The 109132-nt window shown below is 72.0% G+C and carries 116 protein-coding genes and 5 tRNA genes (1 of these 121 cut by a window edge); 39 read left to right on the top strand and 82 right to left on the bottom strand.

Translation table 11 applies throughout. From position 1 onward, the window contains the following. Positions 1-37: the final stretch of an SGNH/GDSL hydrolase family protein gene (locus tag ACYU8V_RS17510; protein WP_460849167.1), read on the top strand. It extends 968 nt beyond the left edge of the window; 37 of the gene's 1005 nt are visible here — the last part of the coding sequence; its start codon lies off the left edge, out of view; it ends in the stop codon at positions 35-37. A gap of 62 nt (positions 38-99) precedes the next feature. Here the strand turns inward: ACYU8V_RS17510 and ACYU8V_RS17505 are convergent, their stop codons facing one another. The 9 genes from ACYU8V_RS17505 to eno form a co-directional block, all read right to left on the bottom strand. Continuing rightward, on the bottom strand, positions 100-963 hold the full coding sequence (locus ACYU8V_RS17505) for a Bax inhibitor-1/YccA family protein (protein ID WP_460849165.1): 864 nt from the start codon (positions 961-963) through the stop codon (positions 100-102). Positions 964-1051: 88 nt separating this feature from the next. Then, positions 1052-1738 carry a class I SAM-dependent methyltransferase gene (locus tag ACYU8V_RS17500; RefSeq protein WP_460849164.1) on the bottom strand — a complete coding sequence of 229 codons (687 nt, stop codon included), beginning with the start codon at positions 1736-1738 and terminating at the stop codon, positions 1052-1054. 1 nt (position 1739) lies between these two features. Beyond that, positions 1740-1813 (bottom strand) — tRNA-Leu (locus ACYU8V_RS17495). Positions 1814-1834: 21 nt separating this feature from the next. After that, positions 1835-2386, bottom strand: coding sequence for a peptide deformylase (locus ACYU8V_RS17490; RefSeq protein ID WP_460849163.1), 552 nt, complete (start codon positions 2384-2386; stop codon positions 1835-1837). Further along, the gene (locus tag ACYU8V_RS17485; protein WP_460849162.1) at positions 2383-2907 is read right to left on the bottom strand and encodes a glycine cleavage system transcriptional repressor; all 525 of its coding nucleotides are present in this window, start codon (positions 2905-2907) and stop codon (positions 2383-2385) included. Before ACYU8V_RS17485 ends, ACYU8V_RS17490 begins: the two co-directional genes overlap by 4 nt. Continuing rightward, positions 2904-3842: a Ppx/GppA phosphatase family protein gene (locus ACYU8V_RS17480; protein WP_460849161.1), complete on the bottom strand. Its 939-nt coding sequence runs from the start codon at positions 3840-3842 to the stop codon at positions 2904-2906. Before ACYU8V_RS17480 ends, ACYU8V_RS17485 begins: the two co-directional genes overlap by 4 nt. A gap of 1 nt (position 3843) precedes the next feature. Next, on the bottom strand, positions 3844-4386 hold the full coding sequence (locus ACYU8V_RS17475; RefSeq protein ID WP_460849160.1) for a DUF501 domain-containing protein: 543 nt from the start codon (positions 4384-4386) through the stop codon (positions 3844-3846). Continuing rightward, positions 4383-4991, bottom strand: a complete 609-nt coding sequence (locus ACYU8V_RS17470; RefSeq protein ID WP_460849159.1) for an FtsB family cell division protein — start codon at positions 4989-4991, stop codon at positions 4383-4385. The genes ACYU8V_RS17475 and ACYU8V_RS17470 overlap by 4 nt, the downstream gene beginning before the upstream one ends. 17 nt (positions 4992-5008) lie before the next feature. Then, positions 5009-6286 (bottom strand): phosphopyruvate hydratase, encoded by a 1278-nt coding sequence (gene eno, locus ACYU8V_RS17465; protein WP_460849158.1) that lies wholly within the window; start codon positions 6284-6286, stop codon positions 5009-5011. Between the two features lie 127 nt (positions 6287-6413). Here eno and ACYU8V_RS17460 point away from each other — a divergent pair, with 127 nt between their 5' ends. Beyond that, positions 6414-6773, top strand: a complete 360-nt coding sequence (locus ACYU8V_RS17460; protein WP_460849157.1) for a YidH family protein — start codon at positions 6414-6416, stop codon at positions 6771-6773. On the opposite strand, the gene ACYU8V_RS17455 is transcribed toward ACYU8V_RS17460, so the two are convergent. Then, positions 6763-7410 (bottom strand): TetR/AcrR family transcriptional regulator, encoded by a 648-nt coding sequence (locus ACYU8V_RS17455; RefSeq protein ID WP_460849156.1) that lies wholly within the window; start codon positions 7408-7410, stop codon positions 6763-6765. The two genes, ACYU8V_RS17460 and ACYU8V_RS17455, sit on opposite strands and share 11 nt — an antisense overlap. Positions 7411-7490: 80 nt before the next feature. Here ACYU8V_RS17455 and ACYU8V_RS17450 point away from each other — a divergent pair, with 80 nt between their 5' ends. Next, the gene (locus ACYU8V_RS17450; RefSeq protein WP_460849155.1) at positions 7491-8393 is read left to right on the top strand and encodes a sterol desaturase family protein; all 903 of its coding nucleotides are present in this window, start codon (positions 7491-7493) and stop codon (positions 8391-8393) included. Here the strand turns inward: ACYU8V_RS17450 and ACYU8V_RS17445 are convergent. Further along, positions 8344-9060 carry a ferritin-like fold-containing protein gene (locus ACYU8V_RS17445; protein ID WP_460849154.1) on the bottom strand — a complete coding sequence of 239 codons (717 nt, stop codon included), beginning with the start codon at positions 9058-9060 and terminating at the stop codon, positions 8344-8346. The genes ACYU8V_RS17450 and ACYU8V_RS17445 overlap by 50 nt on opposite strands. A gap of 229 nt (positions 9061-9289) precedes the next feature. Here ACYU8V_RS17445 and ACYU8V_RS17440 point away from each other — a divergent pair, with 229 nt between their 5' ends. Next, positions 9290-10738 carry a DEAD/DEAH box helicase gene (locus tag ACYU8V_RS17440; RefSeq protein WP_460849153.1) on the top strand — a complete coding sequence of 483 codons (1449 nt, stop codon included), beginning with the start codon at positions 9290-9292 and terminating at the stop codon, positions 10736-10738. Between the two features lie 65 nt (positions 10739-10803). Here the strand turns inward: ACYU8V_RS17440 and ACYU8V_RS17435 are convergent, their stop codons facing one another. Further along, on the bottom strand, positions 10804-11556 hold the full coding sequence (locus ACYU8V_RS17435) for a L,D-transpeptidase (protein ID WP_460849152.1): 753 nt from the start codon (positions 11554-11556) through the stop codon (positions 10804-10806). Then, on the bottom strand, positions 11543-12337 hold the full coding sequence (locus ACYU8V_RS17430; protein WP_460849151.1) for a ParA family protein: 795 nt from the start codon (positions 12335-12337) through the stop codon (positions 11543-11545). Before ACYU8V_RS17430 ends, ACYU8V_RS17435 begins: the two co-directional genes overlap by 14 nt. 60 nt (positions 12338-12397) lie before the next feature. Here ACYU8V_RS17430 and ACYU8V_RS17425 point away from each other — a divergent pair, with 60 nt between their 5' ends. Further along, entirely contained in the window at positions 12398-13159 is a 762-nt protein-coding gene (locus tag ACYU8V_RS17425) for an SDR family NAD(P)-dependent oxidoreductase (RefSeq protein WP_460849149.1), read from the top strand. 3 nt (positions 13160-13162) lie between these two features. Here the strand turns inward: ACYU8V_RS17425 and ACYU8V_RS17420 are convergent, their stop codons facing one another. The 3 genes from ACYU8V_RS17420 to ACYU8V_RS17410 are packed head-to-tail and all read right to left on the bottom strand — an operon-like array spanning position 13163 to position 14998. Beyond that, on the bottom strand, positions 13163-13750 hold the full coding sequence (locus ACYU8V_RS17420) for a MarC family protein (RefSeq protein ID WP_460849148.1): 588 nt from the start codon (positions 13748-13750) through the stop codon (positions 13163-13165). An 11-nt stretch (positions 13751-13761) separates the two neighbouring features. Further along, the gene (locus tag ACYU8V_RS17415) at positions 13762-14403 is read right to left on the bottom strand and encodes a DUF6758 family protein (RefSeq protein ID WP_460849146.1); all 642 of its coding nucleotides are present in this window, start codon (positions 14401-14403) and stop codon (positions 13762-13764) included. Positions 14404-14434: 31 nt separating this feature from the next. Next, complete coding sequence (locus ACYU8V_RS17410; protein ID WP_460849145.1) at positions 14435-14998, bottom strand: histidine phosphatase family protein; 564 nt, start codon at positions 14996-14998, stop codon at positions 14435-14437. Positions 14999-15024: 26 nt separating this feature from the next. On the opposite strand from ACYU8V_RS17410, the gene ACYU8V_RS17405 reads away from it, so the two are divergent. Together ACYU8V_RS17405 and ACYU8V_RS17400 are read left to right on the top strand one after the other, a co-directional pair. After that, entirely contained in the window at positions 15025-16224 is a 1200-nt protein-coding gene (locus tag ACYU8V_RS17405) for an MFS transporter (RefSeq protein WP_460849143.1), read from the top strand. Then, positions 16221-16691 (top strand): DUF6174 domain-containing protein, encoded by a 471-nt coding sequence (locus ACYU8V_RS17400; protein ID WP_460849141.1) that lies wholly within the window; start codon positions 16221-16223, stop codon positions 16689-16691. The genes ACYU8V_RS17405 and ACYU8V_RS17400 overlap by 4 nt, the downstream gene beginning before the upstream one ends. Here ACYU8V_RS17400 and ACYU8V_RS17395 read toward each other — a convergent pair. Together ACYU8V_RS17395 and ACYU8V_RS17390 are read right to left on the bottom strand one after the other, a co-directional pair. Further along, positions 16678-17721: a MaoC family dehydratase gene (locus tag ACYU8V_RS17395; RefSeq protein ID WP_460849140.1), complete on the bottom strand. Its 1044-nt coding sequence runs from the start codon at positions 17719-17721 to the stop codon at positions 16678-16680. The genes ACYU8V_RS17400 and ACYU8V_RS17395 overlap by 14 nt on opposite strands. After that, entirely contained in the window at positions 17718-18143 is a 426-nt protein-coding gene (locus ACYU8V_RS17390) for a hypothetical protein (RefSeq protein ID WP_460849139.1), read from the bottom strand. The genes ACYU8V_RS17395 and ACYU8V_RS17390 overlap by 4 nt, the downstream gene beginning before the upstream one ends. A gap of 129 nt (positions 18144-18272) precedes the next feature. Here ACYU8V_RS17390 and ACYU8V_RS17385 point away from each other — a divergent pair, with 129 nt between their 5' ends. After that, positions 18273-19472 carry an acyl-CoA dehydrogenase family protein gene (locus ACYU8V_RS17385; protein ID WP_460849138.1) on the top strand — a complete coding sequence of 400 codons (1200 nt, stop codon included), beginning with the start codon at positions 18273-18275 and terminating at the stop codon, positions 19470-19472. 10 nt (positions 19473-19482) lie between these two features. Next, positions 19483-20505 carry a hypothetical protein gene (locus ACYU8V_RS17380; protein ID WP_460849137.1) on the top strand — a complete coding sequence of 341 codons (1023 nt, stop codon included), beginning with the start codon at positions 19483-19485 and terminating at the stop codon, positions 20503-20505. Between the two features lie 9 nt (positions 20506-20514). Here the strand turns inward: ACYU8V_RS17380 and ACYU8V_RS17375 are convergent, their stop codons facing one another. The 9 genes from ACYU8V_RS17375 to ACYU8V_RS17335 form a co-directional block, all read right to left on the bottom strand. Beyond that, on the bottom strand, positions 20515-21873 hold the full coding sequence (locus tag ACYU8V_RS17375; protein ID WP_460849135.1) for a hypothetical protein: 1359 nt from the start codon (positions 21871-21873) through the stop codon (positions 20515-20517). A 156-nt stretch (positions 21874-22029) separates the two neighbouring features. Further along, positions 22030-22911, bottom strand: a complete 882-nt coding sequence (locus ACYU8V_RS17370; RefSeq protein WP_460849134.1) for a glycosyltransferase family 2 protein — start codon at positions 22909-22911, stop codon at positions 22030-22032. Beyond that, positions 22908-23141, bottom strand: a complete 234-nt coding sequence (locus ACYU8V_RS17365) for a hypothetical protein (protein WP_460849132.1) — start codon at positions 23139-23141, stop codon at positions 22908-22910. The genes ACYU8V_RS17370 and ACYU8V_RS17365 overlap by 4 nt, the downstream gene beginning before the upstream one ends. Positions 23142-23154: 13 nt before the next feature. Beyond that, positions 23155-24441 carry a DUF6752 domain-containing protein gene (locus tag ACYU8V_RS17360; RefSeq protein ID WP_460849131.1) on the bottom strand — a complete coding sequence of 429 codons (1287 nt, stop codon included), beginning with the start codon at positions 24439-24441 and terminating at the stop codon, positions 23155-23157. Next, positions 24438-25967 (bottom strand): class I SAM-dependent methyltransferase, encoded by a 1530-nt coding sequence (locus ACYU8V_RS17355; protein ID WP_460849130.1) that lies wholly within the window; start codon positions 25965-25967, stop codon positions 24438-24440. The genes ACYU8V_RS17360 and ACYU8V_RS17355 overlap by 4 nt, the downstream gene beginning before the upstream one ends. An 11-nt stretch (positions 25968-25978) precedes the next feature. Next, positions 25979-28981 (bottom strand): cutinase family protein, encoded by a 3003-nt coding sequence (locus tag ACYU8V_RS17350; RefSeq protein ID WP_460849128.1) that lies wholly within the window; start codon positions 28979-28981, stop codon positions 25979-25981. A gap of 70 nt (positions 28982-29051) precedes the next feature. After that, on the bottom strand, positions 29052-30404 hold the full coding sequence (locus tag ACYU8V_RS17345; protein WP_460849127.1) for a phospholipase D-like domain-containing protein: 1353 nt from the start codon (positions 30402-30404) through the stop codon (positions 29052-29054). Positions 30405-30591: 187 nt separating this feature from the next. After that, positions 30592-30984, bottom strand: coding sequence for a hypothetical protein (locus ACYU8V_RS17340; protein ID WP_460849126.1), 393 nt, complete (start codon positions 30982-30984; stop codon positions 30592-30594). 36 nt (positions 30985-31020) lie between these two features. Next, positions 31021-32139, bottom strand: a complete 1119-nt coding sequence (locus ACYU8V_RS17335; RefSeq protein WP_460849125.1) for an endonuclease/exonuclease/phosphatase family protein — start codon at positions 32137-32139, stop codon at positions 31021-31023. Between the two features lie 115 nt (positions 32140-32254). Between ACYU8V_RS17335 and ACYU8V_RS17330 the strand changes: the two genes are divergently transcribed. Genes ACYU8V_RS17330 through ACYU8V_RS17315 form a run of 4 tightly spaced genes read left to right on the top strand, consistent with a single transcriptional unit; the run spans position 32255 to position 35571 of the window. Further along, on the top strand, positions 32255-33514 hold the full coding sequence (locus ACYU8V_RS17330) for a magnesium transporter MgtE N-terminal domain-containing protein (RefSeq protein WP_460849123.1): 1260 nt from the start codon (positions 32255-32257) through the stop codon (positions 33512-33514). Further along, a complete protein-coding gene (locus ACYU8V_RS17325; protein WP_460849122.1) occupies positions 33507-34037 on the top strand; it encodes a DUF1003 domain-containing protein in 531 nt (176 codons plus the stop codon). The genes ACYU8V_RS17330 and ACYU8V_RS17325 overlap by 8 nt, the downstream gene beginning before the upstream one ends. A 40-nt stretch (positions 34038-34077) precedes the next feature. After that, the gene (locus ACYU8V_RS17320) at positions 34078-35223 is read left to right on the top strand and encodes an Mrp/NBP35 family ATP-binding protein (RefSeq protein ID WP_460849275.1); all 1146 of its coding nucleotides are present in this window, start codon (positions 34078-34080) and stop codon (positions 35221-35223) included. A 24-nt stretch (positions 35224-35247) separates the two neighbouring features. After that, on the top strand, positions 35248-35571 hold the full coding sequence (locus tag ACYU8V_RS17315; protein ID WP_460849120.1) for a sec-independent translocase: 324 nt from the start codon (positions 35248-35250) through the stop codon (positions 35569-35571). 83 nt (positions 35572-35654) lie between these two features. On the opposite strand, the gene ACYU8V_RS17310 is transcribed toward ACYU8V_RS17315, so the two are convergent. Then, the gene (locus ACYU8V_RS17310) at positions 35655-36191 is read right to left on the bottom strand and encodes a hypothetical protein (RefSeq protein WP_460849118.1); all 537 of its coding nucleotides are present in this window, start codon (positions 36189-36191) and stop codon (positions 35655-35657) included. Between the two features lie 121 nt (positions 36192-36312). Here ACYU8V_RS17310 and ACYU8V_RS17305 point away from each other — a divergent pair, with 121 nt between their 5' ends. The 3 genes from ACYU8V_RS17305 (at position 36313) to ACYU8V_RS17295 (ending at position 38782) form a co-directional block, all read left to right on the top strand. Further along, a complete protein-coding gene (locus ACYU8V_RS17305) occupies positions 36313-36930 on the top strand; it encodes a LysM peptidoglycan-binding domain-containing protein (protein ID WP_460849116.1) in 618 nt (205 codons plus the stop codon). A 9-nt stretch (positions 36931-36939) separates the two neighbouring features. Further along, positions 36940-37470, top strand: coding sequence for an Rv3235 family protein (locus ACYU8V_RS17300; RefSeq protein ID WP_460849115.1), 531 nt, complete (start codon positions 36940-36942; stop codon positions 37468-37470). 106 nt (positions 37471-37576) lie between these two features. Beyond that, positions 37577-38782 carry an SGNH/GDSL hydrolase family protein gene (locus tag ACYU8V_RS17295; protein ID WP_460849114.1) on the top strand — a complete coding sequence of 402 codons (1206 nt, stop codon included), beginning with the start codon at positions 37577-37579 and terminating at the stop codon, positions 38780-38782. Here ACYU8V_RS17295 and ACYU8V_RS17290 read toward each other — a convergent pair whose 3' ends face one another. The 3 genes from ACYU8V_RS17290 to secA are packed head-to-tail and all read right to left on the bottom strand — an operon-like array spanning position 38783 to position 44030. Continuing rightward, entirely contained in the window at positions 38783-39355 is a 573-nt protein-coding gene (locus ACYU8V_RS17290; RefSeq protein WP_460849113.1) for a hypothetical protein, read from the bottom strand. After that, a complete protein-coding gene (locus tag ACYU8V_RS17285; RefSeq protein ID WP_460849112.1) occupies positions 39355-41127 on the bottom strand; it encodes an exonuclease/endonuclease/phosphatase family protein in 1773 nt (590 codons plus the stop codon). The genes ACYU8V_RS17290 and ACYU8V_RS17285 overlap by 1 nt, the downstream gene beginning before the upstream one ends. Before the next feature lie 20 nt (positions 41128-41147). Beyond that, on the bottom strand, positions 41148-44030 hold the full coding sequence (gene secA / locus ACYU8V_RS17280; protein ID WP_460849111.1) for a preprotein translocase subunit SecA: 2883 nt from the start codon (positions 44028-44030) through the stop codon (positions 41148-41150). Between the two features lie 115 nt (positions 44031-44145). Here secA and ACYU8V_RS17275 point away from each other — a divergent pair, with 115 nt between their 5' ends. After that, the gene (locus ACYU8V_RS17275; protein ID WP_460849110.1) at positions 44146-44736 is read left to right on the top strand and encodes a TetR/AcrR family transcriptional regulator; all 591 of its coding nucleotides are present in this window, start codon (positions 44146-44148) and stop codon (positions 44734-44736) included. An 11-nt stretch (positions 44737-44747) separates the two neighbouring features. Further along, positions 44748-45854 carry a glycosyltransferase gene (locus tag ACYU8V_RS17270; RefSeq protein WP_460849109.1) on the top strand — a complete coding sequence of 369 codons (1107 nt, stop codon included), beginning with the start codon at positions 44748-44750 and terminating at the stop codon, positions 45852-45854. Here the strand turns inward: ACYU8V_RS17270 and ACYU8V_RS17265 are convergent. From ACYU8V_RS17265 to ACYU8V_RS17230, 8 genes are all read right to left on the bottom strand, one after another. Beyond that, on the bottom strand, positions 45827-46207 hold the full coding sequence (locus ACYU8V_RS17265; protein ID WP_460849107.1) for a DUF4233 domain-containing protein: 381 nt from the start codon (positions 46205-46207) through the stop codon (positions 45827-45829). The two genes, ACYU8V_RS17270 and ACYU8V_RS17265, sit on opposite strands and share 28 nt — an antisense overlap. Next, positions 46204-47556, bottom strand: a complete 1353-nt coding sequence (gene folC, locus ACYU8V_RS17260) for a bifunctional tetrahydrofolate synthase/dihydrofolate synthase (protein ID WP_460849106.1) — start codon at positions 47554-47556, stop codon at positions 46204-46206. Before folC ends, ACYU8V_RS17265 begins: the two co-directional genes overlap by 4 nt. A gap of 12 nt (positions 47557-47568) precedes the next feature. Continuing rightward, entirely contained in the window at positions 47569-48225 is a 657-nt protein-coding gene (locus tag ACYU8V_RS17255; protein ID WP_460849104.1) for an ion channel, read from the bottom strand. Next, complete coding sequence (locus tag ACYU8V_RS17250; RefSeq protein WP_460849103.1) at positions 48222-49058, bottom strand: hypothetical protein; 837 nt, start codon at positions 49056-49058, stop codon at positions 48222-48224. Before ACYU8V_RS17250 ends, ACYU8V_RS17255 begins: the two co-directional genes overlap by 4 nt. After that, positions 49058-50851, bottom strand: coding sequence for a methionine--tRNA ligase (gene metG, locus ACYU8V_RS17245; RefSeq protein WP_460849102.1), 1794 nt, complete (start codon positions 50849-50851; stop codon positions 49058-49060). Before metG ends, ACYU8V_RS17250 begins: the two co-directional genes overlap by 1 nt. A 54-nt stretch (positions 50852-50905) precedes the next feature. After that, a complete protein-coding gene (locus tag ACYU8V_RS17240; protein ID WP_460849100.1) occupies positions 50906-52111 on the bottom strand; it encodes an N-acetylmuramoyl-L-alanine amidase in 1206 nt (401 codons plus the stop codon). 87 nt (positions 52112-52198) lie between these two features. Then, positions 52199-52837 carry a mycothiol-dependent nitroreductase Rv2466c family protein gene (locus ACYU8V_RS17235; protein WP_460849099.1) on the bottom strand — a complete coding sequence of 213 codons (639 nt, stop codon included), beginning with the start codon at positions 52835-52837 and terminating at the stop codon, positions 52199-52201. A 36-nt stretch (positions 52838-52873) separates the two neighbouring features. Beyond that, on the bottom strand, positions 52874-54511 hold the full coding sequence (locus ACYU8V_RS17230) for a CHAP domain-containing protein (RefSeq protein ID WP_460849096.1): 1638 nt from the start codon (positions 54509-54511) through the stop codon (positions 52874-52876). A gap of 176 nt (positions 54512-54687) precedes the next feature. Between ACYU8V_RS17230 and pepN the strand changes: the two genes are divergently transcribed. Next, complete coding sequence (gene pepN / locus ACYU8V_RS17225) at positions 54688-57258, top strand: aminopeptidase N (protein ID WP_460849095.1); 2571 nt, start codon at positions 54688-54690, stop codon at positions 57256-57258. 123 nt (positions 57259-57381) lie between these two features. Beyond that, positions 57382-57819: a hypothetical protein gene (locus ACYU8V_RS17220; protein WP_460849094.1), complete on the top strand. Its 438-nt coding sequence runs from the start codon at positions 57382-57384 to the stop codon at positions 57817-57819. A gap of 4 nt (positions 57820-57823) precedes the next feature. Here ACYU8V_RS17220 and ACYU8V_RS17215 read toward each other — a convergent pair whose 3' ends face one another. Further along, positions 57824-59542, bottom strand: coding sequence for a histidine kinase (locus ACYU8V_RS17215; RefSeq protein WP_460849092.1), 1719 nt, complete (start codon positions 59540-59542; stop codon positions 57824-57826). Then, positions 59542-60210 (bottom strand): response regulator, encoded by a 669-nt coding sequence (locus ACYU8V_RS17210; RefSeq protein WP_460849090.1) that lies wholly within the window; start codon positions 60208-60210, stop codon positions 59542-59544. Before ACYU8V_RS17210 ends, ACYU8V_RS17215 begins: the two co-directional genes overlap by 1 nt. 146 nt (positions 60211-60356) lie before the next feature. Between ACYU8V_RS17210 and ACYU8V_RS17205 the strand changes: the two genes are divergently transcribed. Continuing rightward, positions 60357-60728 (top strand): hypothetical protein, encoded by a 372-nt coding sequence (locus tag ACYU8V_RS17205; RefSeq protein ID WP_460849089.1) that lies wholly within the window; start codon positions 60357-60359, stop codon positions 60726-60728. Positions 60729-60732: 4 nt separating this feature from the next. Here ACYU8V_RS17205 and ACYU8V_RS17200 read toward each other — a convergent pair whose 3' ends face one another. Continuing rightward, entirely contained in the window at positions 60733-61092 is a 360-nt protein-coding gene (locus tag ACYU8V_RS17200) for a TPM domain-containing protein (protein WP_460849087.1), read from the bottom strand. 5 nt (positions 61093-61097) lie between these two features. Then, positions 61098-61454, bottom strand: coding sequence for a hypothetical protein (locus ACYU8V_RS17195; RefSeq protein ID WP_460849085.1), 357 nt, complete (start codon positions 61452-61454; stop codon positions 61098-61100). 64 nt (positions 61455-61518) lie between these two features. Here ACYU8V_RS17195 and ACYU8V_RS17190 point away from each other — a divergent pair, with 64 nt between their 5' ends. The 4 genes from ACYU8V_RS17190 to ACYU8V_RS17175 all read left to right on the top strand — a co-directional run bounded on the left by ACYU8V_RS17190 (position 61519) and on the right by ACYU8V_RS17175 (position 64247). Further along, entirely contained in the window at positions 61519-62490 is a 972-nt protein-coding gene (locus ACYU8V_RS17190) for a mechanosensitive ion channel family protein (protein WP_460849084.1), read from the top strand. A gap of 18 nt (positions 62491-62508) precedes the next feature. Continuing rightward, positions 62509-62889, top strand: a complete 381-nt coding sequence (locus ACYU8V_RS17185) for a globin (protein ID WP_460849083.1) — start codon at positions 62509-62511, stop codon at positions 62887-62889. A gap of 141 nt (positions 62890-63030) precedes the next feature. Next, entirely contained in the window at positions 63031-63594 is a 564-nt protein-coding gene (locus tag ACYU8V_RS17180; protein WP_460849080.1) for a hypothetical protein, read from the top strand. A 77-nt stretch (positions 63595-63671) separates the two neighbouring features. Further along, positions 63672-64247: an RNA polymerase sigma factor gene (locus ACYU8V_RS17175; protein WP_460849079.1), complete on the top strand. Its 576-nt coding sequence runs from the start codon at positions 63672-63674 to the stop codon at positions 64245-64247. On the opposite strand, the gene ACYU8V_RS17170 is transcribed toward ACYU8V_RS17175, so the two are convergent. Further along, complete coding sequence (locus ACYU8V_RS17170; RefSeq protein WP_460849078.1) at positions 64208-65044, bottom strand: acyl-CoA thioesterase; 837 nt, start codon at positions 65042-65044, stop codon at positions 64208-64210. The two genes, ACYU8V_RS17175 and ACYU8V_RS17170, sit on opposite strands and share 40 nt — an antisense overlap. Positions 65045-65162: 118 nt before the next feature. On the opposite strand from ACYU8V_RS17170, the gene ACYU8V_RS17165 reads away from it, so the two are divergent. Continuing rightward, positions 65163-66377 carry an acetyl-CoA C-acetyltransferase gene (locus ACYU8V_RS17165; RefSeq protein ID WP_460849076.1) on the top strand — a complete coding sequence of 405 codons (1215 nt, stop codon included), beginning with the start codon at positions 65163-65165 and terminating at the stop codon, positions 66375-66377. A 21-nt stretch (positions 66378-66398) separates the two neighbouring features. Further along, positions 66399-66935, top strand: coding sequence for a MarR family winged helix-turn-helix transcriptional regulator (locus tag ACYU8V_RS17160; protein ID WP_460849074.1), 537 nt, complete (start codon positions 66399-66401; stop codon positions 66933-66935). Between the two features lie 3 nt (positions 66936-66938). Here ACYU8V_RS17160 and ettA read toward each other — a convergent pair whose 3' ends face one another. The 5 genes from ettA to ACYU8V_RS17135 all read right to left on the bottom strand — a co-directional run bounded on the left by ettA (position 66939) and on the right by ACYU8V_RS17135 (position 73776). Next, positions 66939-68621, bottom strand: coding sequence for an energy-dependent translational throttle protein EttA (gene ettA / locus ACYU8V_RS17155; RefSeq protein WP_460849072.1), 1683 nt, complete (start codon positions 68619-68621; stop codon positions 66939-66941). A 62-nt stretch (positions 68622-68683) separates the two neighbouring features. Next, positions 68684-69130 carry a single-stranded DNA-binding protein gene (locus tag ACYU8V_RS17150; RefSeq protein WP_460849070.1) on the bottom strand — a complete coding sequence of 149 codons (447 nt, stop codon included), beginning with the start codon at positions 69128-69130 and terminating at the stop codon, positions 68684-68686. A gap of 172 nt (positions 69131-69302) precedes the next feature. Then, positions 69303-70913, bottom strand: coding sequence for a GTPase (locus ACYU8V_RS17145; RefSeq protein ID WP_460849068.1), 1611 nt, complete (start codon positions 70911-70913; stop codon positions 69303-69305). Continuing rightward, positions 70910-72658, bottom strand: coding sequence for a dynamin family protein (locus ACYU8V_RS17140; RefSeq protein WP_460849067.1), 1749 nt, complete (start codon positions 72656-72658; stop codon positions 70910-70912). Before ACYU8V_RS17140 ends, ACYU8V_RS17145 begins: the two co-directional genes overlap by 4 nt. Next, positions 72655-73776, bottom strand: a complete 1122-nt coding sequence (locus ACYU8V_RS17135; protein ID WP_460849065.1) for a PrsW family intramembrane metalloprotease — start codon at positions 73774-73776, stop codon at positions 72655-72657. The genes ACYU8V_RS17140 and ACYU8V_RS17135 overlap by 4 nt, the downstream gene beginning before the upstream one ends. 59 nt (positions 73777-73835) lie before the next feature. On the opposite strand from ACYU8V_RS17135, the gene ACYU8V_RS17130 reads away from it, so the two are divergent. Beyond that, a complete protein-coding gene (locus ACYU8V_RS17130) occupies positions 73836-75203 on the top strand; it encodes an aminopeptidase P family protein (RefSeq protein WP_460849064.1) in 1368 nt (455 codons plus the stop codon). A gap of 2 nt (positions 75204-75205) precedes the next feature. Here ACYU8V_RS17130 and ACYU8V_RS17125 read toward each other — a convergent pair whose 3' ends face one another. Next, the gene (locus ACYU8V_RS17125; RefSeq protein WP_460849274.1) at positions 75206-75541 is read right to left on the bottom strand and encodes a group I intron-associated PD-(D/E)XK endonuclease; all 336 of its coding nucleotides are present in this window, start codon (positions 75539-75541) and stop codon (positions 75206-75208) included. Positions 75542-75626: 85 nt separating this feature from the next. Here ACYU8V_RS17125 and ACYU8V_RS17120 point away from each other — a divergent pair. Beyond that, positions 75627-75700 (top strand) — tRNA-Arg (locus ACYU8V_RS17120). Between the two features lies 1 nt (position 75701). Here the strand turns inward: ACYU8V_RS17120 and ACYU8V_RS17115 are convergent. The 3 genes from ACYU8V_RS17115 to ACYU8V_RS17105 are packed head-to-tail and all read right to left on the bottom strand — an operon-like array spanning position 75702 to position 77960. Continuing rightward, a complete protein-coding gene (locus ACYU8V_RS17115) occupies positions 75702-76733 on the bottom strand; it encodes an adenosine deaminase (RefSeq protein WP_460849063.1) in 1032 nt (343 codons plus the stop codon). Then, positions 76730-77467 (bottom strand): DsbA family protein, encoded by a 738-nt coding sequence (locus ACYU8V_RS17110; protein WP_460849062.1) that lies wholly within the window; start codon positions 77465-77467, stop codon positions 76730-76732. The genes ACYU8V_RS17115 and ACYU8V_RS17110 overlap by 4 nt, the downstream gene beginning before the upstream one ends. Before the next feature lies 1 nt (position 77468). Then, positions 77469-77960 (bottom strand): MauE/DoxX family redox-associated membrane protein, encoded by a 492-nt coding sequence (locus ACYU8V_RS17105; RefSeq protein ID WP_460849060.1) that lies wholly within the window; start codon positions 77958-77960, stop codon positions 77469-77471. 67 nt (positions 77961-78027) lie between these two features. On the opposite strand from ACYU8V_RS17105, the gene orn reads away from it, so the two are divergent. The 3 genes from orn (at position 78028) to ACYU8V_RS17090 (ending at position 79678) form a co-directional block, all read left to right on the top strand. Continuing rightward, the gene (orn, locus tag ACYU8V_RS17100; protein ID WP_460849059.1) at positions 78028-78645 is read left to right on the top strand and encodes an oligoribonuclease; all 618 of its coding nucleotides are present in this window, start codon (positions 78028-78030) and stop codon (positions 78643-78645) included. 91 nt (positions 78646-78736) lie between these two features. After that, positions 78737-78812, top strand: a tRNA-His gene (locus ACYU8V_RS17095). Positions 78813-78913: 101 nt separating this feature from the next. Continuing rightward, complete coding sequence (locus ACYU8V_RS17090) at positions 78914-79678, top strand: ZIP family metal transporter (RefSeq protein WP_460849056.1); 765 nt, start codon at positions 78914-78916, stop codon at positions 79676-79678. A 1-nt stretch (position 79679) separates the two neighbouring features. Here ACYU8V_RS17090 and ACYU8V_RS17085 read toward each other — a convergent pair whose 3' ends face one another. After that, a complete protein-coding gene (locus ACYU8V_RS17085) occupies positions 79680-80639 on the bottom strand; it encodes a pirin family protein (protein WP_460849055.1) in 960 nt (319 codons plus the stop codon). A 66-nt stretch (positions 80640-80705) separates the two neighbouring features. On the opposite strand from ACYU8V_RS17085, the gene ACYU8V_RS17080 reads away from it, so the two are divergent. Both ACYU8V_RS17080 and ACYU8V_RS17075 read left to right on the top strand, forming a co-directional pair. Then, on the top strand, positions 80706-82256 hold the full coding sequence (locus tag ACYU8V_RS17080) for a phytoene desaturase family protein (protein WP_460849053.1): 1551 nt from the start codon (positions 80706-80708) through the stop codon (positions 82254-82256). Positions 82257-82306: 50 nt separating this feature from the next. Next, positions 82307-82379: transfer RNA gene (locus ACYU8V_RS17075), tRNA-Lys, on the top strand. 172 nt (positions 82380-82551) lie between these two features. Here ACYU8V_RS17075 and ACYU8V_RS17070 read toward each other — a convergent pair. Further along, positions 82552-83490, bottom strand: coding sequence for an ADP-ribosylglycohydrolase family protein (locus ACYU8V_RS17070; RefSeq protein ID WP_460849052.1), 939 nt, complete (start codon positions 83488-83490; stop codon positions 82552-82554). Between the two features lie 71 nt (positions 83491-83561). Between ACYU8V_RS17070 and ACYU8V_RS17065 the strand changes: the two genes are divergently transcribed. Beyond that, on the top strand, positions 83562-84857 hold the full coding sequence (locus ACYU8V_RS17065; protein ID WP_460849051.1) for a TIGR04338 family metallohydrolase: 1296 nt from the start codon (positions 83562-83564) through the stop codon (positions 84855-84857). A gap of 8 nt (positions 84858-84865) precedes the next feature. On the opposite strand, the gene kynU is transcribed toward ACYU8V_RS17065, so the two are convergent. The 6 genes from kynU to ACYU8V_RS17035 all read right to left on the bottom strand — a co-directional run bounded on the left by kynU (position 84866) and on the right by ACYU8V_RS17035 (position 89436). Then, positions 84866-86119 carry a kynureninase gene (gene kynU / locus ACYU8V_RS17060; RefSeq protein WP_460849049.1) on the bottom strand — a complete coding sequence of 418 codons (1254 nt, stop codon included), beginning with the start codon at positions 86117-86119 and terminating at the stop codon, positions 84866-84868. Further along, entirely contained in the window at positions 86116-87102 is a 987-nt protein-coding gene (locus tag ACYU8V_RS17055; protein WP_460849048.1) for a helix-turn-helix transcriptional regulator, read from the bottom strand. The genes kynU and ACYU8V_RS17055 overlap by 4 nt, the downstream gene beginning before the upstream one ends. After that, positions 87099-88010 carry a helix-turn-helix transcriptional regulator gene (locus tag ACYU8V_RS17050; protein WP_460849046.1) on the bottom strand — a complete coding sequence of 304 codons (912 nt, stop codon included), beginning with the start codon at positions 88008-88010 and terminating at the stop codon, positions 87099-87101. The genes ACYU8V_RS17055 and ACYU8V_RS17050 overlap by 4 nt, the downstream gene beginning before the upstream one ends. Before the next feature lie 66 nt (positions 88011-88076). Then, positions 88077-88841 carry a crotonase/enoyl-CoA hydratase family protein gene (locus ACYU8V_RS17045; RefSeq protein ID WP_460849045.1) on the bottom strand — a complete coding sequence of 255 codons (765 nt, stop codon included), beginning with the start codon at positions 88839-88841 and terminating at the stop codon, positions 88077-88079. 8 nt (positions 88842-88849) lie between these two features. Then, entirely contained in the window at positions 88850-89161 is a 312-nt protein-coding gene (locus ACYU8V_RS17040; protein WP_460849273.1) for a GroES family chaperonin, read from the bottom strand. A gap of 32 nt (positions 89162-89193) precedes the next feature. Beyond that, a complete protein-coding gene (locus tag ACYU8V_RS17035; RefSeq protein WP_460849043.1) occupies positions 89194-89436 on the bottom strand; it encodes a DUF3618 domain-containing protein in 243 nt (80 codons plus the stop codon). 31 nt (positions 89437-89467) lie between these two features. On the opposite strand from ACYU8V_RS17035, the gene bcp reads away from it, so the two are divergent. The 4 genes from bcp to ACYU8V_RS17015 all read left to right on the top strand — a co-directional run bounded on the left by bcp (position 89468) and on the right by ACYU8V_RS17015 (position 91739). After that, complete coding sequence (gene bcp / locus ACYU8V_RS17030) at positions 89468-89938, top strand: thioredoxin-dependent thiol peroxidase (protein WP_460849042.1); 471 nt, start codon at positions 89468-89470, stop codon at positions 89936-89938. A gap of 4 nt (positions 89939-89942) precedes the next feature. Continuing rightward, positions 89943-91076 (top strand): DcrB/PsbP domain-containing protein, encoded by a 1134-nt coding sequence (locus ACYU8V_RS17025; protein WP_460849041.1) that lies wholly within the window; start codon positions 89943-89945, stop codon positions 91074-91076. A gap of 57 nt (positions 91077-91133) precedes the next feature. Continuing rightward, positions 91134-91649, top strand: coding sequence for an HNH endonuclease signature motif containing protein (locus ACYU8V_RS17020; protein WP_460849040.1), 516 nt, complete (start codon positions 91134-91136; stop codon positions 91647-91649). Between the two features lie 12 nt (positions 91650-91661). Next, positions 91662-91739, top strand: a tRNA-Leu gene (locus ACYU8V_RS17015). Between the two features lie 7 nt (positions 91740-91746). Here the strand turns inward: ACYU8V_RS17015 and ACYU8V_RS17010 are convergent. The 21 genes from ACYU8V_RS17010 to ACYU8V_RS16910 form a co-directional block, all read right to left on the bottom strand. Then, positions 91747-92304: a 1-acyl-sn-glycerol-3-phosphate acyltransferase gene (locus ACYU8V_RS17010; protein ID WP_460849038.1), complete on the bottom strand. Its 558-nt coding sequence runs from the start codon at positions 92302-92304 to the stop codon at positions 91747-91749. Beyond that, on the bottom strand, positions 92301-92918 hold the full coding sequence (gene rdgB / locus ACYU8V_RS17005; RefSeq protein WP_460849036.1) for an RdgB/HAM1 family non-canonical purine NTP pyrophosphatase: 618 nt from the start codon (positions 92916-92918) through the stop codon (positions 92301-92303). Before rdgB ends, ACYU8V_RS17010 begins: the two co-directional genes overlap by 4 nt. Next, positions 92915-93622 carry a ribonuclease PH gene (rph, locus tag ACYU8V_RS17000; RefSeq protein ID WP_460849035.1) on the bottom strand — a complete coding sequence of 236 codons (708 nt, stop codon included), beginning with the start codon at positions 93620-93622 and terminating at the stop codon, positions 92915-92917. The genes rdgB and rph overlap by 4 nt, the downstream gene beginning before the upstream one ends. 21 nt (positions 93623-93643) lie before the next feature. Next, complete coding sequence (locus tag ACYU8V_RS16995) at positions 93644-94267, bottom strand: sulfotransferase family protein (protein ID WP_460849034.1); 624 nt, start codon at positions 94265-94267, stop codon at positions 93644-93646. Between the two features lie 99 nt (positions 94268-94366). After that, complete coding sequence (locus ACYU8V_RS16990; protein WP_460849032.1) at positions 94367-95128, bottom strand: SGNH/GDSL hydrolase family protein; 762 nt, start codon at positions 95126-95128, stop codon at positions 94367-94369. 82 nt (positions 95129-95210) lie between these two features. Further along, positions 95211-96077, bottom strand: a complete 867-nt coding sequence (locus tag ACYU8V_RS16985) for a hypothetical protein (protein ID WP_460849031.1) — start codon at positions 96075-96077, stop codon at positions 95211-95213. Then, positions 96074-96985 carry an ABC transporter ATP-binding protein gene (locus ACYU8V_RS16980; protein ID WP_460849029.1) on the bottom strand — a complete coding sequence of 304 codons (912 nt, stop codon included), beginning with the start codon at positions 96983-96985 and terminating at the stop codon, positions 96074-96076. Before ACYU8V_RS16980 ends, ACYU8V_RS16985 begins: the two co-directional genes overlap by 4 nt. A gap of 83 nt (positions 96986-97068) precedes the next feature. Continuing rightward, complete coding sequence (locus tag ACYU8V_RS16975; RefSeq protein WP_460849028.1) at positions 97069-99891, bottom strand: LysM peptidoglycan-binding domain-containing protein; 2823 nt, start codon at positions 99889-99891, stop codon at positions 97069-97071. A gap of 22 nt (positions 99892-99913) precedes the next feature. Then, complete coding sequence (locus tag ACYU8V_RS16970) at positions 99914-100981, bottom strand: hypothetical protein (protein ID WP_460849026.1); 1068 nt, start codon at positions 100979-100981, stop codon at positions 99914-99916. Then, the gene (locus tag ACYU8V_RS16965) at positions 100978-101547 is read right to left on the bottom strand and encodes a hypothetical protein (RefSeq protein WP_460849023.1); all 570 of its coding nucleotides are present in this window, start codon (positions 101545-101547) and stop codon (positions 100978-100980) included. Before ACYU8V_RS16965 ends, ACYU8V_RS16970 begins: the two co-directional genes overlap by 4 nt. Before the next feature lie 51 nt (positions 101548-101598). After that, positions 101599-102261: a Tad domain-containing protein gene (locus ACYU8V_RS16960; RefSeq protein ID WP_460849021.1), complete on the bottom strand. Its 663-nt coding sequence runs from the start codon at positions 102259-102261 to the stop codon at positions 101599-101601. Beyond that, positions 102258-102725: a TadE family protein gene (locus ACYU8V_RS16955; protein WP_460849020.1), complete on the bottom strand. Its 468-nt coding sequence runs from the start codon at positions 102723-102725 to the stop codon at positions 102258-102260. The genes ACYU8V_RS16960 and ACYU8V_RS16955 overlap by 4 nt, the downstream gene beginning before the upstream one ends. Continuing rightward, entirely contained in the window at positions 102722-103120 is a 399-nt protein-coding gene (locus tag ACYU8V_RS16950) for a TadE family protein (RefSeq protein ID WP_460849018.1), read from the bottom strand. The genes ACYU8V_RS16955 and ACYU8V_RS16950 overlap by 4 nt, the downstream gene beginning before the upstream one ends. 26 nt (positions 103121-103146) lie before the next feature. Then, positions 103147-103365, bottom strand: a complete 219-nt coding sequence (locus ACYU8V_RS16945; protein ID WP_460849017.1) for a hypothetical protein — start codon at positions 103363-103365, stop codon at positions 103147-103149. 39 nt (positions 103366-103404) lie between these two features. After that, on the bottom strand, positions 103405-104298 hold the full coding sequence (locus ACYU8V_RS16940; RefSeq protein ID WP_460849015.1) for a type II secretion system F family protein: 894 nt from the start codon (positions 104296-104298) through the stop codon (positions 103405-103407). Then, complete coding sequence (locus tag ACYU8V_RS16935) at positions 104295-105182, bottom strand: type II secretion system F family protein (RefSeq protein WP_460849013.1); 888 nt, start codon at positions 105180-105182, stop codon at positions 104295-104297. The genes ACYU8V_RS16940 and ACYU8V_RS16935 overlap by 4 nt, the downstream gene beginning before the upstream one ends. Further along, positions 105179-106486 carry a CpaF family protein gene (locus ACYU8V_RS16930; protein WP_460849012.1) on the bottom strand — a complete coding sequence of 436 codons (1308 nt, stop codon included), beginning with the start codon at positions 106484-106486 and terminating at the stop codon, positions 105179-105181. The genes ACYU8V_RS16935 and ACYU8V_RS16930 overlap by 4 nt, the downstream gene beginning before the upstream one ends. Beyond that, entirely contained in the window at positions 106483-107283 is an 801-nt protein-coding gene (locus ACYU8V_RS16925) for a hypothetical protein (RefSeq protein ID WP_460849011.1), read from the bottom strand. The genes ACYU8V_RS16930 and ACYU8V_RS16925 overlap by 4 nt, the downstream gene beginning before the upstream one ends. Before the next feature lie 4 nt (positions 107284-107287). After that, complete coding sequence (locus ACYU8V_RS16920) at positions 107288-107941, bottom strand: SAF domain-containing protein (RefSeq protein WP_460849010.1); 654 nt, start codon at positions 107939-107941, stop codon at positions 107288-107290. An 11-nt stretch (positions 107942-107952) separates the two neighbouring features. Beyond that, positions 107953-108297 carry a hypothetical protein gene (locus ACYU8V_RS16915; protein WP_460849009.1) on the bottom strand — a complete coding sequence of 115 codons (345 nt, stop codon included), beginning with the start codon at positions 108295-108297 and terminating at the stop codon, positions 107953-107955. Then, positions 108290-109132, bottom strand: an 843-nt coding sequence (locus ACYU8V_RS16910) for a hypothetical protein (RefSeq protein WP_460849008.1), incomplete at its 5' end; no start/stop codon positions are given. The genes ACYU8V_RS16915 and ACYU8V_RS16910, both read right to left, overlap by 8 nt.

Here is a 109132-nt window from a genome sequence, read left to right as displayed (position 1 = left end):
CCAGGTCGTCGGCGAGGCCCCGGAGGCCACCGAGTAGGTCCGGTCATGCAGAACGCCCGGCCCCGACAGTGTCGGGACCGGGCGTTCGTGCGAGCGGGGTCAGTTCCTCTGCAGCGAGGCGAGGATGCGCAGCAGGTTGGTGTAGATCCAGACCAGGCTGACCAGCAGCGCGAACGACGCACGCCACGACTCACGCCGCGGCAGACCGTTGCGGACGCCCTGCTCGACGAAGTCGAAGTCCAGGATCAGCATGAACACACCGAGCACCAGGCCCGCGACGGCGAACAGGATGCCGATCGCGCCACTGTCGAACAGGCCGAGGCCGGCGCCGAACATGTTCAGCACGACCTCCATGATACTCAGGCCGACCATGCCCCACATCGCGGCCATGACGCCGTGACGGAACTTGTCACCGACCTTGATGTTCATGAACTTGTAGACCGCGAGGGTGCCGCCGAACGCGGCGAACGTGCCGAGGACCGCCTGGATGACGACGCCGGGCGCGTAGGTGTTGAAGTACTCGCTCACCGCGCCGAGCGCGACGCCCTCGGCGGCCGCGAAGGCCAGCACCAGGGCGGGGCTGACGACCCGCTTGAAGGAGTTGACCATCGACAGCACGAACGCCAGGCCGGAGCCGATGACGGACGCGGCGATGAGGGCCCGCGGGACCTCGCCGGTGTAGGAGTCGACCGCCGGGGTGACCACCCAGGTGATCGCCGCCGCGACGATGGTGACCAGCAGCGTCAGGGCGGTGCTCTGGACGACCGAGTCGATGGTCATCCGGCCCTGGTCGGCCTGCGTCCCGCCGTACGGCGTGTGCGTGGGGGTGCCGTACTGGTTGTAGGTCGGCTGCTCGCCGAAGCCCTGGTAGGGCGCGCCGTTGCCGGCGTAGGTGGGGTTGCCGTACGCGTTGCCGGCTTTGAACTCGTCCGAGCGCCGGAACACCGGGTTGTTGCTCTGCATGGTCTCCTCCAGGGGACGGCCAGGGTTGTGCGAGCCAGTCTAGGGCTCACCATGGTCAACGTACGGGGATCGCTCCGCGTTCCCGCGATCACGACCGCCGCAGGCGTACGACGGTGTCCCGCACCTGCACCGGCCCGTCGGGACCGTCCTGCACCCGCTCCGGGGTGTCGGCGACCTCGACCTCCCAGCCATCGCCCGGCGCCCCGAGCGTCGTCAGCACCCGGTCGGGCTCGAACAGCAGCCCGTCGCCGTGCGGGCGCCGCACGCCGGACTCGACATCGTGCGGGTGGTGTGCGGTGACGAGCAGCCGGCCTCCCGGCGCGACCGCGGCGCCGATCCGCCGGTAGATCCCGGCGAAGTCCTCCGCCGGGACGTGCAGGAAGCTGACCGTCACCAGGTCGAAGGCGCCCGGTGCGCCCGGGACGGCTTCGCCCAGGGCGTCCCAGATCGCCGTCGTGACGCGGACTCCGCGCGCAGCCGCGTGCTCGCGCACCTTCCCGAGCGCGACAGGAGAGACGTCGACCGCGGTCACGTCCCAGCCGCGCTCGGCCAGCCAGATCGCGTCGCCGCCCTCGCCGCAGGCCACGTCGAGGGCGCTTCCCGGCGCCAGGTCGGACGCCTGCTCGACGAGCCGCGCGTTGGGATTGCCGGACCAGACCCGGTCGCTGCCGGCGTACCTCTCGTCCCAGACGTGCGCGGTGAGGTTCGCGCGCTTCTCCTCCAGGGAGAGGTCGTCGTGGTGCTCGGCGTGGTGGTGGCGGTGCGGTTCGGCCATGTGCCCCCGCTGGGACTCGAACCCAGACTGCGCTGTTTTTAAGACAGCTTCCTCTGCCGGTTGGGATACGGGGGCGTGCGGCTCACTCTGCCACCCTCATAAGTACGTCTGGCGCGCGAAGATCGCGTGCGCGCCCGCCACCCGGTCCAGGAACAGGAATCCGTCGGTGTGGTCGATCTCGTGCTGCAGCGCCCGGGCCTCGAAGGCGTCGGTCTCGACCTCGACCCACTCCCCCGTGCCGGGCAGCTGGCCCTTGACGGTCAGCCGCGACCCTCGCTTCACGTCGCCGGTGAGATCGGGGACGCTCATGCAGCCCTCGCGGGCCTTCTCGTTGCGCGAGGCGCTGACGACCTCGGCGTTGCAGAGCACGAACATGCCGTGCCGGGTGCGGGCCTTGGGGTGGTCGGAGACGTCGACACTGAACACCCGCGCGGAGACGCCGATCTGGTTCGCGGCGAGGCCGACGCAGCCGGGGCTGACCCGCTGGGTCGCCACCAGGTCGGCCGCCAGCTGGACGATGTCGGGGTCGGTGGGGTCGACGTCGGCGCCCCGGATCGAGAGGACCTCGGCAGGAGCGCGTACGACGTCGCGCACCCGGCCTTCCACGCCGAGCTCGGCCTCCGTCCAGGCCGCGAGCCTGTCACTCACAGGTCGTCGGCCTCGACGGGGCGCAGCGTCGCGGTGACGCCGACCCGTCCCGCAGCCGCCCGGACGGCGTCCTCCAGGGCCTGCGCGTCGACCGAGGCCGGCAGGTCGATCTCGGCGACCAGCAGGTAGAGCTCCCCGGCCAGACGGGTGGTGAGGTCGGTGATGTTGCCGCCGACCGCGGCGACCTCGCCGACGACCTCGGACACGATCCCGGGCCGGTCGCCGCCGTGGACGGTGAGGACCCACGGCGATCCGGGCGTGGCGAGGGCAGGGTCGTCGGTCACCGGGCGTACCGCCACGTCGAGCGCACCATCGGCCGCGAGCGCCGCCAGAGCCGCCTCGATGTCGGCGGCGGCCACCTCGCCGCGACACAGCAGCATCATCGAGAAGTGCCCGCGCAGCAGGGTCATCGTCGAGTCCTCGACGTTGAGCCCCAGGCCGGCCAGGCCGGCGGTCGTGGCGGCGATGATGCCGGGCCGGTCGTGGCCGAGCACGGTGACGGCGTACAGGTCGGAGGTCACGCGCCCATCATGGACCAGGCGATGCCGTCGAGGATGTCGGTCTCGGCGACGGTCAGGGTCGGCAGCGGCGAGCGCCGCAGGATCCGCGACAGCACCAGCGCGCCCGCGTCGATCACGTCCGCGCGGCCCGGGTGCATCCACCCGAGCGCGAGCCGCTCCGCCACCGTCATCGCGACCAGCTCGTCGACCTGACGCTGGACGTCGGCGACGGCGAGCACCTGGCGGTCGATCGCATCGCGGTCGTACGTCGCCAGGCCGAGCGTGCCCGCCGCGATGGTCGTGATCGTGCCGGCCACGCCGACGATCGACGCCGCGTCGGCCGGGTCCACCGGGCAGGTGTCGAGGGCCGCGTCGATGTCGGCGACGCAGGCGGCGATCTGCTCGGCTGAGGGCGGGTCGCCGCCGAGACGGCGCTCGTGCAGCCGCACCGACCCGATGTTCATCGAGTGCGCGCGGTCCGGGCCGCCCGCCGGCGTACCGAGGATCAGCTCGGTGGATCCACCGCCGATGTCGATGACCATGACCGGGGTGGCGAGGTCCGGCAGGCCGCGGACGGCGCCCGCGAACGCGAGCCGCGCCTCCTCCTCGCCGGAGAGGACCTCGGGGGTGATGCCGAGCCGCTCCTGCACCCCGGCGGTGAACACCGAGGCGTTCGAGGCGTCGCGGGTGGCGGAGGTCGCGCAGAAGCGGATCCGCTCCACGCCGGCGTCGCGGATCAGGACGGCGTACTCGTCGATCGCCGCGAACACCCGGACCAGAGCCTCCTCGGCCAGCCGTCCGGTGGCGTCGACACCCTGGCCGAGCCGCACCATCCGGCTCTCCCGGACCGACACCTCGGGCAGCGAGCCGATCAGGAGCTTGATGGTGTTGGTGCCGCAGTCGATCGCGGCGACGGGCGCGGGCCTCGATACGACGCTCGCTCGTTCCTCGCTCACGTCACTCGACCAACGCCGCGGCTTCGCCGGGCGAGACGCAGGGACCCTTGCTCCACCACTCGCCGAGCAGCTCGAGGGCCTCGTCGCCCAGCGGGTTGACGCCCGGCCCGGCGGCCAGCGCGTGCGCCACGAGGACGTGGATGCACTTGACCCGGTCCGGCATCCCGCCGGCCGAGATGCCCTCGATCTCGGGCACCTCCAGATCGTGCGCCGCGCCGACCTCGGCACGGTCGCGGAGGTAGGACTCGTGGGCCGCCCGGTACGCCGCCGCGAGCTCCTCGTCGGTGCCGAGCCGGTCCTGCATCTCGCGCATCAGCCCGGACTGCTCCAGGGTGCCGATCAGGGAGTTCACCCGCGGGCAGGTGAGGTAGTAGGTGGTCGGGAACGGCGTACCGCTGGGGAGGCGGGGCTCGGTGACGACGACGTCGGGGTTGCCGCACGGGCAGCGGTGCCCGACCGCGTGCACGCCCCGGGACTCACGGCCGAGCTGGGCCGCGACGGCCGCCTCGTCGTCGGCCGTGAAGGGGCCGGCGAAGTCGTTCACTGCGCAGCCGATCCCTTCGGCGCCGTGATGGTGCCGTCCTCGGGTGCGGGGATGGTGGTCGGCGGGTCACCGGCGACCTTCATCGACGCCCAGGCGGTGGAGTACCAGGTCGGCGTCGTGGGCTTGCCGACCGTCGACGGGTCCGAGAGCTGGGTGGTCCCGTCCAGCGGCTTGCCGTTGCCGTCGACCACGACGTACGGCGTCTCGCCGCGCTGCACGTAGCCGAAGCGCGACTTCGCCTGCTGCGCGATGTACGCCGGGTCGTGCAGCCGCTGGCGCTCCTGCTCGCCCGCGGCGATCGCGGCGTTGGTCGCGGCGATGTGGCTCAGCGTCTGGTCGGTCTGGCTGCGCTGCTGCAGGTAGGCCCGCAGCGAGGACGCGTAGGAGACCGCCAGGACCGCCAGGACGAGCACGAGGATCGCGGCCCGGCTGGTGAGCCGGGTGCGCTGCTTGTCCTCCGCGACCGCCTTCGCGCGGGCCGCCAGCTTCTCCCGCTGGGCGTCACGGCGCGCGACCGCCTCGGCCGACCGGGCCGCAGCGGCCGGGCTGGTGCGTCCGTTGGCAGGACGTCCCGGCTTGCGGCTGGTGCGACGCGGATCGGCCATGGTGGGTCTCCTCCGGATCAGCCCTGGTAGCGCGGGAAGGCCGACGCGCCGGCGTACACGGCGGCGTCTCCGAGCTCGTCCTCGATGCGGAGCAGCTGGTTGTACTTCGCCACCCGCTCGGACCGGGCCGGGGCGCCGGTCTTGATCTGGCCGCAGTTCGTCGCCACCGCGAGGTCGGCGATGGTGGTGTCCTCGGTCTCGCCCGAGCGGTGGCTCATCATGTTGCGCATGCCGCTGCGGTGGGCGAGCTCGACGGCGTCGAGGGTCTCGGTGAGCGAGCCGATCTGGTTGACCTTGACCAGCATCGCGTTGGCCTGACCGCCGGCGATGCCGCGGCGCAGCCGCTCGACGTTGGTGACGAACAGGTCGTCGCCGACGAGCTGGGTCTTGTCGCCGAGCTGGTCGGTGATGGCCTTCCAGCCGTCCCAGTCCTCCTCGTCGAGGGGGTCCTCGATGGACACGATCGGGTAGTTCGCGACGAGGTCGGCGTAGTAGGCGATCATCTCGTCGGCCGACTTCTGCGCGCCCTCGAAGGTGTAGGAGCCGTTCTCGCAGAACTCCGTGGCGGCCACGTCGAGCGCGAGCACGACGTCCTCGCCCAGCCGGTAGCCGGCCTTGCCCACGGCCTCCGCGATCAGGTCGAGCGCGGCGCGGTTGGACTCCAGGTCCGGGGCGAAGCCGCCCTCGTCGCCGACGCCGGTGGACAGGCCGCGGTCCTTCAGCACCGCCTTGAGCGCGTGGTAGACCTCCGCACCCATCCGCAGGGCCTCCCGGAAGCTCGGGGCGCCGATCGGGGCGACCATGAACTCCTGGATGTCCACATTGGTGTCGGCGTGCGCGCCACCGTTGAGGATGTTCATCATCGGCACCGGCAGGACGTGGGCGTTCGGGCCGCCGACGTACCGGTAGAGCGGGAGGTCGGCGGAGTCGGCCGCTGCGCGGGCGACCGCGAGCGAGACGCCGAGGATCGCGTTGGCGCCGATCTCGGCCTTGTTCGGGGTGCCGTCCAGGTCGAGCATGGTCTGGTCGATCAGCCGCTGGTCGGTGGCGTCGAGGCCCTCGAGCGCCGGGCCGAGCCGGTGGATCACCGCGTCGACGGCCTTCTGGACGCCCTTGCCGGCGTACCGGTCGCCGGCGTCGCGCAGCTCGACGGCCTCGAACGCGCCGGTGGAGGCACCACTGGGCACCATGGCCCGGGCGAAGGACCCGTCGTCGAGGAGGACCTCGACCTCGACGGTGGGGTTGCCGCGCGAATCGAGGATCTCGCGGGCTCCGACGGCTTCGATCGCTGCCACGTGAACTGCTCCTGGTGAAAGGGTGGGGGCTGTCGTCTCGCAACCCTAGACGCCGGGACGGGCCGGATCCGGCAGCACCCACCGAGCGAGCCCCTCTCGGATGCGCGGGGGGTGGCATGCTGTCGCCGTGCCACCGCGCCTCCCCCGCGACGTCTACGACCGCGGCACGGACCCCGACCCCCGGTTCTCGCTCGCCAACGAGCGGACCTTCCTGGCCTGGATCCGTACGGCGCTGGCGCTCACCGGCGGCGCCATCGCGGTGCATGCGCCGGCCCTCGGCTTCCCCACCTGGGTGAGCGTGACGCTGTCCGCCATCGCCCTGGTGCTGGCCGCCGTCGCGGTCAGCCAGGCCTACCTGCGGTGGCGGCGTACCGAGGTGGCGGTGCGGACCGGCGCGGCGATGCCGGGCTTCACCGGCGGGATGGTCTTCGCCGCCGGGGTCGGGCTGCTGGTCCTGACGGCCCTGGCCGCCACCGTCATTCGCTGACCGGCTCGGCGGAGGCGAGGATCGCGCCGAAGACCGCCCCGAACAGGCGCGCGCAGCGCGCACTCATCTCCTCGGCGGTCGTGCCGGGATGCTCGGCCCACCACGTGACGAGCGCGTCGAAGACGCTGCTCCACACCGCGACCAGGGCGGACACGTCGTCCTCGTCGTCGTCGCCCGCGAGCCGCATCAGCTCGGAGACGCCGTCCACCGCGAGCGCCTCGACCTTGCGGCGGTACGGCGCCAGCACGTCGGCCACCTCGCTGACCGACCCCAGCGTGGGGTCGTTGACGAGGGTCCAGATCCAGGGCCGGTCCGCGAGCGAGACGAAGATGCCGTCGAGCGTCACGAGCGCCCGCTCCAGGCCGACCTCGCCCAGCCCTGCGGAGCGCTCGATCTCGGCGACGATCACCTCGGCGGCGTGTGCCAGACACGCCGACAACAGGCCCTCGCGGGATCCGAAGTAGTTGTAGATGAGCGGCTTGGAGATGCCCGCGCGCTCGGCGATCTCGGCGACCGAAGCGAGCGCGGCGCCGCGCTCCGCGAAGACCTCGCCGGCGACGGTGAGGATCTGCGCCTCCCGGTCGGCCCGGGCCACGCCCTTGGTCCCGGTGCGTCCACCCGTCTTCGCCCTGGTCACGGGAGCAGCCTAGCGCGCGATGTGACTTCGTGGTAACTTACCGTCAAGTCACATCCCATCGACCGCCCCGAGGACGACCGATGCACGAACTGCTGGACCCCTGGAAGAACCCGCTGACCTATGCGATCCCCTTCTTCCTGCTCAGCATCGCCCTCGAGCTGGCGGCACTGAAGTGGCTGGACCACGACGAGTCGACCGGCTACAACGCCAAGGACGCCGGGACGAGCATCGGGATGGGCGCGATCTCGCTCGTGTTCACGACCGGCTTCAAGATCGCCTCGTTCTTCATGTTCGTCTGGGCCTACGACCACCTCGCGCCGTGGCACCTGCCGACCGACAGGTGGTGGTACTGGGTCCTCGTGATCGCCGGCCTCGACCTGTGCTTCTACACCGTGCACCGCTTCGTGCACCGGGTGAACCTCGGCTGGGCCGCCCACCAGGCGCACCACTCCTCGGAGTACATGAACTTCGGCACGGCCCTGCGGCAGAAGTGGAACCCGTGGTTCGACGCCGTCTTCTTCCTGCCGCTGCCGCTGCTCGGCTTCGCGCCGTGGACCCTCTACCTGGCGTTCTCGATCAACCTGATCTGGCAGTTCTTCACCCACACCGAGCAGATCGACAAGCTTCCCCGCCCGATCGAGCTGATCTTCAACACCCCGTCGCACCACCGCGTCCACCACGGCTCGGACCCGATCTACCTGGACAAGAACTACGCGGGCATCCTCATCATCTGGGACCGCATGTTCGGCACCTTCCAGGCCGAGATCCAGCGGCCGACGTATGGGCTCACCAAGCCGGTCGACACCTACAACATGCTCAAGCTGCAGTACGGCGACTACGCGCGGATCATCCGCAGCGTCCGGTCGACCTCGAGCTGGCGGGAGCGCGCCGACTACGTCTTCGGGCCTCCGGGCTGGACGCCCTCGACGCCCGCTACGGCTGCAGACCCAGTCGCCGCATCCGCTCCGCGTGGCGGTCGCTGAGCCGGCCGAACATCCGGCCGATCTCCACCAGGTCCCAGGCCGGTACGCCGGCGGCCCCGCCCACCAGGAACGCCGTGAGCGACTCGCGCTCCGCGGCGACCCGCTGGGCCTGGGTCAGCGCCTCGGCCATCAGCCGGCGCGACCACAGCGCGAGCCGCCCGCCGAGCCGCGGATCGGCCTCGATCCCGGCCCGGGCGCGCGCCACTACGAAGGCTGCGTGCGGCCCCTCCTGCATCGAGGTCAGGATCAGCTCGCGGGTCTGGGGATCAAGGGTCGCCGCGATCTCGCGGTAGAAGTCGTCGACCAGCCCGTCGCCGACGTACGCCTTGACCAGGCCCTCGAACCAGTCCCGGGGCGCGGTGTGGGCGTGGAAGTCGTCGATCGGCGAGCGGAACGGCGCCATCGCGGCGAACGGGTCTCCCCCGAGGTCGCGGATCCGCTGGTGCAGCCGCGCCACCTTGCCGAACTCGGTGCTCGCCATGGTCGCGAGGGCGACCTTGTCCTCCAGGGTCGGTGCCAGCCGCGAGTCGTCCGCCATCCGCTCGAACGCGGAGATCTCGCCGTAGGCGACCGCGCCCAGCAGGTCCAGCAACGCCGCCCGGTACGCCGGGTCCTCGGGCATGCCCGGACCGCCGGCACCATCCTCCGGACCGCTGGATTCAGGCATGCGCGCAGGGTACCGATACCATCGAAACCGGCGAGAAGCTGCCTGGGCCGCTCGAGAGAGCGATCGGGCCGCCCGCCCGGGTCACCCCGACCCACGTATGTGCGCGGCTGAGTGTGAGTCAGCCGCTTCGAACCTTGGCGCCTGCCGACCGGCTGACGACACTCCTGAGAGCGATACGACCCTGACTACTGAAGAGAAGACCACCCCGACCTTCCGCGAGCTCGGCGTCATGCCGCAGATCTGCGACACGCTGGAGCGCAAGGGGATCATCTACCCCTTCGCGATCCAGGAGATGACCCTCTCGGTCGCCCTGCTGGGCACCGACCTGATCGGCCAGGCGCGCACCGGCACCGGCAAGACGCTGGCGTTCGGCATCCCCGTGATCCAGCGCAGCGTCGCGCCGACCGACCCCGACTACGCCGAGATCCCGCAGGGCAAGCCGCAGGCGCTCATCGTCGCGCCGACGCGTGAGCTCGCGCTGCAGGTCTTCAGCGACATCACCCTCGCCTCCGCCGACCGTGGCCTGCGCACCCTCGCGGTGTACGGCGGCGTCGGCTACGAGCCGCAGATCGAGGCCCTCGAGGCGGGCGTCGACATCGTCGTCGGCACCCCCGGCCGCCTCATCGACCTGGCCAACCGCAAGGTCCTCGACCTCTCGCACGTGCACGCGCTCGTCCTCGACGAGGCCGACGAGATGCTCGACCTCGGCTTCCTGCCCGACGTCGAGAAGCTGCTCCGGCTCACCCCGGAGACGCGCCAGACCATGCTGTTCTCGGCCACCATGCCGGCCGCGATCGTGTCGCTGGCCCGGATGCACATGCGGCACCCGATGAACATCCGCGCGGAGTCGTCGTACGAGAACGCGACGGTGCCCGCCACCGCCCAGTTCATCTACCTCGCCCACGACCTCGACAAGCCCGAGATCATCGGCCGGATCCTCCAGGCCGAGGACGTCGGCAAGATCGTGGTCTTCACCCGCACCAAGCGCCAGGCGCAGCGGGTGGCCGACGACCTCGTCGAGCGCGGCTTCCGCGCCAGCGCGCTGCACGGCGACATGGCCCAGGTGGCCCGCGAGAAGGCCCTGGCGAAGTTCCGTGAGGACAAGATCCAGGTCCTGGTCGCCACCGACGTCGCCGCCCGTGGCATCGACGTCGCCGGTGTCTCCCACGTCATCAACTACACCTGCCCCGAGGACGACAAGACCTACGTCCACCGGATCGGCCGCACCGGCCGCGCCGGCGCCTCCGGCATCGCGATCACGCTGGTCGACGCGACCGACGTGCACCGCTGGAAGATGATCAACAAGGCCCTCGACCTGCCGTTCGACGAGCCGACCGAGACCTACTCCACCTCCCCGCACCTGTTCCACGACCAGGGCATCCCGGAGGGCACCAAGGGCCGCATCGTCCCGCCGGCGCCGGTCGAGCGCAAGCCGCGCGAGTCGCGCGACGGTGGCCGCGATGGCGGTCGTGACGGCGGTCGCGAGCGTACGTCGGCGCCGCGCAACCGCGACCGCAACCGGACCCGCACCCGCAGCGGTGCCCCGGTCCAGGACGGTGGGGAGGGCTCGCCCGCCGCGTCCGCCCCCCGCACCGAGGGCGAGAAGCCGGCCGGCTCGGGCACCCGTCGCCGCCGTCGCCGCCCCAGCGGCGCCAAGCCGGCTGCCGACGCCAGCTGATCAGACGCCGACCGGCCTCGAGGTTCGCCTCGGGGCCGGTTCGCCTTTCTCCGGACCGGGCCGACTCAGGCGGTGACGACGACCGTCGTGCCGTCGGGAGCGAAGTCCCACAGCGCGATGGCGTCGGGCGTCGCCTGCCGGATGCAGCCGTGCGACTGCGGGGTGCCGAGCTGCGCGACGGTCTGCAGCGGCTCGCCGGACTTCTGCGGGATGGAGTGGAAGCCGATGGCCGCGCCGGTCGGGCCGTGCGTGAAGCGCACGAAGTACTGCATGGTGCCCGAGTCGTCGACGCCCACGGCCCAGCGCGAGCGGGAGTAGACCTGGTAGGTGCCGGGGTGCAGGTTGTCGGTGACGCTGCCCGAGACCAGGTAGGTCCGGCGTACGCCGTCGTTGTGGTTCACCAGCCAGACGCGCTGCTCGCTCTGGCTGAACACGATCCGCCGGCCGTGGCCGGAGTCCGCGGGGAGCGCGGTCGTCGGGACCGTCTTGCGGGCGGTCGTGCTCGGGGTGGAGGACGGGGTGGTGCTGGGGGTGGTGCTGGGCGTGGTGCTCGGCGTCGTGCCGGTCGTCGGCGTGCCGGCCGGTGCGGCCGGGGGCTGCACCTGGGCGGCCGCCTGCCGCGCGACCGCGGCGGCCGAGGGCGGGCCGCTGTGCGGCAGCCAGCCGAACCCGCCCACGACCGCGACCAGGGTCACGATGGCGGAGACGGAGGCCGCGACGATGCGGCCGTAGCGCGGCTTGACCGCGCGGTGCCGGCCGTTGGCGGGCACGGCCCGCCGCTTCGGCTCCGGCCGTGCGGCCCGCTTACCGGCGGCCACGACGCCCTGCCCGCTCGATCAGGTTGGCCGCCACCTCGCGATAGGCGACCGCGCCCTTGCTGCTGCGGCTGGTGGCGAGGATCGAGCGCCCCGCGGCGGGTGCCTCGGCGAACTTGATCGTCTTCGGGATCGGGGGCTCGATGACCTCGAGGCTGTAGGTGTCGCTGATCGTCTCGAGCACGGCCCGCGCGTGGTTGGTGCGGCCGTCGTACAGCGTCGGCAGGACACCCCAGACCTCGAGGTCGCGGTTGGTGAAGCGGCGTACGTCGTGCACGGTGTCGAGCAGCTGACCGACCCCACGGTGCGACAGGGTCTCGCACTGTAGCGGGACGAGTACGCCGGTCGCGGCCGTGAGCGCGGCGACGGTGAGCACACCGAGCGACGGCGGGCAGTCCAGCAGGACCCAGTCGTAGTGCTCGTCGGCCGCGGCCAGGTCCTCGACCACCCCGCGCAGGACGTGCTCGCGGCCGGTGCGGGTCAGCAGGTCGGCCTCGGCCCGGGCGAGCTCGATCGTGGCCGGCAGCAGGTCGACGCCGTCCTCGGTGGTGATGATCACGTCGGTGACGGGGATGCCCTTGGTCAGCACCTGGTGGACCGAGAGCTCGAGGTCCTCGGGGTCGATGCCCAGCGAGAACGTGAGGCAGGCCTGCGGGTCGAGGTCGACCAGGAGGACGCGCTGCCCGGCCTCGGCCATGGCCGCGCCGATGGAGGCGACACTCGTGGTCTTCGCGACGCCGCCCTTCTGGTTGGCGACGGCGAGCACGGTGGGGTTCTTGGACATCGCCCCCCATCATGCCGGACACACCCCGCCAGCGCCCGCATCCCTGCTTGACTTGGCCGCATGTCGACCGACCTGATCACCGGAGCCACCGCCGGCATCGGCCACGAGTTCGCCGTCCAGCTCGCCGCCCGCGGCGACGACCTGGTCCTCGTGGCCCGCGACGTGGCGCGGCTGGAGGAGGTGGCCGAGCAGCTGCGGGCGTCGTACGGCGTCGCCGTGGAGACCCTCTCGGCCGACCTCACCGACCCGGCCCAGCTGCAGACCGTGGCGGACCGCCTCGCCGACGCCGACCGCCCGATCGACCTGCTGGTCAACAACGCGGGCTTCGGGCTCAAGGAGCGCTTCCTGGACAACCCGGTCGAGCTCGAGATCGCCCAGCACGACGTGCTGGTGACGGCCGTGCTCCGGCTCTCCCACGCGGCGCTGGGCGGGATGACCCGGCGCGGCCACGGCGGCGTCATCAACGTCTCCAGCGTTGCCGCGTTCCTGCCCCGCGGGACCTACAGCGCCGCGAAGGCGTGGGTGAACAGCTTCGGCGCCTGGGCGCACAACGAGTACGCCGCTGCCGGGGTCAACGTCATGACGCTGTGCCCGGGCTTCGTGAAGACCGAGTTCCACCAGCGGCTCGGCATCGACCGCGACGCGAGCGCGCCGCGGGTGCTGTGGCTGGAGCCCGACCGGCTGGTCCGCGAGGCGCTGGCCGACTTCGACAGCGGCAAGGCCCTGTCGATCCCGTCCAAGCGCTACAAGGCCATCGTCGCCGGCACCCGCGTGGTGCCGCGCTCGGTGCTGCAGCGGATGCAGAGCATGGGCCGCAAGTAGCCGTCAGCCCTGGTGGACGAAGGCCCGCACCGAGTCCGCCACCATCTGCACCGCGATCGCGGAGAGCAGCAGGCCCGCGATCCGGGTCACCAGCAGCACCCCTCCGTCGCGCAGGATCCGCGCGATCGGCAGCGAGAACCGCATCGCCAGCCAGATGGCCAGGTGCACGCCGAGCACCCCGAGCGCGACCGCCAGAGCGTCGGGGACACCGTCGATGCGGCGTACGAACAGCATGGTGGCCACGATCGCGCCGGGGCCGGCGAGCAGCGGCGTGCCGAGCGGCACCAGCGCCACGTTGACCTCGCCGTTCTGCTGCGGCTCCTGGTCGTTGCCGGTGAGCAACTCGAGGGCGACGAGCAGCAGGAGCAGGCCGCCGGCGCCCTGGAGCGCGGGCAGCGTGATGTGCAGGTAGCTGAGGATCTGCTGCCCGACCAGTGCGAACGCGGTGATCACCAGCAGCGACACGCTGACCGCCTGCCAGGCGGCGCGCCGCGTGGTCGCGGGCGACCGGCCGGCGGTGAGCGAGAGGAAGATCGGGACCGTGCCGACGGGATCCATGATCACGAACAGGGTCACGAAGACCTCGGTCATCAGGACGAGGCTCACCACTGCGGCGCCGGTCCTCCGAAGGGCAGGGTGACCAGCTGCGGGCCGGTGACCGACACGTCGCGCAGGATCCAGTCGTCGCGCAGCAGCAGGATCGCCGACGCCGGGCGCAGCACCAGCCACAGCCAGCGGCCCTCGGCCTCCCCGGCAAGCACCGAGCGGTCCAACTCGCCGTGGGTGCCGCTCACCGACACCGGCCACAGCCCGACCGGGTGGGTGCCGAGCCGGACCTTGACCAGCGAGGTGCCGTGCCCGACCTCGCCGCCGGGGTCGTCGTTGTCCAGGCCGGCGACGCGGGCGCCCAGGCCGGTGCCGGGCTCCTCGCTGATCACGATCACGTCGACCGGACCGTCCAGCGCGCTGCTGCCGGTCACGCAAGTGAGCGTGGCGTGCGCCTTGGCCGGGTTGGCGACGACCGCGAAGTCCGTCACGGTCCATCCCGGGCCCAGCGGCCAGGGCAGGTACGTCGGGAACGAGCCGGCGCGCTCCAGGTGGGCCGTGAGGGCGTCGTACGACGCCGCATCGGACCGCCAGAGCGGGACGATCTCACCGTGCTCGGGGCAGGACCAGGTGTTCTCGTCCAGCCGCACCACCGGCGTGGCACAACGCACGCACCCGGCGACCAACGGCGACCTCATGGCCCCACCGTGGTGGGCGGTGCGCCCGACGTCAAGCATTCCAGCGCAGGACGACCGGTGTCTCGCGCTCGTAGCCCAGGCAGGACAGGGTCGAGGTGTCGAGCTTGAGCAGCCGTCCCTCACTCGCGGGCAGCCCCAGCCAGCGCGCGGCGAGGGCCCGCAGGCAGTGACCGTGGGCGAAGACCAGGGTGCGTCCCTCGACGGCGCGGACCCGGGCGATCACGCGGTCGACCCGCTCGCCGACCTGCTCGGCGGACTCCCCGCCCGGGTTGGGCCCGGTCCAGATCGTCCAGCCGGGCATCATCTCGCGGATCTGGGGCGTGGTGAGTCCCTCGAGGTCGCCGTAGCGCCACTCGAGGAGGTCGTCGTCGACCTCGGCGTCGGGGAAACCGGCGAGCGCTGCGGTCGTGCGGGCCCGCGCGAGCGGGCTGGTCAGCACCTGGGCGAACCCGATCCCCTTCAGCCGCGGCGCGAGGTCGGCGGCGCCGACCTCGCCCTCGGGGAGGAGCGGGAGGTCGGTGACCGAGGTGTGACGTCCGTTGGTGCTCCACTCGGTCGCGCCGTGCCGGACGATCCACAGTTCGCTGCTGTCCACGGGTCAACCGTGCCAGGATCCGCCGTGTGGGTCTTCACCGGTATCGGCTGGCGGTCGCGGCGGCGTTCGCGACGCAGGGCTTCGTGTTCATCAGCCTCACGACCCGGTTGCCCGACATCAAGGACCGGTGGAGCTTCTCCGCGCTGCAGGTCTCGCTGACGCTGCTCGCGGTGGTGCTGCTGGCGGGGCTCGGGTCCGTCCTGGCCGAGAGGTACGCCGCCCGCGCCGACAGCGCGCTCATCCTGCGCCTCGGCCTGGTCGGCATCGGCATCGGGATGCCGCTGATGGTGGCCGCTCCCGCGGTCGGGGCGTACGCCGCCGGGGTGGCCGTCTACGGGGTGGCGCTCGGTGCCGTCGACGCGGCGACCAACATGCAGGCGGTCGCGCTGGAGCACCGCTACGGGCGGCCGATCCTGCCGTCCTTCCACGGCGCGTGGACCCTGGGCGGCGTGCTCGGCACGGTGTTGACCCTGTCCACATCGGCGCTGCCGCTGTCCGCCGCGGCCGGGGTCGGCGTGCTCCCCCTCGGCGTCGCCGCCCTCCGCTTCCTCCCCCGCGACCACGGCGCCACGGTCGGCGCCGAGGCGGTCACCGCCGCGGCGGTCGTCATCCCCTGGCGGCCGATCCTGCTGGTCGGCCTGGGCATGGTCGTCTTCTACATGGTCGACACGGCGAGCCAGACCTGGGGCGCGCTCTACCTGGACGATGTCTTCTCCGCGCCGTCGCGATGGCTCGCCCTCGCCACCCTCCCCTACCTGCTGGCCAGCCTGCTGGTCCGGTTCGCCGGGGACGGCCTGGTCGCGCGGTTCGGCGCGGTCCCGGTGCTGCGCGTCGGCGCCGTGGTCGCCTGCGCCGGCCTGGCCCTCGTCGTCACCGCGCCGACCTGGCCGCTCGCGGTGGTCGGCTTCGCCGTGGTCGGCACGGGCATCTCGGTGGTCGCGCCACTGAGCTTCTCCGCCGCGGCCAAGATCGCCGGCGCGAGCGGCGATGCCGGCCGGGACCGGATCGACGCGGTGATCGCGCGGTTCAACCAGTTCAACTACGTCGGCGCGTTGATCGGGGCGGTCCTCACCGGGGTGATCGGCAGCGATCAGCTCCGGTTCGGCTTCGTGATCCCGATGATCCTGGTGTTGGCCCTGCTGCCGCTCGCCCGGCACTTCGCCGCCGTGACCGCCGGCCCCGCGTCGGGAACCGACCGCCCCCTGCAAACGTCGGAGGAAGCATGAGCACCAGGCACCGTCCCGTCCTCGCCGTCACCGCGGCAGCGAGCCTCCTCGTCGCCCTCTCCGCCTGCGGGAGCGACAACCAGGTCGCCGCCGACCCGGCGACCAGCTCGGCGCCCCCCGCCACGCAGCCGGTCGCCTATCCGACCTACGCCCCCACCGACTACACCTACCGGCTCCAGGTCCTGTGCTACTGCCCGCTCGTCGGCCCGGTCGACATCACCGTCAAGAACGGGCAGGTCACCGGCGCCGCGGTCGCGGGCGGGGCGCACAAGGGCGGCCCCGTCCCGGCGTACGTGAAGAAGACGATCAACGACATCATCGCGATCGCCAACGACCCGAAGTCCGGCGACGTGAAGGTCGACTGGCCCGCGGGCGCGGACGCCCCGCGCAGCGTCGCGGTCAACCCGATCCAGCGCGCCGCCGACGCCGGGGTGACCTACGTGATCCGCAACGTCAACGCGGGATGAGCGCCCAGTAGTCGAGGTCGAGCAGCACGCCGGCGGCGTACTTGCCATCCTCGCCGCGCAGCGTGGTGCTCTCGTCGCGCCCCTTGGTCGCGACCAGGCGCAGTCGCAGCGCGCCGACCGAGTCGGACAGCTCGGCCTTGTCGAGCACCTCCGACCAGGCGTAGACGGTGTCGCCCGCGAACGCCGGCGCCACGTGCGACCCGGCGTTGATGGCCACCACGAGCTGGGCGTTGGCCAGGCCGTTGAAGGACAGCGCGCGCGCCATCGAGATGATGTGACCGCCGTAGATCAGGCAGTTGCCGTCGGGCCGGGCCTCGACGTTGAAGTGCACCTTGGCGGTGTTCTGCCAGAGCCGGGTCGCCATCTTGTGCTCGGAGTCGCTGAGGGTGACGCCGTCGACGTGGTCGATGCGCTCGCCGATCGCGTAGTCGTCGTAGCGGTGCGGCTCCCCCGCCGCGGTGAAGTCGTACGCCGAGAAGTCCAGCCCGTCCGGGACGACCAGGTCCTCCGCGGCCAGCGCCGGCTTGAGCTCGGGCAGCACGGTCTCCGGCGCGTCGGCCGAGGCGTCCCGCTTGTGCACCATCACCCAGCGGCACCACTCCAGGGCGACCTCGCCGCGCTGGTTGGTGGCCGTGGAGCGGACGTAGACGACACCCGACTTCCCGTTGGAGTTCTGCTTGAGGCCGATCACCTCGGAGCGGGTCGACAGCGTGTCCCCGGGCACGATCGGCTGGTGGAACCGGCACTCGGCGTAGCCGAGGTTCGCGACGGCGTTGAGCGAGATGTCCGGCACCGTCTTGCCGAAGGCGATGTGGAAGCCGATCAGCTCCTCGACCGGGTGCGGGTCGAGGCCCACCGAGGCGGCGAAGGCCGCGGAGGAGGGGACCGCGAACCGGGTCGGGTAGAGCGCGCCGTACAGCGCCCGGTCACCCTCGGTGACGGTGCGCGGCGTGGCGTGCTCGATGACCTGACCGATGGTGAAGTCCTCGAAGAAGTTGCCCGGGTTGGTCTTGCTGGCCGTCTCGCTCACGAGCGGTCATTCTGCCCGGCACGCGCGGTGAGGCCGCGACCGGCCGCCACGCTGCGACGTACGGCGGCACCCGCCACCTGCCCCGCGACGGCCCCCGCCGCCTGGCTCGCGGCCTTGATCTGGTCGCCGAGCTGCTGCCCGGCGAGCAGCGGGGCGAGCAGGCCGTCGGCGTGCGACAGGATCCCGTCGGCCTTGGTCACGACCGCGTCGAACCCGTCCACGCTGCCGTTGAAGCCGGCCACCGAGGCGTTGAACTCGCGCAGGGCCGCGGTGAAGTCGACGAGCAGCCCGGCGAAGGTGTCGAGCGTGTCGTTGAGCCGGTCGGCGGTCTCGTCCAGCTTCACGATGGTCTGGTCCACGTCGAGAACGGTCCGCATCCGCGAGCGCTTGCGGTCGTTCGGTTCGCCGCTGTCGATGGTCATGGCGGCATGCTACGGACGCCGGGAGTGTGGGGAATGCCGCAGTCCGAGGGCGGCCGCAGGGACACCCCGGCGGCGTACCCACGGGTAGAGTGCGCGGGTTGATTGGTCGATGACCCGAAAGGTGACCAGATGCCGACGCTGTGCCAGACCGAGGGCCTCACCGAGGACCAGACCGAGATCCTGAAGGCCGTTCGCCAGTTCGTGAACGAGCAGATCATCCCGGTCGCCCAGGACCTCGAGCACTCCGACACCTACCCGCAGGAGATCGTGGACGGGCTCAAGGAGCTCGGCGTCTTCGGCCTCACCATCCCCGAGGAGTTCGGCGGCCTGGGCGAGTCCCTGCTGACCTACGCCCTGGTGGTCGAGGAGATCGCCCGCGGCTGGATGAGCGTCTCGGGTGTCATCAACACGCACTTCATCGTGGCCTACCTGCTCATGCAGCACGGCACCGAGGAGCAGAAGGCCAAGTACCTCCCGAAGATGGCGACCGGCGAGGTCCGCGGCGCGTTCTCGATGTCCGAGCCCGGCCTGGGCTCCGACGTCTCGGCGGTCTCGACCAAGGCCACCAAGCAGGACGACGGCAGCTACTCGATCACCGGCCAGAAGATGTGGCTGACCAACGGTGGCACCTCCACCCTGGTCGCGCTGCTGACCAAGACCGACGAGGGCGCGGAGTCGGTCTACAAGAACATGACCACCTTCCTGGTCGAGAAGGAGCCGGGCTTCGGCGAGACCGCCCAGGGCGTCACCGTCCCCGGCAAGATCGACAAGATGGGCTACAAGGGCGTCGAGACGACCGAGCTCATCCTCGAGGACCACAAGATCTCCGCCGACCAGATCCTCGGTGGCGAGCCCGGCAAGGGCTTCTTCCAGATGATGGACGGCGTCGAGGTCGGTCGGGTCAACGTGGCCGCCCGCGCCTGCGGCCTGGCCTGGCGCGGGTTCGAGCTCGGCATCGCCTACGCCCAGCAGCGCAAGACGTTCGGCAAGGTCATCGCCGACCACCAGGCCGTGCTCTTCCGCCTCGCCGAGATGGCCACCAAGGTCGAGGTCGCGCACTCGATGATGGTCCGCGCCGCCCGCCTCAAGGACACCGGCAAGCGGATGGACGTCGAGGCCGGCATGGCCAAGATGGTCGCCTCGGAGTACGCCAACGAGGTCGTCGAGGACTCCTTCCGGATCCACGGCGGCTACGGCTACTCCAAGGAGTACGAGATCGAGCGCCTGATGCGCGAGGTCAAGTTCATGCTCATCGGCGAGGGCACCTCCGACATCCAGAAGATGATCATCGGTCGCTCGCTGCTGAAGGACTACGCGCTCAAGGGCTGACGGTCCGACCATGGCCCGCCGGGTGGTGCTGCACGTCGGCACGATGAAGTCGGGCACCAGCTATCTGCAGGCTGCCCTCTTCGCCCACCGGGCGGGCCTCGGCCGGGCCGGCGTCCTGGTCCCGGGACGGCGTTGGAGCGACCAGTCCGACGCCGTCCACGACCTGGTCAGCGGGGGTCCCGGCGAGCGCTGGCACGCCCTCTCCTCGGCCATCGGTGCCCACACGGGCGACGCCGTGGTGTCGATGGAGTACCTCGGCCCGATCCGCGACCCCATGGCGCGCCGGCTCCTCGCCTCGTTCCCCGACGCCGCGATCGACGTCGTGGTCACCGCTCGCGACCTCAACCGCACCCTGGTCTCGATGTGGCAGGAGACCGTCCAGAACGGCCGGAGCTGGACCTGGGCGGACTACCGCGCCGCCGCCGAGGCGGCCGCACCCGGCACCGGCGCCGTGCCCGCGGACGCCTCCGTCGCAGGCCGGTCGTTCTGGCGCCAGCAGCACCTCGCCCGGATGCTGGAGGCGTGGGTACGCCGGGTCGGCGCCGACCACGTCACGTTGGTCACGCTCCCCCCGCCCGGCGCACCCGCCGGCGTACTGCTCGAGCGGTTCGCGACCGCGACCGGGTTGCCGCTGGACCCCGGCGTACCCGTGCCGCGGCGCAACGAGTCGCTGGGGCTCGCCTCGACGCTGGTCCTCCGTGAGCTGAACGCCGCCCTCGAGGCCGACGGCATCGGCCCTGCGCAGGGGCGGCGGCTGCGCAAGCACCTGATCGCCAAGCGCACGCTCGCCGCCCTCGCCGGCGACGAGCCACGCCTGGGCTACCCGGTCGAGGACTGGGTCCGCGCGCAGACCGCGGCCACCGTCGAGCGGGTCCGAGGCTCGGGCGTGCGGGTCGTGGGTGAGCTCGCCGACCTCGACCCCGTCGACGTGCCCGGGTGCGACCCGGCCGACGTCGACCCCGGGCTGCGGGCCCGTGCGGCGGCCGCGGCGCTGGCCACGGCCGTCGCCGAGCAGACCCGCACCGTCGACTGACGGTCCGCCCTACCGCCGGGCGGCGGCGAAGAACGAGCGGAACGAGTTGTCGTACTGCTGCTTGGTCGTCGAGAGATAGGCCCGGTGCCACCCGCGGTTGGTCGCGCGGCCCACCGAGGCCTGGGCGGTCAGGCGGAAGGCCGGCGTCGCGCCGGACCGGCTCACCAGCAGGACCGTCGGCGCCATCATCGCGAACCCGTCCGGCCGGTACACCGCCCAGCTCTTCGACCCCACGTCGCCGCCCAGCAGGCGGGCGAGGCGGGCGAACCCGCGCGAGCTCCGCGACCCGCTGATCACCTGCACGTGCACGCCGCGCCGGTACGCCGCCCGCAGGGACCGTACGACGGCGGGCGAGCCGAGCGCCCGGACGGCCAGGTGCACGGCCGCTCCCGGCTTCGCGCTGCGGATCGCCTTGAGCGCCATCCGCACGATCACGTGCCGGTCGCGCACCGGGCCGGACGGGTCGCTCAGCACGGTGCCGTCGCCGAAGCGCACCATGCTCGGCCCGATCCTGGCCGGCAGCGGGCCGAGGTCGACCCCGACGGCGTTGTGGTCGGAGTTCAGGCCCAGGCTGAACTGGTCGCCCAGCGAGAACCGCGCGAAGCCGCGCACCAGCACGTAGTCGATGGTGACGTGGCGCCCCGAGGTGACCAGGCGGCGCTCGAGGGCGTCGTACGTCGCGATCAGGCCGTGCCGCCGCAGGATCATCCGCGGGTACGACGGCGAGTTGTAACCCACGTTGAGGTCGCCGCCGACGACGACCGAGCCGCGGTGGGCCAGCCGGTCGGCCAGTCTGCCGAGGCGTCGGGCCGCCGGGGCGGTCAGCCCGCGGGTGATCCGGGTGTCGGGCGGGAAGTGGGCGGCGATGACCGACAGGGTCAGCCCGCCGTTGCTGCGCAGGGTCACCCAGTTCGCGTAGCGACGGCCCCACGCGTAGCGGGCGCCGGGGACCCGGCCGGTGCGGTCGGTCAGCATCGTCACGCCGTGGTCGCGCAGGTGCCAGCGGTCGGAGTTCCACGCGACCGCGGCCTCACCGCGGTAGATGCCGCCCTGGCGCCACAGCCGGTACGGGCCCGGGGCGAGCACCCCGTCGTGGCGTCGCGCGACCTCGTCGTAGGTCACGAAGTCGGGGTGGGTCGACAGCACGTGACGGACGTCGGCCTGGAACTTGCGCACCGGCGTACCGATGCGCAGGTTGGCCTGGACCATCCGGATCCTGGGTGGCCGGTACGACGAGGCGCCCCCGCCGCCCTCGAGCTGCAGCGTTCCGCGCCCGGGGTCGCTGCCGCAGCCCGTGAGGGTCAGCGGCAGGGCCACCGCCAACGCCACCACGACCAGTCCGCGTCGTACGCCGGACACCATCCGCATCGTCTTCTCCCACCCCAGTCTCCGGCGCGCACACCCCGATGGATGCACACCTTTAACATCCATCACAGCAGCCACTTCGGCATCAGAGAAGGGGAGGCGCGGAACTACATGGTTGGAATTCGGCGCGGAGCGGCCGACTCCGGCTCGGGTGCGGACTCAGATCACGCCGGAGAAGCGCTCCGGGATGCGCCGGAACGGCCGGAGCTCCATCGCGACCACCTGACGCCGGCCGGTGGCGCGGGTGACCCCGTTGTCGAAGGTCTGCACGATCCGCGCGAGCTCCTCGGGGTCCGGCTCCAGCTCCGGCACCGCACCGGGGTCGCCCAGGCCGGCCGTGATCCGGTCGAGCAGCGCGACCATCTCGTCCCCGGAGAACTGCCAGCTCGTCTCCCCCGCGCGACCGTCCAGCGCGACCATGGCCCGCCGGTGGTCGGCGACGCGGAGCAGGTGGTCGCGGTCGGCGAACTTGAGGTGGAACATGAAGAGCCCGGGGTCGATCGCGAAGGTGTTGCCGCGCAGTCCGTGCGATCCCGCGGCCCACGGACCGGTCGTCAGCTTGATCGACGGCTTGCACAGCAGCGGGATCAGCTTCAGCAGCGAGCGCTGCTCGAACAGCGGCCGGGCCAGGTCGAGCGCGGGCTCGCTGGCGGCGTCGTGCACCACGTTCAGGCCCAGGACGCCGAGGGCGGCCCGGCCGGCCGCGCCCGCGACCGCGTCGGGGATCCCGGCGTACCGCGCCGGGTCGGCGACGATGAACTCGTCGGCGTCGGCGAACACGACGGCGTCGTGCTTGCGCAGCAGCTTCGCGGCGGCGTCGCTGACGATCCGCATCCGCTCACGCTCGAAGTGCCCGGTGATCGGCTTGACCCGCTGGACCTTGCAGTCGAGCCGGTCGGTGGATCCGTCGTCGGAGCTGTCGTCGAGCACGAGCAGGTGGTCGTGGCCCAGCGCGCCGCCGTAGTGGTCGACCCAGCGCCGCAGCATGGCGCCCTCGTTGCGCACCATGGTGATCGCCGCGACCCGGGGCGCGCGCCTCATCGCTCGCCCCACCGCTCGGCGCGCAGCTCGGCATCGCGCTCAAGGAGCGGGACCATCGCCTGCTCCAGCTCCGCGACCAGCGCCTCCAGCCGTACGCCGAGCCCGGCGTTCTCGCGCACGGCCTCCTCCAGCCGGGCGACCAGCTGCCGGTCGGCGCGCACCTCGAGCAGCCCCGCCACGTCGGCGCTGCGGCGGACCGCGCGCCGGAGATCACGGCGGCCGGGCGCCATCAGCGGCCCGCCGTCACTGGGAGCCTCGCCGGTAGCGGCGCAGCGCCTTCGCCGTGACCTCGCCGTCGCGCAGGTCAACGGGCAGCAGCAGCTCGGTCACGACGTCGCTGAGCGCTGCGACCCGCTGGTGCAGCTCGCGATCCTTCACGACCTCGGTCTCGAGGGCCTGCAGCCGGTCGTGCAGCTGCTCGTCGCGACGCCGGACGTACGGCGCCGTGGCGCCCTGCACGAGGTTGCGCACGACGCCCTTGGCCGAGCGGTCGGTACGCCGACGCCGGCGGGCGCCGTCGAGCACGTGGCCCTGCTCGCGGACCAGCAGGAGCAGGTCGACGATCGTGCCGAGAGCGGCGTCGAGCACCTCGGCCTCGCTCACCTCGCTGGGCAGCCGGCCCTCGGGGCGCGTGGCGCGGAGGTCCTCGGGGTCGCCGTGGACGGCGTACCCGGCACCCGCGATGGCGTCGATGGCCCGGTCGGCCCGCCCCGCGGCGTCGGCGTACTGCGCGTCGGTCATGCCGAGCGGCTCGTTGCCCTGGGCGGCGAGGATGCCGTTCGCGAGCGTGTCGCGCAGCCAACGCGACTTCTCCCGGTCGTTCGTCAGCGGCGCACGCAGGTGCCCGTTGACCCGGCGCAGCAGCTCCGCCTCGACCGCACCGAGCGACTCGTTGACCCGCGGCACCGCGAGGTCGACCGGTACGCCGGTCAGCCCGCACGCCGCTGCGAAACGATCCCACAGCTCGGTGTCACCGGAGCGCACCCGCGGGACGGTGACGACGTGGACGTGGTCGGCCGGCAGCGTCGCGCCCCAGCGCTTCGCGACCGCCGACGGGTCGGTGGTCAGCCAGCCCCACTCCTTGCGGTTCGCGGTCGGGGTCCACTCCTCGAGCTCGGCGGTCTGGCCGAACTTCAGCCGCTCCTGCCACGCCGAGGGGACCGAGCGGGCCAGGTCGCGGGCGGTGATGACGACGTGCACGTCGATCTCGCCGAGGTCGGCGAGCGCGCGCTTGGCCTGCTCGGCCGAGGCGGCGGAGAACAGCTCGTAGCTGAGCACGGCGCTGTCGCCCTGCCAGCCCTTGATCGCGGCGACGAGGGTGCCCCACATGTCCTGGCGCGCGGCGGGCAGCTTCTTCCAGCGCGGGTCCTCGCGCACCTGCAGTGCCGCCTGGACGCGGTCGACGTGCTGGTCGCCGACGACCAGGACGCCGGCCTGCGCGAGGCGGTCGCGGTTCGAGTCGAGGATCCGCTGCAGGTACGTCGTCCCGGACTTCGGCGAACCCACGTGCAGGTACAGGGTGCGGGTCACTTGTTCTCACTCCGTTCAGGGGCACGCGCGGGGAAGTCGATCACCATTCTCCAGGTGGCCGGGGCCTTCCCCGTCAGCGCCCGTACGCCGTCGGCGACTCCGTGCTGGCTGAGGACCCGCCCGCCCACGCGGCGGGCGGCGTCGGCGACGGTGCGCGGCGACAGCGGCCGGATCCGGCCGCCTCCGCGGGTCAGGTGGACCTGGCCCGCCCGGCCCTTGGGCCAGGTCTCGCTCTCGACGTACAGCCGTCCGCCACGGCGCAGGACCAGGCCGGTGAGCGTCCAGAAGTTCTCGGTCGCCGCGGAGTCCAGCGCCTCGAGGACCTGGCGGGCGTAGACGACCTGGGGGCCGTCGTACCGGGCCGCGATGGCGCCGCGGGCGAGCACGTCGCGGGCGTCGAGCAGGTTGACCCACTCGATCCGGGCGTGCTCGGGCAGCCGGCGCAGGCGCAGCGGCGGGTGCGCGTAGTCCATGCCGACGCCGGGGTGGCCGCGCTCGGCGAGCAGGCGCAGGTCGGCGAGGCTGCCCGAGCCGATGTCGACCACGCGCACGCCGGGCTCGAGCTGGTCACCCACCCAGTGCGCGAAGTCGGACGGCGCGACGTCGGCCTTGGCCTGGTCCAGGTTGAACCCCCGCCAGTCGCGGCGCTGCCGGAACAGCGAGCCGAACCACTCGTCGAAGCGGTCGTGGATCTCGGCGCTCGGCTGGTGCTGGAAGGAGGGGTCCGGGATCCGCCAGTTGGGGCCGTAGGAGACCTCCATCAGTCGGGCGGGATCCGCCGGCGCGGGCATCATCCGACCCTCGAACTCGATCTCGGTCAGCGGCAGCACGGCCTCGCGCGGCAGCGGGGTGCGCACCGTGGCGGTCTCGTAGAAGTTCCCGTCGAGGAAGAACGTCGTGTAGACGTCGATGCCGGTCGAGCCGCCGTCCGGCGTCGCGACCATCACCGTGATGAAGCTGCCGCTCTTCTCGACCACCTTCATGCCCGCCTCGCGCAGCGCCCGGGCGATGCCCCACAGCTCGACCGTCATGGCGGCCGGGGTCTCCTGCTCGGAGACGTAGCAGAGGTCGATGTCGGAGTCGTGCCCGATCGCCTTGCCGTGCCGGGCCGCGCCCAGCAGCGTGCCGAACGAGATCCAGCCCTCGATCCCGCAGTCGCGGCGCATCACCTCCAGCATCCGCTCGGCGCCCTCGGTGATCGCGTCCACCACGCCCTCGCCGCGGGTCTCGAAGGGCTGCTGGATCAGGCCCCACTTGTCGACGATGATCGCGATGCCACGCGCGTTGACCAGGGCGACCTCACGGTCGCTGTCGGTGAAGGCCACCCGCTCGGCGTACAGCTGCTTCTCGCCGGCCTGGATCCGCACATCCGACCAGCCGTCGAGGAAGGGGACCAGCTTGCGCGGCCAGCCGATGTGCCGCTGGCCGGTGGCGACGAACGACCATCCGCGCCGCTCACCGAAGTAGACGTCGCCGGAGCCCTCGAACGGGGAGTCGAAGTGGATGCCTTCCAGATCGACCCGCATGACCCCGCAACCTATCCCACGGTGAAAGTCGCGTATTGGATGGCGTGGTCGGACGTGCGGTTCACCTCGGTCCCGTCGCTGAGGTGGTACGCCGACCACGACCCGCCCGACCCGAACAGCCAGTCCACACGCATCCGCGCGGGCGGCCTGCAGGTGCCGTTGTTGGACCCTCCGCTGGCCGCGCGCAGGGCCGTGCGGCCGGTGATCTGGCAGTAGACCCAGGCCTTCTGGTTGAAGTCGCCGGTGAGCACGATCGGCAGCTTGTCCTTGGCCAGCGTCTTGATCTCGGCCACCAGGACGTTCATCGCCTTGACCCGGGCGGTCTGCATGCCGCCGGGCGCGAAGTGGACGTTGATGAAGTAGACCTCGGCACCGGTCGCGCTGTTGTGCAGCCGCACGATCGGCTGCGGCCGCCAGCCGCCGACGAACGGGATCGAGATGCTGGTGCGCCACACCTGGGTCCAGCTGGAGGTGCGGAACATCAGCGACTGGGGTGTCGCCGTGTAGCCCTGGGTCGCCCCCGGGTAGATCGTGTACGTCGACCCCAGCGTGGTGGTGAAGTCGCCGATCTGGTCCGGCTGCGCCTCCTGGGTGCCGAGCAGGCTGGGCTGGAACTGCGAGATCAGGCCGGTCTCCCACTCGGCGCGCAGCCGCGCGGGCGCGTACTCCTGCGCGTCGGCGCCCGGAGCGGTGTGGTTGCTGCCGAGGACGTTCTCCGTCATGACCCGGAAGGACGTCGTCGTGGCGGTCGTGCGCGCCACCGTGCGGGCGCCGACCGTCGGCCGCGCGGCCAGGTCGTGCGCGGCGACCTCGCGCGGTGACATGGCGTCGAGCCGCTGCTGCTCCGCCGCCGGGATCGTCAGCCGGGGCGCCGTCGTCCGCGGAGCGGTCCGGGGAGCGATCCGCGCGGACGTGCCGCCGAGCGTGCCCGCCTCGCCGTTGCCCCAGCAGTCGGTGGCCGAGCCCAGCCCGCAGTAGCTCAGCCAGCCGGCGGCGATCTGGGTCAGCCCGGCGTACTGGGCGCGTGCGGTCGGCGTCGACACGGAGGTGGCGCCGGCGGTGCTGGTCTGGCCGTACCGGTTCTGGCCCCAGCACACCGGGGTGCCCGACGAGTCGACCGCACAGGTGCTGCCCTCCCCCGCGGCGACCGAGAGCCACAGCTGCCCGCCGCGGATCTGGTACGGCGTGAGGTGGGCCGCCGTCGTACCGTCGCCGACCTCGCCGTTGCGGTTGCGGCCCCAGCACGCGAGGTCCTGCGCGGTGGTGATGCCGCAGACCGTCCCCCAGCCGACCGAGAGCGACGTCCAGGACCGGCCGCCCGCGACCCGCACCGGGTGGTCGCGCCGCACGGTCGTCCCGTCGCCCAGGGCGCCGAAGGCGTTGTCGCCCCAGCACCAGGCACTGCCGTCGGCACGGATGCCGCAGCTGTGCCATCCACCGACCGCGATCGAGCGCCACACGCCCCCGCCGACGACCTGGGTCGGGGCGGCCCGGATGCCCCCGGTGGACCCGATCCCGAGCTGGCTGCGCAGGTTCTGGCCCCAGCAGGCGAGCTGCCCGTTGCGGCGTACGGCGCACGCGTGGGACCAGGCGACCCCGACCTCGGTCCAGTTGTTCGCGGTGCCCACCCGCTTCGGGAGCGTCACCGGCCCGGACCTCGCCCGGCCGGTCTGTCCGTAGTTGTTCAGGCCCCAGCAGTACAGCGAGTGGTCGAGCTTGACGCCGCAGGTGGTCGAGCCCGAGGTGCTCACTTGCGCCCAGCCGGTGCCGGCGACGGCGGTCGGGCTGGTGCCGCCGGTGCGGGTGCCGTTGCCGAACTGGCCGTAGTCGTTGCGGCCCCAGCAGCGCGCGGTGCCGTCGGAGCGCGTCTCGCAGCTGGTCTGGCCGCCGCTGCTCAGCACGACGACGTTGCCGGTGATGGTGAAGACCAGGGTGCCCGTGGCGGCCGGCGTGCTCGGATCGGATCCGGCGACGCCCACGGTGACGGTGGACAGACCGGCCTGGGTCGGCGTACCGGACAGCAGGCCGCTCGGCGACAGGCTCAGCCCGGGCGGGAGCGGCGTGGTCGCCGACCACACGTCGCCGGTGCCGCCCGAGGCGACGAGCTGGACGCTCAGCGGCTGGGCGGTGGTCGCCCGGACCAGCTGGCGGCGGGTGGCCGGCACCGGCCAGGCGTGCGAGGCGGTGACGAGATCGGTGCGGATCCGGCGTACCACCGCACCGGCGTGGCCGGGCCGGACGTACGACGACGCGATCGCCGCGGACGGCCCGACCCGCAGACCGTTGGTGTCGCAGACCAGGTCGCCACTCGTGCAGACCTCCCACGGGCGGTAGGCGCCGGCCGGGGGCGGCACGTCGGCGACCGGGCTGAGCCGCAGGCTCGCGACCCCACCGCGCCGGCGCGGAGCCGCGGGGTCGCCGTCGATGGTCGCGGTGGTGCCGATGCGGCGGTACGGGTCGCTGACCAGCGCCGCGCCGGTGACCCGGTCGCCCAGGCCCGCTCCGGCAAGCCGGACCAGCAGGCGGTGCGCGATGGCAGCGCCCTGGGCGTAGCCCGCGAGCACCAGCTGCTGGGAGGGGCAGGTGCGCAGCATCCCGGCGATGGTCGGGGCGGCGCGGTCGACCGCGGCGGCGACCGGCGCCATCCACCGGCGTACCGACGGGGTGCGCAGGGCGACCCTTGCCCCCCGGTGGCGCAGGGCGCCCTGGGTGAGGGTCGCCAGGGTCGGGGTCCAGACGCCGACCCGGAAGGTACGCACGGTCCGGGTCGGGACGATCCGGGAGGCGTAGACGCGGGCGACAGCGTCCACGGTGCGTCCGAAGCGGTGCCCGGGGGCGGGTCGCTGGCCGTTGCCGTCGATGCCGACGAGCAGCACGTCGGCGCACGAGACGCCCGAGCCGGCCTGCACGGCGGCGCCGGGCGGACGCGGCGTACGACCGCCGACGAGGACCAGCGCGAGCAGGCAAACAACGAGGGCGACGGCGCAAGACAGCGCCGTCGCCCTACGTGACATGCTCAGATGTTAACCATGTGACTGGTGTGACGTCTATCGACGATCGACCAGACCCTCTGACCCGTTCGGGTCAGAGGCCTTCCTTCTTCATCAGGGCGTAGGGGTCGACGGTGCGCACCTGCCGCATCACGACCCGCCCGTCGCGGGTGACCACCGGACGGTCGATCGTGCCGGTCGAGCTGACCGGAGCGAGGTTGACCGGCCCCCAGCTGGCGGGACGGTGGTGCCACAGGTAGTCGATCCAGTTGATGTAGCTGGAGGTGATCGACGCGCTGGTGATCTCGGCGACCACCTCGTCGCTCTGCAGCGCGACCGGGGTCCAGTTCGCGGTGCCGTTGACGACCAGGCGGGTGTCGGTCTTGCCACGGAAGACACCGCTGATCGCCATGTCCTTCATGTGCAGGTAGATGTCGTACATCCCGTCGCGGTTGCGGTCGTAGGAGTACTGCAGCGTCGGCACGTGACCGTTCTTCAGGATGGTCCGGATGTTGCCGCCCAGCAGGGAGTAGACGAACCGGATGTCACAGCCCTGCCTCTTCAGCGCGACCAGACGGTGCGCGATCGCCATGCCGCGGTCACCGAGCAGCGCGTCCTGGGCGATGCGCAGCTTGGTGTGGCCGTTCGTGCCGGTGCCACCGGTGGCCCCGGTGCACCTGACCTGCTTGAGCCGGTTGAGGTCCGGGTCACCCGCCGCGGTCGCGACGGGGCCCTGGTACGGGTAGAAGTTGATCGTCCGGTTCGGCGTCACGTCCTGGACGTAGGCCTTGCCGTACAGGTTGTGGTCCTGCCCCATCTGCACGAACGTCTTGCCGAAGTCGTTGTAGATCTCGCGGTTGCCGACGATCGTGTACAGGTCGTTCCACTGGCTGTTGGCCGCGATGTCGGTGGCGTTGTTCGAGCCGTACATCGTGACCCAGTCGCGCTTGCCGACGTGGTCGAAGAGGAAGAACTTGCTGTGCGCGATGCCGCGTCGCCCGCGGCACGCGGACACGCAGCGCCTGATCCAGCTGCGGTTCTGCGGCAGCCGCGCCTTGGTCGGGGCGAAGGCCTCGGCCAGGTGGCGGTAGTCCGGGTTCGGCGCGCTGGGGTTGGCGTTGCCGCGGTCCATGACGATGCGGATGCCGACACCGCGCTTGTTCGCGCCGATCAGCGCGTCGACGTACGCGCGGCTGCGGATGTTCCACGAGGCGATCATGATGTGGTCGCCCTTGGTGGTGCTGTCGATCGTGCGCACGATCGCGCGCCGGATCGTCAGGAAGCTGTGGTTGTCGCGGCTGTAGGGGTCGTTGAACTTGACCCCGGCCCGCACGTAGTAGTGGTCCGGCGGGGTCGGAACCCGCTTCTTGACGTGCGCGACCGTGGAATAGCCGGTCGGCTTGTCGGTGGTGGACGCATGGGCGGGCGCGCCATTTGCAGCAACCATCAGACCCAGAGAACTCAGAAGGACTGCACCGTGGCGGAGCATCCGCATCAGAAAAGACTCCTCATTGCTCGCTTCGGAAGGGCTCGTTGCCGAACTGCCTCTCGACCCCCAGCCAGGCACGCACGGAAGGTGCTACGCCCCCAGCCTGGTCAGAACAGTACCTCGCGCCACTCCTGCACGTCGTATCTCAGCCGACACAGTGGTCGTAGAGGTACTTCCAGTCGGCGTCCGCCTTGAGCGACGGGGACGCCTGGACGATCTTGCGGCCCAGGATGGCATACAGGTCGGTGCCGTACGAGGCGATCCGGCTGCCGATCTCGCAGTGGTAGATGTAGGAGCCCTTCTCGCCGTCGACCTGGCAGCCCTTGTAGTGGGACGGGAGCGTGGCACCGACCTTCCAGATCGAGGCGCACTCGGGAAGCGTCAGGGCCGGCGCGGACGTCCTGGCCGCGGTCGGCGAGGAGCTGGTGGGCGTCGTACCGACGCTCGCAGGGTCCGTCGCCGTGTCGTCACCGGAGCCGCACCCGGCGAGCAGGGTCGTCGCTGCGGCGATCGAGGCGAGGGCGAGGAGTGCGCGCATGGAACCAGGGTATTCCGAAATGCGGAGGGCGGCGGGCTATTGCTGCGACGGGGTCGCGGTGACCGCCGCCGTCGCGTAGACCAGGTAGTGGTCGCTGAGCCGCAGCGCCTTGGTCGCGCCGTCCTGCGCGTAGTCGGAGAAGCCGACGGTGCTCTCGCCGGCGTCGCTGCCGACGATCCAGTCGATCCGGATCGGGCCCGAGGGACTGCAGTCCGAGGACGATCCGCCGTTGGCGGAGAACGCCGGGACGTTCGCGGCCAGGCGGCAGAACCACGAGGTGTGCTCGTTCATGTCGCCGAGCATGACCACCGGGTGGGTGTCGTTGAGCCGGTCGACCAGCGCCTGCTGGATGACCGTGCCGGCGTTGCGCTCGCCCTGGCGGCCCTGGGGCGAGAGGTGGGCGTCGATCACCCAGAACTCCACGCCGCTCGAGCGGTCGCGGAGCAGGACGTAGGGCATCGGCACCGACATGCCGACGAACGGGGAGTTCACCGAGCCGCCGTCGACCATCTCGAAGCGGGAGTTGCGGAACATGATCTGGAGCCGGTAGCCCTGCCGGCCGACCGCGTCCTGGGGCCACATGGTGTACGCCGGCATCTGCCGCAGGAAGACCTGCCGCTGGTCGCGCTGGACCTCCTGCATCCCGACGATGTCGACACCGCGGTTGATCAGGAGCGAGGCCTCGCCCGCGGCGCGGGCCAGGCCGCGGCCGACGTGGTTGCTGCCGAGGATGTTGAGGCTGGCCACCCGCATCGTGGACGTCACCGGCTCCGCGGCACGCTTCGCACGACGCTCGGCGATCCTCGCGAGCATCTGCTGCTTGTCGTGGGCCTTCTGCTGGTGCTTCGCCGCCCGTGCGGCCTTGACCGCCTTCGCCGTGGCCGTCGCCGTGGCGCTGCTCGCCGCGGTGGGCCCGTCGGTCGACACGACGGCCGACCAGGAGGGGTCGGCCTGCTCGGCGGAGGCGAGCGCCGTGCCGTCGGACTGGGCGTGCCACACAACCGCCGTCAGCACGCCGAGGACCGTCAGGCACGCGACCGTCGCGGTGAGTCCGTCACGGGTCCAGGCGGCCGGCCTGGCCAGCAGCCGCAGGGTCGCCGCGATGCGAACGATGGGGCGGGTCTTCGGTGCGACCCGCCGGCCACGGCTGCGCATCCCTCGAACACCCTCCGTCAACGACTGTCGGATCACGGTACCCGACCGACCGGCTCTTCGCAGAACTAGTCGGCACCTGCGCGGCCCGACCTGAGCAATGCCATAACGTTGGGCCGTGAGCGTCACCCCGTCGCGCGTCTTCGTCGCCAGGCTGGTGGGTCTCCCCATCTTCGACCCGCAGGGCGACCAGGTCGGCAAGGTCCGCGACATCGTCGTGACGATGCGCACCGACGCCGCGCAGCCACGCGTCCTCGGCCTCGTCGCCGAGGTCTTCGGCCGCCGCCGGATCTTCGTGCCGATGACCCGCGTGACCAACATCGACAGCTCGCACGTCTACAGCACCGGCCTGCTCAACATGCGCCGCTTCGAGCAGCGCTCCACCGAGACCCTGGTCATCGGGCAGATGCTCGACCGCACGGTCACGATCGTCTCCACGGGCGTCACCGGGACGGTGTACGACGTGGCGATGGAGCCGGCCCGCACCCGCGACTGGGTCCTGAGCCGGGTCGCCGTGCAGGAGCCGAGCAAGGGCTTCCGCCGGCGCGGGCAGACCTACGTCGTGGAGTGGAGCGACGTCACCGGGCTCAGCCGCCGCGACGCCGGGCAGGGCGCGGCGCACCTGGTGGCGGCCATCAACGAGATGCGGCCCGCCGACGCGGCGAGCATCCTGCACGACCTGCCCGCCGAGCGCCGGGCCGCCGTCGCCCTGGCCATGGACGACGAGCGGCTCGCCGACGTGCTCGAGGAGCTGCCCGAGGAGGACCAGGTCCAGATCGTCGGCCTGCTCGACACCGAGCGCGCCGCCGACGTCCTGGAGGAGATGTCCCCCGACGACGCCGCCGACCTGGTCGCCGACCTGCCGCCCGCCACGCAGGAGGTGCTGCTCCAGCTGATGGAGCCCGAGGAGGCCGAGGACGTCCGCCGCCTGATGCAGTACGTCGAGAACACCGCGGGCGCCATGATGACGCCCGAGCCGGTGATCCTCGGGCCGGACGCCACCATCGCCGACGCGCTCGCGCACGTCCGCAACCCCGACCTGACCCCGTCGCTGGCCGCGCTGGTCTACGTCTGCCGGCCGCCGCTGGAGACCCCGACCGGGCGGCTGCTGGGCGTGGCCCACATCCAGCGGCTGCTGCGCGAGCCGCCCTCGACCCTGGTCGCGGGCGCGCTGGACGACTCGCTGGAGTCGCTGCGGCCCGAGGCCAGCATCGACGAGGTGGCGGCCCACCTGGCGACGTACAACCTGGTGGCGGCGCCGGTCGTCGACGACGAGGGCCGGCTGATCGGTGCCGTGACGGTCGACGACCTGCTCGACCACATGCTCCCGGCGAACTGGCGCGACCGGCAGAACCGACGGGAGCCCGACCGTGGCTGAGCCCCGCCGTACCGAGCGCCTCGACACGCCCCGCGTCCAGCGCCGGCCCCTCGTCCGGCGCCCCACGATGGACTCCGACACCTTCGGGGTCTTCGCCGAGCAGTTCGCGCGGTTCATGGGCACCGCGAGGTTCCTGATCTGGATGACGTTCTTCGTGGTCGTCTGGATCGCGTGGAACAGCACCACGCCGGAGCGGATGCACTTCGACGGCTACCCGTTCATCTTCCTGACCCTGATGCTCAGCCTGCAGGCGTCGTACGCCGCTCCGCTGATCCTGCTCGCGCAGAACCGTCAGGAGTCGCGCGACCGGGTGATCGCCGAGCAGGACCGCCAGGCGGACGCCCGCGCCCACGCCGACATGGAGTTCCTGGCCCGCGAGGTCGCGTCGCTGCGGATGGCCGTCGGCGAGGTCGCCACGCGCGACTACCTGCGCTCCGAGCTGCGCTCGCTGCTGGCCGAGCTGGAGAAGGGTGCCGCGTCCCACGACGACGGCGACGACAGGAGATCGGACCGGCCCTCCTAGACTTGGCCGCGTGAGCAGCCAGGTGACCGTCGAACAGGTGATGTCCGCACTCGCGGGCGTCAACGACCCCGAGATCAAGCGCCCCATCACCGAGCTGGGGATGGTCGAGGCCGTCGAGCTCGGCGAGGTCGACGGCGGCACGGAGGTCACCGTCAAGGCGCTCCTCACCGTCGCGGGCTGCCCGCTCAAGGACACCATCAACCGCGACGTCACCGCGGCCGTGCAGGCCGTGCCCGGCGTGACGTCGGTCCGGGTCGAGCTGGGCGTGATGTCGACCGAGCAGCGCGGCGAGCTGCACGCGACGCTGCGCGGCGGCCAGGCCCAGCGCGAGATCCCGTTCTCGCAGCCGGGCAACCTGACCAAGGTCTTCGCGGTCGCGTCCGGCAAGGGCGGCGTCGGGAAGTCCTCGCTGACGGTGAACCTGGCGATCGCGCTGGCCAAGGCCGGCCGCCGGGTCGGCATCGTCGACGCCGACATCTACGGGCACTCGATCCCCGCCATGCTCGGCGTGGCCGACTCCCGTCCGACCCAGGTCGACGACCTGATCATGCCGGTGCCCACGGCCTCGGGCGTCTCGGTGATCTCGATCGGCATGCTCAAGCCGCGGCGCGACCAGGTGGTCGCGTGGCGCGGCCCGATGCTGGACCGCGCGCTGGTGCAGATGCTCGCCGACGTCTACTGGGGCGACCTGGACGTGCTGCTGCTCGACCTCCCGCCGGGCACCGGTGACATCGCGATCTCGCTGGGCCAGCACCTTCCCGGCGCCGAGGTGGTCGTCGTGACCACGCCGCAGGAGGCCGCCGCCGAGGTCGCCGAGCGCGCCGGCACGATGGCCTCGATGATGAACCAGCGCGTCGTGGGCGTCGTCGAGAACATGAGCTACCTGCCCTGCCCGCACTGCACCGCGGAGGGCAAGGAGCACCGGCTCGAGATCTTCGGCAGCGGCGGCGGCGAGCGGGTCGCGGAGACGCTCTCGCAGCGCTTCGGGTACGACGTCCCCCTGCTCGGCCAGGTCCCGCTCGACACCTCGCTGCGCGAGGGTGGCGATGCCGGCAAGCCGATCGTGGAGGCCGACCCGACGGCGCCCGGTGCGCTCGCCATCACCGCGATCGCCGACCGTCTCGACGGCCGCACCCGTGGTCTCGCGGGCATGCAGCTCGGCCTGACACCCACCAGCAAGTTCTGATCCGGCCGCGGTCAGGGGGCGGGCATGTTCGGCATCGGGTTCCCCGAGCTCATGGTGATCGCGTTCGTCGCGTTGCTCGTGCTCGGCCCTGACCGGTTGCCCGGCGTCGCCAAGCAGGCCGGCCAGATGGTCCGCAAGCTGCGCACCTTCGCCGACAACGCGCGCGACGAGCTGCGCAGCGAGCTGGGACCGGAGTACGCCGACCTCGAGCTGCGCGACCTCGACCCGCGCCAGATCGTGCGCAAGCACCTGGCGGAGGCCCTGGCCGACGACGACACCCCGCTCGCGACGACGATCGAGGTGCTGCCCGACGGGGTGCGCCCGCCGTACGACGACGAGGCGACGTGAGTGAGCGGCAGTGCCGAGCGAGGAACGAGCTCGAGCACTGACCGCGAGCGAACAAGCAAGCCGCGCAGCGGCCGGCGACGTGATCAGCTGCGGGACTGCACCGCGGCGATCCAATCGAAGGACACCAGCACCGTACGTCGCTGCTCCCCGCTGACCACCTCGCAGAAGTCCTGACCGACCCGGCGGATCGTGCCGTCGTGCTGGGCGCCGTCGGTCAGCCGCACGACGCATCGCTCGCCGAGCTCGGACACGCGGCGCAGGGCCGAGCCCAGCCCGATCCGGGCCAGCGGCGACCAGGCCACCTCGGGCACCGCGCGCACCGACACCGACTCGACCGACTGCACCGCGGCGAGGCGGATGACCCAGTCCTGGTCGCGTGCCGCGAGCAGCAGCCAGCCGTCGGCCACCCGCTGCAGCGTGCCCTCGACCGGTCCCACGCCCGCGACGTGCACCGTCACCTCCGCGTCCAGCGAGGCCATCAGCCGTGCGCCCAGCGTCACCTGCTGGTACTCGGCACGGCTGCGGTCCGCGACCTCGGCGTCCCGCTCGGCGGCGTACAGCGCGCTGGCCTGGTGCTCGAGGTCGTCGAAGAGGGCGAAGAGGTGCTCATCCCACGACATGACCGCAACCCTCTCAAACCGCGTGCACCCCACTACCGGGCAGGGCTGTGGAGAACCGCTTGACGCCCTGAGTATCCAGACTCAGACTGAAGCAAACAGACGCAAACGCAAGGTTCTCGGGATGTCACACCACGCTTCTGCTCCACCCCTCCGGGCCGCCGCGGTCTGGCTCGTCACCGCGGCGGCCACCGCGGGCACCGGCCTGCTCAGCGCCCCCGCTGTGCTCGCGGTCGGCCGCTCCGCAGGGTCGGCCCCGTTCGACCAGCTGCTCGTCGCGGGCAGCGGCACCCTCGCGTCACTGGGCTGCCTGGCCCTGCTCGCCACCACCACGGCCGTCGTGGTCGACCTGGCCACCGGCCGGCTCCCCCGCCGGGTCGGCCCGCTGCGCCGGGCGGTCCTCGTCGCGTGCGGCGCCGCCGTGCTGGCCGGCGCGGCGCCCGCGGCCGCCCACGCGGGCACCGCCGGTCACGGGCACGGCTCTGCCCTGGCCGGCCTGCCCCTGCCGGACCGGGTGACCGGCGCGGTCCGGCACGCCGACGACATCGTCCGCGTGCGATCCGGCGACTCGCTGTGGGCCATCTCCGCGCGACACCTGGGCGCAAGGGCCGGCGACGGCGAGGTGGCGGCGTACTGCCAGCGCCTCTCCGCGCACAACGCCGCCGCCATCGGCTCCGATCCCGACCTGATCCACCCCGGCCTGCGTCTCCAGCTCCCGCCGTCCCGCCCCCTCGACCGATAGGTGCCTCCGATGTCCCGTCGCCCCGACATCTCCCCGACCCCGTCGACCGTCCACGCCGGGCTGCGCCTGCCCGTGCCGGTGGCCGAGACCCAGGGCACGCTCGCCCTGGCCCTGCTCCCTCGGTGCTCCCCGCCCGCGGTCCGCGGTCGGCGCAGCTCGAGCGGGGGCGTGGTCCTTCCCCTGGACCGACGCCTGCGCCAGACCATCGACCAGTGGACGCGGCGCTACGTCCAGGCCGCGCTGGAGATCGTGGGCGGCGACCGGCCGGCCTCCCAGCTGGTGCGCTGGACCGCGCCGGAGGTGTACGCCGATCTCCGCCGTCGCGCGTGGCTGGTCGGCCAGGCGGGCGAGCACCGCCCCGGGCTGGGCCGCGTCCAGCCGGTCCGGCCGCGGATCCACAGCGTGCACGCGTGCTTCCTCAGCGAGACCGTGGTCGAGTGCGGCGTCCACGCCCGCTACGGCGACCGCGGGCGCGCGGTGGCGGCGCGGTTCGAGCGGATCGACGAGCACTGGGTGTGCACCGCCCTCGACTTCTCCTGAGATTCATCGACTCGGCAGTAACAAGTTCTAGCCAAGATGTGATCTGGCTCACTATGTTCGCCTCTGGTCGGTCCGCGTCCGCGGGCCCTCATCAGGAGGCTCCCCCTTGAAACGTGCAGCTCTCGCCGCGCTCGCCCTCGCCGGCGGCACCGTCCTCGCCCCGATCGGCACACCGGCAGCCCATGCGGACGGACCCGGCTCCGGTGCGCCGTGGGTCGTGTCCGTCGGCGACTCCTACATCTCCGGCGAGGCGGGACGGTGGGCGGGATCCTCCAACTCCGACTCCACCCGCGCCGACGCCCTGGGGTCGACCGCCTACTACGACAACGCCACCAACACCGGCGAGGTCATCGCCCGGTGCCACCGCAGCAAGAGCGCCGAGATCTACATCGGCGGCGGCGTCAGCGGGCTCAACCTCGCCTGCTCGGGTGCGGAGACCTCGTCGTACACCGACAGCAGCGGCAACTGGAAGCCCGGCCTGGACTTCGCCAACAGCGGCAGCAACCAGGGCCAGGCACTGATGCTGCAGAGCTTCGCCTCCAGCCACAACGTGAGGATGGTCGCGGTCTCGATCGGCGGCAACGACTTCAACTTCGGCTCCATCGTGCAGGACTGCGTCACCGACTTCCTCGGCTCCCCCTCGTGGTGGAAGGACTACTGCAACGACGACAGCAGCGTGACGAGCAACTTCACCTCCGCCAACGTCGCGACGGTCAAGTCGCACATCGCCACCGCGCTCACCAACGTCCGCACGGCGATGCGCAACGCCGGGTACGCCGACAGCCAGTGGTCGATGCTCGTCCAGACCTACCCGTCCCCCATCCCGAACGGCTCCGGCTTCCGCTACAGCGAGAGCGGCTACACCCGGCAGAGCACGGGCGGCTGCGGGTTCTGGAACAACGACGCGAACTGGGCCAACGGCACCGCGCTCCCGACGATCAACAACACCGTCACCGGCGCGATCACCCAGGCCGGGATCAGCAACGCGAAGGTGCTCAACCTGTCCTCCGCGCTCAACGGCCGCCGGCTCTGCGAGTCGGGCGTGGGGCTCTATGAGGAGATGGGCGTCGCCAACTGGCAGACCACCGGGGCGGTCGACAAGACCGAGTGGGTCAACCAGATCCGCACGGTCACGACCTCCGGAAGCAGCCCGTACTACATCCAGGAGTCGCTGCACCCGAACTACTGGGGCCAGCTGGCGATCCGCAACTGCGTCCGCCAGGCCTACAACGGCGGCGCGGTCCGGGGCGGGACCTGCAACCGGACCGGCAACGGTCTGGTCGGCGGGGAGCCGGTGATGACCCTGCAGTAGTCAGCGGGACTCGTAGCTGTAGACCATCCAGCCACGGTCGTCCTTCGGCAGGTCCACGACCCGCACCCCGAGTGCGGCGTTGCTGCCGAAGGACACCGTGAGGTCCACCGAGTAGGTCCCCGACGCCCGCACCACGATCGCCCCGGGAGTGCCCCTCGGGATCCGCTTGCGCTGCACGTGGCGCAGGCGTGCCAGCAGCTGGGGCGTGACGACCGGCTTGATCGTGGCGAGCCAACCGGGGTCGCGCGAGGCGCCGAGGAAGGTCGTCGCGAAGGTCTGGACGACCGACGTCCACTGCGCCGTCGCCCGGCTCGCGGCTCCCACGCTGCCGGGCACCTCGGCGTACGGGTTCCAGGCACCCTCAGCATCCATGGTGGCGGTCGGCAGCGCCGCCGGCGGCGCCTGCTTCTGCGGTCCGGAGCCGCCACCGGCGAAGATCAGGACACCGGCGACGACCAGGGCGAGCACCAGCACGAACAGGCCGGTCCACATGCCCTGGTTGGACTCGTCGCGCTCGCCGCCGCCGCTGATCGCGACGCGGGCGCGGGCGAGGAGGTCGCGGATGCGCTCCATCAGCAGGACCCTCCGTTCACCGCGACGAACACCCGGTCACGCACCAGGGCGGCGGCCGACCGGGACCCATCGGTGGCGGCGTACGGGCGCCAGCCGGCCTCGGGCTGGTCGGCGGCCCAGGTCTGGGCGTCGTGGATGACGAAGGCGACGTCGAGCTCGGCGGCATGGACGCGCAGGTACTGCGCGACCCGCGCGCCGAGACCGCGGTCGCCGCGGGGCAGCGGGAGGTCCAGCCCGCTCACCACCCGACTCGCCGCGCAATAGGAGCCCGACCGGCTGACGACGACCCGCTTCAAGCCCGGGAACGCGTCGTGCACGCAGCGCACGACCATCTGTGCGGCCGCCAGGAGCGGGCCCTCGCTGGGGAAGTCCAGCGCCGGCGGGCAGGTGCCCAGCGGGTCGCTCTCGCAGCTCGCGCCACCGCTGCGCAGGTAGGTGATGAGGTAGCGGGCGTCGGCCTCGCGGGCGGCGTACGCCTCGGGGAACGGTGAGCCCGTGACCGCGCCGTCCGCCTCGGGCACGGTCATCATCCGCCACGGCTGGTGCCGCAGCCTGCGGTAGAACCCATCCGCCGCCCGCTCCGAGATGCGACGGTGACCGCCGTCGACGAGCGCTGCCGCCACCGCGTCGACCCAGGCCTCGGCCGTGACCTTGGCAGCCCGACCGCGGTCGATCAGCGTCGCCGCCGTGCTGAGCGTGCGTGTCGTGAGGGTGGCCCCGGACGGGAGCTTGGCGGGTGCCGGCTCCGGGCCGGCCGACGGACTCACGCCGTCCCCGGTGCCGGCCACGCCGTTCATGTCGAAGGTCGACCAGAGCGCGGGGTGGTCCGAGGCCACCGGGAACCGGCCGTGCGCGGCCACGGTGACGCCGGGCGGGAAGAAGTCGAACATCAGGATGCCGTCGCTGGTGTAGCCGTAGCCCGCCGATCGCATGATCGAGGCGGCCGTCCATGCCCCGCCCCCGGCGTGCGAGTTCATGTCGCCACCGATGAGCACCGGGCCGTACGCCGACAGCTCGTGCGCCAGCCCGAGGATGACCTGCATCCCGTTGTCGTACTTCGCAACCCGGGAGGACTGCGGGCGGCCGTGCTGCTGGGGGTTCTTCACGGGGTTGATCGGCATGTGCGCCGAGATCACCGACACGACGGCGCCGTCGGTGCGCTGCAGGACGGTCCAGGTGGCGTAGCGGTCCCACAGGTAGGGACGTCCGAAGTAGTAGCCGGCGTCGTCGTCGACGGTCTTCACGCGGCCACCGTCCAGCAGGTGCCAGCGCGAGGAGTTCCACAGCACGGCGTTCTCCATGGACTGCGGACGGCCGCCCGCGGTCATGTCGACGACCGGGTCGCGGTAGGCGTCGTACCCCCGGGCCGAGGCGGTCAGGCCGGCGTCGGAGCGCCCGGAGACCTCGTTGAGGGTGATGAAGTCGGGCGCGGCGCCCACGATCCGGCGCATCGACCACGCGAAGCCGGCACCGCTGGTGCGGTTCGGCAGGTTGGCCGAGACCAGCCGCACCTGACCCTGCACCGCCGGCCCGACCGGCGCGGCGACCGACGACGGCAGCGCGCCCAGCACGGTGCCCGTGCCGAATCGGCCGCTGCCGGCCGCCCGGATGTCAGGGCCGCCGGAGCCGCCGGTGTCACCGGTCGCGCACGGCTGGGGGGTCGTGGACACGTCCGCACGCACCGTCTCCGCGTGCCCGACGCCGGGAACCGACGTCGCCGCGAGGACGATCACCAGGACGGCCGGCAGCAGCTGCCGGGACGCACCGCGCATACCGTGGCCCGGCCGCTGCCTCAGCCGTTGACGCGTGCGGTGAGCCCGGTCGGGCCGCCCGGCGCGCCGTGGCACCGCTTGTACTTCTTGCCCGAGCCACACGGGCACAGCGCGTTGCGGCCGATGTCGGCGAAGTCGTCCTTGGCGCCGGTGCCACCGGTGGTGACGGCCTGCTCCCCGGACTCGTCGGGAGCCGAGTAGGACAGGTGCTGGGGCGCGGGCTTGGGGTCCAGGCCCTTGGCCGTGACCTTCGGCAGCGCGGCCTTCGCGTCGGCCGCGACCTCGTCGAGGTTGATCACACCGGCACCGGCGTCGATGCCCGCCGGCGGCTCGGCGAAGGCACCCTCGTGCATCGGACCGGCATGGAGCGAGCCGTCGGCGTGGTAGTGGTACTCCTCCGGCTGCTCCTCGACCTGGACCTCCAGGTTGAACAGGAAGCCGACGGTCTCCTCCTTGATGCCGTCCATCATCGCCGAGAACATGTCGAAGCCCTCGCGCTGGTACTCGACCAGCGGGTCGCGCTGCGAGTACGCCCGCAGGTAGATGCCCTCGCGCAGGTAGTCCATCTCGTAGAGGTGCTCGCGCCACTTGCGGTCGAGCACGGAGAGCACGACGCGACGCTCGAGCTCGCGCATGACCTCCTCGCCGACCTCCTCCTCACGACGGTCGTACGCCGCCTGAGCGTCCTCGGTCAGCTTCTCGATCAGCTCGTCCTTGTCGAGGGCCGCCTTGGTGCCGGCCTCCTCGACGAGGTCCTGCCAGCGCAGCTCGACGGGCCAGAACTGCCGCAGGTCGGTCCACAGCTGCTCGAGGTCCCACTCCTCCGCGAACTCGTCGACGCTGCTGTTGACCGTGCCGGCCACGACGTCGCCGATGAAGGTGCGGATCTGCTCCTCGAGGTCGACGCCCTCGAGGACCTCGCGCCGCTCGGCGTAGATCACCTTGCGCTGGCGGTCCATGACGTCGTCGTACTTGAGGACGTTCTTGCGGGACTCGAAGTTCTGCCCCTCGACCTGGCCCTGGGCGCTGGCGATGGCGTTGGTGACGCGCTTGTGCTCGATCGGGACGTCGTCCGGGATCTTCAGCATCAGCAGGATCCGGTCGACCCACTCGCCCTTGAACAGGCGCATCAGCTCGTCCTGCAGCGAGAGGTAGAAGCGGCTCTCGCCCGGGTCGCCCTGGCGGCCGGAACGACCGCGCAGCTGGTTGTCGATGCGGCGCGACTCGTGCCGCTCGGTGCCGACCACGTAGAGGCCGCCGAGCTCGCGCACCTCGTCGTGCTCCTTGGCGACCTGCTCCTTGATCCGCTCGATCATGGCCGGCCAGGCGGCGTCGTACTGCTCGGCGGTCTCGCCGGACGGCTCCAAGCCCTGCTTGCGCAGCTCGGCGTCGGCGAGGAACTCGACCGATCCACCGAGCATGATGTCGGTGCCTCGACCGGCCATGTTGGTGGCGACGGTGACCGCGCCCTTGTGGCCGGCCATCGCGACGATCTTGGCCTCGTCGGCGTGGTGCTTGGCGTTGAGGACCGAGTGCGGCACGCCGCGCTTGGTCAGCTGCTGGTGCAGGTAGTCGGACTTCTCGACCGAGATGGTGCCGATCAGGACCGGCTGACCGGTCTTGTGGCGCTCGACGATGTCGTCCACGACGGCCTCGTACTTGGCCTCCTCGGTCCGGTAGACGAGGTCGGGCAGGTCCTTGCGGATCATCGGCTTGTTGGTCGGGATCGGGACCACGCCGAGCTTGTAGATCTTGTCGAACTCGGAGGCCTCGGTCAGCGCCGTGCCGGTCATGCCGGAGAGCTTGTCGTAGAGGCGGAAGTAGTTCTGCAGCGTGACGGTGGCGAGGGTCTGGTACTCCTCGCGGACCTGCACGCCCTCCTTGGCCTCGATCGCCTGGTGCAGGCCGTCGTTGTAGCGGCGGCCCGCGAGCATGCGGCCGGTGTGCTCATCGACGATGAGCACCTCGCCCTCCATGACGACGTACTCCTTGTCGTTGCGGAAGAGCTCCTTGGCCTTGATCGAGTTGTGCAGGAACGAGATCAGCGGGGTGTTCGCCGACTCGTAGAGGTTCTCGATGCCGAGGTGGTCCTCGACCCGGGTGATGCCGTCCTCGAGGACCGAGATGGTGCGCTTCTTCTCGTCGACCTCGTAGTCGACGTCCTTGGTCAGCTTGCTCGCGATCTTCGCGAACTCGCCGTACCACTTCACCTCGTCCTGGGTCGGGCCGCTGATGATGAGCGGGGTCCGCGCCTCGTCGATGAGGATCGAGTCGACCTCGTCGACGATGGCGAAGTTGTGGCCGCGCTGCACGCACTCCTCGATGGAGGAGGCCATGTTGTCGCGCAGGTAGTCGAAGCCGAGCTCGTTGTTGGTGCCGTAGGTGATGTCGCACTCGTACGCCGCACGCCGCTGCTCGGGGTTCATCTCCGGGGTGATGACGCCGACGGACAGCCCGAGGAAGTGGTGCAACCGGCCCATCTGCTCGGCCTGGAACCTGGCCAGGTAGTCGTTGACCGTGACGACGTGGACGCCCTTGCCCTCCAGGGCGTTGAGGTACGACGGCAGGGTGGCGACCAGGGTCTTGCCCTCACCGGTCTTCATCTCGGCGATGTTGCCGAGGTGCAGCGCCGCGCCGCCCATGATCTGGACGTCGAAGTGGCGCATGCCGAGCACCCGCTTGCCCGCCTCACGCACCGTGGCGAAGGCCTCGGGGAGCAGGTCGTCGAGGGTCTCGCCCTTCTCCAGGCGCTCCCGGAACTGGGCGGTCATGCCCTGAAGCTCCTCGTCGGACATCTTCACGAAGTCGTCCTCGATCGCGTTGACGACCTTGGCGATCCCTTCGAGCTGGCGAAGGATCTTGCCCTCGCCGATGCGCAGGAGTTTGTCGATGATCACAGGCACGGCGGCAACTGTACTTGGACCTGTGCGAGCGTCCGACTCGTCGTGCCGGACCACGTGATCTTCACGTGAATGACCATTGACACGAAAGTGCATTTCCGTGTTAATGGTGATCAACATGAAAGAGAAGCGGACCTACACCATGCGCGCCCGGGCGACGTCCGTCGAGGACACGCGGACCCGGATCCAGGAGGCCGTGTTCTCGCTCGTCACCATCCGTCCCCTTGCCGGGATCTCGCTCGACGACATCGCCGGCGAGGCGGGGGTGAGCGTCCAGACCGTGCTGCGCCACTTCGGCAGCCGGGCCGGGCTCGTCGAGGCGACCATGGAGTACGCCGCGAGCCGGGTCGCCCGGGAGCGCGAGGCCCCCGTCGGCGACGTACCGGCGGCGATGCGGGTGCTGCTGGACCACTACGAGCTGCGCGGCGACACCGCGCTGCTGATGCTGTCCCAGGAGCAGGACGACCCGCTGATGCGCCGGATGACCGACAACGGCCGCGCGCTGCACCGCCGCTGGGTCGCCCAGGTCTTCGCTCCGTACGTCGGACCCAGCGACGACCCGCAGCGGTTGATCGACCTGCTGGTGGTCGCCACCGACGTCTACGCGTGGAAGCTGCTGCGGCACGACCGCGGGCTGAGCCGATCTCGGACCCAGGAGCGCATGACGGCGCTCGTCGACGCGGTGCTCGCAGGCGAGCATCGGCACTGAAGGAGCAGCAGATGTCCGACTTCCTCTTCGTCACCTGGGACGGTGGCGGGAACGTCCCACCCGCCGTCGGCATCGCCTCCGAGCTGCGCCGGCGCGGGCACGCCGTGCGCTTCCTGGGCCACGAGGGCAACCGTGCCGCGATGGCCGCCGCCGGGATGCCCTTCCGCGCCTACGAGCACGCGCTGGCGTTCGCGTCGCGGGAGCCGAACGGTCCCGAGCGGATGATCGAGGTCTTCAACGACGCCGGCGTCGCCCAGGACATGCTGACCGAGCTGGGGCGGGCTCCCGCCGACATCGTGGTGATCGACCCGATGATGCTCGCGGCGCTCGGCGCCGCGCGCGAGGCGGGCCTGACCTACGTGCCGCTGGTGCACCTGTTCCACGCCTACCTGCACGACGGCTGGCTGCGGGGACCCTTCGGCCAGGTGGCCGAGCAGCGCGGCTACGCGCCGTACGCCGCACTCGAGGAGGCGCCGCTCACCCTGGTCGCCTCGCTCCCGGGCCTGGATCCGGCGGGGGGATCGGCGCAGCCGGACAACCTCGTGCACTGCGGCCCGGTCGTCACCCCCGCCCCGGCACGGGACCTCGCCGCGCTCCCGCCCGCGCTGCTCATCAGCCTGAGCACCTACAACTTCCCCGGCCAGACCGAGGCGCTGCAGACGATCCTGGATGCGGCGGCCGGCCTCGATGCGCGCGTCGTCGTCACGACCGGACCCGTCATCGACCGAGCGGACCTTCGGGTCCCGGACGGCGTCGAGGTCCACGACTACGTCGACCACGACGAGCTCATGCCCGAGATGACCGCGGTCATGGGGCACGGCGGTCACGCCACGACGATGCGCGCCCTCGCCCACGGCCTGCCCGTGGCCGTGATGCCCATGCACCCGATGCTGGACCAGGCGATGGTGGGGCAGGCGGTCGAGGCGGCCGGCGCGGGCCGGCTGCTCGGACGCGACGCCTCCCCCGACGAGATCCGCGCGGTCCTGTCCGCGCTGCTGGCCGACGGTCCGCACCGTGCAGCGGCAGCCCGGCTCGGCGACGCCATCCGTGCCCGCCCCGGAGCGGCGTACGCCGCCGACCTGCTCGAGCGTCAGCTCGCGGCGTTGTCCGCGTCGTAGGCGGCGAAGGCCGCGGCCCGCTCGTCCTCGATCCGGCGACCCAGGAAGTAGGCGCAGCCCCACAGCAGCGCGAACAGCGCACCGAGGAACCACATCGTGGGGGTGAGCAGGCCGAGCGCGATCGCGCCGACCTGGAGCGCCCACCCGACGGCGTACCCCCACTCCTTGCGGAGCAGGCCCGCGGTGAGCAGGCAGGCGACGGCCAGGCCGAGGCAGGCGCCGAGCGCCAGGCCCTTGTCCACGCCACCGAGGGTGATCATGACCGCCGAGCTGAGCGCCACGACGATCGCCTCGAGGGTGAGAACGGCCGAGCACATGCCGCGCCGCGGCGACTTGTCCCTCTCCGTGGTCACTTCGGGCCTCCCAGCAGGACCCGGGCCTCCCCGACCGTGACGACCGAGCCGGTCACCAGGACGGCGCCCGAGCTGAGTGCGTCGCTGCCGTCGTCCTCGGCCAGTGCCGCCGCGGCATCGATCGCGTCCTCGAGACGCGGGACGACGCTCACCCGGTCCTCGCCGAACACCTCGCGCGCCACGACGGCGAGCTCCTCGGCGGGCAGGGCGCGGGCGGTGGAGTTCTGGGTGACGACGATGCTCGAGAGCATCGGCTCCAGCGCCGACAGCAGGCCCTCGGCGTCCTTGTCCCCCATCACGCCGACCACCCCGACGAGCGGGTCGAAGTGCAGCGAGTCGTCGAGCGCCGCCGCGAGCGCCTCGGCGCCGTGCGGGTTGTGCGCAGCGTCCAGAACGATGGTCGGGCTGCGGCGGATGATCTCGAGCCGACCCGGCGAGGTCGCCTCGGCGAACGCGGCGGCGACCACGTCCGCGCCGAGCGGCTCGCCGCCGCCGATGAACGCCTCCACGGCGGCCAGCGCCATGACGGCGTTCTCGGCCTGGTGGGCGCCGTAGAGCGGCAGGAAGAGGTCGTCGTACCGACCGCGCAGGCCCTGCAGGCTGATCATCTGGCCGCCGACCGCCGGCGTGCGGGAGACGACGCCGAAGTCCTCGCCCTCGCGTACGACGGACGCACCGACCTCCGCGGCACGACTGGCCAGGACCGCCATGACCGCGGGGCTCTGCTGGGCGACGACCACGGTCGCGCCCTCCTTGATGATCCCGGACTTCTCGCGGGCGATCGCCTCCGGCGTGCCGCCGAGGTAGTCGGCATGGTCCATCGCGATCGGGGTGATGACCGCGACGTCGGCGTCGATGACGTTGGTCGCGTCCCACGAGCCGCCCATGCCGACCTCGACGACCGCGACGTCGACCGGGGCGTCGGCGAAGGCGGCGTACGCCATGCCGACGACGGCCTCGAAGAAGCTCAACGGGTGCGCCTCCTGCTCGTCGACCAGGTGCGTGTACGGCGCGATCTCGTTGAACACCGCCACGAAGCGGTCGTCGTCGATCGGCTCGCCGTCGATCGAGATCCGCTCGCTCATCTTCTCCACGTGCGGGCTGGTGAAGCGCCCGGTGCGCAGGTCGAGGGCGCGCAGCAGGCCGTCGATCATCCGCGACGTCGAGGTCTTGCCGTTGGTGCCGGTCAGGTGGATCGACCGGAAGCTGCGCTGGGGGTCGCCCAGGAGCTCGGTGAAGGCCTGGATGCGGTCCAGGGACGGCTCCAGTCGGGTCTCGGGCCAACGCGACAGCAGCGCGTCCTCGGCCTCCGCGAAGGTCTCGGCCGGGCGGGCCATCTCGTCATCCATAGCGGCGCGAGTCTACGGCCCGGACCTCCGGGAGATGGCAAGCCCGACCAGGCGGGAGACGACGAGGGCGACGTAGAAGACACCCACGATCTCCTCGAGCATCACCAGGGAGCGCGCGTGCGCCAGGGCGGGACCGAAGTCGCCCAGGCCGACGCTGGTCATGGTGGTGAAGGAGAGGTAGAGCAGCTCGAACCAGGCCCGCGGGTCGCCGAAGGATCCCGGCCAGATCACCTGCACGGCGGCGTAGAGGTAGGCGAAGGCCCACGCGACGACGGTGAAGGCGCTGGCGGTGGCGAACAGCTCGTCGCGGGTGACGTCGTCGTCGTTGAAGACGTAGCGGATCAGGGCGTAGCTGACGAACAGGTAGAACGGCACGTGCAGGGCGGCGGAGGTGATGACGACCCAGCCGGTGTCCGGGGCGACCGACTCCCAGACCGCGAACACCGCCGCAGGTACGCCGAACAGCCCGGCCACCCAGTCCAGCGCGGGCGAGCGGTGCACCGCGGCGACCGCGGCCAGCACCACGAGCAGCTGGGCGACGCCGATGGCCGCCCGCCCGGCCGTCGTACCGTCCAGGAAGGGGTAGCCGAGCAGGACGACGACCTGCCCGGCGAGCAGGACGGCGTTCGGGTGGGCGCGCAGGACGCCCTCCGCGCTCCGCTCGCTCATCGCCGCTCCAGCCGGTAGTGCAGGCGTACGGCGGTCGCCGACCACATCCGCAGCGCGTGGTCGGTGCGCAGGACGCCGTCGGGGTCGACGTACACGCGGAAGGTCTCGTGGATCGGGGCCCGCGAGGCGAAGGTGCGGCCGCCGTCGGCGACGACCACGTAGGCACCGTCCTGCCCGAACCGCCCCGCCGGCGAGGACAGCACGAGCGAGCCGTCCGGCTCGACGCTCGGACGCAGGAAGACCTGGACGTTGCCCGACTCGAGCGGGAACGCCACGTGCACGCTCGGACGGTCCGCGCCGGGCAGCGTGCGGAAGGAGTAGGCGCCGCTGTAGACGTACGCACCGGTCGCGCGCAGCGTGCGCAGCCACCCGGCCCCGACCTGGCGCCCCGCGGCGTCGCGGATGACCGAGACCCGGCTGTCCATGCCGTACGCGACGTCGAGCGGGCGCATCGGCAGGGAGAGCTGCTCGACGCGCCTGCCGAACAGCCGCGACACGCCCTCCCCCGCGGGCCAGAACCACGGCGCCCACGAGCTCCATGCCTCCATCCGCCACTCGCTGGTGTGCTCGTAGAAGTCACGCACCTCCGGTGCGAGGTCCGCAGCCGTGAAGCCGGGCCCGTCGAGAGCCGACATCGCGTCCATCAGGCCCGCGCCCGGCACGTCCTCCTGCACCTCGCCGCCGTGGTACGCCGCCTCGGCGGCCAGCCAGCTGTCGCGGACCGTCGGGCCCTCCGCCATCGGCGCACGCAGCCAGGCATGCTCCCCGGTCAGGTCGACCGGCCGTCCGACCGTGCGCCAGAGCTTGCGGCTTCCGAGATCGAGGACACGCATCAGCCGAGCCGCTCGAGCTCCTCGTCGATGATCGCGGTGTCGAGCTTGACGAAGACCGGGGTCGGCTTCGCGACGGCCCGGCCGACCTCGATCGGCCGGCGCTGCCAGCCCGGGAAGTCGGAGTACTCGCCGGTGATGATCGGGTAGCTCCGCGACGGGTCGTCGAGATCGGTGACCTCCTCGACGACGGGCATCGGCGCGATCCGGCCGTCGCCGCCCATCGCCACGTCGACGGCGTTGGCGGAGAACGGCAGGAACGGGCTGAGCACCAGGTTGAGGTCGGCCACGCACTGCGCCATCACGTGCAGCACGGTGCCGAGCCGCTCGCGCTGCTCCTCGCCCTTGAGCTTCCACGGCTCGAGGTCCGAGACGTACTTGTTGACCTCGGCGACGGTGCGCATGGCCTCGGTGATCGCCTGCTTCTGGCGGTGCTGGGCGATCAGGTCGCCGACGGTGCCGAAGGCGCCCTCGGTCGCGGCCAGCACGGCCTCGTCCTCGGGCTGCAGCGGCCCCGCGGCCGGGATCTCCTCGAAGTTCTTCGCGATCAGGTTGGCGGTCCGGTTGACCAGGTTGCCCCAGCCCGCGACCAGCTCGTCGTTGGTACGCCGCACGAACTCCGCCCACGTGAAGTCGGCGTCCTGGCTCTCCGGCCCGGCGGCTGCGACGAAGTACCGGAACGCGTCGGGCTGGTAGCGACTGAGCAGGTCGCGCACGTAGATCACGATCTTCTTCGAGGACGAGAACTTCTTGCCCTCCATGGTCAGGAACTCGCTCGAGACCACCTCGGTGGGCAGGTTCAGCACGCCGAACTCGCGCGGGGAGCCGCCCTTGGAGCCCTTGCCGGCGTACGCGAGCAGCTCAGCGGGCCAGATCTGGGAGTGGAAGGTGATGTTGTCCTTGCCCATGAAGTAGTAGGACAGGGCCTCCGGCTCGTTCCACCACTCGCGCCAGCGCTCGGGCTCGCCGAGCCGGCGCGCCCACTCGATGGAGGCCGAGAGGTAGCCGATGACGGCGTCGAACCACACGTAGAGCTTCTTGGTGGGGTTCTCCCGCCAGCCGTCGAGCGGGATCGGGATCCCCCAGTCGATGTCGCGCGTCATCGCACGGGGCCGGATCTCCTCGAGGATGTTCTTGGAGAAGCGGATCACGTTCGGCCGCCAGGTCCCGGTCGCCTCGCGCTCGTCGAGCCACGCGGTGAGGGCGTCGGCGAGAGCCGGCAGGTCGAGGAAGAAGTGCTGGGTCTCGATGAACTCCGGCGTCTCGCCGTTGATCCGGCTGCGCGGGTTCTTGAGGTCCTGCGGGTCGAGCTGGTTGCCGCAGTTGTCGCACTGGTCGCCGCGCGCGCCGTCGTAGCCGCAGATCGGGCAGATGCCCTCGATGTAGCGGTCCGGCAGGGTGCGACCGGTCGAGGGCGAGATGGCGCCGTACGTCGTCTGCTCGACGAAGTAGCCGTTCTCGTAGACGCCGAGGAACAGCTCCTGGACGACGGCCTCGTGGTTGCGGGTCGTGGTGCGGGTGTAGAGGTCGTAGCTCAGTCCGAGCGCGACGAAGTCCTCGACGATCAGCCGGTGGTTCCGGTCGACGAGCTGCTGCGGGGTGATGCCCTCTTCGTCGGCGGCGATGAGCATCGGGGTCCCGTGCTCGTCCGACCCCGACACCATCAGCACCTCGTGTCCTGCCATCCGCGAGTAGCGGCTGAAGACGTCGGAAGGCACCCCGAAGCCGGCGACGTGGCCGATGTGACGGGGACCGTTGGCGTAGGGCCAGGCGACGGCGGACAGAACGCGACTCATGCCGGCAATCCTAGGGACCGACGGCCCGGCCCGCTCAGCCGGTGAGCCCGCAGGTCAGCCGGCCTTGCCCTGGTGGGCCATCCGGTACGCCGTACGATCCCGGATCCGGTCCAGGTGCGCGTACAGGTGCTGCCCGGGGCAGTCGGTGTCGTTGGTGTCGCGGTGCCCGTCGATGACAGGGAGCTGCACCCGCCGCCCGGCGCGGAACTTGTCGCTGCCGGTCGACGTCACCCAGATCCTGCCGTGCGGGTTGCGTCGCCAGTTCGTCAGCTTCCAGGCCGCGATGCCGGCGATGCCGCTGTAGATCAGCTCGTTGGGCTGCCCGGCCTGGAAGTTGCCGAGCACCGCCACGCCGACCGAGCAGTGGTTGAACCCGAGCGTGTGCGCACCGCGGGCCATCTTGGTGGTGCTGCCGCTGCGGCCGACCCACATCCGGCCGAACTTGTCGACCAGGAAGTTGTAGCCGATGTCGGACCACCCCATCGTCTGGGTGTGGTAGCGGTAGATGGACCGGATCATCGCCGGTACGTCGCCGCGCGTGTAGTCGTTCGCGTTGTCGGTGTGGTGCACGTGGACCTGGCGGATCGAGGTGACCCGCTCGATCGTGCCGTTGAGGAGCTTCGGGTTCGCGCCCCAGTCCCGGCGGCTGTGCAGCGGCGGGACGAGCCCCCGGTAGCGAGCGACGACCTCGCGCTCCCGGGCCTCCGTCGGCGCGGGGAGCTCGCCGGGGTCGATGAGCGAGAGCACCGGCGACTGGGGAGCACCGCTGATCTCGAGCTGGAGCGCGTCGCTGCTCCCGACCCAGGCGAGCGAGGTGCCGCGCGGCGTGGCCTGCGCCTCGGCGCTGTCGGCGTCGGGGCGGTCGTGGATCCCGCCCAGGGCGCGCCAGCCGGTCCAGCCACCACCGGCGGTGCGGGTCCGCACCCGCACCGTCCCGTGGCCGCCCGACCAGGTGACGCCGAGCGCGGAGAACTGCGAGGCGTGCAGGATCCCGGTCCGCAACGGCGCGTTCGGAACGGCGCGTCCGGGCACCATCGACACCGGTACGTCGAGCGCCGCGGTGACGCCGTCGCTGTCGGGCCGCAGCACGAGCCGGTCACCGGCGCGGCCGGGCAGCGCATCGGCCCGGCGTCCGCCGGAGGTGAGCAGCGCGAGCGACGGGGCCGCGGCTGCCGCGCCGGCGAGGCCGAGCAGGTGACGACGGTCGAATCCGTGCGCGGACTCGGAGGACGAGGGGGAAGGCTGGTCCGAGGAGTTCACGGTGATCGATCATCCGTGATCCGGGCCGCCCGATTGCGGACTTCGACTTGTCGCGCGTGTCACTCCCGTCCCACGAGTCACACGACGTCAGCTGAAGTCGAGGTCCCCGGTCCGGCTGCGCTTGAGCTCGTAGAAGTAGGGGAACGACGCCACCGCGACGCACCCGTCCCAGAGCCGGCCGGCCTCCTCGCCGCGCGGGATCTTGCTCAGCACCGGGCCGAAGAACGCGCTGCCGTTGACGCTGATGGTCGGCGTGCCGACGTCGTCGCCGACCTGGTCCATGCCCTCGTGGTGGGACTTCACCACGGCGTGGTCGAGGGCGCCGTCGTCCATCGCGTCGACCAGGTCGGCCGGCAGGCCCGCCTCGGCGAGGGCCTCGGCGATGAGAGAGCGGCCGTGGTCGGCCTCGTCGCGCAGGGAGCGGCCACCGACGTGGATGCGCTCACCGAGAGCGGTGTACAGCGGGAGGAGCACCCCGTCGCCGTACTGCTGCTGGGCGGCGATCAGGACACGGACGGGCCCCCACGCCGGCTTGAGGAACTCCCGGTACCAGTCATCGATGTCCCGGTCCTGGTTGAGGTAGGCGAGGCTCATCACGTGCCACGACACCTGGATGTCGCGGACCTTCTCGACCTCCAGGATCCAGCGCGAGCTGATCCAGGCGAACGGGCAGAGCGGGTCGAACCAGAAGTCGGCCCGGTCCTTGGTGGTGGTTGCATCCGTCATGCTTTCCAGCATGCCAGGGGCGGACCAACGCCCAGGTCAGAGCACCCGCACCCCGCCGAAGGTGTGGGTCTCGTGGACCTCGTCGCTGCGCAGGAAGTAGGCGAACACCCCGTAGCGACCGGGCTTGAGCCCGTCGAAGACGAGCCGCGCGCTGCCGTTCACCAGCGTGACCGTCTGACGCATCCGAGCGACGCGCACCTGGACACGACCGGTCACCGGCGCCATGCCGGGAGCCCGCACATGGATCCGGACGACGGCCTCGCCGTTGCGCCCGACCGAGTGGAGCACCAGGTGGCCGGCCGAGCGGACCAGCCGGTCGTCCGAGGCCGTCTGCGAGACCGGGACGTAGTTCGTCCCGGCCAGCGCGACCTGCACCGACATCGTGTGCCCGAGGTCGGCGGCCTTGAGTCGGTACGTCGACGCGGTCGCGCCCGTGACGGGCGCGCCATCGCGCAGCCATTGATAGCTCGGGGCGGCCGTGGTCGGCGTGAAGGCGCCGCGGACGCTCAGCGTCCCGCCCATCTCGGCCGGCCCGCTGATCGCGAACGGGCGGGTCACGACGATCCGTCCGAGCACCGTGACCGGCGTGGGCGAGGTCCGCGTCGCGGTCCGGAACCCGGCGCCGCGGGCGTGGGTGATCACCTTGATCTGCTGGCCGAGCATGTCGGCGGTCAGCGGCAGCGTCGCGGAGGTCGCCCCCGGAATCCACTTGCCGTCCGCGATCCACTGGTAGGTGTACGACGTCGGCGCCGGCGTCCAGTCGCCCGGGTCCGCCGTGAGGGTCTGGTCGATGATCGGGTCGCCCGTCACGGTGGGCAGCGTCGCGTTGGTGAACGCGCCGCGGAGCACGTTGCTCGTCGCCGCGGCCGTCGCGGTGACCGAGGTCGACTTCGCGTGGCTGCCGGTGACGCTCAGGCCGATCGGCTTGCCGATCTGCGTGCCGGTGGGCGTGTACGTCGCCGCGGTCGCTCCCGGGATGGCCGCACCGCCCACGGTCCACTGGTAGGCGAAGGCCGAGGGGTCGCCGGCCCAGGTCCCGACGTGACCGGTCAGCGTCTGGCCGACCTGCGCGGTGCCGGTGATGAAGGGAGCGACCTTGTTCGCCAGCACCGGGCCAGCGTCCTTGTCGCGGAAGTGGATGAAGCCGCTGGGCCAGAAGCCGCCGTCGGCGGTGACCTCCTGCCAGTGGAAGGTCCCGCTCCAGGAGTCCTCGGAGATGATGATGTCGGTCGGCGAGATCACCTTCTCGACGTACGCGACGTGACCGGCAGAGCCGACGTGGTGGTAGGCGTCCCACCAGGCCACGGCCCCGACGGCGGGCGTGCTGTTGGTGATGCTCGCCATCGCGTGGCCCCAGTTGGCGGCGTTGCCGCCGCCGGTCCACGGCCGGGTGTTCGGCATGCCCGCCTGGATCATCCGGTAGGCCGCGTAGTTGACGCAGTTGTGGCCCGGGTACATCCGCCAGTACATCCGGTTGCTCACGGCGCCGTACCCGCTGTCGGAGTAGCCGGCGGAGCGACAACCCGAGTAGCCGCTGCAGAAGTAGCTCAGTCCCGAGGTCTCGCGCGCGTGGAGCAACATTCCGCGCCCCCCGGTCAGCACGAGCAGGGTCGTGAACAGGGCGCCGGCGGTCACTGCGGACCACCAGCGCACGGTCAGGGCTCCGCGTCGCATGCCGCTTACCTTCTGGCACGCAGACCCCAAAACGCAACAAAAACCCCAAGAAACACACGGATCACCGGCGTGTCGCGTTGACTTTTTAGAGTTACACCGTTGTAGTTCGCGATTCTCTTGTGGCCCAGGTCTCCCCGTTTCCTTCCCTTCGGCCACCCGGTGGAAAGATCCAGGACATGCCCGGAACCAACCTGACGCGCGCCGAGGCCACCGCCCGCTCCGCGCTCATCGACGTCACGTCCTACGCAGTCGAGCTCGACCTCACCCAGGCCGAGACCGATGGCGTCACCACGTTCGGATCGACCACCACGATCGCGTTCACCGCACGCGAGACCGGTGCCGAGACGTTCGCCGACCTGGTCGGCGCCACGATCCACGAGCTCTCGCTCAACGGCACCGCCCTGGATCCCGCGGAGGTGTACGCCGACAGCCGGATCACCCTGCGCGACCTGGCCGCCGAGAACGTGCTGGTGGTCAAGGCCGACTGCACCTACTCGCACACCGGCGAGGGTCTGCACCACTTCGTCGACCCCGCCGACGGCCGCGTCTACCTCTACAGCCAGTTCGAGGTGCCCGACGCGCGGCGCGTCTTCACCACCTTCGAGCAGCCCGACCTCAAGGCCCCGTTCGCCTTCACCGTCCACGCCCCCGCCGGCTGGAAGGTCGTCTCCAACTCCCCCACCCCGGAGCCCGCGCCGCTGCGCGACGGCTTCGCCACCTGGACCTTCGCCCCGACCCCGCGGCTCTCGACCTACGTCACCGCGATCGTCGCCGGCCCCTACTACGAGGTCCGCGACGAGTACACCGGCCCCAACGGCACCATCCCGCTCGGTCACTTCAGCCGTCAGTCGCTCCGGGCCGAGCTGGACCGCGACCGCGCGGAGATCGTCACCCTCACCCAGCAGGGCTTCGAGTTCTTCGAGGCCCAGTTCGGCGTGCCGTACCCCTTCGGCAAGTACGACCAGCTCTACGTGCCGGAGTTCAACGCCGGCGCCATGGAGAACGCCGGCGCGGTCACGCTGCGCGATGAGTACCTCCCCCGCTCCCGGCAGCCGCGCTCGTTCTACGAGTTCCGCGCCTCGGTGATCCTGCACGAGATGGCCCACATGTGGTTCGGCGACCTGGTGACCATGAAGTGGTGGGACGACCTCTGGCTCAACGAGTCGTTCGCCGAGTGGGCCTGCTACCACGCCGAGGCCCTCGCGACGTCGTACGACGACGCCTGGACCGGCTTCACCAACGCCCGCAAGCAGACCGGCTACCGCGCCGACGCGCTGCCCAGCACGCACCCGATCGCGGCCGACATGGTCGACCTGCACGCGGTCGAGGTGAACTTCGACATGATCACCTACGCCAAGGGCGCGGCGGTGCTCAAGCAGCTGGTCGCGTGGGTCGGGCTGGAGCCGTTCCTCAAGGGTCTGGGGCAGTACTTCCGCGACCACGCCTACGGCAACACCACCTTCGACGACCTGCTGACCGCCCTCGAGGCGGCCTCCGGGCGCGAGCTGTCGGGCTGGGCCCAGGAGTGGCTGCAGACCGCGGGCACCAACACCCTGGCGCCGGCCTTCGAGGTCGCGCCCGACGGCACCTACTCCTCCTTCGCGGTCGTGCAGACCGCCCCCGAGGCCTACCCGACGCTGCGCCGGCACCGGCTCGGCGTCGGCTGCTACGACAAGGACGACTCCGGCCGGCTCGTGCGGACGTCGTACGTCGAGGTCGACGTGGTCGGTGCGCGCACCGAGATCGCCGATCTGGTCGGCGAGAGGCAGCCGGACCTGCTGCTGCTCAACGACGGCGACCTGGCCTTCGCCAAGATCCGCCTCGACGAGCGCTCGCTGGCGACCGCCATCGCCGACCTCGCCGCGATCGAGGACTCGCTGGCCCGCGCGCTGGTGTGGGGCGCGGCCTGGGACATGACCCGTGACGCCGAGATGCCGGCCCACGACTTCGTCGAGCTGGTGCTCGGCAACGTCGGGTCGGAGACGGACTCGTGGGGCATCAGCCGGATCCCGACGTACGCCGCCCAGTCGGTCAGCGTCTACAGCGACCCGGCCCGCCGCGACGCGCTGCGCGACCGGTGGGAGGCCGGCCTGAAGGAGCTGCTGCTCGCGGCCGAGCCCGGCTCGGACCACCAGCTCACCTTCGCCCAGGCCTACGCCACGGTCGCCCACACCGACCCGGCCATCGCGGACCTGGAGGCCCTCCTGGACGGCTCGCTGGTGATCGACGGCCTCGCGGTGGACCAGGAGATGCGCTGGCACCTGCTGGCCAACCTGGCCCGCCTGGGGCGCGCCGACGACGCCCGGATCGATGCCGAGCTCGCCTCGGACCAGACCATCACCGGTCAGGAGAAGGCCGCCGCCGCGCGCGCGTCGATGCCGACCGCCGAGGCCAAGGCGCGCGCCTGGGAGCAGGGCATGGTCGACGGCTCGGTGCCCAACGAGACCGCCCGCAGCGTGGCCTTGTCGTTCTGGCGCGAGGGTCAGCAGGAGGTGCTGGCGCCGTACGTCGAGCGCTTCCTCGCCGACGCTCCCGCGACCTGGGACCGGCTGGGCAGCCACAAGGCCGCGGTCGCGCTGACCGCGCTGTTCCCGCGGCTGGTCGCGACCCAGGCCACGCTGGACACCGTCGACGCCTGGCTGGCCGCCAACGCCGACGACGTCAACCCGGGCGCGGTGCGCTACGTGCGCGAGGGCCGCGACGACGTCGCCCGCGCGCTGGCCGCCCAGGCACGCGACGCCCGCTGACGTTCCCGCTCTGTCGGGAGCTGGCAGGAGTCGGCTCCCGACAGAGCGGAACCACTCCCCTGTCCCGGGGAGTGGCGCCGCTCCGAGGCTGAGGGCATCCACCCAACGCTCTCAGGAGGAGCCATGTCTCACCTCGTACGCCGCAGCATCGCCGGCGCCGCCGCCTGCGCGGCTGTCGCCGCCCCCCTCACCCTCGGGCACGGCCCGGCCGCACAGGCCCGGGCCACGTCGCACACGCTCCGCTTCACCTCCCACTCGCTGGCCGGCTCGCAGCTGGGCCAGAGGTTCGGGGGCGCCGACAAGCTCGTCCGCAACGGCACGGTCGTCGGATTCGACGTCGTCAGCGGCACCGTCGGCCCCGACGGGGTCATCCACCTGCGCGGCGCGTTCTCCCTGGCCGGCGGGCTGATGTACGTGACCGGAACGGTCAAGGGCACCAGCGGGACCGGCAGGGTCACGGGCGGCACGGGCCGGTACGCCGGCGCCACGGGCACCGTCCGCGACACGATCGTCAACCCGGACAAGGGCATCGTGTCGACCGTCGTGACCTGGTCGAGCTGACCCGTCACGAGCGCAGCGGCAGCTCGGCGTGCACCCTCCGATCACCGGTGACGAGGGTGCCGCCGAGCTCCACCGCGCGCTCGCGCATCGACGACAGGCCGACCCCGGGGACCCACGCCATGCCGGTCATGCCGGCGTCGACGACGTCCAGGTGCAGCGAGCCGCCGACCACCGCGAGCGTCGCGTCGGCGCGGTCCGATCCGCTGTGCCGCGCGGCGTTGTGCAGCGCCTCCACGACGATCCGGTACGCCGCCACCTCGACCGCGGCGCCGAGCGGCGGGAGCCCGGCGGCGCCCACCGTGATCCGCATCGGCCGGCCGTCCATGGCCCGCATCACCGCCGCCTGCAGCCGGATCGCCTCGACCAGGCCGACCTCGTCCAGCGCCGGCGGGCGCATCCCGTAGACCAGCTCGCGGATCTCGCGGATCGCGCTGACCGCCTCGGCACGCACCCGATCGAGGTGGGCCAGGGACTCGGCCGGGTCCTCCGCACTCAGCCGCGCCGCATCGGCGGTGAACGCGATGCCGGACAGACGGGGCCCGAGCCCGTCGTGAAGGTCGCGCCGCAGCCGCAGCCGCTCCTCCTCGCGCGCACTGGCCGCCTGCTCGCGCGCGCTCTGCAGGTGATCGGCGAGCGCCCGCGCCCGCACGCTCTGGGCGAGCAGCGGTGCGGCGAGACCGAGGACCTTGGCGTCGTCGGCCGGCAGTCGCAGGTCGCCCGGCCTCAGCCCGACCACGAGCTCGCCCACCCGCTCGCCGTCCAGGACGAGCGGCAGAACGTGCTCGTGCTCGGCACGCTCCCCCGCCTGGGTCACCGGCAGGCCGTCGACACGGACGGCGGCGTACGGCAGCACCAGGGCTGTGCGGAGCGCCTCCAGCCCGGTGGCGGGATCGTCCCCGACACCCACCGCCACGCGCCCTGCGGCCGCCAGCGGATCAGGCCGTACGCCGAACAGCAGCTCGTCCGCGACGAGCCGCAGCTGCCGGCGTACCGGGTGGAACGCGACAGCGGGCACCAGCGCCAGGAGGCCGTAGCCGGGCACCGTCGGTCGGGTGCCGCCCGCCGTCGTCCACAACGCGACGAGCAGCTCGAAGGCGACCCACAGCCCGAGTGCGGTGGAGATGTCGACGACGACCCGCACCACGACGCCTCGCACGTCGAGCACCTGGGGTCGTGTCCCGCCGATCCAGGCGGCCACGACGACGAGCAGCGGTGTGAGCACGGCGAGGGCCGTGACCGTGGCGCCGGCTGCGGCGAAGCTCGTCGTGAGACCGACGAGCGTCACCACGCTTCCGGCGACCAGCTGCCACACCAGGGGCCGCCGCTCCTCGGCGGGGCAGGTCTCGTACCTCCACCACAGCTGCAGGAGGGTGATGCACGCGAGCCCCGTGCCCACGTCCAGCGCGAAGGTCTGGGGCGTGGGCTGCAGCAAGGACACGAGAGGGACGGCTCCCAGAGCCAGGAGTGCGGCACCCATCGACCAGTCGAGCCGCCACCGCGGAAACGCGATCATGGCCGCGCACATCAGCTCCCCGAACCCGATCGCCGGCACACCCCACGGCCCCTGACGGGCGGCGACCAGCGCCGTCGCCCCGGCGGCGACGCCGGCGAGGGCGTGCAGGACGCCCGAGAGCACGGCCGGGGTGCGGGTCGCGACCGCCGCGCCGCCGACGACCTGCAGCACCGCGAGTGCCGACAGCGCCGCGAGCACCTGCGCGGGCATCAGCCCGGCACCGGATCGGGCCCGCCGAGACCCCCCTCGCGTGCCCTGATCACGGCGCCGGTGCGGTCGGTGACGCCGAGCTTGGCGAAGATGGTCGTGAGCTGGTTGCTCACCGTCTTCGGCGAGAGGTAGAGCTCCGCTGCGATCTCGCCGGTACGCCGTCCGGCAGCCAGCAGCTCCAGGATCGACCGCTCACGGTCGGTGAGCTCGGGGAACGGGGGCGGTGTGGGCAGCGGTCCGCGCGGCGGATCGGTGAGCGCGGCCAGCATGCGGGCTGCGACCGCCGGGCCGTAGACGACCTGCCCGGCGACGACTGCCCGCAGCGCGGTCGCGATCTCCTCGTGGCCCGCGTCCTTCAACAGGTAGCCGCGCGCACCGGCCCGGATGGCGGCGAGGACGGTCGCGTCGTCGTCGTACATCGTCAGCATGAGCACGGCCGTCGCGGGAGCGACGGCGACGATGCGCCGGGTCGCCTCGACGCCGTCGACCCCGGGCATGCGGATGTCCATCAGCGCCACGTCGGGCCGCAGCAGCTGGACCTGCTTGACCGCCTCCTCGCCGTCGCGCGCCTCGCCGACGACCTCGAAGCCCTCCAGCCGCCCCAGGACGGCGCTGAGACCGTCGCGGACCACCGTGTGGTCGTCGGCCACCAGCACGCGGATCGTCACGGTCCCATCATCGCGCCACCCGCGGCCCCCGTGGCGGGAAACGACTCCCGCCATCGGGGAGCCGGTGCCCTAGCCTGGAGGCTCGACGACTCGGGACGCTGAGCCTCCCGCCGCCCCTGCAGCGGCCCACCCGATGGGAGCACCCGATGAGCGACCTCACCGCACCGAAGAGAGCCGGCCACGTCCTGGCCGTCGCCGTCACGGTGGCGAACGCTGCAGGCGGCGCGGCCGCCCTGCCCCAGCACTCCTCGGGGCCTCCGACACCGGTCATCGTGATCAGCATCGCGATCGCCCTGGTCGTGGTGGCGCTGCTGGTGGTGTCGTGGCGGGAGAACCGCGTCGCACCGCGCCGTATCGCGTCGGTGCTGATGATCGTCGCCGCGCTTGCGGCCGTGCCCGCGTTCCTGGTGCCGGGCGTCGCGACCGGCCTGGAGCTGACCGCAGGGGTCTATGTCTTGTTGACGATGCTCGCCGTGGTGCTGCTGTTCTACCCCGAGCGGCGTACGACGACCGGGTGAGCGATCAGACGGACGCTTCCCGGCCGAAGCGCTCGATGCCGACGGTGAGACCGCCGAGGAGGTCGCCCGCGGCGAACGCCCTGGTCATCTCCTCCACGATGGCGGCGACCCGCTCGTCGGGCAGCGACGCGCGGACCTGGCCACCGGTCACGACCTCGACGGCGCGGCGCTCGGGGTCGACCATCACCAGGATGCTGCGGCTGGGGAGCACCAGCGTGTTGTGCAGGCTGGTCGCGAAGTCGCGGATGTCGCCCTCGGCGGCGCCCAGGTAGACCGAGATCTCCGCCCGGCAGGACTGCTCGGCGGTGCGGATCGTCGCGTCCAGGCGTGCCTGGTCGGCATGGCTGAGGTGAGTGTGGGCCACCCCGATCACCACGTGCCGCCGGCGCCGCCGGCTGCAGAGTCCTCGGTGTCGGGCTGGGCGAGCTCGCCCACCGCCTTGCGCGGGCCACCGAGCCACTGGCCCTCGGGCTCGGGGTCGCCGGCGTAGAACAGCCGCTCGCCGCGGGCGAGGGCCGGCGCCAGGACCAGCGCCGCGATGACCAGCATCAGCAGCACCGGGATGCCGACGAAGATCAGCCAGGCGTGCAGGTCGTTGACGGGCGGCTTGGTCTCCCAGCCCCCGCCCGGCACCGGGGTGTCGGCGAACGCGGCGCCACCGGAGGCGACGAGAGCGGTCGTGAGCGCGAAGACGGCTGCGGAGCGGCGTACGGCGGTCCTGATCACGGGTGACAGGGTATCGGCTCCCCCGGCTCCCGGCCCACCACCCTGGCCCTGTTTGACTGGGTGGATGCACTTCCTCCCCATCGACGTGACTTCGACGGCGACGTGCGACGGCCACATGGTCTGCGACCTGACCTACAAGGTGACCGGCAGCACCGAGCTGGCCAGCTGGTCCAACGTGGTCATCGGACGCCCGCTCGCCATCCTCGGACTGATCCTGCTCGCGGTGGTCATCCGCTGGGCGCTCCAGCGGCTGATCGACCGGATCGCACGACGGGCCGAGCGCGGTGTCCTGCCCGAGCGGGTCGAGAGCCCCGTGGCGGCGCGGCGCAAGCAGCGCGCGGCCACGATGGCCGGCGTCCTGAACAGCATCATCACGGTGGTGCTGATCGCGATCTTCGGCACCATGGTGCTCAGCGTGATCGGGGTCAACATCGCCCCGATCATCGCCAGCGCCGGGATCATCGGCCTCGCTCTCGGCTTCGGCGCGCAGTCGCTGGTCAAGGACTTCCTGGCGGGCATCTTCATCTTCCTCGAGGACCAGTACGGCGTCGGCGACGTCGTCGACGTCGGCGACGCCTCCGGCACCGTCGAGGTGGTCACCTTGCGGATGACGCGACTGCGGGACGTGCAGGGCACGGTCTGGTACGTACCCAACGGCTCCATCGCGCGCGTCGGCAACCAGAGCCAGAACTGGTCGCGAGCCGTCATCGACGTGCAGGTCGACCCGAGCTCGGACCTCGTCCAGGTCCAGCAGGTGCTCCGCGAGGTCGCCCACGACATGTGGGAGGACGAGGACTACACCGGCATCATCGTCGAGGAGCCGGAGGTCACCGGCGTGGAGGCGATCAGCCTCGACTCGATCACCGTCCGGCTGATGGTGAAGACCGCGCCGCTCCAGCAGTGGGCCGTCGCCCGCACGCTGCGTCAGCGGATCAAGGCCCGGTTCGACCACGAGGGCATCCGGATCCCGTTCTCCCAGCGCGTCGTCTGGCAGAGCGAGGACCGGGCGGGCACCCCCGCCGCCGCGGACGGGTGAGCGGGGGATGATGGAGCGGTGAGCGAGGTCAGCTTCTACGAGGAGATCGGCGGGTTCGAGACCTTCCGAGGGATCGTCGCCCGGTTCTACGCAGGCGTCGCGCAGGACGAGGTGCTGCGGCCGATGTACCCCGAGGCCGACCTCGGTCCCGCCGAGGAGCGGTTCCTGATGTTCCTGGTGCAGTACTGGGGCGGGCCGACGACGTACTCCGAGCGCCGTGGGCACCCACGTCTCCGCATGCGCCACGCCCCCTTCGCCGTCGACACCGCCGCGCGCGACCACTGGCTCTCGCACTTCCGGGCGGCCCTGGACGGGGCCGGGCTGACCCCCGAGCAGGACGCCCGGTTCTGGGAGTACGTCACCCACGCCGCGACCTTCATGGTGAACACACCCGGCTGATCACACCGCGGCGCGACACCCGAAAAAGAAATTCTGGAGCGCCTGTAACAATCGGTCGGGGCCGTGACAGGTATGCATGAGTACGTCCCCTGGCCGGGCCCGACCCCACATCGGGCCCGGCCGCTCACTCGAGGAAGTTCGATGGCCCCCAGCTCCCGGCACCCAGCGTTGCGGATCGACATCCCGACGCTCGAGCCCGGTGACGTGATGCTGGAGCGACTGGTCGCCGCGAGCGCCGGTTCGGTGCCCTCACCTGGGACGCCTTGGCTGGTCGGGCTGCGCACGGCCGTCGTCGCGGTCGTGGTCGCCCTCCTCGGGGTGACCAGCTGGGCCGCAGGCGCGCTCGCCGGGGCCGACACCCCGTTCGGCCACCGCGAGATCCATCACGCCGCGATGGTCCCGACCACCCCGACCGGAGTCGCCGGATCCCCACAATCCGGCGACTCCCCGTCCGGTAGCCCCGCGCCGACGGGGCTGCCGGACGCGGCCAGCCACTCCGCGAAGAGCCACGCAGCACGGGGCACGAGCACCGCGCACCGGCATCGCCAGCACGCCGCGGGCCACGCGCAGCCGACCACGGGCAACGGTCCCGGACCGGTCACCGCAGGCGCCTGGCCGGGCCTGGGCATCGGCCACCACTACGGCTGGGGCAAGAGCCGCGGCCGGCACCACAGCAGCGGCCCGGCGTCTCAGCGGAACCACTGATCTTCCTCACCCCCGGCGTTAGACTCCCCCTGCCAGATCCACCCACGGACTCGGGGACAAGGAGCGGATCACGCTAGGTGCACGTCGACGACGCGATCGTCGCCGCCGCGAAGGACGGTGACCCCGATGCTTGGCGTGAGCTCTATCGAGCCCACGCCGGTCGGTTGGTGGTGTGGCTGGAGTCCCGCAACACCGGGGTGGGCGACTCCGCCGACGACATCGCCGCGGCGGCGTGGCTCGTGGCCGCCGAGAAGGTGGCCGACTTCACCGGCACCAGCGACGACTTCGCCGGTTGGCTGTTCGGCATCGCCCGCAACTTCGGCCTGAACTCGCGTCGCCGGGCGGCCCGGCGCGCGGAGTCCGACGCGGCCCGCCCGGTCGACGACGGACGGGTCGCCGGTCCGGAGGGCCACCACGCCGAGAGCGACTGGGTCCGGCGTACGCTCGCCGGCCTCCCCGACCGGGAGCGCGACGTGCTGACCTGCATGGAGGTCCTCGAGCTCGACGCGGCCGCCACGGCGGAGGCGCTCGGCATCAGCGCCGTCGCCGTACGGGTGGCGCGGCACCGCGGCCTGAAGAAGCTGCGCGGGCAACTGGAACCGCGACCGGGGGGTCAGCCCGGGGCGACGAACGTCTCCAGCACCTCGCGGTAGCCCGGCGGCGGGTCCACCGACCGGTTCGCCACCGGGTCGAACACGACGAGCACCACCCGGGCGGCGGCGTGGTCGACACCGTCGTCGTCCCGGATCACCGACTCGACCGTCAGGGACCTGCGGCCGAGCCGGGCCAGCCGGGTGTAGCAGTCGTACGCCGAAGTGCGGCCGGCCAGCGGTCGCAGGTGGTCGATGTCGGTCTGGGCCACGACCCAGCGGAGCGTCCCCCGCTCCAGCCCGGCGCGCCGCAGCCGGTCGAAGAAGCCGATCCGCGCCTCCTGGAAGAACTCCACCAGCGAGACATCGCTCGCGTGACCGGTGCTGTCGAGGTCGCCCGCCCGGACCACGAGCGGGTAGTGGCTCTCCTCGTCCGCACGCACCCGGACCGGCTCGGGCGTGGGGCGTGGCTCGGCAGGATCGACGTACGGCTCCAGCGCCGCGCGCTGGGCGGCGGTGGGTCCCCCGCTCGTGGCCCACGCGACCTCGGTCCGCGCGCGCAGGTGCACGACCGGCTCGGGCCCGGGGCCGAGGAGCACGTGCCGGAGCGTCGCACCGGCCTCGTCGAGCTCGGCGAGCGAGCTCTCGACGACGATCGGCTCCCGGCCGAACATCAGCGGCGCGACGAAGGTCAGCTCGTGGCGGCGTACCGGAAGACCGGCGAGGCCCACGTCGATGCCGGCGGTGCGCAGCAGGTCGTCGCGCCCCGCGCGCAGGTAGTCGGCGTACCGCACGTTGTTGACGTGTCCGAGCAGGTCGAGGTCGGCCCAGCGCAGCGGGCAGGAGGTCCGGTGGCGCACGGGCTCATGCTCGCAGACCGCCTGCGCGGCGAGACAACTGGAACGTGTTCCAGTTTTGCGCGCTAGGCTCGGCCGCGTCCGCACCGACAGCCCAGCCCGACCTCCAGGGGAGTCCCGCATGCCCGAAGCAGTCATCGTCTCCGCCGCCCGTACGCCGATCGGCCGGGCCAACAAGGGCTCGCTGAAGGACTTCCGGCCCGATGACCTGACCGCCCTCATCGCGAAGGCCGCGCTGGACACGATCCCCGCGCTGGACCCCAACGACGTCGACGACTTCTACCTCGGCTGCGGCCTCCCCGGCGGCGAGGCCGGCAACAACATGGCACGGATCGTGACCACGCTGATGGGCTACGAGATCCCGGGCGCGACGATCACCCGCTACTGCTCCTCGTCGGTGCAGACCTCGCGGATGGCCTTCCACGCGATCAAGGCGGGCGAGGGCGACGTGTTCATCTCAGCGGGCGTCGAGACCGTGTCGCGCTACCAGTTCGGCACCTCGGACCACATCCCGAACACCAAGAACCCGCTGTTCGCCGACGCCCAGGCGCGCACCGAGGGCTACGCGGCGGGCGGCCGGGACTGGCACGACCCGCGCGAGGACGGGCTGCTGCCGGACGTCTACATCGCGATGGGCCAGACCGCCGAGAACGTCGCGCGGATGCGTGGGCTGAGCCGCGAGGACCTCGACCGGTTCGGAGTCCGCTCGCAGAACCTGGCCGAGAAGGCGATCGCGGACGGCTTCTGGGCGCGCGAGATCACCCCGGTCACGCTCGCCGACGGGACCGTGGTCAGCGCCGACGACGGGCCGCGCGCCGGCGTGATGTATGAGTCGATCTCGCAGCTCAAGCCGGTGTTCCGGCCCGACGGCGTGGTGAACGCCGGCAACTGCTGCCCGCTCAACGACGGCGCCGCGGCGGTCGTGATCATGTCCGACACCAAGGCCGCCGAGCTCGGCCTCACGCCGCTGGCCCGGATCGTCTCGACCGGCGTCAGCGGCCTCTCCCCCGAGATCATGGGCCTCGGCCCGGTCGAGGCCAGCCGGCGCGCGCTGAAGAACGCGGGCATGACGATCGACGACATCGACCTCGCCGAGATCAACGAGGCGTTCGCTGCGCAGGTCCTGCCGTCCGCCGAGGACCTTGGCATCCCGATCGAGAAGCTCAACGTGAACGGCGGCGCGATCGCGGTCGGTCACCCCTTCGGCATGACCGGTGCCCGGCTGCAGAACACGATGATCAACAGCCTGGACTGGCACGACAAGTCGACCGGGCTGATCACCATGTGCGTGGGCGGCGGTCAGGGCATGGCGATGATCCTGGAGCGGCTGAGCTGACGCCGCTCTAGGATCGTGCGGGTGGAGGCCGACGACGACATCGACGACGACATCGACGACGACATCGCCTGCGCGACGGTCCGTGAGCCGCGCTGGCTCGATGTCGAGCAACAGCGTGCCTGGCGCGCCTACATGCTCGGGACGACGCTGCTGCGCGACCGCCTCGACCGTGACCTGCAGAAGGTCTTCGACATGTCGCTGACCGAGTACGAGGTCATGGTCCGGCTCTCGGAGAACGACGGTCGCCTGCGCATGGCCCAGCTCGCCGACTCGCTGGCGCACAGCCGCAGCCGGCTGACCCACACCGTCCGGCGGATGGAGGCCGACGGTCTCGTCGAGCGCTGCACCTTCGCCGAGGACCGCCGGGGCGTGGTCGCGCGCCTCACCGACAAGGGCTGGGAGGCGCTGCGCGCCGCCGCCCCGGTCCACGTCGAGGGCGTACGCCGCTACCTCGTCGACCTCGCCGATCCCGCCGACCTCCGAGCGGTCGAGCGGGTCTTCGGCGCGGTCTCCGATCACCTGATCGCAGACCACCCCGAGCTGGAGATCCGCGAGTAGGGCTCAATCCCGCGTCAACCTACGGTGGGTGACGCGGTGCGGACGGGCGGCGTCGGCGCCGAGCCGCTCGATCTTGTTCTCCTCGTACGAGGCGAAGTTGCCCTCGAACCAGAACCACTTGCCCTCGTCCTCGCCGTCGCCCTCCCAGGCGAGGATGTGGGTGGCGATCCGGTCCAGGAACCAGCGGTCGTGGGAGGTGACCACGGCGCAGCCGGGGAAGTCGAGCAGCGCGTCCTCGAGCGAGGACAGGGTTTCGACGTCCAGGTCGTTGGTGGGCTCGTCGAGGAGCAGCATGTTGCCGCCCTGCTTGAGGGTGAGTGCCAGGTTGAGCCGGTTGCGCTCACCGCCGGAGAGGACGCCGGCCTTCTTCTGCTGGTCGGGGCCCTTGAAGCCGAACGAGGCGACGTAGGCGCGCGAGTTCATCTCGAAGTTGGCGACCTTGATGAAGTCCAGGCCGTCGGAGACGACCTCCCAGACGTTCTTGTTGGGGTCGATGCCGCCACGGCTCTGGTCGACGTAGGAGATCTTGACCGTGGTGCCGACCTTGAGCTCGCCGGCGTCCGGGGTCTCGCCGCCGGTGATCATCCGGAACAGCGTGGTCTTGCCGACGCCGTTGGGGCCGACGACGCCCACGATGCCCGCGCGCGGCAGCGTGAAGGAGATGTCGTTCCACAGGATGCGGTCCTCGAAGCCCTTGGACAGGTCGTGCGCCTCGAGCACGATGTCACCGAGCCGCGGGCCCGGCGGGATGTTGATGTCGGCGCTGTCGATCTTGCGGGCCTTGTCGGCCTCGGCGGCGAGCTCCTCGTAGCGGGCCAGACGCGACTTCGACTTGGTCTGGCGGGCCTTGGCGTTGGAGCGGACCCACTCCAGCTCCTTCTCGAGCATCTTGGCGCGCTTGACGTCCTTCTGACCCTCGATCTTGAGGCGCTCCTTCTTGGTCTCCAGGTAGGTGGAGTAGTTGCCCTCGTAGCCGTGGATCTGGCCGCGGTCGACCTCGGCGATCCACTCGGCGACGTTGTCGAGGAAGTACCGGTCGTGGGTGACGGCCAGGACGGCGCCCTTGTAGCTCTTGAGGTGTCCCTCGAGCCACTGCACCGACTCGGCGTCCAGGTGGTTCGTGGGCTCGTCGAGCAGGAGCAGGTCGGGCTCTTGGAGGAGCAGCTTGCACAGCGCGACGCGGCGGCGCTCACCACCGGACAGGTTGTCGACCAGGGCGTCGGACGGCGGGCAGCGCAGCGCGTCCATCGCCTGCTCGAGCCGGCTGTCGACGTCCCACGCGTTGTGGTTGTCGAGGTAGGTCTGCAGCTCGCCGGTCTCGGCCATGAGCGCGTCCTGGTCGGCGTCCGGGTCGCCCATCTCCATGTAGGCATCCTCGAGGCGCTTCATCTTCGACTTGATGTCGTGGACGGCCTCCTCGACGTTCTCCAGAACGGTCTTGCCCTCGGTCAGCGGCGGCTCCTGCTGCAGCATCCCGACGGTCGCGTCCGGGTCGCGGACGATGTCGCCGTTGTTGGGGTGGTCGAGACCGGCCATCAGCTTGAGCAGGGAGGACTTGCCCATGCCGTTCGGGCCGACGACACCGATCTTCGCCCCGTGCAGGAACGAGAGCGTCACGTTGTCGAGGACGACCTTGTCGCCGTGGGCCTTGCGAACATTGCGCAGGGAAAGGATGTACTCCGCCATGCCGCACAGGCTACGGGTCAGGGCCGCTCCGAACAGAACCGACCCTGACCCCGTCGAGCCCCTCAGGCGACCTTCGGCTCCACGTCGGCGAACGGATCCGGCGCGCAGGTGACCGCGTCCCGCCCGGGGACGGTCGCCGGCTGCTTCGCGGGCGACTTCAAGAAGTTGCCGAAGCCCCGGCACAGGTCGTGCCCGACGGTGAGCGCCTCGATCTCGAGCGCCACCACCTCGACCTTGCTCGCGTTGACGTAGGTGCGGTGCTCGAGCCGTCCGTGGACGATCACCGGGTCGCCCTTGTGCAGTGACCGCCCACAGTTGGCGGCGAGGGCGCGCCAGGCGCTCACGGCGTACCACTGGGTCTGGCCGTCGACCCACTCCTGCCGTCCGCGGTGGAAGCGCCGCGGGGTGACCCCCACCCGGAAGTTGGCGACCTCGTGGCCGCTGACGGTCCGCACGACCGGGTCGTTCGCGACCCAGCCCTGGATCGTCACCATCGTCTCGTTGCTCATCTGACTGTCCTCTCGTCCCGACCGCCGCGTGCGGTCGCTCGGGACGAGTCGACAGGGAGGCTCCGACAGCCGCCGGCGTGGCGGCGGAGGGGCTGTGGACGAGGTCGCTCGTCCACAGGTACGCCGCCGGGAACCGGCCGGCGGTGGGACGGGTGGTGCTCCTGGGGTCCGGTCAGCGGGCTGCGGCGTCGATGCCCGCACGGAACGCCGCGTAGCCGCGGAGCTCGGCGTTGGTCGGCTCCACCACGGCCTCGCCGAGCACCGAGCGGACCACACCGCGCAGCGCGGCGTCGGCGGCCTGCGCGCGCGACCGGGCGACCGCCGCCACGGCGCTGCGGGCGACGAGCCAGAGCACGATGCCGAGAACCAGCGCGCCGACCACGACCAGCGCCGGCACCGGGATGCCGCCGACCGCGGGGACGTCCTTGCCCGTCGCCGCCAGGTAGGTCCACCAGCCGGCACCCGCCAGCACGGCGAGGAAGAGCAGCCACTGGACTACCCGCAGCAGGCCCGCCCAGCCGGGAACGCCCCCGGCGTGCAGATCGACCGAGCGCAGGCCGCTGTCGAGCCGGTCGCCGACCTCGGCCATCCGGCCGGTCGCCGCGGACTGCACCGAGCGCCGCCACGCCGGCCCCAGACCGGCGGTCACCTCGTCGCCGAGCTCGCGGATCGTGGTGTGGACCGACTCGCGCGGCACCGGCGCCACAGCGGGTACGCCGTCGCCGGCACCCAGCTCGCGCGCCAGGTCGCCCTCGGCCGACCGGCCGAGCAGCGCCACGGGCGGCCAGGCGACGGCCCGGCGGGTGCGTCCGGCGACGTACCGCTCGACGCCGTCGACGACGGTGGGGATGCCGGCCGCGTCCGCGGTCGCCTGCTCCAGCCTGGCGACGCGCTCGGCGTCCAGCTCGTGCACGGCACCGGTGCCGCCCTCGCGCTCGAGGCGCTGGGCGGCAGCCGCCACGTCGGCCTCGGCGCGCGCGGTCATGGCCCGCTTGGACGCCACCCGCGAGGCGAGCTCGCTGCGCAGCACGTCCATCCCGAGCCCCTCACGGGCGCTGACCGGGATCACGGAGACATCGGGCAGGCCGTCGGCGGCCAGCAGGCGGCGTACGTCGGCGACCATGCCGGCCCGCTTCTCCTCCGCGATCGTGTCGATGTGGTTGAGCACCACGACCATCACGTCCTGGTGGGTGGCCAGCGGCTTCAGGTAGCGGTCGTGCAGCGCCGCGTCGGCGTACTTCTGCGGGTCCACGACCCAGACCAGCAGGTCGGCGAGCTCGACGAGGCGGTCGACCTCGAGGTGGTGCGCGACCTCGGTGGAGTCATGGTCGGGAAGGTCCATCAGCACGATGCCGTCCAGCGAGCTGTCCTCGCGGCGGGTGTCGAGCAGGGAGTCGCGCATGGTGTGGTGACGCGGCGGGATGCCCAGCCACTCCAGGACCTCGCCGGCCCCCTCGCTGCCCCACACGACCGCGGTCGCCCAGGAGGTCGTCGGGCGACGTACGCCGATCGAGGACAGCTCCAGGCCCACCAGGTTGTTGAACGTGGAGGACTTGCCTGAACCCGTGGCACCCGCGATCGCGACGACGGTGTGCTGCGCCGAGAGCCGCAGTCGCCCCGTCGACCGCTCGGCCGCCGCCAGCGCGTCGTCGAGCGTCGCGTCGTCGATGTGGCCGCGCGCAGCCGCGACGGCCGCCCTCAGACCCTCGATCCGGGCGCCGATCGGCGTCCCACGCGTCGCCCGCTCGCGGACCTCTGCGGCCTCGTCCCCAGCAATGCTCACCCGTGGCCTCCCGTGCCCTTGGCTCGTACGGCTGCGAAGCGGAGGTCGTCGACCCGGCGCGCCGCCTGGCGCAGCTGGTCGGGTGCCTCCGGCTTGAGCTGCCACTCCTCGGCGGGGGCCAGGTAGCGGCCCCGCTCGGTGTCGACCAGCGCCTCGAGCCGCGCGTCCAGCGCCCGGCGCGCGGCCGCGACCATCGACGCCGTCTGCGGTACGCCGAGCACCGTCTCCAGCAGCCGGCGGCCGAGCTGCACCGACTCCGGGGCCTGCGCCCCCGCGCCCTCCGCCAGCACGACGACCGCGAGCGTCACCGACAGGCCGTGGATGCCGAGCGCGAGGAACCGCGCGGTCGAACGTACGTCGGTGCTGCCGTCACGCACCAGGTCCTGCAGCTCGTCGTGCCACTCGCGGACCTGCTGGGTCGTCTGACGGCGCAGGTTGCGTCCGGCACGCGACAGGTCGTCGTCGGTCGCCGCGAGCAGGGCGTCGCCCGGCTCGGTCGTCCGCCACGTGCCCGACGCGGCTGCCGCCGCACGCTCGGCGTGGTCGACCACGAGGGCCTCGATCGCCATCTCGACGGCCACGGCGAGGCGCTCGGCCTGCTGCGGCTTGCCCTTGATCGCGTTGACCAGGCGCTCGCGCACGAAGCCGACCTTGGCCTCGAGGGAGCGGATCAGCTCGCCGCTGCCCACGAACTCCTGCCAGCGCGCGAGCAGGTCGCCGCGCAGCAACGAGCCGTCACGGCTCGCGGCGACCAGGCCGGCCTGCGCATCGTCGTACACCTTGTCGGCGACGGCCAGCAGCTCGCCGACCGCCCCGACCTGGGCGGCGGCCGCGTCGGCGATCGGGAACGCCTTGCGGGTCACGGTGCGTACGGCGCCCGCGACGGTCTGGTTGACGACGGACCGCCGGGCCTCGGCGTCGGCGGCGAGCGCCTCGAGCCACTGCCGGATCTCGCCGACGTGACCCGCCGGCAGCAGGCCGTCCTCGGAGACCTCGCCCTCGGCGACGCCGAACAGCGGCGAGTCCTTCAGGCCGCGCGACGCGAGCATCCGGGCCAGGTGGGCCGAGACGGTCGGGACCGCCTCGGGCGGGGTGCGGTCGAGGACGACGGCGACGGCGGTGGACCGGTCCGCGGCCAGCTTGAGGTAGTCCCACGGGACCTGGTCGGAGTAGCGCGCGGCCGAGGTCACGAACAGCCACAGGTCCGCGGCGGCGAGCAGCTGCCCGGCCAACTCGCGGTTGCGCTCGTCGACGGAGTCGACGTCGGGGGCGTCGAGGATCGCCAGGCCCTGCGGCACGGCGTCGGTCGCGACCAGCTGGATGGCGTACTGGTCGTCGGTCGACTCGGAGGTACGCCGCAGCTCGGGCAGTAGCCGGTCGGCGCCGAACCAGCCGGCATCGGCCGGGTTGTGCACCAGGACCGGCGACTTCGTCGTCGGGCGGAGTACGCCGGGAGCGGTGACCCGGTGACCGACGAGGGTGTTGACCAGCGTCGACTTGCCGGCGCCGGTCGAGCCGCCGACCACGGTCAGCATCGGGGCGTCCAGCGACATCAGCCGCGGGATCACGTAGTCCTCGAGCTGCTCGATCAGCTGGCTGCGGGCCTCGCGCAGCGTCGGGGCGCCCGGGAGGTCCAGCGGCAGCGGTGCGGCCTTGAGCGCCGCGTCGAGGCGGATCACCTCGGTGAGCATCTTGCGGCCGTCGTTGCCGTCGAGCGGGGAGGCTGCGGTCAGGTCGTGAGTCATCGCTGTGGCACCACCTGTCCGGGGAATGCGAACCGGGGTCGGCTCGCCTGGATCCGGCCGAGGAACGCCTGGCCCCGCACCTGCCAGTCGCGCGGCGCGGTGCCGCGCAGGAGACGGTGGTGCAGGAAGCCGAGCTCGACAGCCGCCTGCTGATACTCCCGCATGGCCCGCGCCGCCTCGGGACCGCCCTCGGTCCGGGCGTGCCGGCGGGCGATCCGCCGGGCGCGCAGGTCGACCACCCACCCGATGTCGGTGGCCGGGATCAGGCCGCGGCGGGCCGCGTCGCCGAGGGCCTCCGCGAGCAGCTTGCGCTCCGAGCTGCGGGCCCACAGCGCCAGGCCGGTCATGCCCGCGAAGGCGGGCGCGCCGAGCACGGCGTACATCATCGCGAAGCTGCCGAAGCCGAAGACCGTGGACGCGTTCCACAGCCCGTGGGCGAGGACCGCCAGGCAGTAGCCGCCGATCGGCGCGAGGATCCGGACCGTCCGGTTGCGCGCGGTGACGGCCAGCCCGATCCCGATGCCGGTGAACGCGGTGAAGAGCGGGTGCGCGAACGGGCTGAGCACGCAGCGGACCACGAAGGTGGCGGTGATCCCGCCGACCCCGCCAGGACCCATGCCGTGGGCGCCGTCGTAGGCCGAGGCCAGGTAGAGGATGTTCTCGGTGAACGCGAAGCCCACACCGACCATGCCGGCGTACACGATGCCGTCGAGGACGCCGTCCACCTCGGCCCGCCGCCACCACAGCAGCAGGAACAGGAACAGGCCCTTGCAGGCCTCCTCGGTGATCGGGCCCAGGATCGCGACCTGCGCGTTGGTCGTCAGGCCGGTCACGACGCCGCCGACGCCCTCGATCACCACGGCGACGGCCGTGGCGGCACAGGCGCCCCAGAGCAGACCGAACGCCAGCAGCCGCTTGGGCTCGGGCTCGTAGCGGTCCAGCCAGGCGTACGCCGCCACCAGCGGACCCACCGGCAGGGCCGCCAGGACCGTCGCGACGAAGGTGGTCGTCGGGGCGTCGTTCAGCGCGAGGAGCAGCAGCACACCGCACGCGCCGAGCGCGACGGCCACGGTCACGACGACCGTGAAGGCGACGCTGTCGCGGGGGGCTGCAGGCATGGGCGGAAGCCTATCGGGAGGAATCGGGCCGGCCCGATCTCCGGCGTACAGTGCGAGGTGTGGAGGAGCGGAACGCAGAGACCCTGAAGACCGAAGCTCACGACCAGGCAGTGCCCGAGGCGTACGCCGCCTTCATGCGCACCGGCTGGCGCGACGAGGACGCCGACGTGCCCGAGCACCCGATCGCGCCGTACGCCGCCGATCGCCGCGCCCGGCTGGCCGCGGCCTTCCCCGGTGAGCGCCTGGTGCTTCCGGCCGGGACGTTCAAGCAGCGGTCCGCGGACACCGACTACCGGTTCCGCTCCGACACCGCGCACACCTACTTCTCCGGCAACCAGACGTCCGACGCGACGCTGGTCATCGAGCCGGACGGCTCCCCCACGCTCTACGCGCGCCCGCGTTCGGGCCGTGACAGCGACGAGTTCTTCCGTGATCGCGCGTACGGCGCGCTCTGGGCCGGTCGCCGCCCCTCCCTGATCGAGCTGGAGCGGGCCCTGGGCCTGCCGGTCCGCCACGTCGAGGAGCTCGAGGGCGCGCTCGCGGGCGCCGGCAAGACCCGCGACCTGACCGACGACGACCTCGCACGGGTCGCCTCGGAGATGCGGCTGGTCAAGGACGACTGGGAGCTCGCCGAGCTGCAGCAGGCCGTCGACGCGACCACCCTCGGGTTCGAGGACTGCGCGCGCGAGTGGGATCGCGTGATCGAGCACGGCGAGCGCTGGCTGGAGGGCACCTTCTTCCGCCGGGCACGGCTGATGGGCAACGACCTGGGCTACGACTCGATCGTCGCCGGCGGCTCGCACGCCACGACGCTGCACTGGATCGAGAACTCCGGGCCGATCCGGCCCGGCGAGCTGGTGCTGTGCGACATGGGCGTCGAGGGGCGCAACCTCTACACCGCCGACGTGACCCGGACGATCCCCGTGTCGGGCCGGTTCACCCCGCTGCAGCGTGAGCTCTACTCGCTGGTGCTTGAGGCCCAGGACGCCGCGATCGCCGCACTCCGCCCGGGCGCGGCGTTCCTCGCCGGTCACAACGCCGCCATGGTCGTTCTGGCCCACGGCCTCGAGGGCCTGGGCCTGCTGCCCGTCTCGGCCGAGGAGGCGCTCGACCCCGCGTCGAAGGTCTACTCGCGCTGGACGCTGCACGGGGTCAGCCACATGCTCGGCATGGACGTCCACGACTGCGGCGAGGCCGCCCCGGCGGCGTACCGCGACGGCACGCTGGCCGAGGGCATGGTCCTCACCGTCGAGCCCGGCCTCTACTTCCAGGACGACGACCTCCTCGTCCCCGAGGAGCTGCGCGGCATCGGCATCCGCATCGAGGACGACGTGGTCGTGACCGCCGACGGCGTGCGCAACCTGTCCGCCGCGCTCCCCCGCGACCCCGACGGGGTCGAGGAGTGGCTGGGCTCGCTCAGAGGCTGAGGTCACGCGCGGGAACCGACGACTCCGGTGGGATCATCCGGAATCGCGCGGCTTCGACGACGCCTACCTTCTGGCCGTTGGCCGCGGGAGTGACGCGGAGGGTGACAGATGCCCCGAAGTCGCTCGGGCGGACGTAATAGCACTCGGGAGAACGCGCCGTCCCGATACGCCACCAGATCGAACGGAGCATGCTCCGTGGTCGGGAAGAGAACCACGCAGCCCGTGCCGACCAGATCTGCGTGCGCCTTGGCGACAGCGAGGTCGCCCTTGTCCTTCGTGTGATGCGAGTGCACGAGCCCTCCGAGTGCTCGTCGCCTGGTCCGTCCCACGGACAGCATCGACGAAGCCACCGACAACCCGTGGGGATCATCCACAGGTGCGGTCAAGGCTGCTCCCCGCAGATGGGATACTCGGGCCGTCAAAGCCTCCGTAGCGCAACTGGATAGCGCAAGTAGCTTCTACCTACTGGGTTGCGGGTTCGAGTCCTGCCGGGGGCGCTCAGGAGTCGGCGGCGTACGCGTCGATCTCGGCGGTGATCCGCGCCTTGAGGTCGTCGGGGGCGAACGAGTACCGCACGCCCGCCCGCGCCAGGTCGGCGACGCCGGCGCGGTCGAGGCCGAGCAGGTCGGCGGCGATCTCGTACTCGCGGTTGAGGCTGGTGCCGAACATCGAGGGGTCGTCGGAGTTGATCGTGACCGGTACGCCGGCGGCCACGAACCGCGGCAGCGGGTGCTCGGCGAGGCTCGCCACCGCGCGGGTCGCGACGTTCGAGGACGGGCAGACCTCGAGCGCGATGCCGTGCTCGGCGAGGTGGGCCAGGAGTGCGGGGTCCTGCGCCGAGGAGGTGCCGTGGCCGATCCGCTCCGCACCGAGATCCCGGATCGACGCCCAGACGGTCTCGGGTCCGGTCGTCTCCCCCGCGTGCGGCACCGACCGCAGGCCGGCGGCGCGGGCGCGGTCGAAGTGCGGCTTGAACTGCGGCCGGTCGACGCCGATCTCCGGCCCGCCGAGCCCGAACCCGATCAGTCCCTCGGGCCGGTGGTCGAGCGCGAAGCCGATGGTGGCGTCGGCGGCCGGGAGACCCGACTCCCCCGGGATGTCGTAGATCCATCGGAACACCAGGCCGAAGTCGCGCTCGACCGAGCGCCGAGCGTCCTCGATCGCCTCGGTGTAGGCCTCGATCGGCATGCCCCGGTCGGGATCGTCCGGCAGCACCGAGGTGTACGGCGTGCAGGTGAGCTCGGCGTACCGCACCGACTGGGTCTCGGCGAGCTCACGGCCGATCTCGTAGGTGAGGAAGCGGATGTCGTCCGGCGTACGCACCAGGTCGACGACGGCGAGGTAGACCTCGATGAAGTGGGCGAAGTCGCGGAACTCGAAGAACCGGCGCAGCTCGTCGGGGTCGCTGGGGACCGTGCCGGGGTGGCGCGACGCGAGCTCGCTGACCATCCGCGGCGAGGCGGACCCCACGTGGTGGACGTGCAGCTCGGCCTTGGGCAGGCCGGCGATGAACCCCGTCAGCCCGCTCATGAGACGGCCGCCAGGAGGGCGTCTGCGGAGGTGCCGGAGATGACCTTGCCGTCGACGACGATGGTCGGCGTGCCCTGCAGCCCGGTGGCGAACGCCGCCTTGCTGGCCGCCTCCACCCACGACAGGCCGGCGTTGCCCTCGATCTGGCTCTTCACCGCCGACTCCTTGGCACCCGCCTCGACGGCGTACCGCACGAGGTCGGCGTCGGACAGGTAGGGGCCGGACTCGCTCGGCTGGTGCTGGTAGAGCAGGTTGTGGAACTTCAGCGCCACCGCGCTCCCCGAGGTCTTGAGCACGATCGAGAACGCGCCCGCGGCGCGGATCGAGTAGCTGTCGGTCGTCGACCCGAGGATGTTGAAGGGCCGGTACTCCACCTGCACCTTGCCGTCATCGGCCAGCGTGGCCAGCTGCGCCTCGGAGCCGCGCTCGAGCTCACCGCAGAAGGGGCAGAGGAAGTCCTCGTAGATGATCACCTTGTGGGTCGCGCTGCTCGGCCCCATCACCACGCCGTAGGTGCCCGCCTGGGTCGCGGTTGCGGCCGCGCCGATCTTGCTGTTGTCCTTGTTGTTCTTCACCACCGAGAACAGCACCGCGCCGCCGACGATGAGGATCATCACCAGGGCGACGCCGCCGATGGTCAGGATCCGCCGCCGCGCCTCCCGCTTGGCCTGCTCGGCCCGCATCGCCGCAGCGACGGCGGTGCGGTCGGCGGCCTTCTTGTTGGTCGACGACATGTCAGTCTCCTTCGACGAGGGTCCGGTCGGAACGGTTCGGGAAGAGCAGCGCGTCGAGCGCGAGCGGCGTACGTCGCAGCCACACCAGGAGCAGCGAGGCGAGCAGGAGCGCGATGTCGCGCGCGATCTCCCACGGGTACGCCGACGCGGCGTCCGGATCCGCGCCGCCACCGCCGAAGCAGCCGCAGTCGATGGTCATACCGCGCGCCCACACCGACGCGATCGCCACGATGTAGGCGACGAGCAGCAGGGCGGAGATGACCGCCGCACCGCGCACGAGCACGCCCGCGACCAGGGCCAGCCCGACGACCAGCTCGATCGCGGGAAGGCCCACACCGACCGACTCCGCGACCGAGTACGGCAGCAGGTCGTAGGCCTGGACGGCGTGGATGCTCTCGCTCGGGGTCGCGACCTTGAGGGCGCCGGCGACGAGCCAGACACCGCCCACCACCAGGCGGGCCAGCACGCCCACCCAGGGCAGTCCACGTTCCACGAGACCGGAGGCTATCCGGTACTGCTGAGCCGAGCCTGAGACGACGTACGGCGTAGGGTGCTCAACCGTGAACGAACGACTCGTCTGGATCGACTGCGAGATGACCGGCCTCGACCTCGGAGCGGATGCGCTGATCGAGGTGGCGGCACTGGTCACCGACTTCGACCTGAACGTCCTGGGCGAGGGCGTCGACGTGATCATCAAGCCGCCCGCCGAGTCGCTGGACCAGATGATCGAGTTCGTCCGCAACATGCACGCCAGCTCGGGCCTGCTCGAGGAGCTCGCGAACGGCGTGACCCTCCAGGAGGCCGAGGACCAGGTCATGGCCTACATCCGCGAGCACTGCCCGGCCGACTCCCGGCCGCCGCTGGCCGGCAACACCGTGGCCACCGACCGGGGCTTCCTGGCCCGCGACATGCCGGCTCTGGACGAGTTCCTGCACTACCGGATCGTCGACGTCTCCTCGATCAAGGAGCTGGCCAAGCGTTGGTTCCCGCGCGCCTACTTCGCGGCGCCGGTCAAGCGCGGCAACCATCGCGCACTGGCCGACATCCAGGAGAGCATCGAGGAGCTGCGCTACTACCGCGACACGGTCTTCGTGCCGCTGCCCGGCCCCGACACCGACACCTCCAAGGAGGCCGCGGCCCGTCACGGGGGCTCGATCACCGGCCTGGGGCAGTCCTGATCCGATCCTGGTCGATACCGATTGAACGAACCCGGGCCGATCCGTCTACACTCGTCCCCGGTCAGCGCTCCTCTCGGAGCGATGACCCATGGTGGGCGTAGCTCAGCTGGTAGAGCATCGCGTTGTGGTCGCGAGGGTCGCGGGTTCGAGCCCCGTCGCTCACCCCATGTCCCGCAGCCGGATCCTCGGATCCGGCTGTGGTGCTTTTCGTCTCATCGGGGCGTCGGGGATTCCGCAGATGGCTTAGGTGTCCCTAACCTCAGTTCTCGTGACCTTCGAGAAGACCCTGATCCTCAGCGTGATCGCGGGCGGCACCATCTTCCTGGGCCTGCCCATCGCGCGGCTGCCCAAGCCCGCGCCGGTGCTGCGCAACCTGCTGAACGCCGTCGCGGTCGGCATCCTGGTCTTCCTGGTGTGGGACGTCCTCTCGGCAGCCTGGGAGCCCGCCGACCTCGCTCTGTCCGCCGAGGGCGGCGCCCGGTGGGGCACGGCGATCGGGTACGGCGCCCTGATGTTCGCCGGCATCGCGGTCGGCCTTCTCGGCCTGGTCGGCTACGAGCGCCGGATGCCCGCCGAGCTGGACCCCGCGAAGCTCTCGATGCTCATCGCGATCGGCATCGGCCTGCACAACTTCGCCGAGGGCCTCGCCATCGGCCAGGCAGCCGCCACGGGCGCGATCGCGCTGGCCGTGCTGCTCGTGGTCGGCTTCGGCCTGCACAACGCCACCGAGGGCTTCGGCATCACCGCCCCCCTCACCGGCACCGAGGCGCCGACCTGGGGTCGGCTGCTGCTGCTCGGGGTGATCGGCGGCGGCCCGACCTTCGTCGGCACCCTGGTCGGCTACAAGTTCACCAGCGACCCGCTCGCCGTGGTCTTCCTGTCGCTGGCCGCCGGCTCGATCCTCTACGTGGTGATCCAGCTGATCGGCGTCGCCGCCCGCGCCCGGCGTACCGACCTGCTGGCCGTCGGCATGGTGGTCGGCCTGATGGCCGGCTTCCTCACCGACGCGATCGTGACCGCGGGCGGCGTCTGACTCACGCCGGGATGTGCCCGAAGCGGCCCTTCTGGAAGTCCTCGTAGGCCGCCAGCACCTCGGCCTTGGTGTTCATCACGAACGGGCCGGCCCAGGCGATGGGCTCGTTGATCGGCTTGCCGCCGACGACGATCACGTCGAGCTTCGGGCTCCGGCTCTCCTGGGTCCCGTCGGCCGTGATCGTCAGGTAGTCACCGGCGCCCATCACCGCGGTCTGGCCGGTGTGCAGTGGGCTGGGCTCCGTCGTACCGACCGATCCTGAGCCGTTCAGCACGTAGACCAGCGCGTTGTGCTCGACGTTCCACGGCAGTTCCAGGCGCGCGCCCGGCTCGATGGTGGCGTGCACGAGCGCCATCGGGCTGTACGTCGACCCCGGGCCGGCGTGGCCCGCGACCTCGCCCGCGATGACCCGGACCAGCGCACCGGCGTCGGCGCTGGTGAGCAGCGCGACCTCGCCGGAGCGGATGTCCTGGTAGCGGGGATCGTTCAGCTTGTCGGCCTTGGGCAGGTTCACCCACAGCTGGATGCCGTGGAACAGGCCACCGGCCTGCACCAGCCACTCCGGCGGGGTCTCGATGTGCAGCAGTCCGCTGCCGGCCGTCATCCACTGGGTGTCGCCGTTGGTGATGGAGCCGCCGCCACCGTGGCTGTCCTGGTGGTCGAAGACGCCGTCGATGATGTAGGTGACGGTCTCGAAGCCGCGGTGCGGGTGCCACGGGGTGCCCTTGGGCTCTCCCGGCGCGTACTCCACCTCGCCCATCTGGTCCATCATGATGAAGGGGTCGAGGTGGCGCATGTCGATGCCCGCGAAGGCCCGGCGCACCGGGAAGCCCTCGCCCTCGTAGCCCTGCGGAGCGGTCGTCACGCTCCAGACCGGGCGCGGCTGGTCGCCCAGGCCGGGCTCCTGGATCCGGGGCAGGACGGTCAGGTCGTCGACAGTGATCGCGGGCATCGCACTCATCTCCTGAGGTTGTTGTTGCCATGTCAACTATAACGGTCGCGGTGTTGTTCCCGCTAGGTTCGGGGCATGGATTCCTACGACGTGGTCGTCGTCGGGGCCGGCCACAACGGGCTCACCGCGGCCGCGTACCTGGCTCGGGCCGGGCTCTCGGTGCTGGTCCTGGAACGCCTCGACCACGTGGGCGGGGCCGCCGTGTCGGAGGAGGCGTTCGCCGGCGTACCGACCCGGCTGTCGCGCTACTCCTACCTGGTCTCGCTGCTGCCCGACTCGATCGTGCGCGACCTCGGGCTCGACATCGCGCTGACCAGCCGCGACACGGCGTCGTACACGCCCTACGTCCGCGACGGCGTGGCCGACGGCCTGCTGGTCGAACGGCCGGAGGGCCAGGAGACGCGCGAGAGCTTCCGGCGGCTGACCGGCGGTGACGAGCAGTACGCCGCCTGGCGGGCCTTCTACGCCGACGTGGCCCGGGTGGCGGCGGTCGTCGCCCCGACCCTGACCCAGCCGCTCCCCCGCGAGCGGGAGCTGTCCTCCGTCGTACCGGAGGCGATCTGGGAGCAGCTGGTCCGGCGGCCGCTCGGCGAGACGATCGAGCGCAGGTTCAAGGACGACCTGGTGCGCGGCGTGGTCGCGACCGACGCGCTGATCGGCACCTTCGCCTCGCTGCACGCGCCGTCGCTGGTGCAGAACCGCTGCTTCCTCTACCACCTGATCGGCAACGGGACCGGCGAGTGGCGCGTGCCCGTGGGCGGGATGGGCGCGGTGACCTCGGCCCTGGCGCGCGCCGCCTCGGATGCCGGTGCACGACTCGTGACGGGGGCCGGGGTCAGCGCCATCGCCGACGACGGCACGGTGCGCTGGCACGACGGCACCTCCGAGCAGTCCGCCCGCGGGCGCTTCGTGCTCGCCAACGTCGCGCCGTGGGTGCTGCAGATCCTGCGCGGCGGAGCCGCGGACGCGGAGACCAAGCCCGAGGGCGCGCAGCTGAAGATCAACCTGCTGCTGTCGCGGCTCCCCCAGCTGAGGTCAGGGGTCGATCCCGCAGTGGCGTTCGCCGGGACCCTGCACCTGGCCGAGGGGTACGCCGACCTCGAGGCGGCGTACGCCGATGCGGCGGACGGCCGCCTGCCGACGCGCCTGCCGGGCGAGGTGTACTGCCACTCGCTCACCGACCCCTCGATCCTCGGCGACGTCCCGTCCGGCACCCACACGCTGACCTACTTCGGCCTTCACACGCCGGCCCGGCTCTTCGAGTCCGATCCGGTCGCGGCGAAGAGCGAGGCCGTCGCGCGGGCGATCGCCTCCCTGGACGAGGTGCTCGCCGAGCCGCTGATGTCGTGCGTGGCGCGCGACTCCTCCGGCGAGCCGTGCATCGAGGCGAAGATCCCCCAGGACGTCGAGGCCGAGGTCGCCATGCCCGGCGGCCACATCTTCCACGGCGACCTGGAGTGGCCCTGGGCATCGGCGCGCGCCGCCCTCGACACCCCTGCCGCCCGCTGGGGCGTCGAGACCGACCACCCGGCCGTGCTGCTGTGCGGCTCGGGCGCCCGTCGCGGCGGTGCCGTGTCGGGCCTCGGCGGCCACAACGCCGCCCAGGCCGTCCTGGAGTCGGTCTGATTTGGGCCGTGGCCGGGCGGCGGTGTAATGTTTTCCGAGTCGAAAGACATGCGCCATTAGCTCAATTGGCAGAGCAGCTGACTCTTAATCAGCGGGTTCGCGGTTCGAGTCCGTGATGGCGTACAGATCCTGAGGCCCGGTCGTCAGACCGGGCCTCAGGGCGTTTTCGGGCATGCGAGGATCACCCGCTAAAAGCCGCCCGGCTCGCGGTTGGCGGGTCGGTCTCGCTCGTGACGCTGTGATCATGCGGACGCGGGGTCGAGAGCCTCCATGCTTCGGCCTCAGCGTGGGCGGGTCAGCGGACCGTCGCCACCGCGAGCCCGGCGATATCCTCGGCCCGCAGCCCCGGCCAGCCGTGCAGCATGTCGCGCCAGTCCTCCGGCACCGCCCCCGCACCCCAGCGCGCACCGAGCAGCGAGCCGGCGATGGCGGCCACGGTGTCGGTGTCGTCGCCGATCAGGATCGCGGTCGAGAGCGAGTCGACCAGACCCGAGCCCGGCGTGTGGTGGATGGCCGACCAGGCGGCCTGGAGGGCGGTGACGACGTACCCGTTGGGGCGGAAGGTCGCGGGCTCCTGCGACTCCGCCTCGCGCAGCCGCAGCTCCCAGAAGTCGCGAGCGGCGGCGGGCAACGCGTGCAGGCCCGCCCTCACGTCGGTCTCCCCGGTCAGCACGGCGTGCCGGATCGCCAGGCACCACAGGGCGCAGGCCTCGCCGGCCTGCGGGTCGTGGTGGGTGAGCGCGCTGACGGCCGTCGCCGCCGAGACGAGCGCCTCCGGGTCGTCGAGGTGGGCCAGCGCGACCGGCCCGGTGCGCATCAGGGAGCCGTTGCCGCCGCTGCGGCCGTTCCGCTCGTGCACCGCCCGCGCGGCTGCCGCCAGACCGACACCCGAGGGCGCCGGCCCGCCCGCCTCCAGTACCTGGCTGGTCTGGATGCCGATGTCGGCCGGGCCGCCGTCGTACCAGCGCCGGAAGCCACGCGCGATCGCGTCCAGTGCCGCGGGCTCGCGCAGGTCGGCCCCGGTCGCCGCGACCTCCGCGATCACGACCGCCATCGACGTGTCGTCGGTCCACTCCCCCGGCGCGAACCCGCCCAGCCCGCCGCCGATCATCCGTGGCCCCTCCGGGCCGGGCGTCGCGACCCCGAACTCGTAGCCGGCGCCGAGGGCGTCACCGCACGCGGACCCGAGCACCACCCCGATCGCTCGGTCGACCTGTTCCGCCGTCAGCTCCATCCGGCCATCCCATCACGCCCGACCCCGCCGCCATCACCAGGATTGTCGGCAGCACCCGGCAGACTGGCGTCATGACCTCGGACCCCGACAAGAGCGCGGTGTACGCCGCTGAGGACCAGCTCGCGTCCTGGCTGGACCGGGTGACCCCCGAGCAGCCCACGGTCAGCATCGACGGAGCCCTCCACGAGCCCGAGGTCGAGCCGCGGTTCACCGATCCCGAGGCCGTCCAGCGGTACGTCGACCAGGTGCTCACCCACCTGCGCGACCGCGGCGCCGACTACGACGGCCGCGAGCAGCAGGCGGTCCGGGTCCGGTCCCGCGCCGGCCACCGGATGGCCGTCTACCTCGCGGAGACCGCGACCATCGCCGTGCCGACCTTCGAGGTCGGCGGCCGGTGGGCGCTGCGGGGCCTGGTGGTCCTGCACGAGCTGGCCCACCACCTGGCCGAGGACCTCGACCACGGCGCCGGCTTCCGGTCGACGTACCTGCGACTGCTCGAGGACATCGGCAGCCCGGTCATCGCCCAGCTCCTCCACGTGGCGTACGCCGCCGAGGGGCTCGAGCAGGTCACCCACTCCCTCGATGACGGCACGCTCGCCAGGATCGCCAAGCTGCTGCGCCAGGCCGAGGGCACCCGCAACGACCACGAGCGCGACGCGTTCCTCGGCAAGGCCCAGGCTCTCGCGACGCGGCACTCGATCGCGCTGGCCGTCGCACGCGCCCACACCGCCCGCCAGGAGCAGCGCGAGCAGCCCGGCTCGGAGCACTACCGGATCGGCGAGCCCGGCCGGCGCGGCCTGGCGCGCTACGTGCGGCTGCTGCTGAACATCGCCCACGCCAACGACCTGCGCTGCACGATCAACAGCGACTCCACGGGCGTCACGATGTACGGCTTCCCCACCGACATCGCCGTCACCAAGGCGCTCTACGAGTCGCTGCTGGTGCAGATGGTCGCCGACTGCGAGCGCTACCTGCGGGCCGGCGAGCGCGACGTCGCGACCGTCTGGGACCAGCGCCGCCGGCGGTACGTCGCCAAGCCCGTCGCCACGATCACGGCCCGCCTGGCCTTCTACGAGGCGTACGCCGCCCGCATCGGCGAGCGGCTGCAGGCCTCCCGCGCGGCCACCGTGGCGGAGGTGGAGGCGGCCGCTCCCGCGTCCGGGGAGACCGCGCTCGCGCTGCGCCAGAAGGAGGTCGACGTCCACGACCACTTCGCCGAGGCACTGCGCCGCAACAACGTCCGCGGCACCTGGTCCGCCGATCGCCGCTCCTCGGCCCACACCGCGCCCAGCGCCGCGCACGAGGGCGACCGGGCCGCGCGCCGGGCGCGGCTCAGCGACGACAAGTCCCTCGACGCCGCAGGCTAGCGCGACGGCTAGGTGACGGCGGTCCGGGACGAGCTAACCTGCTCGTAGCGCCGCTCCTCCACGATCCGGCGGATCGCGTCCATCCCGTCCCAGACATCGGCGAAGCGCGTGGTCAGCGGCGAGAAGCCGAGCCGCAGCCCGTCCGGCTCGCGGAAGTCGGGCACGGTGTCCTCGAGCTCGATCAAGGCCCGGCAGATCCGGTAGGACTCCGGATGCGACACCGAGACGTGCCCGCCGCGCGCACCGGCGTCGCGGGGCGTGACGAGGGTGAACCCCAGGCCGGCCAGGTGCTCGTCGTACAGCTCGACGGCCAGGGAGATCAGGGCGACGCTCTTGGCGCGGATCCGGTCGATGCCGGCCTCGGCGAACAGCTCGAGACCCGCCTCGACCGCGGAGCCGGCCAGGATGCTCGGCGTACCGCTCAGGAACCGGCGGATCCCCGGCACCGGAGCGAAGGACGGCCCCATCGCGAACTGGTCGGTCTGCCCGAACCAGCCCCAGATCGGCGGCTCGAGCTCGGCCTGGAGGCGCGAGGCGACGTACAGGAACGCCGGCGCGCCGGGGCCGCCGTTGAGGTACTTGTACGTGCAGCCGACCGCAAGGTCGACCCCGGCCGCGTCGAGGTCGACGGGCACGGCGCCGGCGCTGTGGCAGAGGTCCCAGAGCACCAGAGCCCCCGCGGAATGGGCGATCCGGGTGATCTCGTGCAGGTCCGCGAGGGCGCCGGACCGGTAGTCGACGTGCGACAACGTCACCACGGCGGTGTCCGGGCCGACCACGGCCTCGACGTCCGCCGGCGTCACGCCGAGCACCGGGTCCGCGGCGAGCGGCCGCACAGTCAGGTCGCGTGCGCGGGCGAGCCCGTCGACGACGTACCTGTCGGTGGGGAAGTTCAGCGGGTCCGCCACGATCTCCGACCGGCCGGGGCGTGCGTCGAGCGCAGCGGCGAGGAGCTTGTAGAAGTTCACGGTCGTGGAGTCCGCGAGCGCCACCTGCCCGGCGTCGGCGCCGACCACGTAGCGGCCGATCAGGTCGCCCACCCGCACCGGCAGCTCGTGCCAGCCCTCGTTCCACGAGCGGATCAGCCGCTCGCCCCACTCGCGCTGGACCACTTGCGCGAGCCACTCCGGCGTCGCGCGCGGCAGGGCGCCGAGGGAGTTGCCGTCGAGGTAGTTCAGGCCGTGGGGCAGCAGGAAGCGGTCACGGTACGACGCCAGCGGGTCCGCGGCGTCGAGCGCTACCGCCTCGTCGCGGCCGGTCACGACGGATCCACGGAGTGGTGGATGAACAGCTCCTCCGCCAGCACGGCGCCGGCCGTGTCGAGCTCCTTCGGATCCACGACGAACGCGTCCGGTCCGGCGGCGAGCATCAGCATCCCGACCCGCTGCTCCAGCGGCGGCAGCAGCTCCACGTCGACCACCACCGACTCCTCGTCGTCGTGGACGAAGGTCACCTGCTCGGCGTACATGTCGGCGGCCCAGCGTCCCGACTGCGGCAGGCAGAGCTGGACCCGCGTCGTCGCGCGCTGGCCGGCCAGCAGCCCGGTCGCCTCGGGCGTGACCTCGAACGTCTGGTCCAGCAGCTCCGCCTCACGGATGTTGGAGAGGAGGTAGGTGCGCAGCGATCCGTTGGCACGGACCGGGCCGGCGTCGACCTCCCAGCCACGCCGGGTCTGCACCAGGCGCAGCGGCTCGATCACGAGCTCGCCGACGCCGTGCTCCCAGGACCGCGAGTAGACGATCCGCACGCGACGGTGCTCCTCCTGGGCCCGCTGCAGGGTCTGCAGCGGACGGTTCCACTGCGCCGCCGCCGGCGGCGGTACGGCGACGTCCTCGCCGAACAGCGTCTCGGTCAGCACGTCGATCGCGCCGAGGAGGTCCTCGTCGTCGGGGTCGATGTCGGCGCGCGCCCGGGCCGCGCTGTAGACGAGGGCGAGCTCGGCGGCGTCGACGTACTCGACCCCGAGCTCGTCGGCGGGCTGGATGATCCGCACGACCTGCGCGTCCTCGGGCAGGGCGTCGTCGCCGTCGGGGCCGAGGAACTCCAGCACGTCGGGACGGCACAGGCCGAGCATGATGCCGAGGTCGGCGGCGAAGAACGCGGCGAGGTCCTCGCGCAGCTCGGCCACCTTGATGCCGAGATCGTCGGCGAGCTCGTTGAGCGGCAGGCCGTCGGGGTGCTCGGCGAGGCGCGCGAACACCTCCGGCAGCCGGGCGATGCGGGCGACGTACTTGGGGACGCTCATCGGTCCTCCCTCAGGCCCGCGAAGCCCGCGAGCTCCTCGATCAGCGCCGCGCGGACGCTCTCGGGCCCGACCACGCGCACCCGGGTGCCGAGCTCGAAGAGCCGGGCGTGCAGGGCGGCGCGGTGGGTGACGCGGTAGGTCATCGTGACGCGGCCGTCCGGCTCGACGCGGGAGGAGGTCGGGCTGCCCAGCCAGCGGCGTACGTCGGGCTCGTAGTCGGTCGTCGTGCTGAGCGTGACGTCGATCGGCTCGTCGATCTCCCAGGTCATCGGGTGCAGCCCGGCGTGCCGGGCGGCGGTCACGGGCCGCGCCGTGCCGGGCGGGTCGATCGCGACGTCCTTCATCCGGGCGACCACGAAGGTCTTGACGAGACCGGCGTCGAGATCGGCGTCCTCGACACCGCGGAGGTACCAGCGGGCGTTCTGGATGCGCACCGACTCGGGGTGGACGACGCGCAGGGTGCCCTTGTAGCCGAAGTGCAGCAGGCAGCGGCCGCGCACGGCACGCACGCACGCCGACAGCGCTGCCGAGGCCTCCCCCTCGGCCGCGTCGGGCTCCATCGCGGCCGACACCGTGGCCGGGCGCGCCGCGTCGGAGAGCCCGAGCCGCTCGACGAGGTCGTCGCGGTCGGCCAGCAGCACGGCGCGACGCAGGGCGGTCTGCTGCGCGGGCGTCAGCCGCACCCGCAGCCGGTTGTCCACGGCGGTCATCCGCCAGCGGGCGGGCTCGCCCTTGGCGGCGATGTTGTCGATCTGCCAGCCCTGCCGGTTGAGGAACCTGATCTCGCGCGACAGCGAGTCGGCCCGGTCCTCCCCGGTGAAGCCGGCCACCTCGGCGAGCCGCTCCCCCGAGACGCCCTGCAGCGGGGCGTCGCGCAGGACCGCCGCGATCCGGATCAACCTCTCCATCGGCTCGCGCTGGTCACGTCCCGGCCCCGCCATGGCCCCTCCCGAAGCTCCGTGTTGTGGTCTGGCTCAGTCGAACGAGCCGTGCCGGCCCGCCCCGCCCGCGAACCTGCCCGCACCCGCGACCGTATCGGCTGCCAGGGAGACCTCGCCGTGTTTCCACTCGTTCGCGATCGCCTCGTCCAGCGCCAGCGCCTCCTGCTCGTACGCCGACAACCGGTCCTGCCGCATCGTCGTCTGCGGGAAGCGGGCGAGCTGCTCGGCCAGCGCCACGGCCTCCTCCAGCGCCGCGCCCGGTGCGCTGACGCGGTTGGCGAGCCCCATCCGCAGCGCCTCCTCGGCGCCGACCTCGCGGCCGGTGAGGATCAGGTCCAGGGCGTGGGAGTGGCCGATCAGGCGCGGCAGCCGCACGGTGCCGCCGTCGATGAGGGGCACACCCCAGCGCCGGCAGAACACGCCGAACGCGGCGGCCGGGTCGGCCACGCGCAGGTCACACCAGACCGCGAGCTCGAGCCCGCCCGCGACCGCATAGCCCTCGACCGCGGCGATGACCGGCTTGGACAGCAGCATCCGGGTGGGCCCCATGCCGGCGGGCCCGATCCCCGGCGGACCGACCTCGACGTCCCCGCGGGTGACCGCCTTCAGATCGGCACCGGCGCAGAAGACACCTCCGGCGCCGTACAGGACCGCGACGGAGGCGGTGTCGTCCGCGTCGAACTCCTCGAACGCCGCCGTCAGGGCACGGGCGTGCTCCGCGTCGACCGCGTTGCGGACCTCGGGACGGCGCAGCGTGACGATCGTGACCGGTCCGCGACGCTCGACCTCGACGACCACGGTTGCTCCTAGAGGTAGAGGCCGGCGGCCTCGTCGGCCAGCCGGTCGGCGGCCACGGCGTGGATGTCACGCTCGCGCATCACGACGTAGACCTCGCCGTGGACCTCGACCTCGGCCTTGTCCTCGGGGTCGTAGAGGACCCGGTCGCCCTTCTCGACGGCGCGCGCGTGCGGGCCGACGGCGACCACACGCGACCAGGCCAGCCGCTTGCCACCCATGGCGGCGGTCGCGGGGATGACGATCCCGCCGGCCGAGCGACGCTCGCCGGCCTCGCTGTCGATCTCGCACAGGATGCGGTCGTGCAGCATCTTGATGGGCATCTTCTCGGTGGCGTCGGCCACCTCGAAGGAGCTCACCTGACGAGCTTGCGGATCACCACGAAAGCGGCGATCACGCCGACCACACCGCCGACGGTCTTCAGGATGTTGTCGGTCCGGGGCTGGCCCTGGGCGTCGACGTAGTGCGCCTTGACGGCCGCGACCTCGCGCCCGACCACGGTCTTGGGGCTCGATCGGTACACCAGCTGGTCGATGGTGTTGGCGAGGCGGTCGCGTGCCTCTTCGATCTCGCGCTCGATCTCCGATGGGTTGGTCACACAGGCAGGCTACCAATGGGATGCTGTGTGCATGACCGCACGCCTCGGACCCGGAGACACCGCCCCCGACTTCACGCTCAGCGACGACACCGGCATCGAGGTGTCGCTGGCCGAGGCGCGCAAGGACGGCAAGGTCGTCGTCTACTTCTACCCGGCCGCGATGACGCCAGGCTGCACCACGCAGGCCTGCGACTTCACCGACTCGCTCGACTCGCTGAAGGCGGCCGGCTACACGGTGCTCGGCGTCTCCAAGGACAGCCCCGAGAAGCTGGCCAAGTTCCGCGAGCGCGACGGCCTGACGATCACCCTGCTGTCCGACCCGGACCTCGCGGTGCACCGGGCCTACGCGGCGTACGGGGAGAAGAAGCTGTACGGCAAGACCGTCGAGGGCGTCATCCGCTCGACCTTCGTGGTCGGCGCCGACGGCAAGATCGAGCTCGCGCAGTACAACGTCAAGGCCACCGGCCACGTCGCCAAGCTCCGCCGCGACCTCGGGATCTGATCCGATGCAGCTCGCCGCCGCCCTCGCCGACCTGGCGCGCGACCGGGGGACCGCACTGTTCCGCGATCCGCTGACCTTCCGCGCGGCACTCGACGACTACCTGGACGAGGGTACGGCGAGCTCGGGCACCATCAACCTGCTCACCGACGCCGTCCGGCTCGGCGCCGTCGACGGCATGCTCACCATGCTCGACAGCGGCGCCCAGGTGCAGGCGGCCGTCGAGTCCTCGGGGCAGCGCCTCGCACGCGACCGCGGCAGCAACGACGACCGCGGCTGCCAGTGGGCGTGTGCCGTGCTGGGCTTCGCGCTCGGCCGGGTGCCGGCGCAGCTGGTGCAGAGCCTCGACCCGGGCTCCGGGTCGGTGCCGGCTGCCTCGCCGGCCCCGCCCGCCCCGCCGGTGATGAGCCCGCCGATGATGAGTCCGCCGATGACGAGCCCGCCGGCCGCGCCGGTGATGAGTCCCCCGGCGGCGTACGGGCAGCCCGCGTGGCAGTCCGCGCCGGCGTACGGATCCTGGCAGGCGCAGCCGCCGCGCAAGAGCCGCACCGGCCTGGTCGTGGGCCTCGTGATCGGCGCGGTCGTGCTGCTGGGCGGCATCGGCGGGCTGGTCGCGCTGGTCGCCAACAGCGGCGGCGACGACCCGGCACCGACGCACAGCACGACCACCACGTCCGCGCCGGTCGCGACCGGCGACACCCTCGACGGCACCGGCTACACGGTCGCCATGCCGACCGGATGGACCGACCAGACCGACAACTACCCGTCCGACTCCCCGAACCTCGACAAGATCGCGGTCAACGCCGACTCGATCAGCGGGTCGACGGCCAACGTCGCCATCGCGACCTCGGAGACCTTCGGCACCACCGACCCGGAGTCGGTGCGGTCCAGCTGGGAGAAGGGCCTGCGCAACGCCGACCCCACCGCCAACGTCGCCGACATCGCCGACAAGGACATCGACGGCGAGCAGGCGATCGGCGCGTCGGTGACTCGCTCGGGAAGCACCGGCACCCTGCACCAGACGGCGTACCTCGTCGTCCACGGCGGCACCGGCTACACGATCGTGTTCACCTACCTCGACGGCGACACCGGCCAGTCGGGCGTCTTCGACTCGTTCCTCGCGGGCTGGGCCTGGAGCTGATCCGGGGCCTGTGGAACGACATTCGACGAAGGACCCGGGGCTGCTTAGCGTCACAGCATGAACGGAACTCGGGCTCGTCGGAAGTACACGCCAGAACTTCTCGCGCCGTTGGTCGCGCAATCGACGTCAGTAGCCGGCGTCTTGCGACTCCTCGGCCTACGTCAGAACGGCGGTGCACACGCGCACATCAGCCGAACAATCAAGCGCTTCGATCTCGATACGTCTCACTTCACGCTCTACAACCCGACGTCGCACGACCACAGACGGAAGGCGGCAAGTGAAATCCTCGTCAGACGATCGGTCAGTTCGCCGCGTGAGAAGCCGTCACTCTTGAAGCGAGCCCTCATGGAGTCCGGCATTCCCTATCGCTGTGCGCTGTGTGGCAACGACGGGACCTGGCAGGGCCTCCCGCTCACCCTCGAGATCGATCACATCGACGGCGACTTCCTCAACAACGAACAGTCCAACCTTCGCTTCCTCTGCCCGAACTGCCATCGCCAGACGGCGAACTTCGCTGGACGAAGCAGCGGGAAGTTCACTGCCGACAAAGGCGCTGTTCGGCCAACTGCATAAACTCTCGGCTGCGCGCCCGTAGCCCAACTGGCAGGAGGCAACACGTTTAGGTCGTGTGCAGTGTGAGTTCGAATCTCACCGGGCGCACCAAGGGTGATCAGCCCTCTTCGCGCAGCCGGGGCTCGGTCCGGTTCTCGGGCTTGAAGCCGCGCTTGTCGGCGTAGAAGGCCCGCACCAGATCCATGTCGGCCCGTACGTCGCCGGACGGCGTGAACGTCGGGCCCATCCCGAGGGTGCGGGTCGGGCCGTCGACGAAGCCGAGCGAGACCGGGAGCCCGGTCTGCTGGGAGAGCCGCAGGAACCCCGACTTCCAGTACTCGCCCTTGGAGCGGGTGCCCTCGGCCGCCAGGCAGAGCAGGAACGAGTCGTCGGCCTCGGCGAGCATGGCCCGGATGGTCGGGCCCGGGTCGGATCGATCCAGCGGGACACCGCCGAGCGCCCGCAGCAGCGGGCCGAGCGGCCCCTTGAAGAAGGACTCCTTGATCAGCACCTGCGGTTGGACGCCACTGCTCCAGGCGATGGCCAGCATCGCCACGAAGTCCCAGTTGGAGGTGTGCGGTGCACCGACCAGGATGCCGCGTTGCGGCACCTCGCCGACCAGCCGCCAACGGGTGAGGCGCAGCAGGGTCCGGGCGAGGACGGGTCGCAGGCTCATCGCGGTCCTCCGCTCAGCAGCGCCGCGACCTGCGGCGCGATCTCGCGCAACGCCCGCCCGCGGTGGGAGATGGCGTCCTTATCGTCCTTGGACAGCTCGGCCGTGGTGACGCCGGGGCGATCGTCGGCCTCGAAGAGCACGTCGTAGCCGAAGCCGCCGCTCCCCCGCACCTCCCGGATGACCCGGCCGTCCATCCGGCCCTCGACCACGAGCTCGTGCCCGTCGGGGAGCACGAGGGCGACGGCACAGGTGAAGTGCGCCGTACGCCGCTCATCCGGTACGTCGAGCAGCTGGTCGAGCAGCAACGCGTTGTTGCGCTCGTCGGACTTGGGCCGCCCGCTCCAGCGCGCGGAGAGCACACCGGGCATCCCGTTGAGCGCGTCGACGCACAGCCCGCTGTCGTCGGCGATCGTGGCCAGGCCGGTCGCCGCGACCCCGGCGCGGGCCTTGAGCAGCGCGTTGCCGGCGAACGTGGGCTCGTCCTCGACCGGCTCGTCGTACGACGCCACGTCGCCCAGCCCCAGCACCTCGACCGCATCCAGGTGGGCGGCGAGGATCCGCTGCATCTCCTCGACCTTCTTGGCGTTGCCGGACGCGACCAACACCCGCGTCACGAGGAGAGCGCCTCCTGCTGCAGGCGGGTCAGGTCGGCGCAGCCCTTCTCGCCCAACGCGAGCAGGGCGTCGAGCTCGGCGCGGTCGAACGCCGCGCCCTCGGCGGTGCCCTGCACCTCGACGTACTTCCCCTCGCCGGTCATCACGATGTTCATGTCGGTCTCGGCCCGCACGTCCTCGACGTAGGGCAGGTCCAGCCGCGGCACGCCGTCGATGATGCCGACCGACACCGCAGCGACCGAACCGGTCAGCGCACCCGAGACCCCGAGCTTGGCGCAGGCGTCGGCGAGGGCGACGTACGCGCCCGTGATCGCCGCGGTGCGGGTGCCGCCGTCGGCCTGCAGCACGTCGCAGTCGATCTGGATGGTGTTCTCGCCGAGGGCCTTGTCGTCGATGATCGCGCGCAGCGAGCGGCCGATCAGCCGCGAGATCTCGTGGGTGCGACCACCGATCCGGCCCTTGACCGACTCCCGGTCCGAGCGGGTGTTGGTGGACGCCGGGAGCATGGAGTACTCCGCCGTCACCCAGCCGAGTCCAGAGCCCTTGCGCCACCGCGGGACGCCCACCGAGGCCGACGCGCAGCACAGCACCCGGGTCTTGCCGAACTCCACCAGGACCGAGCCTGCGGGGTTGTCCAGCCAGTTGCGCGTGATCCTGATCGGGCGCAGCTCGTCGTCGGCGCGGCCGTCTTCGCGGGTCGTCATGGTCCGACCCTAACGAGGGGCTCACCGAGGGGTCCGGCGGCCCCGCAGGCGGTCCCAGTCGGCCCGGGTGTTGGTCTCGGGGAACGGCTCGTCCGGCACCGGTACGCCGAGAGCGGCACACAGCGGCTCCCACCCGTCACCGGGTCGCCACTCGACCAGTCGCTCGGGCGGCACCGTCGCGCGGACGTGCGCGTTGTGGCGCTCGTACGCCGCCATCGCCTCCTCCGGGTCGAGGACCCGGGGCGTGAAGCGGGCGGCCAGGACCTCGGTGAACATCCGCACGATCGGGTTGATCGGGGCCAGGCGCGCGTAGCGGAAGATCGTCTCGTGGGCGCTGCGGTGCCACGCCACGGGGCTGTCGCGGGTGGACAGCACCACGATCGCGTCGGGGTACGTCGCCGCGATGTCCTCCCAGAACGCCGAGGCCGGCCAGTCGACCACGGCCGCGTAGCCGTCCAGGAAACCCGCCCAGTCGACGGGCTCGCCGCGCGCGGCCGCCCGCCAGAACCGGAGATGGCGACCGCGGCCCAGGTCGAAGAGCACGCTGCCGTGGTAGCACGGCCCATCGAGCAGTCGTTCCAGCGCCGTCTTGAGCGACAGGGTCCCCGTCCGCCCCACGCCCGCGCCGACCACTCGTGCCGTCATGTCCGCAGGCTAGGTCCGACCCACCGCGAGGCGGAGCGGTCCGGGGCACGCGATCGGATTCCTTGTCCGGAGCTGACAAAGCCGGCGCTGCGGATGTGGTCAGCCGACAGCGACCGCGACCGCCCGCCGCACCGCCCACGGCCCCAGGTCGCGGGCCCGGCGCCCGATCCACGGAGCACCCTCGGCGAGCATCCAGGCGGCGTCCCCCCGCCAGGTCCGAGGTACGCCGCCGCACGGCTCCGCCTCGGGAGGTACGACGTCGAAGCCGCCCTGCCGCAGCACGTCCGCCATCGCGATGGCGAGTGCCCGGTGGCCGATCTCGGAGGGGTGGAACCGGTCGACGGACCAGGACTCGCGACAGGTCAGCTCGGCCCGACCCGCGAGGTCGAGCCGCAGTCCGCCGTACGTCTCGTGCAGCTCGTCGTACACCTCGTTGACGCGGTCGATCCGCGCCTTGAGCGGGCGCCGGAGGAAGCCCGGCAGGCCTAGCACCTCGCCGTGGTCGTGGAAGCGGATCGTGAGCAGGGTGGCGCCCTCGGTGGCGAGCCGCCCGCCGATCGCGAACAGGTCCTCGCGCACCCGCACGGGGTCCCAGGTCGAGCGCAGGGTGTCGTTCATGCCGACGACCAGCGACGCCAGGTCCGGCCGGTGCGTGACCGCGTCGGCGAGCTGCTGCTCGCGGACCACCGAGGTCGTCGCGCCGGAGATCGCGAGGTTGCAGAACGACACGTCGTACGACGCCGTGAGCGACTCTGCCAGCAGGCGGGCCCAGCCCCGCCACGCCCCGCCGTGCACCCGGTCCCCGATGCCGACCGTGGTCGAGTCCCCCAACGCCGCGTACCGCAGGTAGCCGCCAGTCACAGCCTTCAGCGTGGCGGTCGCGGGTACCGGACGGACACCACGAGGTGTCGCGTCCGGCAACCCTGGATGACTAGTTGAGCACCTACTTCAGCTCCGCGCGCAGGACGCGCCAGATGCCGAAGCCGAGCGGCAGGCCCACCCAGATCAGCACCGAGACGGCGATGTGGGCCACGCCCAGCAACCCGGTGTCCAGCGACACCCCGTTCGCGGCGAGCTCGAAGCGGGTCGAGTCGTCCACGCCGAAGGGCAGCATCGCGATCCGCATGCTGATCCAGGGGAACAGCGAGTGGCCCCAGCCGGTCGCGATCCAGAGCACGTACATGATGCCCGGGATGATCACCCCGCCCTCGAGGATCCAGCCGTAGACGTAGTAGATCGCCAGTGCGCCGGGGCTGCTGAGCAGCAGCAGCCCGAGGCCGAACCCCATGAGCAGGTAGAGCACCTGGGTCATCAGCGCGATCACGATGTCGCTGGTGGTGATGTTCCAGACGGTCGTCGAGCCCGCGAGCCCCGCGCCGAGGACGTTGCCGACGGGGACCAGGACGAGCGCGAGCGCGATCGTCGCCACGCCCAGGATCGTGACCGACACCAGCTTGGCGAGGACCACCCGGAGCCGGCTCGGCTCCAGGCAGAAGGTCGTCATCGCGGTGCGCTGGCCCCACTCCTGGGTCACGATCGTGATCGCGAGCACGGGCACCAGCATGGCCACGGGGATGGTGAGGATGCTCAGCCAGTCGTGCGCGGTCGGGGACGAGCTCGACAGGCCCGAGACGAGCAGCACGATGCCGAAGACCAGCAGGAGCAGGCCCGAGCTGATGCCGAGCAGCCACAGGCCACCGCGGGTGTCGACGAGCTTGCGCGCCTCGGTCCGGACCAGGCGGACGAAGGGGACGCGGCGGGTGCCCGACACGTCCAGGGTCTGCAGGGGCATGCCGGTCGTGCCGCTCACGAGGGGACTCCGATCGCGTCGCGCTGGGTCGGTGAGGTGAGCTCGAGGAAGAGGTCCTCGAGGCTGGCGCCGTCGTCGCGCAGATCGGTCAGGACCACCTGGGCCGACAGCGCGACCCGGCCCACCTGCTCGGTCGTCGCGCCGACCTGCAGCCCGGCGCCCCGCTGCTGCACGGGCATCCCGGCGGCGGCCAGGGCCGCGGCGAGGGCCGCGTTGTCGAGCGAGGTCACCAGTGCGCTGGCGGTCCCCTGGCGGCTGGCGAGCAGCGCCTGCTTGTCACCCTGCGCGACGATCCGGCCATGTCCGATGAGGATCATCTCGTCCGCGATCAGCTCGACCTCGTTGAGCAGGTGGCTGGACAGCAGCACGGTGCCGCCCCGGTCGGCGTACTCCTTGAGCAGGCCGCGCATCCAGCGGATGCCGGCCGGGTCGAGGCCGTTCGCCGGCTCGTCGAGGATCAGCACCTGCGGGTCACCGAGCAGCGCGTGCGCGATGCCGAGCCGCTGCTTCATGCCCAGCGAGTAGTCGCGCAGCCTCCGCTTCGCCTCCGGCGGCGTGAGGCCGACGACCTCCAGCAGCTGCCCCACCCGCGCCGAGGGCAGGCCCATCATCGTCGCCGCCAGGGTCAGGATCTCCCGGCCGGTGCGCCCGCCGTGCTGCGCCGAGGCGTCCAGCAGCACACCGACGTGACGCCCGGGGTTCGGGATGTCGGCGTACGCCATCCCCCCGATCGTGACCCTCCCGCGGGTGGCCGGCGTCAGCCCGACCATCACCCGCATCGTCGTCGACTTGCCGGCACCGTTCGGGCCGAGGAAGCCCGTCACCCGGCCGGGCTGGCACTGGAAGCTGACATCGTCGACGGCGGCGAACGCGCCGTAGGTCTTGGTCAGGTGGTCCACCGTGATCATGCGCTCAGCCTGCCGCATCGGTGGTCGGACCATGCCTGCCGAACGTCACGAGTTCTGGTGGCCCGCCCCAGCGTCCGACCGACTCACGCGACCTCGGCGCGGTAGCCCGGGATCAGCTCGGCCACCAGCGCATCGGTCTCGCCGGAGGCGCCGTACGAGCCCTCCTCGGCCAGGGTCCGGTAGAGCGCGTCCGCGACCTCGCGCAGCCCGTCGGCGTCGCCGTACGTCGCCTCCAGGCGCAGCCGCGCGCGCCACAGGTCCTCGTTCGCCGGCATGGTCTCGAGTCCGTGACCCAGCACCGATCGGGCGGCCTCCGCGTCGTGGCGGGCCGCGGCCCGCTCAGCGACGGACAACGTGACCAGGCCGACGGCCAGAGCCGTGTCCGACTCCAGGGTCGTGGTCTCCAGCCAGGCGTACCGCCCGTCCGGTACGCCGGAGAACGGCCGGCCGCGCACCAGGCCCAGCGCCTGGCCGAGGATCTGCTCGGCGTCCGCGGGCCGCTCGGCCGCGGCATTGACCAGGCCGCGGAACTCGTCCCAGTCCAGGCTGACCGCGCCCGGCCGCAGCGACCAGACGCCGTCGGTCTCGATGAGCGCGGGCTCCTCGGGGGCCGAGCCGAGCCAGGCGTCGAGCTGCCGCAGCGCCGCGTTGCGGGTGGCGGACTCCACGCCCCGCGGCCACATCGCCGCGGTGAGCCGGTTGACGTGCACGCCGGCCGGGTGCAGAGCGAGGTAGCAGGCGAGCTCGGTGAGGAACGCGACCCGGTCCTGGTCGACCTCACCGGGGGCGTGCACCTCGACCGGGCCGAGGACGCCGACCCGGACCGCGGCCTCGGGCGCACCCGCGTAGGCGGACGCGTCGGCGAGCGCCGCCGCCCACTCCTCCAGCGTGACGTGCGTGGCCGCGGGCGGGGCGAACAGGTCGGCCAGCGCCGCCACGGCGTCGGGCCCCACCTGCTGGGCCTCGACGTCGATGGCGTGGAGCGGGGAGGTCAGCCGGCCGTCGGCGCGGGCGGCCAGACGCAGGTCGGCCGAGGGCAGGCTGCCGATCACGACCACGCCGAGCGGCACCTGGGGATCGCTCGCCAGCGCGTGCAGGCGGGACAGCTCGGTCAGCGAGGGCAGTCCCGAGCAGATGATCAGGTGGTAGGCCCAGTCGGCCGTGCCCGGGTGGGCGACCCGGGCCTCGCGGGCGCTGTGCGCACCGACCTGGCGGCACACGCCGCGGTAGTAGCGGGCGTGGTTCTCCAGCTCCTCGAGCACGCGGCCGATGTCGTCGGCACGGTGCACCGCCTGCGCGTCGACGCCGGTGAGGTCACCGGCGAAGCCCACCATCGTGACCGTGCGCCGGTCAGCCCACGGATGGGTGGCGGTGTCGATGGCGAGGCTCATCGCCAGCCCGCGCGCGATTGTCTCGTCGCCCTCGAGCGACACCACGCCCGGCACCGACTCGGGGTCGATCAGCAGCAGGCTGTCGTCGGGCCTGCGCCCGATCGCGACCAGGCCGGGGCACGGCGCGGGGCCCCCGCCGGGAAGGGCGACGTCGGTGCCGACGACCCAGACCCGCTCGTTGATCCGGGTCCATCCGGCGGGCGGCTCGGCCGTGGTCGGGCCGGCGAACAGCAGGGCCAGCCCGGTGGGGCCGACCGACACCTGGGTCGGCGCCGGGACGCCGAGGCCGATGCAGGAGGAGCGCAGGGCCCGGTCCAGCCACGCGGCCAGACCCGGCTCGGCCTCGTTGCGCAGCCGCGGCGCGGGGCCGCCCGGGCCGCCGTCCGGGCCGCCGTCCGGGCCGCCGTCCGGACCGTTCGGATCGGTGGGTACGGCGCCGAGCCGTGCTCCCCACAGCTCGGCCAGCGGCCGGGCCGCGCGCCGGCGACGCAGCGCCAGCGCCGCCCCGCCGAGCGCCAGTCCGCCGGCCACACCGAACAACGGCGACCAGGCGGCGTCGAGGTGCACGCCGCGGCTTGCGACGGCATCGACCCCCTGCGGGTCGGTGGCGTCGGTGGCCAGCCGCTCGAGCTCGGCGGCTCCGCCGATCTGGCTCGTCTCCCCCGCGCCGAGCGAGGGCACGACCTGCGGCAGCGCGCCGGCGTGGTCGACCACCCGCAGGCCCGGACCGACCGCGTCGGCCGGCATCCGCAGGATCCAGCCCGGGTAGATCAGGTCGGGGTTGGTCAGCTCGGTGCCGTCGGCCTGGTGCAGGCCCCGGTTGAGCTCGACCAGCTCCTTGTAGCGCAGCCCGTTGCCGAGGTAGCGGTCGGCGATGTCCCAGAGCGTGTCGTAGTGGCGGCCCTGCGGCGGCTTCACCTGGTAGTAGGTGGTCAGGCCGGCGCGCTCGTCGGCGCTGGTCGCGCGCTCGGTCTGCGCGCCGGTCGGCAGCTGTTGGTGCGGGCGGGCCGTGGCGCTGACGGTGGGCGTGGACGCCACCGCGTGCGTCGCGTGCGTCTGCCCGGCAGGGTGCGGCGCCTGCTCAGCGGCGCCCGCGGGCCCCACGGCGGTCGCGGTGAATCCCACCAGGACGAGCACGGCGAGCACCAGGTTGCGCGCGAGCGCCTGGGTGCCGATCGAGCCGCAGGGGACGGCGGGCGCGATCCCGCGCCGGCGTACCGCCGCGAGGGCCTCGACGACCAGGCAGATGACGAAGTGCAGCCAAGCCAGCCAGACCACGAAGGCCAGGATCGCGATCACGGTCTCGCCGGTGGTCGGCGTGGTCAGCCACGCGAGCGTCGGCCACTCGCTCGGCCACGGCGGGCCGAACGCCGCCAACAGCCCGATGGGTACGCCGACGACGATGAGCAGGGTCCCCACCAGCGCGCCGACCCCCATCAGCACCTGGCCGGGCCCTCGTCGCGGCGGCTCCTGGAACGGGAGTCGGGTCTGTCGATGGGGGGCCGTGGCCGTCATCGGGCGATCACCCTTCTGGGGACTAGTGGATGGAGACCTGCGGGGGCTGGTTGGGCGCCTGGACCTCCCACACGGGGAGCTCCTGGTGGACGACCATGTCGAAGCCGTTGCCGAGCGTGTTGGTGGCCGCCCCGCGGCCGTACTTGACGTCCCAGTGGACGGTGATGGCCAGGTAGTAGGACTCGTCGTGCTGCGCGCTGCCCGGCATCGGGTCGTCGGGGTTCTGCAGCGCGACCGCGGAGGCCGACGACCGCGAGAACGCGATCGAGCACGCACCCTCGGCCTGCTGCGCGGCGTTCGGGTCGTACGGCGTGTCCGGCGCGCAGTGCACCGGCTTCATGTCGATCTGGTTCGGATCGACCTCGATGCCGGTGCCCTGGGCGGTCATCACGACCCCGTTGGCCAGCTCGACGCGCTGGTACGGCCCGCCCATCGGGTCGCCGGCGTACTGACCCTTGTCGACGACCTCGCGGGTGACCGGGTTGACCCAGCGCATCGTGAAGTACGTCGGCTCGCCGACGACCGGGGTGGACGGGTGGGTGACCAGCATCGGGACGGGGAGCTGGGCGTCGCCCGACATCAGGCCCCAGAGGTAGTCGTTCACCGGGTTGGGGACGTCGTCCACCTTCTGGGTGAAGGGGACCCACACGACGTTGATGTCGATCTGCCGGTTCGGGCCGCCGGAGACGGTGTCCCAGTCGATCCCGTCGAGGCAGATCTGCACCATGTAGCGGCCGTGCTCGGGGTCGGGGTTGGGCCGGACCAGCCAGGTCGAGGGCACCGGGCGGTAGCGGCAGCGCTGGTAGGCCTGGCCGTGGAACCGCTCCCGCAGCGTCTGGGCGGTGCCCCCGAACATCGAGGCGCAGTAGGAGCCCATGCCGGTGCCGTTGGCGTAGACGGTGCAGTGCACGGCCGGCTGACCGTCGGAGGACGGGGAGTCGAACGCGGTGGTGACCGTCGAGCTCGGGGTGTGGCTGGACGGCACGCTGTCCGACGGCGCCGGCGGCGTGTAGCCGAGCGCCGGGCCGGCGAACGCCACGGCGATGCTGAACGAGGCCGCCAGGACCCCCGTGCAGAGGGAACGCCTCACCACGTCACTCCTTCGACCTTGACGTTGCGGCACTTGGTGGTGGGGTCGGAGAACAGCGAGTCGACCTTCCACGTCGAGTGCGCGCTGACCAGGGAGATCCTGATCGGGTACACGGTCCGGCGCCCCGCCGGCTTGCCGGTCTTCGGGGACACCGCGAAGCCGTGGCCGACCATGCAGCCGAGCACCTGGGCGTTCTTGCCCGCGACGGTGACCTTCGTCGGGGTGAAGGGGATCGGGCCCGGGTAGCGCAGCCCGAAGTCGGAGCGCACGGCCGGTGCGAGCAGCCGGCTGCCCGCGGGGGTGAGCACCTTGGCCATCCCGGGCGAGCTCGTGGCGTGCCGGTTGACCGCGCGGGCCTGCAGCGCGAGGAGCGTCCGGACCGCCTGGACCGGCGCGCGGTCCTCGAACGGCGACAGCGGGGTCGCAGTGACGGTCGGCTGCAGCGTCGCCGAGGTCGTGGCGACGGCCGGGGTCGGCGTACCGACCGGGTCGGGGGTGCTGCCGCACGCGGACAGGACCGAGCCCGCGACCACCGCGGTCGCGACCATCAGTCGATGACGAGTCACCCGAGACCCCATGCTCTGCGTCCTCCCCGAGACGGTACGACGGCAAACCCATTATCCATGGGTCGGGCAGCTGACGGTCGTCGAGGGCTGGGGCGGCTTCGGGCCCTTGGTGCCGGCACCCGAGCTCTTCGTCGGCGGGTGCTTCGGCGTCGGGGTCAGGGTGACGGTGGGACAGCCACCGATGGTGACCGGGCCGCCGCCACCCGCGGTCGGCGGCGTGGACCCACCGGTCGGTACGTCGAGCGACGGGGGCGCTGCCGTCGGGACGATGTCGCCGTTCGGGCCGGTGATGCCGGGCATCGGGCTGGCCAGGGCGGTGCCGGAGGCGGACACAGTCCGGAGGCCCATCATGTTCAGCAGGATGGTCGGCACCTTGACGGTCGTGCGCACCTCGATAGCCAGGTGGGTCGAGGTCTTGTCAGCGATCGTGACCGGCGGCAGGGGCGTGCACTCGACCAGTTGAGGGTCCCTCTGCTGCGCGTCGTCGCAGTAGGCCTGAGCCAGCTGCGCCGCCAGTTCGACGTTGAGGCCCAGGCGGGGATCCTGGAGGTTCAGCCCCTGGGCCCCGGCTCGTGCGGCCTCCTGCGCGTAGGCGATCGCGCGGCCGTGCGCGTTCATCTGGGCGCCTCCGTCGATGACGAGTCCGGCGAGGAGGAGCACCGCGAAGGCGATGATCACGACGAACGGGGTGATCGACCCCCGGTGGTCGCTCACTGCTGGTACCCCCGGTACTTGTCCATCGGGCTGGTGAAGGTGAAGCTGATCGACTTCGGCGGCAGCTTCAGGATGACCAGGTCCCCGAGGTCGACCTGGCAGGTGACGGTCACGGTGATCGACTCCAGTTGCTTCGGATCCACCACCGTCTGCCCCTGCGGCACCGGCTTGAAGGCGTCCACCGGGATGTTGGGTACGACGCCGGCACTGTCCCGGCACGACGCCGGTGCACCCCGCAGCGCGTCGGCGACGGCGGCGTCGATCGCCTTCGTCGCGCCGGCGAAGGAGTTCTGGGCGGTGGCCGCGCGGGCGGAGTCGCGCGCGGCCTGGTCGACCAGCCCCTTGGCCTGGGTGAACCGCGCGAACGCCACGATCAGCATCAGCAGGGCCAGCAGGAACGGCGCCAGGATGACCAGCTCGAGGCTGGCTCCGCCGCGGGCGTCGTACCGCGTCAGGGATCTCATGACGCGGTCCGGAGGTCGGGGATCCACTGCTCCAGCGTGGCGGAGGCGGTCTGCGTGATGTGCATCGTGCCGCCCACCGGGAGCACCACGTCGCCGTCGACCTGCACGCTCACGCGACCCGAGTGCTGGTCGATGGTGGCCGTGGAGGTGACGTGGGTGAGGTCGCCGATCTGGGTGGCGAACTGGGTCGCGATCTGCTCGGCGTAGCTGCGGTAGGAGCCCGGGTCGGCGTTCGTGCCGGCCAGCCGCAGCGCCGAGACCCCCTCGCGCGCGGAGGTCTGCGCGGTGTCGCGGGCGTGGAAGTAGAGACCCGCCTCGATGATGGTGAAGACCAGCAGCAGGAAGACCGGCGCGACGATCACGAACTCGATGGCACTGGTGCCCCGCTGGCGCACTGCCCATCCCCCCGAGAGTGGGCGTGTCAGCCGTTGGTGCCCTGGTCGATCTGCTGCGAGCGCGTCTCGACGACGTGCCTGATCACGCCGGCGACGACGAGCGCGAGACCGACCACGATCGCGGAGATGATCGCCCACTCGACCGCCGTGGCGCCGCGTTGGCTGACGCCCGCGCGGCGCGCCTGCTCGGCGCGGCCGCGCACCAGGACGATGAGGACCTGCGCGCTGAGCAGCATGGGGTTCACGGAGTGGTCGTTCCCTTCCCGAGACATGGCAAAACCAGATCAGTGGAGCTGACTGACCGCCGGATAGGCCAAGAATATCAAGAAGGCGACGCACATGAGCAGCTGCGCGATGAGCATCGACTGGCTGCTCTCGCCCGCGTCGCCCTCCACCTCGACCAGCTCCTTGCGGCGCATGCTCTCGGCGCGGGCGTTCAGCGAGCTGCGGATCCGGGCGCCCTCGTCGCCGGCGAGGGCGAGCGAGGAGGCGAGGTCGCGCAGCTCGTCGATGCCCAGCTCCTGGCCGAGCCGGCCGATGCCCTCCCACGGGGTGATGCCGAGGATCCGCGAGTTCGAGATGGACTGGCGCAGCCGGACCATCGCCCAGTGGTCGCCGAACGAGGATGCCGCCATCAGCGCCTCGGGCAGGCCGCGGCCGCCGGCGAGGTTCATCGCGACGAGGTCCAGGAAGGCGCCCGTGACATGCCGGAAGTCCCGCCGCCGCGACTCGGCCTCCCGGTGCAGCGACAGGTCGGGGAAGAAGAACGCCACGACGGCCGCGGCGAGCGCCACCCCCACCGGTACGCCGCCGGACCCGAACCCGCTGACCCACACCACGAAGGGGAACCAGACCATCGCCCCGAGCGCGAGCAGCACCTTGGTACCGAGGTGCTGCTGCAGCGTCCGGTTCATCACCGCGAGGTCGGAGCGGGTCCGCATCAGCTGCCAGCCACGGCCCGCGGCGGCCGACTCCAGCCACCCCCCGATGCCGTCCCGTACGACGCCGAGCCGGCCGGCCGCGCCGTCGACGGTGACCCGCGGCGCGGCCCGGCGGGACCCCGCCCGCTCGAGCCGGGCGAGCGTGGCCGCGACGCCCGGCACCGGCCGGCTCAGCGCGACGACGATCAGCAGCACGCCGAGACCGACGACCGCACCGGACAGCAGCGACCAGGTCATGCGCCCGCCCTCTCGGCTCGGGTCGGCTGCGGGGTGCGGGCGGCCACCAGGAACCGCTTGGCCTCCTCGACACCGGAGAGGCGGCGCAGCCACAGCACCCCGAGGCTGAACAGCCCGATCACCACGGCGAGCACCAGCTGGCCGATGGCGGACTGGTAGGGAGCGACGTACGAGCGGTTGAGCAGGACCAGCAGACCCGCCACCAGCACGATCACGCCGATCACGATCTGCACGCTGCGGCGGGTGCTGCGGCGGCTGCCCTCCACCCGGCGGCGTACGTCGAGCTCGTCACGCGCCGACTCCGCCAGCGCAGTGAGGACGTCACGCAGGCCCGGACCGCGCAGCCGGGCGTTGAGGATGAGGGCGGCGACGACGAGGTCCGCGGACGGGTCGTCCAGGTCGTCGGCGAAGTCGGCGAGCGCGTCGGGCATCGGCTCGCGCACCCGCAGCCGGTCGACCAGCAGGTTGAGCGCCGGGCGGACCGAGGCCGCGGCATTGGTGGCGGTGGCGGGGATGGCCTGCTCCAGGCCGACCGCGCCGGCGATGGTGTCGCGCAGCGACTCGATCCACGCCGCGAGGCCCTCGGCGCGCGAGATCGAGCGCCGCTCCTCGGCGGCGCCGCCGAGGATCCGGTCCCAGAACGCGATGACGACGGCCGCGACCACCGCCAGCACGATCCACCGGGTCAGCACCAGCACGACCAGCCCCACGACGACGCCGGCCGCGACCCGGCGCATCCGGCCGGGGCTCATCGTGAGCGAGCGCCGCCGGGGCGTGGCCGCCGCCGGCGGACGGCGGTGCAGCCCGAGGACGAGGATCGCCACCCCCACCCCGACCGCGGCCCCGGCGGTCAGGGCGAGCGGGAGCCGCCACAGCTCGATCATGCCCAGGCCCCGTGCGCGACGGACGCGTAGCCGTGCTCCTCCAGCTCGGCGATGCAGGCGATCGGGGCATGGGCGACGGCACGACCGTCCGGGCCGGGTGCGAACACCTCGCTCGACATCACCTGGCCGTCGTGGCCGACGATCTCGCGGATGCTCTCCACGACACGCGTCTGCCCGCCGGCCTCCGGGTCGTCGTTGCGCTTGCGCACGAACACGACGAAGTCCAGGGCGCCCGCGATGAGCAGGGAGGAGGCGTCCAGCGGCAGCCGCTCGCGCGCCTGGATGGCGTAGGTGCCGATCCGGGAGAACACCTCCAGGGAGGAGTTGGCGTGGATCGTCGACAGCGAGCCGTCGTTGCCCTGCGTCATCGCGTTGAGCATCGTCACGATCTCGTCGCCGAGCACCTCGCCGACGATCACGCGGGAGGGATTCATCCGCAGCGAGCGGCGTACCAGGTCGGCCATCGACACCCCGCCGACACCCTCGGCGTTCGGGAGGCGCTCCTCCAGCGGCACGACGTTCGGGTGCAGCTCGGGGTACTCCCCCAGCCCGAGCTCGAGCGCCCGCTCGACGGTGATCAGCCGCTCGTGCGCGGGGATCTCGTTGGCGAGCGCCCGCAGCATCGTGGTCTTCCCGGCGTTGGTGGCGCCCGCGATCATGATGTTCTTGCGCGCCAGCACCGCTGCGCGCAGGAAGCTGCAGATCTCCTCGTCGATGGTGCCGTTCTCGACCAGCTGGTCCAGGAAGACCCTGCCCATACGCGCCTTGCGGACCGAGATCGAGGGCCGGGCACACACCTGCATCACCGCAGAGAGGCGGGATCCGTCGGGCAGGCGGAGGTCCAGCTCGGGGTTCGCGGCGTCGAACGGGCGGCTCGACAGGCCCGAGTGGGCCGCGAGGACCTGGATCAGCTCGATCAGCTCCTCGTCGCTCTCCGCGACCGGCGGGTGCCGCTCCTCGCGGCCGTCGCCGTACTGGACGAAGACCTGGTCGAAGCCGTTGATGTCGACGTTCTCGACGTTGGGGTCCTCGAGCAGGGGCTGCAGGCGCCCGACGCCGAACAGCGCGGAGTGGATCGCCGAGGCGATGTCCCGCTCGTCGGCCGGCGTCGGCGGACGGCGGCCGTCGGAGACCTCGAAGCGCGCGTGGTCCTCGAGCACCTGCACGATCAGCGAGCGGGCGAACTCCCGCTCGTCCTCGGCGCTCATCGGGGAGACCCCGGCAGCCGCGTCACGGCGGCGCTGCTCGTTGAGCCGCTCGGCCACCTGGCTGCGCAGGGTCCGGACCAGGTCGTGGTCGATCATGGCGTCACCTCCGCAGTGGGTACGCCGACCGGCTCGCCGGGCACGAAGGCCGCGGCGGTGCGGGCGGCCAGCCGGTCGACGATCGCCCCTGCCGAGCGCACCAGCGCCGTCCGGTCGGGGCGGCCGTGGACCTGGCCGAGGAAGAAGTTCGCCCCGACCGGGTCGTGGGCGAGGTGGTGCACGTCCTCGAACGGCACGCGCGAGCGCTCCAGCGACTCCCGCACCTCCCGCACCGCCCGGGCCCGCTTGGGCTGAGCCACCACCACGACGTGGATGGGCGCGGCCAGCGGACCGCCCAGGCTCTGGTGCACGCGCGCCGCCCGCTCGCGCAGGTGGATGACGTTGCTCGGGATGGTGTCGGTCATCAGGACGACGAGGCTGCTGGCGCTGAGGAGGGCGTTCTGCGGGGTCGAGCCCCCGATCCGCCCGAGGTCGGCGATCACGTCGGTGCCGGGCGCGCCGGCGAACAGCTGGGCCAGCTCGGCCCACGCGAGGCCGCCGGCCTGCTCGGGCAGGCTGACTCCGGTCAGTACGCCGAGACCGCCGACGATGTGCTGGGTGTGCTGGTCGATCAGCGCCGGGTGCATCGCCTTCCGGCCGGCGGCCGACAGCGCGACCAGGCCTGCATCGGGTGTCAGCGGCTGGCCCTGCGCCGAGGGCATCCGCAGCGCGATGTCGCCCCCCGCGGCGTCGCACTCGGCGACCACGCTCGGGCGCGGCCAGAGCGCGCCGAGCAGCAGTGCCGCCGTGGTGACGCCCGGCGAGCCCTTGGCCGAGGCGATGGTGATCAGCGACATGGCGTCACTGCCCGCAGCCGAGCGGGCCCGATCCGCCGGTCTGCGACACGGCGAACTTGTTCCCGATGATGCCCTGGGACACCGCGGTCAGGCACTGCCGCGCGATGAGCACCTTGATCGGGACCTGCGAGCTGGACGTGCCGGTGAGGCCGCCGTCCTGGCTCTTGCCGATCGCGAGCAGCTCGCCGTCCACGGTGTGGGTGCCGCCGTCGTCGTCCTCGACATAGACCAGCACCCGGTCGCCGGGGTGCATCCCCTGGGCCGTCATCGGGTCGACGTTGAGCGCCACCTGCGCCTGGTCGGCCGCGATGCCGCCGGTCTTCGAGACCATCGCCGGCGTCAGCACCGTCCCGGCCAGCAGCCGGACCGTGGTCGACTGGCCGACGAGGCTGTCCTCCTGGTCGGCGGGGATGCCGCCGTCGTACCCCTGCGGGAGGCTGACGGTCTGCAGGTCCGCCTTGGTGATCTTCTGCCCCTGCGCGATCTCGGTCCGCACCTGGACGAACTCGGCGCGGTGGCCGGCGATCACGGCGAGGTACGCCGAGGCGAGGGCGCCGCCGACGATGAGGACCAGTGCGAGGCCGATCAGGGCCGGGCGCGACTCGCGCGTCGACGGGAGCCGTGACGGCGCCGTCGGGCGCGTGGTGGTGGAGGCCATGGGTGCACCTTTCATGAGGAGCTCGGTGACGGGGCCGGAGTGGTCGCGGTCGCGCCGGTGGTCGGGGTCACGGTGGCCGCGGGCACCGGGGCGGGCGCCGGCGGGTTGTTGCGCAGGCTGATCCTGAGCGCTTGGGCCACGGACAGGCCGGCGAGGATGACCGCGACGACGATCAGCCCGGCGACGACCGCCGGCCAGGCGCGGCGGTTCTCCCGCCAGTTGCGCGCCGAGCCGTGCAGCAGCGCCGAGCGCAGCTGGCGGCGCCGCATCGCGTCGGCCTCGAGGACGTAGCGCTCGGCGTTCGGTGTCGAGCGCAGCGCCATGTCCTGGGCCGGCGGGGTCCACGGCTCAGACACGGCCGCCCACCTCGACGACCGCGGCGGCGATCCGCAGCAGGGCCTCCCGGGTCTCGGCGCGGACGGCGGACGGCTCGAACGGCGACCCGGCCGCGAGCCACGGGTCGGGTGGAACGACGACCACCTGCGGCCGGCCGCGCAGGTCCCTCATCGCCTGCTTGTACGCCGGTTCGCTGGTCGCCACGATGACGGCGACCGCTCCGCCCGCGGCGACCGGGTTGACGCGTCGCAGCCGGTCGAACGCCGCCTGCATCGCCGCCTCCCCGACCGGTCCGGCCGTCGAGACGAGCACGACGCGGTCGGCCCGCGCGAGCGCGGTATGGCTGCCCTCGCCCGCGTCGTTGCCGACGTCGAGCAGGTTGAAGGTGTGGTCGCGGCCGAGCCGGTCGAGCACGTCGGAGACGTCGATGCGGCGCAGGGCGAGGTCCCAGCCCGACCCGTCGAGCACCGACAGCCCGGTCCGGCCGCGTGGCGGATCGACGGTGTCGCTCTGCGCGAGCAGCTGGATGCAGGAGCGCGGCCGCTCCGCACCGAGGAGGGCACCCAGCGACGGGCCGCCCTGCTGCACGTCGACGACCGCCGACCGGTCGTCGCGCAGCGCGGTCAGGACCGCACCGACACCGACCGCGACCGACGTACACCCCACGCCGCCCTTGGCCGAGGCGAAGGCGACGACGCGGCGGTTGGTCTGACGCTGGCGGATGCGGTCGATCAGCGCCCGCTCGCCCTGGACGCCGGCGGCCGACTCCGGGGAGACGACGCCCACGGCGGCCCGCTGCAGGAGCCGGGGCACGTCCCGCGGCGCCGGCGGCGGCGGCGGGGGGACCGGCGCGAC

Source organism: Nocardioides ultimimeridianus, from assembly GCF_054777895.1.
The sequence above is the reverse complement of the archived record's forward strand: the minus strand, read 5'-3'. Positions and strand labels throughout refer to the sequence as shown.

What these genes read in the sequence shown, in the direction of transcription:
- ACYU8V_RS17505 (WP_460849165.1), bottom strand. Translation starts at nt 963, where the DNA reads ATGCAGAGCAACAACCCGGTGTTCCGGCGCTCGGACGAGTTCAAAGCC.
- ACYU8V_RS17500 (WP_460849164.1), bottom strand. Translation starts at nt 1,738, where the DNA reads ATGGCCGAACCGCACCGCCACCACCACGCCGAGCACCACGACGACCTC.
- ACYU8V_RS17470 (WP_460849159.1), bottom strand. Translation starts at nt 4,991, where the DNA reads ATGGCCGATCCGCGTCGCACCAGCCGCAAGCCGGGACGTCCTGCCAAC.
- ACYU8V_RS17450 (WP_460849155.1), top strand. Translation starts at nt 7,491, where the DNA reads ATGCACGAACTGCTGGACCCCTGGAAGAACCCGCTGACCTATGCGATC.
- ACYU8V_RS17445 (WP_460849154.1), bottom strand. Translation starts at nt 9,060, where the DNA reads ATGCCTGAATCCAGCGGTCCGGAGGATGGTGCCGGCGGTCCGGGCATG.
- ACYU8V_RS17440 (WP_460849153.1), top strand. Translation starts at nt 9,290, where the DNA reads ATGCCGCAGATCTGCGACACGCTGGAGCGCAAGGGGATCATCTACCCC.
- ACYU8V_RS17430 (WP_460849151.1), bottom strand. Translation starts at nt 12,337, where the DNA reads ATGTCCAAGAACCCCACCGTGCTCGCCGTCGCCAACCAGAAGGGCGGC.
- ACYU8V_RS17425 (WP_460849149.1), top strand. Translation starts at nt 12,398, where the DNA reads ATGTCGACCGACCTGATCACCGGAGCCACCGCCGGCATCGGCCACGAG.
- ACYU8V_RS17420 (WP_460849148.1), bottom strand. Translation starts at nt 13,750, where the DNA reads ATGACCGAGGTCTTCGTGACCCTGTTCGTGATCATGGATCCCGTCGGC.
- ACYU8V_RS17415 (WP_460849146.1), bottom strand. Translation starts at nt 14,403, where the DNA reads ATGAGGTCGCCGTTGGTCGCCGGGTGCGTGCGTTGTGCCACGCCGGTG.
- ACYU8V_RS17400 (WP_460849141.1), top strand. Translation starts at nt 16,221, where the DNA reads ATGAGCACCAGGCACCGTCCCGTCCTCGCCGTCACCGCGGCAGCGAGC.
- ACYU8V_RS17390 (WP_460849139.1), bottom strand. Translation starts at nt 18,143, where the DNA reads ATGACCATCGACAGCGGCGAACCGAACGACCGCAAGCGCTCGCGGATG.
- ACYU8V_RS17385 (WP_460849138.1), top strand. Translation starts at nt 18,273, where the DNA reads ATGCCGACGCTGTGCCAGACCGAGGGCCTCACCGAGGACCAGACCGAG.
- ACYU8V_RS17380 (WP_460849137.1), top strand. Translation starts at nt 19,483, where the DNA reads ATGGCCCGCCGGGTGGTGCTGCACGTCGGCACGATGAAGTCGGGCACC.
- ACYU8V_RS17375 (WP_460849135.1), bottom strand. Translation starts at nt 21,873, where the DNA reads ATGCGGATGGTGTCCGGCGTACGACGCGGACTGGTCGTGGTGGCGTTG.
- ACYU8V_RS17370 (WP_460849134.1), bottom strand. Translation starts at nt 22,911, where the DNA reads ATGAGGCGCGCGCCCCGGGTCGCGGCGATCACCATGGTGCGCAACGAG.
- ACYU8V_RS17365 (WP_460849132.1), bottom strand. Translation starts at nt 23,141, where the DNA reads ATGGCGCCCGGCCGCCGTGATCTCCGGCGCGCGGTCCGCCGCAGCGCC.
- ACYU8V_RS17355 (WP_460849130.1), bottom strand. Translation starts at nt 25,967, where the DNA reads ATGCGGGTCGATCTGGAAGGCATCCACTTCGACTCCCCGTTCGAGGGC.
- ACYU8V_RS17350 (WP_460849128.1), bottom strand. Translation starts at nt 28,981, where the DNA reads ATGTCACGTAGGGCGACGGCGCTGTCTTGCGCCGTCGCCCTCGTTGTT.
- ACYU8V_RS17345 (WP_460849127.1), bottom strand. Translation starts at nt 30,404, where the DNA reads ATGGTTGCTGCAAATGGCGCGCCCGCCCATGCGTCCACCACCGACAAG.
- ACYU8V_RS17340 (WP_460849126.1), bottom strand. Translation starts at nt 30,984, where the DNA reads ATGCGCGCACTCCTCGCCCTCGCCTCGATCGCCGCAGCGACGACCCTG.
- ACYU8V_RS17335 (WP_460849125.1), bottom strand. Translation starts at nt 32,139, where the DNA reads ATGCGCAGCCGTGGCCGGCGGGTCGCACCGAAGACCCGCCCCATCGTT.
- ACYU8V_RS17320 (WP_460849275.1), top strand. Translation starts at nt 34,078, where the DNA reads ATGTCCGCACTCGCGGGCGTCAACGACCCCGAGATCAAGCGCCCCATC.
- ACYU8V_RS17315 (WP_460849120.1), top strand. Translation starts at nt 35,248, where the DNA reads ATGTTCGGCATCGGGTTCCCCGAGCTCATGGTGATCGCGTTCGTCGCG.
- ACYU8V_RS17310 (WP_460849118.1), bottom strand. Translation starts at nt 36,191, where the DNA reads ATGTCGTGGGATGAGCACCTCTTCGCCCTCTTCGACGACCTCGAGCAC.
- ACYU8V_RS17305 (WP_460849116.1), top strand. Translation starts at nt 36,313, where the DNA reads ATGTCACACCACGCTTCTGCTCCACCCCTCCGGGCCGCCGCGGTCTGG.
- ACYU8V_RS17300 (WP_460849115.1), top strand. Translation starts at nt 36,940, where the DNA reads ATGTCCCGTCGCCCCGACATCTCCCCGACCCCGTCGACCGTCCACGCC.
- ACYU8V_RS17290 (WP_460849113.1), bottom strand. Translation starts at nt 39,355, where the DNA reads ATGGAGCGCATCCGCGACCTCCTCGCCCGCGCCCGCGTCGCGATCAGC.
- ACYU8V_RS17285 (WP_460849112.1), bottom strand. Translation starts at nt 41,127, where the DNA reads ATGCGCGGTGCGTCCCGGCAGCTGCTGCCGGCCGTCCTGGTGATCGTC.
- ACYU8V_RS17275 (WP_460849110.1), top strand. Translation starts at nt 44,146, where the DNA reads ATGAAAGAGAAGCGGACCTACACCATGCGCGCCCGGGCGACGTCCGTC.
- ACYU8V_RS17270 (WP_460849109.1), top strand. Translation starts at nt 44,748, where the DNA reads ATGTCCGACTTCCTCTTCGTCACCTGGGACGGTGGCGGGAACGTCCCA.
- folC (WP_460849106.1), bottom strand. Translation starts at nt 47,556, where the DNA reads ATGGATGACGAGATGGCCCGCCCGGCCGAGACCTTCGCGGAGGCCGAG.
- ACYU8V_RS17255 (WP_460849104.1), bottom strand. Translation starts at nt 48,225, where the DNA reads ATGAGCGAGCGGAGCGCGGAGGGCGTCCTGCGCGCCCACCCGAACGCC.
- ACYU8V_RS17250 (WP_460849103.1), bottom strand. Translation starts at nt 49,058, where the DNA reads ATGCGTGTCCTCGATCTCGGAAGCCGCAAGCTCTGGCGCACGGTCGGA.
- metG (WP_460849102.1), bottom strand. Translation starts at nt 50,851, where the DNA reads ATGAGTCGCGTTCTGTCCGCCGTCGCCTGGCCCTACGCCAACGGTCCC.
- ACYU8V_RS17235 (WP_460849099.1), bottom strand. Translation starts at nt 52,837, where the DNA reads ATGACGGATGCAACCACCACCAAGGACCGGGCCGACTTCTGGTTCGAC.
- ACYU8V_RS17230 (WP_460849096.1), bottom strand. Translation starts at nt 54,511, where the DNA reads ATGCGACGCGGAGCCCTGACCGTGCGCTGGTGGTCCGCAGTGACCGCC.
- pepN (WP_460849095.1), top strand. Translation starts at nt 54,688, where the DNA reads ATGCCCGGAACCAACCTGACGCGCGCCGAGGCCACCGCCCGCTCCGCG.
- ACYU8V_RS17220 (WP_460849094.1), top strand. Translation starts at nt 57,382, where the DNA reads ATGTCTCACCTCGTACGCCGCAGCATCGCCGGCGCCGCCGCCTGCGCG.
- ACYU8V_RS17215 (WP_460849092.1), bottom strand. Translation starts at nt 59,542, where the DNA reads ATGCCCGCGCAGGTGCTCGCGGCGCTGTCGGCACTCGCGGTGCTGCAG.
- ACYU8V_RS17205 (WP_460849089.1), top strand. Translation starts at nt 60,357, where the DNA reads ATGAGCGACCTCACCGCACCGAAGAGAGCCGGCCACGTCCTGGCCGTC.
- ACYU8V_RS17190 (WP_460849084.1), top strand. Translation starts at nt 61,519, where the DNA reads ATGCACTTCCTCCCCATCGACGTGACTTCGACGGCGACGTGCGACGGC.
- ACYU8V_RS17180 (WP_460849080.1), top strand. Translation starts at nt 63,031, where the DNA reads ATGGCCCCCAGCTCCCGGCACCCAGCGTTGCGGATCGACATCCCGACG.
- ACYU8V_RS17165 (WP_460849076.1), top strand. Translation starts at nt 65,163, where the DNA reads ATGCCCGAAGCAGTCATCGTCTCCGCCGCCCGTACGCCGATCGGCCGG.
- ettA (WP_460849072.1), bottom strand. Translation starts at nt 68,621, where the DNA reads ATGGCGGAGTACATCCTTTCCCTGCGCAATGTTCGCAAGGCCCACGGC.
- ACYU8V_RS17150 (WP_460849070.1), bottom strand. Translation starts at nt 69,130, where the DNA reads ATGAGCAACGAGACGATGGTGACGATCCAGGGCTGGGTCGCGAACGAC.
- ACYU8V_RS17140 (WP_460849067.1), bottom strand. Translation starts at nt 72,658, where the DNA reads ATGACTCACGACCTGACCGCAGCCTCCCCGCTCGACGGCAACGACGGC.
- ACYU8V_RS17135 (WP_460849065.1), bottom strand. Translation starts at nt 73,776, where the DNA reads ATGCCTGCAGCCCCCCGCGACAGCGTCGCCTTCACGGTCGTCGTGACC.
- ACYU8V_RS17125 (WP_460849274.1), bottom strand. Translation starts at nt 75,541, where the DNA reads ATGCTGTCCGTGGGACGGACCAGGCGACGAGCACTCGGAGGGCTCGTG.
- ACYU8V_RS17115 (WP_460849063.1), bottom strand. Translation starts at nt 76,733, where the DNA reads ATGAGCGGGCTGACGGGGTTCATCGCCGGCCTGCCCAAGGCCGAGCTG.
- ACYU8V_RS17110 (WP_460849062.1), bottom strand. Translation starts at nt 77,467, where the DNA reads ATGTCGTCGACCAACAAGAAGGCCGCCGACCGCACCGCCGTCGCTGCG.
- ACYU8V_RS17085 (WP_460849055.1), bottom strand. Translation starts at nt 80,639, where the DNA reads ATGAGTGCGATGCCCGCGATCACTGTCGACGACCTGACCGTCCTGCCC.
- ACYU8V_RS17080 (WP_460849053.1), top strand. Translation starts at nt 80,706, where the DNA reads ATGGATTCCTACGACGTGGTCGTCGTCGGGGCCGGCCACAACGGGCTC.
- ACYU8V_RS17070 (WP_460849052.1), bottom strand. Translation starts at nt 83,490, where the DNA reads ATGGAGCTGACGGCGGAACAGGTCGACCGAGCGATCGGGGTGGTGCTC.
- ACYU8V_RS17065 (WP_460849051.1), top strand. Translation starts at nt 83,562, where the DNA reads ATGACCTCGGACCCCGACAAGAGCGCGGTGTACGCCGCTGAGGACCAG.
- ACYU8V_RS17055 (WP_460849048.1), bottom strand. Translation starts at nt 87,102, where the DNA reads ATGAGCGTCCCCAAGTACGTCGCCCGCATCGCCCGGCTGCCGGAGGTG.
- ACYU8V_RS17050 (WP_460849046.1), bottom strand. Translation starts at nt 88,010, where the DNA reads ATGGAGAGGTTGATCCGGATCGCGGCGGTCCTGCGCGACGCCCCGCTG.
- ACYU8V_RS17040 (WP_460849273.1), bottom strand. Translation starts at nt 89,161, where the DNA reads ATGCCCATCAAGATGCTGCACGACCGCATCCTGTGCGAGATCGACAGC.
- bcp (WP_460849042.1), top strand. Translation starts at nt 89,468, where the DNA reads ATGACCGCACGCCTCGGACCCGGAGACACCGCCCCCGACTTCACGCTC.
- ACYU8V_RS17025 (WP_460849041.1), top strand. Translation starts at nt 89,943, where the DNA reads ATGCAGCTCGCCGCCGCCCTCGCCGACCTGGCGCGCGACCGGGGGACC.
- ACYU8V_RS17020 (WP_460849040.1), top strand. Translation starts at nt 91,134, where the DNA reads ATGAACGGAACTCGGGCTCGTCGGAAGTACACGCCAGAACTTCTCGCG.
- ACYU8V_RS17010 (WP_460849038.1), bottom strand. Translation starts at nt 92,304, where the DNA reads ATGAGCCTGCGACCCGTCCTCGCCCGGACCCTGCTGCGCCTCACCCGT.
- rph (WP_460849035.1), bottom strand. Translation starts at nt 93,622, where the DNA reads ATGACGACCCGCGAAGACGGCCGCGCCGACGACGAGCTGCGCCCGATC.
- ACYU8V_RS16995 (WP_460849034.1), bottom strand. Translation starts at nt 94,267, where the DNA reads ATGACGGCACGAGTGGTCGGCGCGGGCGTGGGGCGGACGGGGACCCTG.
- ACYU8V_RS16980 (WP_460849029.1), bottom strand. Translation starts at nt 96,985, where the DNA reads ATGATCACGGTGGACCACCTGACCAAGACCTACGGCGCGTTCGCCGCC.
- ACYU8V_RS16975 (WP_460849028.1), bottom strand. Translation starts at nt 99,891, where the DNA reads ATGACGGCCACGGCCCCCCATCGACAGACCCGACTCCCGTTCCAGGAG.
- ACYU8V_RS16955 (WP_460849020.1), bottom strand. Translation starts at nt 102,725, where the DNA reads ATGAGATCCCTGACGCGGTACGACGCCCGCGGCGGAGCCAGCCTCGAG.
- ACYU8V_RS16940 (WP_460849015.1), bottom strand. Translation starts at nt 104,298, where the DNA reads ATGACCTGGTCGCTGCTGTCCGGTGCGGTCGTCGGTCTCGGCGTGCTG.
- ACYU8V_RS16935 (WP_460849013.1), bottom strand. Translation starts at nt 105,182, where the DNA reads ATGATCGAGCTGTGGCGGCTCCCGCTCGCCCTGACCGCCGGGGCCGCG.
- ACYU8V_RS16930 (WP_460849012.1), bottom strand. Translation starts at nt 106,486, where the DNA reads ATGATCGACCACGACCTGGTCCGGACCCTGCGCAGCCAGGTGGCCGAG.
- ACYU8V_RS16925 (WP_460849011.1), bottom strand. Translation starts at nt 107,283, where the DNA reads ATGTCGCTGATCACCATCGCCTCGGCCAAGGGCTCGCCGGGCGTCACC.
- ACYU8V_RS16920 (WP_460849010.1), bottom strand. Translation starts at nt 107,941, where the DNA reads ATGGCCTCCACCACCACGCGCCCGACGGCGCCGTCACGGCTCCCGTCG.